Source organism: Kitasatospora sp. NPDC058444, assembly GCF_042721415.1.
Lineage (GTDB): Bacteria > Actinomycetota > Actinomycetes > Streptomycetales > Streptomycetaceae > Kitasatospora.
The window spans coordinates 1-99,470 of record NZ_JBHXLL010000007.1 but is presented as its reverse complement, the minus strand read 5'-3'; the positions used below and the strand labels follow the sequence as shown (position 1 = coordinate 99,470).

The window sequence follows — 99,470 nt, the reverse complement described above, 5'->3', positions numbered from 1 at the left end:
ACCCCCCCGCGCCCCCCGATGCCGCCCGCCCCGGACCTCACCCCCCCCGCGCCACTGTGCGGCCTGGGCATGCCGCCTCTGTCCTGCCGGGCAAGCAGGGCCCGACGCCTTGCTCCGAGCGCAACGGAGTTCGTCGGCCACGGCCGGGAAACGACCCTCCCGCAGGTGGAGAACAGGCTGAGCCCGCGGCCCCCGCCGACGAGCGCGCCCGTACCGGAGACGAGGCCGTTGAGCTCGTCCTGGCTTGCCCCGGAGAGCAGCGGCACTCTGACGCCCCAGGGCTACGGAACGACGGCCACTATCATGATCGGGTCGAGTCGTTGAGGAAGCTGGGGATCCGACGCCATGGCCTACCGGCTCACGTTCTTCTGCCGCTCGGGCGAGGAGACCGGGCTGGCGGCGGTCAGCCGCCTCCTCGACGAACTCCTGCCCGCTGGTGCTCTCCTGATGACCGAACGGTCCGGTCCGTTCGTGGACGAGGTCGCCGTGTGCTCGCTGGCGACGAGAGGGCCCGCAGGAAGTCCCGTAGCCGACTGGCTGACCCTTGAGGTGCAGGTGGGCGTGGCGTGGATCGCGGAGTCGGTGATCGCCGCTTCGCCTGACGACGAGCACGGCATCTGGGGCTGCGACCTGCTCGCCACGGTCACTCTCAGCGGGAACGCCCCCGACTGGCCGCTCGTCGACCGCATCTGGACGGCCTTGGTCCACCTCTGGGACGCAACCCCTTGGGACGAGATGTCCGGATTCGGGATAGCAAGGGACAGGCCGGCGAGCCCGAGCAGGTAGGACCGGCGACCCCGGAGCGGTGAGGCCCTGGGGGCCCGGGCGCGCCCTGGCCGCTCGACCGACCTCGCGCCGATTCGCGGGGCAGCGCAGTCGAGTTCAGCGGCCGCGCTCGGATTCGTCGTGGATGGTCAGCGCTCCGGCGAGGTCGAGGTCGGCGACGGTGCCGTTGGCGCCGGCGCGGACGAGCAGGACGGCGCCGAGCGCGGTGCTCCAGAACGTCCGGGTCTCCACGTCGAGCGGTCGGCGGACCCCCCAGCCGCGGGCGTCGACGAGCTGGCCCACGAAGCGTCCGGACTGCCGGAACAGCAGCTGGAGGTGCCGGTCGACGACGGGGGCGAGTTCGGGCTTGGAGATCCCGGCGGCGAGGGCTCGCGCGACCGACGGGAGCGAGGGCATGGCCAGGACGGCGCGGGCGATGTTGCGCCGGAACGTCGCCGCGTCGGGGGCCTGGCGGCCGAGGCGCTCGATCCGTCGGGCGTCGTGCAGCAGGCCGAGGAAGGCGGCGTGCACGAGCAGCGAGTCCTTGGAGCCGAAGTAGTAGGTGACCTGGTTCGGGAAGACGCCCGCCGCGTTCGCGATCTCCGCGACGCTGATCTCCGCTCCGGGCCGCTCCTTGCAGAGCCGTGCGGTCGCCTCGATCAGCTGGCGCCTCGTCGCGCGGCCGCGGTCACGCGACGAGACACCGGCCGAGCGGGCGGCCGTCGGTCGGGCCGGCGTCGGTCGGGCGGCCGCCGACCGGGCCGGCGTCGGTCGGGCTTCGGTTCTCTTCTTCTCCACCCCCGAATTGTATGTGATACAACTAGGCCCGTTCGTTTGTATGGCATACAAGAAAGGCGGAAGGGCATGCACCGGACCGAAGTCGTCGTGACCGGACTCGGCGCGATCACACCGCTCGGTGGAGACGTGGAGTCCACCTGGAAGGCCCTGCTCGCAGGCGAGTCGGGCATCCGCGGCATCCGCGACGGCGCCCTGCCCGGCCACGAGGACGCCGGCCTTCCCGACACCGCCGCCGGGACGATGGCGGTCGACCCCGCCGCATCACTGCCCCCGGTGCAGGCCCGGCGGCTCGACCGCTCGCAGCAGGCGGCCCTCGTCGCCGCGGCCGAGGCCTGGGCGGACGCCGGCGCCCCGCGGGTGGACCCGGACCGGCTCGCGTCGGCGATCGGCACCGGCATCGGGGGCGTACGGACGCTGCTGAAGGAGGACGACGTCCTGGAGACGGCCGGGACGCGGCGCGTCTCGCCGCGCACGGTGCCGATGCTCATGCCCAATGCGGCGGCGGCGCTGATCAGCATCGAGTACGGCGCACGGGCCGGGTCCTACACGCCGGTCTCGGCGTGCTCCTCCGGCGCCGAGGCGATCGCCCTGGGGGCCAGGCTCATCCGCGCCGGGGAGGCGGACGTGGTCATCGCGGGCGGGACCGAGGCCGCGACCACCCCGATCACCGTCGCCGGCTTCGCCCAGGCACAGGCGCTGTCGCGGTACACCGCCGAACCCGCTTCCGCGTCCCGGCCGTTCGCCGCGGACCGCAGCGGGTTCGTCCTCAGCGAAGGCGCCGCCGTCGTGGTGCTCGAAAGCGCCGAGCACGCCGCCCGCCGGGGCGCGCACGTCCACGCGGTGCTCGCGGGAGCCGGCATCGCCGCCGACGCCCACCACATCACGGCACCCGCCCCCGACGGCTCCGGCCAGGTCTCCGCCATGCGCAAGGCCCTCGCCCAGGCCAGCCTGGCCCCCGGGCGGATCGGCCACGTCAACGCCCACGCCACCGGAACCCCGGCCGGCGACGTCGCCGAGGCGCGCGCGATCCGGGAGGTCTTCGGCCGCGCCACCGTGACCGCCCCCAAGGCGGCGCTCGGCCACCTCTTCGGCGCGGCCGGCGCGATCGAGGCGCTCATCGCCGTCCTCAGCGTGGAGCACGGCGTCATCCCGCCGACCCGCAACCTCACCGCGGCCGGCGTCGGGCCCGACATCGATCTGGACGTCGTCGCAGCGCGCCGGGACGTCCCGCAGGAAGCCGTGCTCAGCAACTCCTTCGGCTTCGGCGGGCAGAACGTCTCACTCGTCGTCACCGCCGCCCGGCAGCACGCGTCCCGCGCGGCCTCGACGACACGGTGACCCCCGCGAACGCACGCACCGACCTCCGCGGCGGGTCGCCGCCCGCTGATCGGACGTCGCAGGCCCCACACCGGTCCGCGGCGTCCGGCCAGGACCACCGGCGCTCGTGACAGGACCCCGCCCCGACCGGCGATCACCGCCGGGCCCAGGCCGCGCAGCCGGCGGTGTGCCCGGAAGAGGGCGCCCTCGTTCCGGGGGGCGGGGTCGCGAAAAGTTTCTTCGAACCGGTCTGCAACCCCCCGGCGGGATGGACGTCTATCAGGGTGAGAGGCGGGGAGAGCGAGCCGGCGGAGCCGGGGGGCTCGGGCCGGCTCCTCGGGGCGCGACATCAGGCGCCCGTTCATCCGATCACCATCACCATCACCACGTGTCCTTGGGGGGACTGTCACATGAACGCGTCCGTTATCGCCCGTATTGCGAAGATCGTCCCGCTGGCCGTCGGTGTCGCCGTCGGTGTCGCGGCCTGCGGCCCGACCAACGGCGGAGCCTCCGTCGCCGCCTCCGCCCCCTCCGCCACCCCGGCCGTCACCTCCTCGGCCACCCCCGGCGCGGGCGCCGTCCCGACCACCGAGGCCGCCGGGACCGCCGGGACCGCCACCAAGCCCGCCCCGCCGAAGGCCCCCGCCCAGTCCGGCGGAAGCGGTATCGGCATCACCTTCGGCGGTCTGAGCGAGGGCGGGAAGATCGAGCTGAACGACCTGGTTCCGTTCACCGTCACCTGGAAGAACAACGACGCCACCGGCTCCCGCGGCGTGGCCCCGGTGGTGTCGACCCAGCAGTACGAGGGCGCGCCCTGCACGATGGTGCTCGCGACGGCGGAGGGCACCCTGGAGCGCAAGGACGCCTCGGGCTGGAAGAAGCTGGACCACCTCAGCCAGGGCGGCGGGATGGACTACGCGGGCACGGGCAACGACGCGGCCTTCACCCTCGCCGCCGGCCAGAGCCGGACCATCGAGTACCGGATGCGGCTGTCCACGGCCAACCGCCCGGGCCGGATCACGATCGAGGCCGACGCCCCCGTGCCGAACTCCAAGGACTACCGCGACATGGTGAAGGCCGAGCTGAACGCCGCGGTCGTCGACCGCCACAGCCCGGAGATGATCTCGGTGATGCCGCCGGCCAAGGGCGTGATCACCACGGACCCGCTCCCGTTCGGCTTCCGGGTCTCCTCGCCCGACGGCACCACGGGCCTGCACCCCCGGGTGGCCGTGTGGAGCTCCGAGGGGCTGACCCCGAACGACGTCACGCTGGAGGCCCGGGTCGGCGAGGAGTGGAAGCCGGTCGAGCTGCGGGAGGACTGCGGCCTGGTCGCGATCGCCCCGGACGTGGCGGGCGTCCGCGACGGCAACACGGTCGAGTACACCTTCCGGGTCACGTTCAAGCAGGCCCCGAAGAACGGCGGCGACGTGGACGTTCGGGTGGGCGCGGAGTCGAACGGCCACCGGTCCGTCGAGCGGTCCGTCTTCCTGCGCGACGCACGCTGACACCGCACATCCGCGCCGCACGCAAGCACCGCACGCAAGCACCGCGCACCCGCACCGCACGCCGCTCGCCCGCACCGCGAACCGAAGGACCCGGCCTCCGACCCCCGGGTACGGCGGCTGGGCCCGGGCGGCGCGGACCGGCCGGATGTGCCCGCGGGGGCAGCGACAAGTGCCCCCGCGTACCTGGCCGGAGGCCCGCCGTGACACGTATACAGGAGGCTGAGCCGTCCTCCGCCCGGAAAGGGTCCCTCATGCACGCACGGGAAGCCGCCAGAACACCGGACGGCGCCCGCCCCGCCCGCCCGGCCGCCGGCACCGCGCGCACGGCCGCCCGCGCCGCGGCCATGCCGATGCGGCAGGGGCCGGGACTTCCGTCACCGCGGGAGGTGGCCGCCCTCCAGCGCACCGTCGGCAACGCCGCCGTGGCCCGGATGCTGGAGGAGGCCCGCCACCGGCACGGCCCGGGCTGCGGGCACCGGGAGGCGGACGGCGGCGCGGCGCCCGTGCAGCGCTCCGCCGTGCACCAGGTCCTCGGGTCGCCGGGCCGGCCGCTCGACGCCGCGCTCCGGGAGGAGATGGAGCACCGGCTGCGGGCGGACTTCTCCGACGTGCGGGTGCACACCGGCACGGCCGCGCAGCGCTCGGCGCAGGAGGTCGGCGCCCGCGCCTACACCTCGGGCAGCCATGTCGTCATCGGCGCCGGAGGAGCGGACAAGCACACCCTGGCCCACGAGTTGACCCATGTGATCCAGCAGCGCAACGGCCCCGTGGCCGGCACCGACGACGGGAACGGCCTGCGCGTCAGCGACCCGTCCGACCGCTTCGAGCGCGAGGCGGAGGCCACCGCGCGCCGGGTGATGGCGGCGCCGGTGCAGCGGTCCGTCGCCGGGCCGGACGCGCCCAGCCGCTCGCTCGACGCCCGGAGCGGGGCGACGGTGGAGGTGCAGCGGGTCGTCAACGTCGCCAAGGCGACCATCAGCAAGCCGGAGGAGACCGACAAGGTCCAGTGGAAGGCCGCGCGTCACCAGCGGCTGCCGGATGCGGAGAAGCAGGCGATCCTGGCCGAGATCGGCAGGATGGCCGAGGCGGAGGAAGCCGTACGGTTCGCCTCCTACGAGAAGCTCATCGACGAGGCCCACGCGCGGGTACGGGCGGCGAGCGGGAGGAACCTCACGCCCGTGACCCCCACCGCCATCGCCACCGGGGGCCTGCGACACGAGCTGACGATCTCCGACGAGGAGCAGGTGAAACGGCACAAGGAAGTGCGCCGGCGGCTGTCCCTGCGCGGGGTCAGCCTCGACCTGGAGGCGTTCCGCAACCGGCAGGCGATGGTGAACCCGTTCGCCTACAACGACGTGGAGGACGGCGCCTCCTACACCATCGGCGCCACCGGCAACTTCGTCCTCGGCGGCGTCCAGGAGGGCGACTACGCCCAGCTGTTCGACCTGGCCAAGGCCAAGTCCGGTCTCAGCGACCAGCAGTTGGCCAACCGGTTCATCAAGGCGCTGCTCGAAAGCGGCAGCAAGCCGTTCGACGACCTGCCCAAGGACGCCCAGAAGTACTGCGCCAAGGTCGTGGCCATCATCCAGGGCGCCGAGTTCCGCCGGGCCGCCGCCAACCCGACCACGGCCGTGGCGGCCTTCAACAAGGTTGCCGCCGGCGAGACGGCCACCCTCCACGACGCGATGAACCAGTTCACCCTGTTCGCCAAGACCGGCGGCGGATCGGCCGACTCGCAGTACCACCGCGACAGCAAGGAGCCCGACGCGGAACTCAACGCCCGCATCCTCCAGGAGTTCAGGTCTCTGGCCCAGCTCGTGTCCGCCAACGGCTTCGACCCCAACGACGAGAAGCAGTTCTACGAGGCCTGCGAGACCATCGCGGTCGGCTCGATGAACTCCTTCAAGGCCAACTTCAGCTACACGATGGCCTGAACCGACGGCCACGGCGGCGGCCCCGAGGGACCGCCGCCGCACGTCACCGACCGCTCGACACCGACCGCTCGTCACGGCGTGCCGCTCAACGGTGTCCGGCGAAGCGGCCGTTCACCGGGGCCGGCTGCCGGTCACGGGCCCGTGATGGTCCAGTACACGGCGGCGTTGTTGCCGCTGCCGCCGCTCATCGCGAACCTGAACATCGGGTCGGAACCCGCGGAGTCGTAGCTGTTGCTGCCGACGTACGGGTTGTTCCAGTGGAGCTGGACGCGCTTGCCGTTGAGCCCGGGGTTCCCGCAGTTCTCCGCGTCGTAGATGACGTGGCCCTCGGTCCCGGTCATGAAGCCGTTGCTCTCGGACTGCCAGCGGCCAGTGTTCCCGTCGTTGATGATGGCGTCCGGAGCCGACGTCCAGATGCCGTGGTCCAGCCAGGTGTTCTGCAGGCGCAGTTGGCAGCCCGTCCAGTTGACGACCGAGACCTGCGTGCTGCGCGCCGCGCTCAGCGTCTGCGCCGCCGCGGAGGGCTGGTCCGCGGTGGCCGCGCCGGCCGGGGCGGCCGTCACGAACAGTCCGGCGACGCCGGCCGCGGCCAGGGCCGAGCGCATCAGAGCCTTCCGTATCGCCATCGGTGGTTCCTCTCGTTCTCCGACCGCATCGGTGCGGTCGTCCTGCTCGAAGCCTCGACCGCACCTGTCGACAGGCGGTCGACAGCCCGTTGACAGGCGATGGACGGCAACGGGGCACGGGGCACCGGTGCGCACCGGTGAGGCGGGGCGACCCGGCGCCCGGACCGTCCCCGGCGGCCCAGCGCGTCACCCCTGAGCAGCGGCGACGCGGTCGGTATCATGCGCCCGGGGGATCGTTCGCAGGCGAGGGGGGACTGCTGGTGAGTGGTTTACGGTTCGCGGTGCTGGGGCCGCTGCGGGGGTGGCGGGACGGCGGGGAGCTGACGCTCGGCTCGCCGCAGCAGCGCAGCCTGCTGCTCGCGCTGCTGCTGAGGGCCGACCACCCGGTGTCGACCGGTCAGCTGGTCGACGACCTGTGGGGCGAGGAGCCGCCGGCCAAGCCGTCCGCCGTGATCCGGACGTACGTCCACCGCCTGCGCCGCGTCCTGGGCCCCGACGCGCCGACCACGCTCAGCGGGGGCTACCTGCTCGCCCTGGACCCCGGGAGCCTGGACACCCACCGCTTCGAGGGACTCCTCGGCGAGGCGAAGGAACTGCGCGCCGGCGGTGAGCACGCCCGCGCCGCCGCCACACTCCGCTCGGTGCTGGCCCTGTGGCAGGGCGAGCCGATGTCCGGACTGCCCGGCCCCTACGCCGAGCGGCAGCGCGGCGAGTGGGCCGAACGCCGGGTGACCGTCCTGGAGTCGTGCCTGGAGGCCGAGGTCGAGGCCGGACCGTCCGGTGAGGCCGTCGCCGAACTGACCGCGGTCGTGGCCGAACACCCGCTCAGGGAACGGTTCTCCGAACTGCTGATGCTCGCCCTCTACGGAACCGGCCGGCAGGCCGACGCGCTGGGCGTGTACCGCGCGGCGGACCGGCGGCTGCGCGAGCAGCTCGGCGTCAGCGCCGGGCCCGGCCTGCGCGAGCTGCAGCGCCGGATCCTGGTGGCCGACGCCGCCCTCGTGGCGCCCGCGCGGCCCCGGCCCGCCGTCGCGGCCCGCCCGCCCCTCCAGGCCCGCCCCCCGCACCAGGCCTCTGTGCCGTACCAGACGGCGGTCCGGCCCACCCAGGTCCCGGCCGACCTCGCCGACTTCACCGGCCGCGAGGCGCAGACCGGGGAGCTGCGCGCCGTCCTGCTCGCGCCCCACGCCGTGCCCGTGGCGACCGTGTCGGGCCTGGGCGGCGTGGGCAAGACGGCGCTGGCCGTCCACGTCGCGCACGAGCTGGCCGCCGAGTTCCCCGACGGTCAGCTCTACCTCGACCTGCACGGGGCCGACGGCCGCCCGACCCGGCCCGAGGAGGCGGTGGGCACCTTCCTGCGTGCCCTCGGCGTGCGCGCTGACGCGCTGGCCCCCGCGCTCGTCGAACGCTCGGCCCAGTTCCGCTCGTTGCTCTCCGGCCGGCGTGTGCTGCTGGTCCTCGACAACGCCCGGGACGCCGAGCAGATCAGGCCGCTGCTGCCCGGCCGGCCCGGCTGCGCCGTGCTCGTCACCAGCCGGGCCAGGCTCGGCTCGCTGCCCAACGCGCACGTCGTCGAACTCGCCGCCTTCGCCCCGCGGGAGGCCCTCGGCCTGCTCGGCCGGGTGATCGGCGCGCAGCGGCTGCGGGCCGAGGAGGAGACGGCCGCGGAACTCGTCCGGCTCTGCGGCCACCTCCCGCTGGCCGTGCGCATCCTCGCCGCGCGCCTGGCCTGCCGGCCGGGCTGGACCGTGGCCCGGCTGCTCGACAAGCTGTCCGGCACCGGGCGCCGGCTGGACGTGCTGCGCGCCGGGGACCTCGCCGTCGAGTCGGCGTTCCGTTTCGGCTACGACCAGCTGACGCCCGGACAGGCCCGGGCCTTCCGACTGTTGGCGATTCCGGAGGTGCCGGACCTGTCACCGGGCGCGGTCGCGGCGGTGCTCGGCCTGCCGGAGGAGGAGGCGGAGGAGCTGGCCGAGTCGCTGGTGGACTGCTCGATGCTGGAGACCGCGCCACCGGACCGCTACCGGTACCACGGGCTGCTGCGTGACTTCGCCCAACAGCTCGCTCAGGATTCGGGGGCGGGGGCGGACCTTCCCGCCGCCGTCCTGACCCGCCTGACGGTCCATCGGCACGAGGAGACCGTCGCGGCCCTCGGACCGTCGGCCGCCCGCGCCGCCCTGGGGGGCGACGGGCGGGGCGATGGGCGGACCGGAGGCGGGACCGGCGCACCGCACGGCCGCGTCGACTACCACGGCATCGGCGCGCTGGTCGGCCAGTACGCCGCTCTCCCCGAGCCGCCCCGGCTCGGCCTGGCGGCCGAACTCCTGCTCGGCTGCGCCCTGTTGTGCGACACCGGCCAGGCCACCCGCCCACTCGGGCACGCGGCCAAGGTCCTGCTCCAGGCCGCCGTCCGGGCGGGCGACCGGGCGGCCGAGGTCAGGGCCCGGCTGGTGCTCGGACGGCTGCTGACCGAGGTCGGATCCGAACCCGCGGCCCTCGCCGAGCTGATCAAGGCCCGTGACCTGTGCGCCGCCCACGACCTGCCGGGACCGCTGCTCGCCCTGGCCCACGCCTCGCTGGCCGCCCTGTTCGTCCAGGTCGGCCGGCCGGGCGACGCGGTCGGCGGCTTCACCGCGGCGATCTCGGCCTGGGAACGGCTCGGCGATCAGCGCTCGGTGGCGGCCGAGCTGCTCAACCTGGCCGGCGCGTTCACCGAACTCGGCCGCTTCGAGGCGGCGGTGCGGGTCGTCGACCAGTCCCTGCTGATCTGCCACCGGCTCGCCGACCACGAGCTCCAGGCGCTCGCCCTGGACTCGATGGGGACGATCGCCCACGACCGCGGCGAGTTCGAGCAGGCCCTGCGCCACCACCGCAACGCCCTCTCCCTGCTGCGGCCGGACGACCGGCGCCGCACCGGCCGTACGCTGCTGCGGCTCACCGAGTCGCTGCGCGCCCTCGGCCGCGGCGAGGAGGCGGTGGCGGCGGCCGACCGGGCGGTCGAGGTGCTGACGCTCGACGGCGACCGCCGGGGGCGCGGCCTCGCCCTGGCGGCGCTCGGCGACGCGCTCGCCGACCGCGATGGGGACGGCAACGGCGACGGGAGCGCGGCGCAGGCCTGCCGGTCGGAGGCCTACGACATCCTGGCCTCCCTCGGCTCCCCCGAGGCCAACCGGCTGCGTGCCCTGATCGGCCCGGGCGGGCCCGCCGTCCGGCCCCGCCGGCAGTGGCCATCCTGGCTGCCGGGGTGACGCGCCGGAGGTCCGGCCGGCGGCCGACGGCTCAGCCGAACGTCCACACCTGGTTCGGCGCGCTCGAACAGGGCGTCACCTGGGCTCCCGCGCCGATTCCCTCGGACGTCAGGCACAGCTTGCTCTCGACGTTGTGGATCTCGAAGCCGCCCGTCACCGGCACGATGGCCCAGACCTGGTTCCAGCCGGACGGCGGGCTCGTCCAGATCCGCACGAACCCGCTCTTGCGGTCCTGGTCCAGCACCTTGGTGTAGTTGCTGGCGGCGTTGCGCAGGTAGTACATCCCCTCGGCGACCTTGTCCAGCTGCCACAGCTGCGCCGACGTGCCGTTGACGACGTAGGTGCCGACCATGTTGCCGTCCTGGTCCGCGGATCGGTAGTTGTCCAACGCGCCGTTGGTGCCGGTGATCTGCGCCAGGACGGGAAGTTGCGGCTTCGGCTGCTGCGTGGGCGGGGCGGGCTGAGTCGGCGTCGCGGAGGCCGTGGGCGTGACCGCTTCGCCGGGGGCGGGCCGGGACGGGGCGGCGGAGGTCGGCGCGGGCGTGGCGGGGTTCCCACCGGCGGCGGGGGCGGGTGCGGCCGGGGCGGTGGGCGGGGGCTCGAGCGGGGAGGGGACCGGGGGCGGCGCGGCGGCGGTCCGCCCGGTGGCCGGCGCGGTCGCGGTGGTGGGCGCGGCGGCGGACGCGGGGCTCTCGCCCGTGCCCGGTCCGGCCGACGGCACCGGGGGCACCGCCGGGGAGGACGGCTGCCCGGCGGGCGGGCGGACGGCCTCCGCGGACGCGGGAGCGCCCGGCACCGCGAGGCCGGCCGTGGGCCCGGTGAGGGCGGCGGCTTGCGGCGCGCCGTTGCCCCCGGGTCGGACCACCGTCGCTCCGGCGGCCCCGCCCACGCAGAGCAGGGTCAGCGCCGTCACCCCGGCCAGCGCTCGCAGGCGGCGCGTGGCCCGGGGAACGCGTGCGGCGATCGGCCGGGGCCCGGGCCGGGCCGGGCCGGTCGGCGGCGCGTCCTCGGCCGCCGCGAGGGCGCGGCGCACCGCGGCGGCCATCGTCGCCGCGTCGGGCCAGCGCTCGCCGGGTTCCTTGGCCATCGCCCGCTCGACCAGCGCCCGCACCGGCGCGGGCACGTCCCCGGGAAGCGGCGGCACGGGCTCCGTCAGGTGCTTGAGGATCACTTCGAGGGCGGTCTCCCCCTCGTACGGGAGCCGGCCGGCGAGGCATTCGTAGAGGACCACGCCGAGCGCGTAGAGGTCCGCCGAGGTGGTGACCGTCCCGGTGGAGGCCTGTTCCGGTGCCTGGTAGGCGGCGGTGCCCAGCACCATCCCCGGTACGGTCAGCCGGACGTCGCAGGCGGGCCGGGCGACGCCGAAGTCCGCGATCACCGTCCGGTCACCACGGACCATCAGGTTGGCCGGTTTGATGTCCCGGTGGACCACCCCGGATTCGTGCGCGGTCTCCAGCGCCTCCAGCACCTGGAGGGCAAGCTCCAGGGCCTCCGCCACCGGCAGGGCCCCGCGGCGTTCCAGGACGGCGCTCAGCGGCTGACCGTCGATCAGTTCCATGACCAGGTAGCCGACCGGGCGCCGCCCGTCCGTGGCGCCGTGCTCGTGACTGTGGCCGTGGTCGTGGTCGCGGCCACGGTCCTGACCGTTCCCGTGGCCGCTGTGCCCGTAGTCGTACACGCCGACGATGCCGGGGTGCCGCAGCCGGGCCATGACCCGGGCTTCGGCGTGGAAGCGTTCGGCAAAGCCGGGCTCGTCCAGCAGGGCGGGTTTCACCACCTTGACCGCCACCCGGCGGCCGAGGACCTCGTCCTCGGCGAGCCACACGTCGCCCATCGACCCGCCGCCCAGCCAGTCCACCAGTCGGTAGCGGCCGGCGAGCACGGTGCCGCGCAATGCATCCCCCTGATTCGAGCCCGAGGACCGGAGCGGGTCCGGTGACCGGCCCGGTCGCCTGGGAGCGCCCTGGTCCGGGGCCCACTCCGAGGAGTGCGCCCCTGGCAAACAACTACTGAATTCCCATCATATGAATCACGATCAGCTCAAGCCATCACCGCCCCGCGGCCCGCCAGGCCGGACACGGGTCCGGGCGCTTCCGGCGACAACGAGGCACCGGACGCGCCGTTCGTCCACGGATGGTGTGACCCGAGGGCATCCCCTCCCAGCTCACAGGCGGCCGACCGCGCACGGATGACCCCTGGTCCACGGCCCGGTGGACGCCCCCGCTCCGCGCCACTGGTGGGCGGCAGAGCTCTGCGGGGTTCTGCGCAGCTCCGCGGGGCGGATCCGGTCGGAAAGCCGACGTACCGCCACAGAGCGAGCCCGGCGTTTGCCCCTCCCCCAGGGGCAGGGGGCACAGTGGCGGGCGTGCGGGAGGAAGACGTGATCACCATCGGCGAGCTCGCCGCCCGGAGCAGGCTCAGCCTCAAGGCCCTGCGGCTGTACGGCGAGCGGGGGCTGCTGCCGCCGGCCGTGGTCGACGCGCGCACCGGGGTGCGGCGCTACGGGCCGGCGCAGGTCGAGCGGGCCCGGCGGATCGCGCTGCTGCGCGCGGCCGGACTGCCGCTGGCGCGGATCGCGGTGGTGCTGGACGCGGCCGAGCGGGACGCCGGCGGCAACGGGGGCGAGCGGAAGGCGGGCTCGGCCGGGCGGGAGGCGGGCTCGGCCGAGCGGGACGCCGGCGCGGGCGAGCGGGAGCTGCTGGCGTACTGGCGGGAGCGGGAGGCCGAGCACGCGGCCCGCCGGGAGGCGGTGGGCTACGCCCGGGAGGTCCTGAGTGGAAGGAGCACCACCATGTTCGAGATCGCCGAGCGCGACGTGCCCGAGCAGTACGTCCTGTTCGTGCGCCGGCACGTGGACGCCGCCGCGCTGCCCGGCTTCCTCGCCGAGGCCTCCGGGCTGCTGCTCGGGCGGCTGCGGGAGGTCGACGCGTGCCTGTCCGCGCCGCTGTTCGCGGTGTACCACGGCCTGGTGGGCGAGGACTGCGAGGCCCTGGTCGAGGTCTGCGCCCCCACCCCGAACGCCGTCGGCCCGCACGGCCCGTTCGCGGTGCGCATCGAGCCCGCGCACCGCGAGGCGTACACCGCCCTGCCCCGGCGGGGCTTCGCCGCGATGGCCGCCGCCCACGACGCGGTGGGCGCCTGGGTCGCCGCCCGCGGGTACGGGCGGGGCGGGCCGAACCGGGAGGTGTACTACCCGAACCGGGAGACGGCCGGGCCGCGGGAGCACGTCACGGACGTCGCCGTGCCGCTGGCCGCCGTGCCGCCGGCCGAGGGGTGACTGCCGGTCGCCGTACGGGTTTCTGGACTTGTGGGTCCATTTCCGGCTGCCTAACGTGCCTGCTCGTTCCCCTCTCTCCTCGACGAGCCTCCTCGATGAGTCTCCTCAACGAGCCCGCACAGGAAGGTGTCCGCCCATGCACGCGATCCGGATCGAGGAGCACGGCGGCCCCGAGGTCATGCGCTGGACCGAGCTGCCGGACCCGGTGCCCGGCCCCGGCGAGGCGCTGGTGCGCCTGGGCGCGGCCGGCGTCAACTTCATGGACGTCGGCGCCCGTTCCGAGGGCGGTCCGGGCTGGGCGGCGCCGGCGGTCCTGGGCGCCGAGGGCATGGGGTACGTCGCGGCCCTGGGCGAGGGGGTGGCGGAGTTCGCCGTCGGCGACCGGGTGGCCTGGTTCTACCATCCGGGCAGCTACGCCGAGTTGCTCGCCGTCCCGGCCGCCTCGCTGGTCGCGGTGCCCGACGGGGTGCCGGACGAGGTCGCGGGCGGCCTGCTGATGCAGGGCCTGACGGCAAGCCATCTGAGCACCGAGACCCACCCGATCGCCCCGGGCGACACGGCCGTGGTGCACGCGGCGGCGGGCGGGGTCGGCCGGCTGCTGACCCAGCTGGTCAAGGCGCGCGGCGGGAGGGTGATCGGCCTGGTCTCCCGCGAGGAGAAGGCCCCGGTCGCGCGGGAGGCCGGGGCCGACCACGTGCTGGTCCACTCCGGCGGCGGCTTCGAGGAGCGGATCCGGGAGCTGACCGGCGGGCGCGGGGCCGACGTCGTCTACGACGGCGGCGGCACCGACACCTTCCGCTCCTCCCAGCTGGCCCTGCGCCCGCACGGGGTGCACGCCTACTACGGCCCGTTCATGGGCGTGCCCGAGCTGCGGCCCACCGACCTGCCGAACAGCATCCTGCTGACGTACCCGGTGGTGCACCACCACGTCCCCACCCGCGAGGCGCTGGTCCGGCGTGCCGGCGAGCTGTTCGACCTCGTCCTGGCCGGGCGGCTCACCCCGCGGGTCACCGGCCGCTACCCGCTGGCCGAGGCGGCCCGGGCGCACGCGGACCTGGAGTCCCGGCGCACCACCGGCAAGCTGGTGCTGCTGCCGTGACCGTACGGGAGGGGCAGGCGAAGGGGCGGCCGGTGGAGCAGCTGCCGCCGACCCGCAAGGGCGCCGCGACCAGGCGGCGGATCGTCGAGGGCGCGGCCCTGGAGATCCGCGAGGCGGGCGTGTTCGCGCTGCGTCTGGAGGACGTGATGGCCCGCACCGCGACCAGCAAGAGCCAGCTGTTCCACTACTTCCCCGGCGGGAAGGACGAACTGCTGCTGGCCGTGGCCCGCCTGGAGGCGGCCCGGGTGCTCGACGACCAGCAGCCGGAGCTGGGTGCCCTCACCTCCCCGCAGGCCTGGTGGCGGTGGCGCGACAAGGTCCTCGCCCGCTACCGGGCGCAGGGCGTCAGCTGCCCGCTGCACGTGGCCCTGTCCCAGCTGGGCACGGCCACCGGCGCGGGCCGCACGGTGGCCGCCGAGCTGCTGGGGCGGTGGCAGCGCCGGCTCGCCGCCGGCATCCGCCACCTGCAGGGCGGCGGGGTGATCCGCCCGGGCCTGGACGCCGACCGGGAGGCCGCCGCGCTGCTGGCCGGGGTCCAGGGCGGGGTGCTGATCCTGATGACCACCGGCTGCGCCGACCACCTGGAGGCGGCGCTGGACTCGGGCCTCGCCCGGCTGGGGCTGGCGCCCTGACGGCGGGCTGACGGCGCCCTGACGGCCGGCTGACGCCGGGCCCGGGGCGGCGCGTCCCGGGTGACGCAGCGCGGTCGCTCCCGTACGGACGGGCACCGCCCGGGTGTGGAACAGGTCACAGTTCCAGGGCAGTTGGGGCCCTCGGGTGAGAAGGGTCACGCCCGGCGCGGGTTCACGGCGCCCGACGGCGAGGGCCCCCGGCAGGACTGGGCGGGCGCCGCCGCGGCACGGGCGAAGGGCCTGTCCGCTTCGGGACCTTGGTCGTGAATCCGCTCGACCTTCGGCCCGGTGGCGGCCCCGCCGGACCGGGGCAACCGTGGACGGTCGCCCGTTGTGACCGGGCGATGGCGCCGTCCGACGTGGGCGGCGCCTTCCCCTGCCGTCTACCCGGCGCACGGTGCGCAGTGCGCGCCGTACGCTCCGGAGGACCCCAAGCACATGTCCCAGACCATCGACAACGCCCCGTATACCGCGTTCCACCGCAGGCTGGCCCTGGCCTGTTCGGGCGGACCCCTGCTCGACGGCTACATCCTGAGCATCGTCGGCGTCGCCCTGATCGGGATGCGCCCGGACCTCGGGCTGTCCACCGCCGAGGTCAGCCTGATCGGCGCCGCCGCGCTGATCGGGATGTTCGTCGGCGGCGCGCTCTTCGGCGTGCTGACCGACAGGATCGGCCGGGAGGTGATGTACACCGCCGACCTGCTCGTGATGGTCGCCTGCTCGGTGCTCTCCTTCTGGGTCGACGCGGTGTGGGCGATCACCGTGCTGCGCTTCGTGCTCGGCATGGCCGTGGCCGCCGACTACCCCATCGCCACCTCGCTGCTCGCCGAATGGCTGCCCGCCAAGCACCGCGGCCGGCTGCTCGGCAAGCAGATCATCGCCTGGTACGCCGGTTCCGTGCTCGCCTACGTGGTGGGCTACCTGTTCCTGGAGCTGGCCGGGCCGGGCAGCTGGCGGTGGATGCTGGCGAGTTCCACCGTGCTGTGCGTGGTGTTCCTGGTGATCCGGCGCGGCTCGCCGGAGTCCCCGCGCTGGCTGGCCGCCAACGGGCGGGTCGGTGACGCGGTGCGCGTGGTCGAGAAGCACCTGGGCGTGCGCGTGGACGGCCGGGAGCTGATGCCCGACCCGGCCGAGCGCGGCCGCCCCGCCGGGCTGCGCCTGCTGATGACCCAGCCCTACCGGCGCCGCACCCTGTTCTGCGGCCTGTTCTTCCTGTGCCAGGTCGGCCCGCTGTTCGCGATGCTCACCTTCGGCCCGCAGATCCTCTCCTCCTTCGGCATGCCGGGCGGCACCGTGATGGAGACCCTCGGCACCGGCCTGATCAGCCTGGTCTTCCTGCTCGGCTGCTACCCGGCGCTGCGCCTGATCGACACCCGCGGCCGGCGGCCCGTCATCATCTGGTCCTTCGCGCTGATGACCGTCCCGCTGGCGCTGCTGGGCGTGTGGCCCACTGCCCCGGCCGCCGTCGCGCTGCTGGCGCTGTGCGCGTACGCCTTCCTGTGCGGCGGGCCGAACGTGCTCGACTGGACGTACCCCAACGAGCTGTTCCCGACCGAGATCCGGGCCACCGCCGTGGGGGTGGCCACCTCGGTCAGCCGGATCGGCGCGGCGGTCGGCACCTACCTGCTGCCGCTGTCGCTGACCGGGCTCGGCACCGGCCCGACCATGCTGATCGCCGCCGGGACCACGGCCGTCGGGCTGCTGGTCTGCGTCATGTGGGCGGAGGAGACGCGCGGCACCGCGCTCGGCGCCTCGCCGGCGGCTGCCTCCGGCGGTGCCGCCACCACCGGTGCGCGCGGCGCCCGTGGCGGCGTTCCGGCCCAGCGGGTTCCGCAGACGGCGCGCTGACGGCCGGCGCGCACGGCACGCGTCCCGCCCTCCGACGGCGCCGCCCGGTCCTCCCGGGCGGCGCCGTCCGGCGTCCCGAGGGCGGCGACGGCGCCCGCCCGACTCCCACCGGCGGCGCCGACTCCGTCGACTCCGCCGTCACGGGACGCCGGCTCCCGTCCCGCGAAGGCGTTCCAGGGTGACGTGGTAGGCCCGCCACATGGGGTGCGGGCCACACCAGGAGTGGGGCGGCAGGAGGTCGTCGCGCTCCACGTCGGCGGGCAAGCGGCCGGTGACGGGGGTGACCACGCGTCCGCGGTGGCGGGCGAGGTAGGTCCAGAAGCCGACGGCGAGCGGTGCGGCGGCCACACCCGCGGGGACCGGCCAGGGCTCGCCGGTCTGCGGGTGCCGCGGCACCACGACGATGTCCGGGAGCGGGCCGGGCATCGGCAGACCGGGGCCGGCCAGAGCCACGCGCCGGGGCGGGCGCCCGGCCGCCCGTCCCGGCGGGAGCAGCCGGTCGAGCAGCGCGTGGAAGGCGTCGGCGAGGGGGCCGCCGGGCAGGACGACGGGCGAGCCGTCCGCGGCGGCGACCAGGTGGGCGAGCACCACGGCCGACTCCGCCTCCCAGCGCGGGTCCCACCGCCCCGTCCGGTCGAACGGCTCGGCGGCGCACCACCATTGGGTGAGCGCCGCCCAGTCCGCGACCGGACGGGCGGGGCCCGCGGGGACGGGGCGCACCGCGTCCGGCTCCAGCCAGGTGGCCTGCCACAGCGAGCAGTCGTCGACCCTGGTCGCGACCTTCCGGCCGCAGCCGCCGCAGGTGACGTTCGGGCCGTTGCGGCCGTCGATGCCGCAGCAGGCGCCGATCTCGCGTCGCTGGACGAGGGCGGTACCGTGGGCGTCGCCGGGGGCGATCACGATCCGGCGGGGCTCCCTGACGGGATGCTCGTCGACGGCGTAGGTGCCGGATTCCATCAGGACGGGCATGGGGTGGCCGTTGCCGTAGCCGAAGTCCGCGTAGACCGGGTACGGGACCCGTGACAGCGGCACGGTCAGCGCGTGTCCGCACCGGCCGCACTCGAAGACCTCCATGCACTCCCCTTGTTCCGGCGCCGGAGCGGGTGTGCGCGACGCCGGTGGGCGAGTATCGCGGGCCCGGCGGGCCGGGGCCAACGGGTTTTCCGCCGGCCCCGGGCGCGCACCGTGTCCGACTCCCCGTCAGGCCAGGTCGCCGCGTTCGCGCAGCAGGGGCAGGAGGTGGTCGCGGACGGCGGGGGCCAGGCGCAGGGTGTCGTCGCGGCCGTCGGTCCAGCGCAGGTCGGCGAGTTCGGCGGCGGGGGCGGGTTCGCGGTCCAGGCCGGCGGTGAAGACGGTCATCAGCATGGGCACGCCTTCGAGGGCGGCGGTGGCGCGGATGTCGGTGAGGTGGCGGGGGTCGACCGGGGCCGCGCCGAGCTCCTCGCCCAGTTCGCGGGTCAGTGCCCGGAGGGGGTCCTCGCCGGCGTCGGGCTTGCCGCCGGGGAGGTAGAAGACGTCGGGGGCGGCCTGCTTGCTGACGACGAGGAGTCGGCCGTCCCGGATGATCGCGGCGGCGGCGACGGTGAGGGGCGTGGTTTCGGTGTCCTGGGTGCTGGTGGCTGCGGAGTCGATCATGGAAGGGATTGTCGCAGGTGGGAGGGTGTGGCGGCGGAGGACCCTTGCGAGTCCGTGCGCGCGCAACTATTGTTTGCGAATGTAAATGCAGCTGCAAAAGTTGCAGGCTCGCCCTAGCTTCGCCCCTCCGTCCTGGCGCCAGCCGACCCCACCGGGAGTCCGACATGAGCACCTCTCTCTTCGCCCCCCTCACCCTGCGGTCGCTGACCGTCCCCAACCGGATCTGGATGCCGGCGATGTGCCAGTACAGCGCCGCGCCGAACGGCGAGGCGGCCGGCGTGCCGACCGACTGGCACTTCACCCACCTCGCGGCCCGCGCCGCCGGCGGCACCGGACTGATCATCACCGAGGCCACCGCCGTCAGCCCCGAGGGGCGCATCAGCCCGTACGACCTCGGCATCTGGAACGACGAGCAGGCCGCGGCCTTCCGCCGGATCACCTCCTTCCTGAAGAGCCAGGGCACCGTCCCGGCGATCCAGCTCGCCCACGCCGGGCGCAAGGCCTCCACCGAGCGCACCTGGGTCGACCGCGGCCGCCCCGTCGCCCCGGGCGAGGAGCACGGCTGGACCCCGGTCGGCCCCAGCGCCGAGGCCTTCTCCTCCGCCCACACCACCCCGGACGAGCTGAGCGAGGAGCAGATCGGCGCGATCGTGCGGCAGTTCGCCGACGCCGCCCGGCGCGCGCTCGACGCCGGCTTCCAGGTCGCCGAGGTCCACGGCGCCCACGGCTACCTGGTCCACCAGTTCCTCTCCCCCGCGTCCAACCGCCGCACCGACGGCTACGGCGGCTCCTTCGAGGGCCGCATCCGCTTCGCGCTGGAGGTCGTCGACGCCGTCCGCGCGGTGTGGCCCGAGGACCTGCCGGTCTTCTTCCGCGTCTCCGCGACCGACTGGCTCACCGAGGACCCGCAGGACGGGCGCGAGGGCTGGACCTCGCAGGACACCGTCCGCCTCGCCAAGGAGCTGCGGGCCCACGGCGTCGACCTGCTCGACGTCTCCACCGGCGGCGTCGTCCCCGACGCCCGGATCGAGGCCGCGCCCGGCTTCCAGGTGCCCTTCGCCGAGGCCGTGCGCCGCGAGACCGACCTGCCGGTGGCCGCCGTCGGCCTGATCACCGAGGCCGCCCAGGCCCAGGCCATCGTCACCGACGGCCACGCCGACGCCGTCCTGATCGGCCGCGAACTGCTGCGCAACCCCTACTGGGCCCGCCAGGCCGCCGCCGAACTCGGCGGCGAGGTCACCACCCCCGTCCAGTACCACCGCGCCTGACGCGCCCGCACACACCGGTGGGGCGGGGAGCCGACGCGATCGGCTCCCCGCCCCACCGGCGCAGAAGTCGGCTCCGCCGACTTCCCACTCCTGGCCCACGCGCCGCAACCCGCCCCGACCCGCCGGGCCGGCACCCCGCGGCAGGCCCGGCGCGCGGCCACTCGGCCAACGGCGAGTCACAGCCGACAGCGGCACGTGGACATCGGTCCGGTATCCCCGGTCCGGGAGCAGCCGTCCGGTTCGTGCGCAGGAAATCTTTCGGCCCAGGTAGGGCGGAGTGATGCCATTTCAGGGGGGCTCAGCCGCAAATTTTCCTGTGGAGGTGGGTTGGCGTGTGGTGCTTGAGCTGGAGTGCACTCCAAGTCATACGGTTTCCGACGTGGTCGCCGCCGCCCGTGGTCGGCGGCCGGGAGACGGGAGAGGAGCAGCACGGATGAGCATGTCCGCGAGTGAGGCCGAGGTCCGCCGGGAGCGTTTCGCGCACGGGCTGGAGGTGCTGGAGCGGATCGACGGCGAGGTCGGGCGGCGGGTGGTGGAGTCGCTGGGCGACGTGAGCCCCGAGCTCGGGCACCAGATCGTCGCGTGGGGGTTCGGGGAGATCTACAGCCGCCCCGGACTCGCTCCGCGTGAGCGGCAGTTGGTGACCCTGGGCATGCTCACCGCGCTCGGCGGGTGCGAGCCGCAGCTGGAGGTGCACGTCAACGCCTCGCTGAACGTCGGGCTCACCCCGCAGGAGATCGTCGAGGCGCTGCTGCACTCCGCCGCCTACTGCGGCTTCCCGAAGGCCCTGAACGCCACCTTCGTCGCCAAGAAGGTCTTCGCCGAGCGCGGGCTCCTGCCGGTCGCGGAGGACCGGTAGTCCCGGCTCCGCGGGGGGCGGCTCCCCGTTCCGGTGCCGGGGCCGGTCGCACGGGCGGTCAGGTCCCTGTGCTGTACTGCCTGCTCGTCCGTGCCCGTCCCGCATCACCTCCGGAGACCCCCCGATGAGTGCCACCTGTCCGACGTGCGCGGCGGCGGACGAGACCGTCACCGTGCGAGAAGCCCTGCAGGACACCGACCGGCCCCTCGACCCGCCGACGCGGGAGCTGCTGTCGATGCCCTCCGAGCCCCGGGGCGCGAGCGGGGCCGCGATCACCCTCTTCGTCCTGGCCGGCCTCCTCGGCCTGCTGGGCCTGCGCGCGCTCCTCTCCGGCGAGAGCGAGGAGGGCGGCGGCAGCTCCGACGCCGCGTACCAGGCCGGCCACCAGTACGGTGCGCTCGCCATCGCCTTGATCCTGCTCGGGATCGGACTCGCCGTCCACGCCCGCCACCGGCGCCGCCGGAGTGCGGCGGCCGACCAGTGGCCGCGGACCTACGACCAGTGGCAGCAGCTCCACCGGGTGTGGCGGGCGACCTGGCTGTGCCGGCGCTGCCGCGCCGTGTTCCTGCCCGCGGCATCGCCGCACCCCGACTCCGCCGTCGCCCCCTCCGCCGTCACTCCCGCGGTGCCCGTGGCTCATTTCCCGCAGTGGGCGGCGACCGTCGCGCGACAGGGCGACCACCCCGGCGCGCCGACCGCGTCGGCCTGACCGCCGCCGTCACGCCCGTGGGCATGCGGCCGGCCAACGGGCCGACAGGCCAACTGGCCGGCAGGGCAAGGTGCCAGGACCGGACCGCGCCGCGGGCCCGGGCCCCGCTGTCGGGATCGGCGGGGTACGGGTCGGCCGGCGCTGGCGCTCCCCCGCGGTGGCCCGGTGGAGGATCTCGCCGTGGAGGTCGCGGGGAGGCTGCACTCGCCCCGGGAAGGGCCGGCCTCGGAGCCGAGCGGCACCGCCGCCCGGGACGGCCTGCGGTCCGGCCCGACCGTCCGGCCGGCCCGGTGGTGCGGGTACTTCGGTGCGGCGAGTACCGCTGCCGGCCCGCCCTGCTGGAACAGGGCAGGCCGAATCCCCTGGTGGTGTCGAGTGGCAACGGCCGGGGAGACCGCGTACGTGAGGCATCGGGCCCGTTCCAGTACCGGGCTGGGCCCGGGCGCCTCCGGCCCTGGGCCCGGGGCGGGGCCTGTGCGGGGCGCTCACCCCGCCGATGTCCACAGAGGATGCCGTTTTTCGCTCTCCCGTGACAAGCCCGAACGGGTGCGAGAGGTCGGACGGGGCAGGTGTCCGGGCGCCGGGGTGCGGACGGGCCGACGGCTGTGAGCTGCGGTTCTCTCCTGACGCCGTTTCACCTTCGAGTGGGACAAAGCGAGAAACGGGGACGTAAAGCGTTGGACCGTCCCCGCGGCACACGGCGACCCTGTGCGTGGGTGTCCGGCCCGCCCGGCCCTGGAAGGCCGTGCGGGCGCGTAAGGACCCCGGTCGAGTGGCAACAGCCGCAAATCCAGCGAAGCGGAGACCGCATGGAACAGCAGTACACCCCGGCCGCGCACGCGGCGTGCGTCGAGGTCCGCACGGCCCCCGGCATCCCGGTGCCCGTCCCGGCCGCCGTGCTCGTGGTCGTCGTCCTCCTCCTCACCACCGCCCTGACCGCGCTCGGCACCCCCGCCCGCACCGCCGTCGCCACCCTGGCCGCCGGCGGACTGCTCGGCATAGAGCTGGTCCGCCGCCTGGCCGAGGCGCTGACCGTCCGCCGGGCCCGCTAGGCGGCGGCCGGTGGGGCGCCTGACCAGCGCCCTGGCTGACCGGGACGACGAGGTCCGGACGCTCGCGCGGTGGCTGCGCGCCCTGCGCGAGCGCTCCGGCCTCACCTACAGCCAGATGGCGCACAAGACCGCCGGATTCGCCCGGCCCGTCTCCCTGGCCACCCTCTCCCGCGCGGACGAGGGCCGTACGGTGCCGACCTGGCCGGTCACCGAGGCCTACACCCGGGCCTGCGGCGGCTCGGTGCGCACCGCCGAGCGGCTGTGGCTGCGCGCCGACGCCGGCCGGCGCGGGCGGCGCGGGGCCAAGGCCGCGCCGGTCGCACCGGGCGCGGCCGGTGCGGGGCGGGCCCTGCCGTACGTCACGCAGCGCTGCGAACTGCTCGTCGCGATGCGGCGGCTGCGGCTGCGCGCGGGGAGCCCGTCCCTGCGGGAGCTGGAGGCGCGGGCGGTGCGTGGCGCGGTGAGCCACCTGCCGCGCAGCACCCTGCAGGGGGTGCTGGCGGGTGAGCGGGACTGCACCGAGCGGGTCCTCGTCGAGTTCGTCCGGGCCTGCGGGGTGGGCCCGGCGGCGGAGGCCGAGTGGGTGGCGGCCCTGCGCCGCACCGCCGGTACGCCGCCCCCGCCGCCGGACGTCCACCGCCGGCTCGCCGAGGCCCACGCGGAGATCCGGCGCCTGCGCCGCGCCCTCGACGGCCGCCCGGCGCGGGAGGTCGGCCCGCCCGACTTCCCGCGCCGCACCGGCCGGCTGACGGGACGGCCCGTCCCCTGACCGAGAGCCCCCGCACGAACGCGGGAAGCCGACGGCCCCGGCCGCCCGCACCGGGGGCGGGGCATGTCGACGCTCCCCACCAGGCCGGAGCGAGAAGTCGGCCCGTCCGACTTCTCGCTCCGGGGCAGGCGGCGCCTACGGCGAAGGCGGGATCGGTGGTGGCTCTTCCTCGGTCAGCAGGTGCCGGCCGAGGTGCGCCGTGAGGAACGCGGCGATCGCATCCGCGTCAATGGAATCCGCGGGCAGGTCACCCGGACGGGGCCGGTGGATCCCAATGAGTTCATCCCGCAACCGGGCATCGAGGAGCGGCGCTTGGTACTGGTCGATGGTCCCCCGGTAGAACAGCCAGTCGAAGATCCTGACAGCAGGGCAGCGGCCGGACTGCGGCTCTTCCGAGAAATGGCCGTCATGCCAGGAGCCGACGTAGGCGTAGTCCGCTTGCCTCAGTGCTCGGTCGAGGTTCGGGGTGGGGAGGTCCTTCAGGTTCCAGTGGGCACGGGCTTCGGCCTCGGGTACGGGTTCCGGGACTGCGGCAAGCCAGAGACGGTATTCGAACACCACAGCAGGTTGACAGATCGTCACCGGATCCGGCGCGGCCGGGGCGTCGTCAGCCCTCCGGCCTCCGCAGCAGCCAGCGTTGACATCCTCTGCGCCCTAAAGGACGGAGATTCCCGCCTGCCTGCCGGTGGTCACCGGGTGGGGCTTCGAGTGGGTTCCCGTTTCTTCGCGCTGTGCCGGGACGAGTCCCGGTCTTACCCGCGCTCCGCAGGCTGATACCGCCAGTCCGGCGGCCTTGGCGACGTTGACCGCCGCGTTGATGTCCCGGTCCAGAACGGTCCCGCAGGCTCCACATGTCCACTCGCGGACGTTGAGGGGCTTGGGGCCGTCCTGGACGCCGCAGGCCGAGCAGACCTGAGACGTGGGCTCGAACCGTCCGATGCGGTGGAACACGCGCCCGTACAGAGCGGCCTTGTACTCCAGCATCGCGGTGAATGCCGACCATCCGGCGTCGTATACGGACTTGGCCATGCGCGTGCGGGCGAGGCCCTTGACCGCAAGGTCTTCCACTGCAACCGCTTGGTTCTCGCGGATCAGCTTGGTGGAGAGCTGGTGGTGGAACTCGCGTCGCGCATCGGCGGTCCGTGCGTGGGCGCGGGCAACCTTGATCCGGGCCTTCACCCGGTTCGCTGATCCCTTCGCCTTCCGGCTCAGGTTCCGCTGCGCCTGCGGGAGGTATGCGCCGGCTTCGAGGCCGAGCTGAAGCAGTTCAACGGCGAGGACGACCACGTGCACCTCCTGGTGCGCTGTCCGCCGAAGGTCCAGCTCTCCAAGCCGGTCAACTCCCTCAAGGGCGTCTCGGCCCGGCTGCCGCGCAAGGAGTACGACACGCACGTGCGCCGGTACCTGTGGGGCGGACACTTCTGGTCCGGCTCCTACTTCGCCGGGAGCTGCGGCGGCGCACCGCTGACCGCGGTCAAGCAGTACATCGAGAACCAGAAGCGGCCCGTCTCATCGTCACCTCGAGGCGCAGCGAACTCCGGCGCTCCGCGCCCCCGGGCCAAGGATGGCCTTCACCCCCGCCCTGAAGGACGGAGCACTGGCCAAGATCAGAGGTAGATCAGGACCGCCGTGACGGCGCCGACGGCCAGGACCGCGGCGTCGACCCCTTCGAGCACGGCCCGGTCCTGCCCGTGGTGGTGGTATACCCCGGACAGCAGGGCCCTGGCGGCCAAGGCCGCCACCGCCCCGCCGCCGGTGGCCAGGAGGGCCTCGACCTGGCGGCCGGTGTGGAACCCGGCGGGCCCGAAGTGCCCCGGGGCGGTGGCAGCTTGCCGAACGTGGGGCTCTTCGGGCGGTCGTGGGAGGCGTTGCGGGCGGCGGTGGACGGGCTCGCGCCGCAGGACTTCACCGGGCCGTCCGGATGCGCGGGCCGGCTGGTGCGGGACCTGGTGTGCCACCTGGTGATCGACGCCCAGGGCGTGCTGATCACCCTGGTGACCCCGTCCCCGGCGGAACCCACCCGCGACGCGGCCTCGTACTGGGAGGTCCACCGGGAGCCGCCGGACGGGCGGGACCCGCTGGACGCGCTGACCGTACGGCTGGCCGCCTCGTACGGGGACCCCGCGCTGCTGCGCTTCCACCCGGACGACGTCGGCTCCGCGGCCGGCCGGGCCGCCGAACTCGCCGACCCGCGCCGGCGGGTGGCCACCCGGGGCCAGGTGCTGACCGCCGCCGACTACCTGGACGCGTACGTGCTGGAGTGGACGCTGCACCACCTGGACCTGGTCGCGCACCTGCCGCACCTGCCCGGCCCGCCCGCCGAGGGGCTCGCCGCGGCGCGGCGGCTGCTGGAACGGACCGCCGGCGCCCCGTTCCCCGCCGCCTTCCCGGACGCCGACGCCCTGCTGCTCGGCACGGGCCGCCGGCCCGCGACCGGCGCCGAGCGGGCCGCGCTCGGGACGCTCGGGCAGCGGCTGCCGTTCGTCCTCGGGTGACGCGAACTCCCCGGCCGCGGAAGGTTCGACCGGGTGCTCCGCGGCGAAACGCGCATGCGCCCGCGTCGGGGCGTCTGCCATCCTGGGGCGCGTGCCAGCCCGTAACCGGCGACTGCCGCGCGACCTGGCGTGGCCGCTCACCCCGACCGACATCCGCACCGCCCTCGGCGCGCGGGAGCCGGAGGCCGTCGACCTGGACTTCGACGGGCGCCCGTGGGAGGACGGGACGGCGCTGCACGTCGAGTGGGTGCCGCGCCTGTCCGCCAACCACGGCGGCGGCATCCATCCCCGGTGGTGGTCCACGGTGCGGATCCGGGTCGCCCCGGTCCCGGCCGCCGAACGGGCCGCGGCCCGGCACCTCCTGCGGCAGGACGCGCTTCCCGAACTCGCGGCCTGGATCGATGCCGCCCGGCGCGCCCCGCAGACCTGGGCCCTGGCCCGGCACAGTCGTTCCTGGCGGCCCGAGGGCAGCGGCACGGCCCGCCGCGACGACCACCGGCCGTATCCCTGACCCGCCCGTGCGGGCCGCCCGGTGGGGTGCCATGGACACGGCACGGCGCCCGGGCGAGGATGGCTGCCGCGCCGCCGTCCGTGCCCGTACGGCCGGTCGGGCGGCGAGGCCGAGCGCGCCCGTACGGCCGGTCGGGCGGCGGATCCGGGCACGCCCGGGGCGCGGCGGGGCGTGACGAGGCATGGAAGCGCGGCAGTGCCGGTGCGCCACCGCGGCGGCCGGTCCACCGGAGGGGCGGGACGTGGAGTTCAGGATCCTGGGGGCGTTGGAGGTGCGGGCCCCGGACCGCGCGGTGCTCGCCGTCGGCGGGCGCCGTCAACAGGCCCTGCTGGCCGCGCTGGTGGCCCATGCCGGGCGGACGGTGTCGGTGTCCCGGCTGGTCGACGCGGTCTGGGACGAGGGTCCGCCGGCCACGGCCGACCGCCAGGTCAGGAACATGGTCGGCCTGTTGCGCCGGGCGCTCGTCCTCGGCCCGGGGCGGTCCTCGCCGATCCGCACCGACGGCCCCGGCTACCTCCTCGACGCCTCCGAAGTCCGGGTGGACGCCCTGGAGTTCGCCGCCCTGGTGGACTCCGCGGCGGCACCGGGCGCCGACCAGGCCGCCCGGCTGCGGGCAGCGTTGGCGCTGTGGCGCGGCCCCGCGCTGGACGGGCTGCCGGGCCGGGTCCTGGCCGCCGTCGCGGCCGGGCTGGAGGAGCGGCGGATGTCCGCGCTGGAGCGGCTCTACGAGCTGGAGCTGGCGGCCGGACGGCCCGACCGGATCATCTCCGAACTCACGGGACTCGTCGCCGAGTTCCCGATCCGCGACGGCCTGGTGCGGCACCTGCTGACGGCCCTGGCGCGCTGCGGCCGGCACGCCGAGGGCCTGGCGGTCTACCGCCGCTACGCCGACCACCTCGCGCAGGACCTGGGCCTGGACCCCTCCCCCGAACTGCGCTCGCTCCAGCGCGAGTTACTGGGAGCAGCGGGCCCACCGCCGCCGACAGAGCCACCGAAGGCACCGTCCCCCGGCCCACGCCCCGCCCAACTCCCCCGGGATCTACCGTCCTTCGTCGGCCGCGAAGCCCACCTGCGGGCCATGGACCACCACCTGACCGGGCCCGGCGGCTCCGACACCCCCGGCGGCTCCGACGCTGCCGACAGCCCCGACGCCCCGGCCCCGGCGGCCGTCACCGTGATCACCGGCATCGCCGGCGGCGGCAAGTCGGCCCTGGCCGTGCGCTGGTCGCAGCGCGCCCGGGACCGCTTCCCCGACGGCCAGCTCTTCGCCGACCTGCACGGCTGGTCGGCGGCCGGACCGCAGGAGCCGCACGCCGTCCTCGCCGCCTTCCTGCGGGCCCTCGGCGTACCGGCCGAGGACGTCCCCGGCCGGCCCGACGAAGCGGCCGCGCTCTACCGCTCCACGCTGGCCCGCCGGCGGGTCCTGATCGTCCTGGACAACGCGCTCGACGCCGAACAGGTCCGCCCGCTGCTGCCCGGCAGCGGGGGCTGCGCGGTCGTCGTGACCAGCCGCGACCGGCTCACCGGGCTCGTCGTGCGCGAGGGCGCCCACCGGATCGAGCTGGCGGACTTCAGCCCGGCCGAGGGGCGGGCCCTGGTGCACCGGGTACTCGGGTCCGAGCGCGTCGCGGCCCGGGAGCACTCCGTCACCCGGCTGCTCGACGCCTGCGGCCACCTCCCGCTGGCCGTCGGCCTCGCCGTCGCCCGGCTGCGCGACCGCCCGCACCACGACCTCGCCGACTTCGCCACCGAACTCGCCGCCGCGGGCACCCGCCTCGACGTCCTCGAAGCGGACGGCGACGACCCGTCCGCCCGCCTGCGCACGGTGTTCGCACTGTCCTACCGCGCACTCGACGCGCCCGCCGGACGCCTCCTGCGACTGCTCGCGGCCAGCCCCGCCGTCGACCTCACGGCGCCGGTCGCCGAGGCGGTCGGCGGGCTGGACGGCGCCCAGAGCGCGCGGATCCTGCGCCGGCTGGCCAACGTCCACCTCCTCGCCGAACACGCCGTCGGCCGCTACCGCTTCCACGACCTGATCCGGCTGTTCGCCGCCGAACGGGCCGCGCAGCAGGAGAGCGAGCACTCCCGCGGCCTCGCCCGGCGCCGCTGGTACGCCTGGTGCCTGCACCACGCCTCCGCCGCCGCCCGGCTGCTGATACCGGGACGGCCCCGGGTACCGCTGCCGCCACCGCCCGAGGGCCTGCGCACCACGGCCTTCGCCGCACCGGAGGAGGCCGAGCGGTGGTGCGACGGGCAGCGCGCCAACCTGCTCGCCACCGCCGGCCACGCCTACGAGCACCGGGACGACGAAACCGCCTGGAAACTCCCCACGCTGCTCTGGATCCACCTGCACCGCAGCGGCCGGCACGCCGAACGGCTGGCCCTCGGCCGCACGGCGGTGGCCGCGGCCCGGCGGCTCGCGGACCCGCTCGCCGAGGCCCGCACCCTCAACGACCAGGGGCACGCCTGGAGCACCGTGGGCGACCTGGACAGGGCGCGCCGGCACTACGGGCAGGCCCTCGACCTGGCCCGCACCGCCGCGGACCCGGCCGCCGAGGGCCAGGTGCTGGCCAACCTCGGCGCCCTGTGCTTCTTCTCCCGCGACTACGCCGAAGCGGCCGGCCGCTACGAAGCCGCCCTCCTGCTGCTGCCCGCCGACGGGCCCGACGCCGACCACTGGACGGTCCGCCTGTGCGAGACCAGCCTGGCCTCGGTCCACGCCTTCCTCGGCCGCTACGAGGCCGCGCAGGCCCTGGCCGAGCGACTGCTCGCCCCCGAAGCGGGCCTGGGCGACACCATCCTGGGATGCTCGCTGCACAACGTCGTCGGCCTCACCCGCTACGCCGCCGGACGGCCCGACGAGGCGCTGCGCCACTTCGCCCGCTCCCTGTCCGTCGGCCGGCACATCACCGGGTTCACGGACCAGCGGGCCCACTCCCTGGCCGGCCTGGCCGCCGCCCAGCAGGCCCTGGGCCGCCCGGCCGCCGCCCGCCGCTCCTGGGCCGCCGCCCTCGACCTGTACCGGGAGCTGCCCGACCACTACCGCAGCCCGATCGCCCTCCTGACCTCCCTCGGCTTCACCCCGCCCGCCCTCCCCTGACCCGCGCGCCGCCGGCCGGGCAGGCGCGGCGAGCGGGGCAGAAGGGCAACGCGGGCAGGAAAGAGGGCCGGGCTGGCGCGGCCAGCACCTCCGAGCGGACGAAGCAAGAAGGGCAAGGCGGGGCGGGCAGGCGGCCCCGAACGGGCGGGGTGGCCGGGCAAGAGGGCCGGCGCGGTGGGCGGGAGGGCCCGGGCGGGCCGGTGGGGCGGGTTCCTCACGGGCCTTCGACCGGGGCCCGATCGGATCGTCGCGGGCGGCGCTCCGGAGCGGCCGGGCGGGCCCCGGCGGGCCTTCCCGGTCAGTTCGCCTGGTCCTCGGCCGGGCCGGGGAGGGTGAGGGTCGCCCGCAGGCCGCCGGCCGGGTCGGGGGCGAGGTGGAGTTCGCCGTGGTGGGCGTCGGTGACGGCGGCGACGATGGCCAGGCCCAGGCCGTGGCCGCGGCGGGACGGGTCGGTCGCGGCGGTGCGGCCGCGCCCGCGCAGGAACGGTTCGGTGAAGGTGGCCACGGCCTCCTCGGTCAGCTGCGGGCCGGTGTTGGTGACGGTGAGGCGCACCCGGCCGGGCCGCTCGGGGTCGGCCCCGGTGGTGACGGTGACCCGCCCGTCGGCGCCGGCCGGCAGGTTGTGCCGCAGCGCGTTGTGCAGCAGGTTGACGGCCGCCTGGCGCAGCAGGACGGGGTTGCCGGTGGTCGGGGCGGCGTGCAGGTCGGCGGTGAGGGTGACGCCGAGGTCCTCGGCCTCGTCGCGGACGGCGGCCAGTGCCTCGCCCGTGGCGGTGGCGAGGTCGGTGGGGGCGAGGTCGGGCGGGGCGTGGCCGAGGTCGGCGAGCTGGAGCAGGGCCTCGCTGATCTCGATGCCGCGCTGGTTGGTGTCCTGGAGGCGGGTGACGAGGCGGCCCCAGTCCTGGCCGGCCGGGTCGGCGGCGGCGACCTGGAGCATGGTGCGGGTGATCGCCAGCGGGGTGCGCAGTTCGTGGGAGGCGTTGGCGGCGAAGCGCTGCTGGGCCTCGAAGGAGCGCTGGAGGCGGGCCAGCATCTCGTCGAAGGCGTCGGAGAGGTCGGTGAACTCGTCGCGCGGCCCGGTGAGGGCGATGCGGTGTTCCAGTGCCCCGCTCGCGGCGCGGTGCGCGGCGCGGGTGATGTCCTGCAGCGGGCGCAGCACCCGGCCGGCGATCAGCCAGCCGCCGGCCAGGCCGACGGCGGTCAGCAGGGCCAGGGCGTAGCCGCTGGCCCTGAGCAGGGAGTGGAGGATCTCCTGGCGGGAGGGGGCGTCGGAGCGGTAGCGCGGGTTGGAGGAGGTGAGGGGGTAGTTGGGGACGTAGCGCATGCCGACGTAGACGACGGCGAGGCACAGGACGCCGGCGGTGACGGCGAAGAGGGTGTAGCTGAGGGTCAGGCGCATCCGGGCGGTGAGGCGGCGCGGGCGGCTTCCCGGGCGGCGCTCTCCCGTGCGGCGCTCTCCCGTGCGTCGGGGCTTGCTCATCGCGGGCCGCCGTCCTCGCCGGGGTCGGCGGAGGGGTCGGTCAGGCGGTAGCCCACCCCCGGTACGGTCTGGATCACCCACGGGTCGCCGAGGCGTTTGCGCAGGCCGGAGATGGTGATGCGGACGGCGTTGGTGAAGGGGTCGGCGTTCTCGTCCCAGGCGCGTTCCAGCAGGTCCTCGGCGCTGATGACGCCGCCGCGCGCGGTCATCAGGACCTCCAGGACGGCGAACTGCTTGCGGGACAGGCCCACGTAGCGGCCGTCCCGGTAGACCTCGCGGCGGAAGGGGTCCAGGCGCAGTCCGGCGTACTCCAGGACGGGCGGGGTGGCCTGGGCGGGGCGGCGGGCCAGGGAGCGCAGCCGTACGACGAGTTCGGCGAGGTCGAAGGGCTTGGTGAGGTAGTCGTCGGCGCCGAGTTCGAAGCCGGCGACCTTCTCGTTCAGGCGGGCGGCGGCGGTGAGCATCAGCACCCGGCAGCCGAGGCCGCGCGAGACGATGCTGCGGCAGACGTCGTCGCCGTGGGTGCCGGGGATGTCGCGGTCGAGGACGACGACGTCGTAGCTGTGGACGGCCAGGCGCTCCAGCGCCGCGTCGCCGTCGGTGACGATGTCGCAGGCGATCGCCTCCAGCCGCAGCCCGGCCTGGACCGCCTCCGCGAGGTAGATCTCGTCCTCCACCACCAGGACCCGCACGTGCCGTTCTCCCTCTCGCCGCTGTGTCCGCTGTGTTCGCTGTTCGTACCCATTGGACCCGATGGGGCCTATCGAAAACGTATCGGCCTGCGCAGACGTCCTCGCAACACCGTGCCTTCTCCAATGGTCCGGCAACGGACGAGCGACACCGGAGGCAGGAATGGACACGACGGACACCCCGACGGGACCGGCGACGACGGGGACGGCAGGGACGACGGCGGGGACGGCGGCGCGCAGCGGACGGCGGCGGCTGGCCGCGGGCGCCTCGGCGGCGGCGGTGCTGGCCCTGGCCGGGGCGTGCGCCACCGACCCGCCCGGCACCGAGGCCGTGCTGCGCACCCTCGCGGCCACCGTCACCGCGCAGCCCGTCCCGGTGGCGGCGGGGGCCGGCGGCGAGGCGGACGGGGAGATACCCGACGGCCGGACGCTGACCCCCGCCGACACCGGTTCTCCGGCCGTCGGCAACCTGGACAAGCCGCTGCTCGAGGCCCTTCAGCGGGCGGCCGGCGACGCCCGGGCCCAGGGCATCGAGATGACCGTCACCTCCGGCTGGCGCAGCAAGGCCTACCAGCAGCGGCTGCTGGACCGGGCGGTGAACAGGTACGGGAGCGTGGAGCAGGCCCGCAAGTTCGTCAACACGCCGGAGAAGTCCGCGCACGTCACCGGCAAGGCGGTGGACGTCGGCCCGACCAACGCCGACTACTGGCTGATCCAGCACGGCGCCCGGTACGGGCTGTGCCAGGTGTACAACAACGAGATCTGGCACTTCGAACTGCTCACCCGGCCCGGCGGGACCTGCCCGGCTCCGCTGCCGGACGCCGCAGGGTGAGGGGGGACGACATGACCGCTCCGGTCCTTCCCGGAACGCCCGGCGACGTGCCTGGCGACGTGTCCGACAAGGCCGCCCGCCCGCCCCGCCGACGGCCCGCGCCCCGGTGGCGGCGCGGGCGCGTGCCCGCCGTGCTCGGGCTGCTCACCGCCCTCGCCCTCGGCGGCCACCGGCTGGTGCCGGACCTGGGGCTGGGCCTGGGCAGCCTGTGGGAGAGCGCCCTGCCGTGGAGCGCCCTGGTGGCGGTGGCCGTCCTGCTGTGCGCGGCGCTGCGCCGGGCACCGGCGGCGGCCTGCGCGGGCGGGGTGCTGGCCGTGGTGTGGGCGGTGGTGTTCGGGCCGCTGCTGCTGCACGGCGGCGGGGCGCCGGCGGGCGGGGCCGGCGGGCCGGGCCTGACGGTGGTCACCCACAACGTGAACGCCGCCAATCGGGACCCGGCCGGCACCGCGCGGGCGCTGCTCGCCGCGAACCCGGACCTGGTCGCGCTGGAGGAGGTCACCGACGCGGCCCTGCCCGCCTACCAGGGGGTCCTCGACAAGGCGCTGCCCCACCGCGCCCGTACCGGCACCGTCGCCCTGTGGAGCCGCTACCCGGTGACGGAGTCCCGGCGGCTGGTCATCGATCCCGGCTGGAACCGCTCCCTGCGGGCCGAAGTCCAGGCCCCGGGCGGGCCGTTGGCGGTGTACGTCGCCCACCTCGCCTCGGTGCGGGCGACCGTCACCGGCTTCGCCACCGCCCACCGCGACCGCGACATCTCCGCCCTCGCCCGGGCCCTGGACGACGAACCGCTGCGCCGGGTCGTGCTGTTGGGCGATCTCAACACCGCCGCCGGGGACCGCGCCCTCGCCCCGCTCACCAGCCGTCTCGCTCCGGCCCGCGGCGGATTCGGGTTCAGCTGGCCCGCCGCGCTCCCCCTGGTCCGCATCGACCACGTGCTCACCCGCGGCCTCACCGCCACCGCCACCTGGACCCTGCCCGCCACGCCGAGCGACCACCGCCCGGTGGCGGCAAGGGTGTTGGCGTGACGGCGGGCCTCCGAGCGAGCGGCTCGGAGGCGTGCCGCCCGGCCCGGTCAGGCGACCAGGCGCAGCCAGGCCGCCGCGAGTGCGGCGTCGGCAGTCGGTGATCGAGTCGCCGGTGAACATCACGGTGCTTCCCGGGCGGAGGGTGATCGTCATGGGCGCTCCTTGGAAGAGGTGGGCGGGACCTCTCGAAGGTGCCGGAGCCTGCCGTCACCGTTCCGTCAGCACACCGGCGGCTCCGGCATCGCGCTGACATCAGGCTTTCACCACCCGTGACATGACGATCAGTCAGCTCACGGGAACGGCGTCCTTGGGCAGGGTGTGCCAGTTGGTGACGACCGGCTTGTCGACCGGGGTGGTGCCGACGGGGACGCTCACCGGGTTCGGGTCGGGGTTGCCGATGCCGATGATGGCGTCGGTGAACTCGACGGCCTGGTTGCCCTTGGTGGTCTTGGCCATGATGCCCGCGTAGGCGGTCTTGGCGCCGCTCAGGGTGATCGGCTCTCCGGCGCCGTGCTCGAAGGGCGCGGCCTCGATGCCGCCGGAGCCGAACGCGATGACGGGGTGGGTGCCGGGGAGCGTGCAGGTGATGCCCTGCTTGGCCTTGGCGCTGATCAGGATGTAGCCGCCGCCCTGGCTTTCGGCCTTCGCGGAGAAGACCAGGTCGTTGGCGCCGCAGGCCTGGCCGTAGCCGCTCTTGTCGGCGGGGGTGGCGGAGGCGGACGGGGCGGCGGCGGGGGCCTTGGGGGTGGCGGCCTTCGTCGGCGAACTCCCGGCCGGGGCGGCCGTGGTGGGCGCGGCGGCGGTGGCGGCGGGGCCGGTGGCCGCGGGGCCGGTGACGGCGGGAGCGGGGCTCGCGTCGCTGTTGTCCGGTCCGCAGGCCGTGGCGGTGGCGGCGATCGCCGCGACGGCGGCGGCGGTGAGGACGAGGCGGCGCGTACGCATGCGGTTTCTCCTGCTGTCGTTCGGTGGGTGCGGTCTCCGAGGTGCTGTGTGATCACCGTAGAGGGGGGACGTTCACGGGTCGGTGCGGGAAATATCCCGATCCTGTCCCAGACCGCACGGAGGAGGAGGCACGCGGGAAGACGGCCGGGCCGGCTCCCCGAGGGGAACCGGCCCGGCTGCTGAGCTGCCGTCAGGCCAGCAGGTCCGCCTGGAGGGTGACGACCTGCCGGAAGGGCGCGGTGGGCACGCCGGCGGGGTTGGTCATGGTGACGACGGCGAGGACGTCGGCGGCGGAGAGGTAGGCGACGCGGGCGGTGGGGGCGCCCTTGGGGCCGGCCGTGGTGGCTTCCACGGTGGTGAGGCTCATGCCGTCAGGGGTGTCCCAGTCGTCGTGGGGGGTGCTCTTGCTGTCGGCGGCGGCCTTGGGGCGGCCCTTGGCGCGCAGGTCGGCGAACGCGCTCCAGGACTCCCGGACGGAGCCGAAGCGCAGCAGCCGGATCTGGGTGCGGGTGCCGTCGGAGGCGGTCCACTCCCGGACGGTGGCCGCGCGGCAGGCCTCCTCCAGCATCAGGACGCGCATCTTGGCCGGGTCCTGCTGGTCCTCGGCGAGCGCGTCACAGGGCACCCACCGGCCGGACTCGGAGCCCTGGGCGGGCGCGCCGGCGGAGGCCGAGGGCGCCGGGGAGGCGGACGGGGACCCCGAGGCGGTGGGCGATCCCGAGGGCGCCGGGCCGGTGGTGGGGGCAGGGAAGACGGGCGGGGTCAGCGAGCCGCCGGCCTCCTTGGGGGCGGGCAGCAGCAGGTGGCGCAGGTCCGCGTGGTGCAGGGACTTGCCCTTGTCGTCCGGGGCGCTCTTGCCGGCCGGCAGCGGCGGCAGGGTCAGCGGCGCGAAGGTGTAGCGGCCGTCGCTCGCGGTGGCCAGGCCCGGAAGGTCGGTGCGCTCCGGCGCGGTGACCGCCAGGGCGGTGCCGGTGCCGGCGAGGGCGAACACCAGGGCGGCGCTGCCCCAGCGCACCGCGGCCTTGCGGCGCAGGGTGCGGCGGGCCTCCTGCTCCGCGAGGACGGCGGGGTCCACGAAGGCGGCGGCGGGGGCCGCGGGGTCGGAGACGGGCGCGGCGAGCGCCGCCAGGAGCGGATCGGCCTCGGGCGCGTTCCCGGGCGCGGCCTCGGGCACGGGCGGCGGCGTGGCGTGGTCGGTCATACGGACGCTCCGGGGCGGGCGAGGCGGTCGAGCTGGAGGGTGAAGAGGGCGACGATCTTGTCCTTGGGCAGCGGTGCCGCGCCCTCGGCGCTCATGATCACCAGGAGGTCGCCCTCGGCGGCCGAGCACTCCAGGTAGTCGATCGGCGCGGACGGCGGCGCCGGCATCAGGTAGCAGTGGGCCTCGGGGTGGCCCGGGATGGCCGGGCCGATCCGGAACAGGCCGGTGTCGCCGGTGAAGACCGCGGTGTACTCGTTGATCCGCTGCACTTCCTGCTGGTTGAACTGGCGCAGCTTCAGGCCGACCACCAGGTCGTCCCCGGCGGCCCGGTAGGTGCGCACGCCGGTGGCCTTGACGTGCATGCTCTCCCAGTAGGCGCGCATCTTGTCGCGCTTCTCCTTGGGGAGCTGCTGGAGGTCGGCGTCCAGCTCGGCGGCCAGCTGCTCGCCGCTCAGCTCGGTGTCGTTGCCGTAGCCGCTGTCGTCCGGGCCGAGCTCGTAGCCGGCCGGGACGGGCAGCAGCAGGTCGCGCAGCGAGCCGAAGTGGCTGCCGTTGGACTTGGCACCGTACGGCGTGGCGGTCGCGGTGGGGGTGGGACCGGTGGACGGGGCGGCGGCGGTGGCCGGCGCGGGGTCGTCGTACTGGGTCTTGATGATGCCGATGCCGATGACCACGCCGACCAGCGCGGCCGCGGCGGTCGCGGCGCCCGCGCGCAGCAGGCGTCGGGAGGCGGGACTCGGCCCGGCGGGCCCGGCGGGCGCGGCAGGGTCGACGGGCGGGGCGGCGTCGACGGGCGGGGCGGCGGGCGCGGCGTTCACCGGCTCGGGCGTACCCGGGGCGGCGGCGGTGGTCAGGGTGTCGTCGTTCATACGAGCCGCTCCCACTGACGCTTGGCGAGGTCCTTGAGGGTGTCGGGGTTCACCGGCTGGGGGCCAAAGACCTCGACCTTCATCTCCAGCGGGCCGCGCTTGGCGACGGCCTCGCCGAGGTAGTACTGCTCGTTGGTGTCGGCCCAGTGGCGCGGCGCGGCGTCCACCCTGTAGCCGCCGGCGGCGCCGTCGGCGAACGCCGGCCAGGTGACGGAGCGGACCTGGTCCGCGTGGTCGGCGGTGTACTGGGTCAGCGTGACGCGGTAGCGGACGTCGTCCTTCTTCCAGGCGACCTCGGCCGCGCGGCGGAAGCCGTTGGCGGCGAGCTCCTTGAAGGTGCCGACCGCGTCGCCGTTCTCCTCGGCGAGTTCGCCGATCGAGATCCAGCTCGGCTTGTCCGGGAAGTCCGCCCAGGAGGCGCTGCCCTCGGGCGCGGTGATGAGTAGCTTGGTCAGGTCGCCGTCGATGGCCAGCGGCTTGGGCTGTTCGGCGGCCAGGGCGGCCGGGTCGACCGTGTCGGCCGGGTAGGACGGGCGGGCGACCTGGAGCGGCGGCAGCGGCGTGGGCGGGCGCTGGGCCTGCACGGCGTAGCCGACGCCACCGCCGGCCAGGGCGCCCAGCACCAGGGCGCAGGCGCCCAGCAGCACGGGGCGGGGGCGGCGCGGGGCGCGCGGGGCGGCCTCGGCGGCGGTCGCGGCGGCGGTCGCGGTCGCGAACGGCTCGGCGGGGACGGCGAGTTCGCCATCCTGCGGCACGACGGGAGGGGCGGCCGGAGGCGCGGCGGGCGGCGGCGGAACGGCGGCCGCGGACGCGGCGGGCACGGCGGGCGCCGGCTCCGCGGGTTCGGTGGTCACGGAAGTGGCTCCAGAGGAGGAGGAAGAGGAAGGGGTGGCGTCGTACGGGCGGGGAGCCGGGCTCAGCCGCCGGTGGTGAGCCACTCGCGCTGGCGCTTCATCAGGTCGTTCAGCAGCGCCTTGTCGGGCGTCCCCTTCACGTCGACGTCGATCGTGTACTGGATCTCGCCCTGGCTGGAGATGCCGCTCATCGAGCCGGTGTACGCCTGGTGCTTGGGGGCCTGGAGGTAGCCGTGGCCGCCCGGGTCGCCGTCGATGTCGAACGGGTCCAGCGACTCGACCTTGAAGCCCTTGACGAAGTCGCGCGCCGCCGAGGCGGATCCCAACTTCAGCAGGGTGACGGTGACTTCGGCCTTGCCGTCGGCGGTCCGGTACGTCCGGGACGCGCCGCCCTTGTAGCCGTACGAGCCGAGGATGTCCATGATGCCGTCCTGCTTGCCGAAGAGCGCGGAGACGTCGTCGTTGGTCATGGTCATCCCGTCCGCGGGGCCGTAGGACTCGCCGCCGGCCGGGATGGGGAGCAGGAAGTAGCGCAGGTCGCCCTCGTGCAGACCGTTCTTGACCGTGCCCTTGACGGTACTGGCGGGCGCGGGCTCGGCCGGGACGGCGGTGGGCACCGGGACGGGCGCGGCCGACGGCGTCGCGCTCACGGAGGCGCTCGCGGAGGCGCTCGCCGAGGCACTCGCGCTCGCGGCCGCCTTCGACGGGGCGGGGGCGGCCGGGCGGGCGGCGGGCTTGCCGACGGCGACGGTCACCGCGGCGCTGGCGGCGGTGACGGCGAGCAGGCCGGCGGTGGCCAGCGCGACACCGACGGCGCGCGGCAGCCGGCGCGGGGCCTGCGGCGGCACGGGCGCGGCGGCGCCCACCTCGACGCCTGCCGCGGCGGCGGCCGGTGCCGGCGGTCCGGCGGCGACACCCTCGTTCTCGGGCTCGGACAAGGGAATCCCCCCAGGAAGAATGCGGAATCTCACGCGCGGGGCCCCTCTCGGACGCCACTCCCCCAGCGGGTTCTCCGGGATTCCGTCACGCGTGTCGGCAGGAATTATGAGAGGCCGCCGACACCGCTGCCAAAACTGTTAACCGCCACACTTTCCCCCAATGTTCGACGAATCGGACACACCGTGATCGAACCGCAATGGGGCGCTGTCCTGCGGCGATGACGCCGTGTCGACACATCGATTCGAACACGGGCCCCTTTCCGTCCGGTCCCGTGACGATGTCGCGGTCCCGTCACCGCTCCGCACGAAGACCTGCCCGCCCGGGCGGGGCGGCGTCAAGAACGGGCAAGGGACGGGAGGAGCCGGGAGAGGAAAGGGGGAGGCGCCGTGGCGAGGGAGGATTTCGGCCGCCGGCGGGCGTGGCCGGCCGTGCCGGCGCTCGCGGCGCCGGCCGTCGCCGGAGTGCCGGTGGTGTGGGCGTGGTCGCTGGACCGGCCGGTGGGCGCGGGGCCGCTGTGGCTGTGCGCCGCCGCCCTGGCGGTGGGCGCGGCCGCCTCGGTCCGGCCGGGCCGAGGGGCGGGGCGACGGGCGGACCACCCGGGCCGGCGGGCGCGCGGCGCCGGTGGGGACGCGGCGGTCCGCGCGTGGGCGGTGCTGCTGTCGGCGGCGGTCTGGGGGACGGTGTTCGCGACGGCCCAGGCCGTCCACACCGTCCAGGTGCGGGTGCACGAGCCGCGCAGCGTCGGGGCGGTGGTCACGCACTGCCGGGTGACCGGCCGGCAGCCGGTGGAGGGCGGCGGCCTGGGCGCCAGGACGTACGGCTGCACCTACCGTTGGACCGTGGACGGACAGGAGTTCAGCGAGGAGCGCCCGGTCGACGAGCCCTACCCGGACGGCCACGAGGTCCGGGTCTGGCTGGAGGACGGCGGGCGGCGGATGGTCACCGGCCGGCCGAGCGCGGTGGCGGCCCCGTTCTGGATCGTGCTGGCCCTGCTCGGCCTGGCCGCCGTGCCGTACGCCACCGCCCGCCTGGCCGGACAGGTCCGGGAGGCGGACCGGTGGAGGTGACCGGGGCCGCGGCCGGGGCCGGGGCCGGGGCCGGGGCCGGACAGCCGCGCTTCACCGTCGGCCCCGGATACGCCCTGTACCGGGGGCCGCTCGCCGACAGCGCCTTCCACCGCCACGCCGCCTTCCAGGTCGCCCTCGCGCCCGCCGCCCGCACGGTGGCCGTCGACGACGACGCCGGGAGGCGCCACCGCGGGCCGGCGATCGTGGTGCCGCCGATGGTGCGCCACCGGATGGCCCCGGTCCGGGAGGTGCTGGTCTTCTACGTCGACCCGCACTGTGCCTTCGCCGACCGGCTGCGCGCGGACGGCGCGCAGGGGGTCACCGTGGCCCCGCAGTGGCACGGCCTGACCGAGCGGGACGTACGGCCGCACGGCGGCCTGCCCGCCACCGGGCTGGACCCGAGGCTGCGCGCCGCGATGGCGGCACTGGCCGACGACCAGCAGCCGCTGGAGGGGCTCGCCGCGCGCGTCGGGCTGTCCCCGCAGCGCCTGCGGGCCCTGGCGCAGCGGCAGTTGGGGGTTCCGCTGGCGCGCTGGCGCAGCTGGCAGCGGCTGTCCCGGGCGGCGCTGGCGCTCGGCGAAGGGTGCTCGCCGGCGCAGGCGGCGTTCGCGGGCGGATTCGCCGACCAGGCCCATTTCACCCGGTGGATGCGGGAGTTGACGGGGCTGACGCCCGCGCAGGTCTCGCCCGCGCTGCGCGGAGCCGGGGGCCTGCGCGGATCCGGGGGCCTGCGCGGGGCCGGGTCCCGCGCCGCTCAGGCGGGGCGGCGCGCGGTGTAGAGGGACATCGAGCCGGTCACCGTCGCGACGGTCTCCGTCTCGCGCACGCCCTCGAAGCCGGCCTCGGTGATCAGGCGGGGCAGGATGCCGTCGGCGTTGGGCTGGGTGTCCTGCTTCCCGTCGGCGAACTGGACGATCCGGAAGGCCAGGCGCATGGCCGGTGTGCGTTGCCGCCCGTAGTCGGCGATCACCAGTTTGCCGCCGGGGCGCAGCGTGCGGTGCATGGCGGCGAGGATGGCCCGCTTCATCGGGAGGGGGCACTGGTGGAGGACGAGGCTGGAGACGACGGTGTCGGCCGCCTGGTCGCCGACGACGTCGGCCACCGCGTCGCCCATGCCGGTGCGGAAGTCGGGGGTGGCGCCGGCCTCGGCGGCCTTGCGGCGGGCCAGGCGCAGCACGGCCGGGTCGGGGTCGATGCCGATGACGGTGGCCTGCGGTTCGGCGCGGTGCAGGAGGACGGCGAAGGAGCCGGTGCCGCAGCCGACGTCCACGATGACGTCACCGGGGCGGGGGGCGGCGTGCATGGCCAGCAGGCTGCGCCACAGGCGTTCGCGGGTGAGGGAGACGAGGGGGTCGTACAGGCCGAGGGCGAAGCGTCCGGCGGCGGGGGTGAAGGTGTCGCTCGGTGTCATGGGGCCAGTGTGGGCGGGGAGTTGGGGCGTGGTCTTGAACGATTCGCTCGCCCCGGAGCCGCCCGCGGGGGCTGCGCGGCGCCGACCCGCGATGGGCCTCCGGGGGCCCGGGCTCACGGGTTTCGCGGGATCACCGGGCGGAACGCCCCGGCCGTGCGCGAGAATTCGCGCTGTGCCACTCCCCGACCTCATAGGCCCATACCGCCCGCTGCGACTCATCGGCGCGGGCGGTATGGGCACCGTCTTCTATCTCTGATCTTGGCCAGTGCTCCGCCCTTCAGGGCGGGGGTGAAGGCCGTCCTTGGCCCGGAGGCGCGGAGCGCCGGAGTTCGCTGTGCCTCGGGGTAACGATTAGACGGGCCGCTTCTGGTTCTCGATGTACTGCTTGACCACGGTCAGCGGTGCGCCGCCGCGGCTCCCGGCGAAGTAGGAGCCGGACCAGAAGTGTCCGCCCCACAGGTACCGGCGCACGTGCGTGTCGTACTCCTTGCGCAGCAGCCGGGCCGAGACGCCCTTGAGGGAGTTGACCAGCTTGGAGAGCTGGACCTTCGGCGGATAGTGCACCAGGAGGTGCACGTGGTCGTCCTCGCCGTTGAACTGCTTCAGCTCGGCCTCGAAGTCGGCGTATACCTCCCGCATGATCTCTTCGCATCGCGTCAGCATGGCGTCGGTCATTGCCTTGCGTCGGTACTTCGTGACAAAACCAAGTGGACATGCAAGTTGTAGACGACGTGACGCCCGGTGCGGACATTGGGATTAGGGTTCCATCGTGGTGACATAAACCAAAGGGTGTAGTGATTGACATGCAGCTTCGGTACAGCTTCCGCGTGTACCCGAGCGCCGGTCAGCGCATGGCGTTGGCGAGGGCGTTCGGGTGTGCTCGGGTTGTCTTCAACGACGCGCTCCGCGTCCGTGAGACCGCCCGCGCCGCCGGGCTGCCGTTCGTTGCGTCGGGTGAGCTGTCCAAGCAGCTCACCGCCGCGAAGAAGACCCCCGAGCGGGCATGGCTCGCCGAGGTGTCATCGGTCGTGTTGCAGCAGTCCCTCCGGGACCTGGACACCGCCTACCGGAACTTCTTCGACGGCCTCAAGGGCAAGCGCCCGCGCATGGGCGCCCCCCGCTTCAAATCCAAGAGGGACACCCGTCAGGCGATCCGCTTCACCGCGAACGCCGGGTGGAAGATCACAACCGGGGGAAAGCTCCGGCTTCCCAAGGTCGGTGACGTGGCCGTGAAGTGGTCCCGTTCCCTGCCTTTGACCCCGTCCACGGTGACCGTGGTCAAGGACAGTGCGGGCCGCTACTTCGCCTCGTTCGTGGTCGAGACCGACCCCGAGACGCTGCCGGATACGGACAGCGTGGTCGGCATCGACCTGGGCCTGACCCACTTCGCAATCCTGTCCGACGGCACGAAGATCGAAAGCCCGCGCTTCCTTCGCCGGGCGGAGAAGAGGCTCAAGAAGGCGCAGCGGAACCTGAGCCGGAAGGCGAAGGGATCAGCGAACCGGGCGAAGGCCCAGATCAAGGTTGCCCACGCCTATGCACGGACCGCCGATGCGCGACGCGAGTTCCACCACCAGCTCTCCACCAAGCTGATCCGCGAGAACCAAGCGGTTGCAGTGGAAGACCTTGCGGTCAAGGGCCTCGCCCGCACTCGCATGGCCAAGTCCGTACACGACGCCGGATGGTCGGCATTCACCGCGATGCTGGAGTACAAGGCCGCTCTGTACGGGCGCGTGTTCCACCGCATCGGACGGTTCGAGCCCACGTCTCAGGTCTGCTCGGCCTGCGGCGTCCAGGACGGCCCCAAGCCTCTCAACGTCCGCGAGTGGACATGTGGAGCCTGCGGGACCGTTCTGGACCGGGACATCAACGCGGCGGTCAACGTCGCCAAGGCCGCCGGACTGGCGGTATCAGCCTGCGGAGCGCGGGTAAGACCGGGACTCGTCCCGGCACAGCGCGAAGAAACAGGAACCCACTCGAAGCCCCACCCGGTGACCACCGGCAGGCAGGCGGGAATCTCCGTCCTTTAGGGCGCAGAGGATGTCAATGCCTTCACCCCGGAACGGGGCAGCCGCTCGCGGTGAAGGTCCTCCACGCCGACCACGCGCAGGACCCGGTGCACCGCCGGCGCTTCGCCCGGGAGGTCGCCGTCCTGCGGAAGGTCACGGGCCCGTACCTGGTGCCGCTGGTGGACGCCGACCCCGACACCGGGCAGCCGTGGCTCGCCACGCCGTACGTGCCCGGCAACACCCTGCACCAGCATGCCCGGCGGCACGGGCCGCTGACGGGTGTCGCCCTGACGACGTTCGCCGCCGCAACCGCCCACGCGCTCGCCTGCATCCACTGGGCCGGGGTCGCCCACCGGGACCTCAAGCCCAGCAATGTCATCCTCGCCGCGGACGGCCCGCGCGTCCTGGACTTCGGCATCGCCCACCACCTCGACGCCACCTCCGTCACCGCGACCCGCGTGACCACCGGGACCCCCGGCTGGATGGCCCCCGAGCAGCTCACCCGGGGTGAGACCACCACGGCCACCGACGTGTTCGTGTGGGGCATGCTGGTGTGCTTCGCCGCGACGGGCCGCCATCCCTTCGGGAACCCCACCGGCATCGACTTCCGGATCGCCGGCGCCGGCCCACCGCCGGCGGCCTGGCCGAGGCCGTCGCCGCCGTGTACGGGCCGAGCGGCACCCAGGTGTTCCCCACCGTGGCCTTCACCCGGGCCGTGGACACGGCCGCCGCGGGACTGCCGCCGATCGCCGCGCTGCCACCCGTCGGCTGGGAGGTCCCCGCGGCCGACCACGACCTCACCAAGGTCCTCCCGCCGCCCGGGCCCGTTCCTCCACCGCCTCCCCCGACCGCTCCCCCGACCGCTCCGACGGTCACTCCTCCGGCCGATCCGACGCGACGCCCGCCCGCCGCCGGCGCCGTCCGCGGCACCGGCGGCCGCTCCGGTACGGCGGTCCGCGCGGTCGGCGGCGGTGTGCTGCTCACCGCCCTCACGGCCGGCCTGGTCTTCGCCGCCCTGGACAACGGCGGCACCGACCGGGACGGCGGCACCCGTGTCGCGGCCGGCACCGGTGGCAGCCCGGCTCCGAGCGGCCCGAGCGCCACGCACCGCGCCACCCCGACCGCAAGCCCCGTCAACACCCCGACCCCGACCGCGAGTTCGACGCCCACACCCACACCCACACCCACGCCCACCGAGACCGCCCGGAGCCTCTTCGGCGGCATGGGCATCACCGCCCCGGCCGACTGGCAGGTCACCAGGGACCCGCGCAACGACGGCCCGCAGGTGCCGGCCAACGGGGCGGGGGTGACGCTCGGCCGCTACCAGCCCGCGGGCGCCGGCTTCACGGGCCTGCTGATCGCCTTCGACCCGAGCGAGACCGCCGACCGCATGTTCCCCTCCGACCTCAGGAACTCCAGCGTCCTGTGGGCGGGGCAGGACGGCGGCACCCCGGAGACGATCACCGCCGCCGAAGCCGGCCCGCTGGTGCCCATCGGCGGCCGCAAGGCCCAGAGCTGGACCGTCCGTACCGACGTGCTGCCCGACTACAACGGCACCCGCACCCACACCCACCGGGTGTGGTGGCTGCCGGCCTCGCACATCCGCCTCACCACCTACGGGGACCTGACGGCGGCCCAGGACCAGCAGGTGGACCGGATGATCGCCTCGATGACCTTCGGCACCGCCGACATGCCGCTGGACTGCGCCGACGGAGTCGCCTACCTCGACCGGCTCCACGCCCGCGACACCGCCGCGAGCATCGCCGGCGGCGGCTGCGCCGCCCTCGCCTTCGGCGCCAGGAGCGCCGTCGCCCAGGACCCCGGCACGATACCGACCGGCACCGAGGCGGCCTGCGTCGCCCTGGTCCAGGGCTACCTGGAGGGGGCCTACGGTGTCCCCAGCGACGAGCAGTACGCGGCCGACCGCAAGGGCTGCGACCTGCCGGTGAAGCGGTAGGGCGTGTCCGGGCGATCAGGTTCGGAGCGAGATGGCGAGGGCTGCTGCGATCGCGGTACCGAGGTAGTCCCTTGCCCGGCCCAGGAGTACGGGCACGACGGGCTCCGTCTCCGCGGGCGGGCTCGGTGTTCGGCTCATGGGCCGCGGAGTACACAGCCGGACGCCGGCCCGACCCGCCTCCGCCTCCGCCTCCGCCTCCGCCCGGGGGGATTCCCTGGTTCCGGGGTGGGGCTGGCCGCACCCCCGGCCGGGGGGACCGTCGGATGTCCCGGTGGTCAACGGCTCCGTAGCGTGGTCGTCATGACCCACACCACGACCCGCACCCACTCCCGACAGGCCGTACGGCGCAGGCGAGTTCGCCGGTCCCTGGCCGCCGCGACCGCCGTCGTCCTCGCCGCCCTCGTCGCCACCCCGGCGGCCGCGGCGTCCGAACCCCGCCCGGCCCAGCAGAGCACGGGGCGCGGGGCCCTGCTCGGTCTCACTCCCGTCGCCGACCTGAGCCAGGCCGAGGTCGCCGCGTTCCTCAAGGGCGCCGACATCGACCCGGCGACCGTGCGCCACGGTGTGCGCGGCTACCGCCTCACGTACCGGACCCTGACGCCTCAGGGCGAACCGACCACTGCCACCGGCCTGTTGGTGCTCCCCAAGGACGGCAAGCACCGGCTCGACCTGGTGGCCGACACGCACGGCACGATGGTCAACCGCGACTACGCGCCGTCCGTCGCCAAGGACTTCGGGCTGTACGCGCCCTATCTGCACGCCGCCGCGGGCCGCGCCGTCGCCGCACCCGACTACCTCGGGCTCGGCAAGGGCCCCGGCCTCCACCCGTACATGGACACCGCCTCCGCCGTCTCCGCCTCGCTCGACATGCTGCGGGCCTCCCGGACCGCCGCGCGTGCGCTCGGCAGCCCGCTCACCGGAGACGTGTACGGCACCGGGTTCTCCCAGGGCGGCCAGGTCGCCATGGCGCTGGGCCGCGAGCTGGCGCGGGGCGCGGACCGGCACTTCCGGCTGCGGGCGCTCGCGCCGGTCGCCGGACCGTACGACCTTCGGGGCGCCGAGATCCCCGCCCTGCTCGACGGCCGCGTCAACGACATCAGCGGTGTCTTCTACATGTCGTACTTCCTCACCGCGCAGAACCGGCTGCACCCCGTCTACGGCAACCCGGCCGAGGCCTTCCGGCAGCCGTACGCGGGGTACGTGGAGGAACTCTTCGACACCCGGCACACCGAGGAGGACATCGTCACGAAGCTGCCCGGCTCGGTGAAGGAGCTGCTGACCGACGGCTTCTACGAGCGGCTGCGGCACCCGGACGGCGGCCTGCTGGCCGCGCTCAAGGCGCAGGACGGGACCTGCGACTGGAAGCCCGACGTGCCCGTACAACTGCACAGCGCGGCCGGCGACACCGACGTGCCGATCGCCAACTCCCTCAGCTGCGCGGCCGATCTGGCCCGCAACGGTGTGACGGCCCCTGTGGTCGACCACGGAAAGGCCGACCACAACGGGTCGTTCAAGCTGGCGGGGCCCCAGATCGTGCGCTGGTTCGACACGCTCGCGCGCTAGCCCCGATCGTGCCTGACGGTCCGCTGACGGACTTGAGTTCTAGCGACGGACTTACGTTCTACGCGGCTTCGGCCCGTCTGTGGCCGTCGGCCGTGACGGGCCGGGCGGTGCGCTCGCGGGCGGTGCGGGTGCGCTGCGGCGGGACCTGGTGTGCCGGGTGGACGTTCGCCGTGCGCCGCGCCTGGTCCTGCGGTGCGGCGGGAGGTGTCCGGGCGGCGGTGGCGGTGCCCCGGCCGGTGGTGGCGGCGGCCGCGGTGGTCCGGACCCGGTGGCCGCCGTCGTCGGTGCCGGGGATGGCGGTTTCGTCGGCCGTGCCGAGGGAGAGGAGGAGGTCGCGGACGCGCAGGCCCAGGTGCAGGGTCATGCGGTCCGCTCCGCTGTCCAGGTCGAGCCCGGTGATCTCCTGGATCTGTCGCAGCCGGTAGTGCAGCGAGGTGCGGTGGATCCGCAGGGCGTCGGCGGTCCTGGTCGTCGATCCGGCGTGGTCGAGGAAGCAGCGCAGGGTCTCCGCCAGGCGGTGGCCTCCGCCGGATTCCAGCAGGGTGCGCAGCGGCTTCGGGATCAGTGACGTGTTCAGGGCGCGGTCGGGCAGTTGCAGGAGCACGGCGAGTTCGCCGAGGTCCTCCCAGGAGCCGATGTCGTTCAGGGCGGGTATCCGGCGTGCCGCGCGCACCGCGACGAGCGCCTGTTGGTAGGAGGTCCGGGCGGAGGAGAGGCCGCTGTGGTGGCCGCCGATGCCGATGACGGGAGCGGCCGCGGCGTCCAGGCGGGTGCCGAGGACGTCCAGGATGTGCCGGGACTGCTCCCGCAGTGCTTCGGGTTCCAGCGGCCGGTCGGAGAGTTGCAGCAGGACGACCCGGTCCGGGGTGACCGCGAAGGCACCGTGGGCCGACCGGGTGCGCCGGAATCCGTCCAGCGCGCCGGAGAGCGCGGCCGCCACCTGCCCGGGCGACGCCTGGCAGCGGGCCGCCTGCACGACGCTGACCGCCGCGTGGGGGGCGTCCGGGAGCAGCCCGTCGTCCAGGATCCGGTGGCGGGAATCGGCGCGGGTGGTGGGGTCCGGGTCCAGCAGCGACAGCAGGAGTTCCTGTTCCCCGGCCTGCTCGGCGTCGGCCAGGAGGTGGTCGGCGTACAGCTGGCCGATGACGGCGGGCGTGGCCCGGGCGATGGTCTCGGTCTCCTCCGGGGTCAGGGTGGCGTCCGGTGCGATGACCATCAGCAGGCCGAGGAAGTGGCCGCGTTCGCGCAGCGGTACGCAGTAGCGGGGTTGCAGTCCGAGGTCGTCCCGGCCCCGCAGGAAGTCCGGCCGGGGCCAGCGGGTGACGCCTTGGTCGAGGAAGTGGCGGGAGACGTCGCCGCTCGCCCGTCCCTGGAGGAGGCTGTGGACGCGGGCGCGGTCCGCGTCGCCGAAGTGCCGGCTGGCGCAGACGCCCCGGACCGAGGGGTCGGTCACGGCCACGGACCGGCCGAGCGACTCCGCGAGTTCCTCGATCAGCTGTCGCAGCGCGGCACTGCCGAGGGGGGCTCGCCGCCGTTGTTCGGTCATGGCAGTCCTCATTCGTGGTCGTCCCGGTGCGGCGCGGGGGCCGGCGGAGGCCGGCGGGGTCGGGATCCGGCGGCTTCCCGCGCGCCGGGATCGGCACTGGTGCCCGGGTCGGCTTCCGGTCCCGCTCGTCCCCGGACCACCGTGTCACCGCCGCGATGCCCCACGGTGCACGGCTCTTGCCCGTGCCTGCGGGGTTGCCCTGGCCCTCGTGCATCCGGTGCGCGACTGCCCCAGGCTGATCCCCCGGTCCGTCATGAGCGACCGGTGAACCAGGAGGAGTACTCGTGCCCGAAGACGTCCACGTTCCCCGGGTGGCGCCCGTCCTCGGGCGGCAGACGCGTGCCTTCGTCGAGTCCTGCCCGTGGCCGGCTCCCCCGCCGGCCGGCGGCCCCGCGCCGAGGGAGCGCATGGCGGCGCTGTGGGACGGCGGCGGCCGGGAGGAGCCCGAGGTCGAGGAGGAGTGGCTGGCCGTGCCCGGCGGGGACGGCCAGCGCGGGAACGGAGGGCGCGGGGACGGGGAACGCATCCGGGTGCGGATCCTGCGTCCCGCGGGGGCCTGCGAGCCGCTGCCGGTGGTGCTCTACCTGCACGGGCTCGGCTGGATGCTGACCGACGCCCACGCGCACCAGCAGCTGCTGGTGGACCTGGTGCTCGGGGCGGACGCGGCCGTGGTGGTGGCCGAGTACGACGGACCGGAGCACGCCCGCCACCCGGGTGCCGTCGAGCGGGCGTACGCCGTGGCCCGGTGGATCGCCGCGCACGGCGCGGGCTGCCGGCTCGACGGGAGCAGGATCGCGGTGGTCGGCGCCAGCGCGGGCGCCCAGCACGCGGCCGCGCTCACCCTCCTGGCGCGGGAACGCGGCGGCCCGCGCCTGCGCCACCAGGTGCTGGTCTGCCCGGTGACGGACGCGGCGATGGACACCCCCTCCTACCACCAGTTCGCCGAGGGGTACTTCCTGAGCCGCGCCGCCATGCGGGAGTACTGGCAGCAGTACGCGCCGGACCCCCGGGACCGCGCGCGGAGCGCCGTCTCACCGCTGCGCGCGCCCGTGGAGAGCCTGGTGGGGCTGCCGCCGGCGCTGGTCATCACCGCGGAGGCCGACGTCCTGCGGGACGAGGGCGAGGCGTACGCGGCGCGGCTGCGGCAGGCGGACGTCCCGGTGGTGTCGGCCCGCTACCACGGCACGATCCACGGGTTCGTGCTGTTCGACCGGCTGCGGGGCACGGAGGCGTCCGGGGCGGCGCGCATCCAGATCACGGACGCCCTGCACACCGCCCTGCACGCGTGACGTCGCCGGGGCCCGCGCGGACGTGGCGTCACTCGGGCCCGCGGGGACGTGGCGTCACTCGGGCCCGCGCGGACGTGACGTCACTCGGGGTCGTCCACGGGGACGGCGCCGCCGAGCCGCCGCCACTCGCTCGGGGACACCCCGCAGGCCGCCTGGAAGCGGCGGCTGAAGTGGCTCGGGCTGCTGAACCCGCACCGGGCGGAGACCGCGGCGACGGTCAGGCGGTCGTAGCGCTGGGAGGCCAGCATGCGCCGGGCCTTGCCGAGCCGCTCCTCGATCAGCCACTGCTCCAGGCTGATGCCCGCCCCGCTGAGCAGGGTGTAGAGCCGGCGGACCGAGACGGCGTGCTCGGCCGCGATCCGCTCCGGCGTCAGGTCGCGGTCCGCGAGGTGCGAGCGGGCGTAGGCGAGGACCCGCGTCAGCAGGGTGTCGTCCATCGTCGACCTGACCTCGACGCTCTCCTCGGCGTGCGCGGCCGACAGGAGCAGCGCGCGGACGAGTTCCGTCGTGGCCGACCCCAGGGCCTGCGCGCCGGGATCGGCCTCCAGCCGGCCGGGATCGTGCCACAGGCCCCGCAGGTGCTGCAGCACCAGGCCGTGGAGCGGGCTGGAACGCAACTGCTGGGAGGCCCGCACCACGTCCTCGACCGGCACGCCGAGGCGGTCCATGTCGAACATGAGCGCCTGGGAGGCGCCGTCGCCGGACCAGCCGTACACCCGGGGCGACAACTCGTGGAAGACGCAGATGTCGTCGGCGCCGAGGAGCATCCGCCGGCCCGCGACCTCGGCCCGGTGGACGCCCACGGGCTGGAGCGAGACCGAGACGATGGGGCTGCTCCGGTGGTGGCGCACGTGCTGGGCCGTCCGCCGCACCTCGAAGCCCGAGTTCCGGGTGGCGAAGAGGTCGAGGCCGCCGACCTGCCACAGTTCCATGCACGCGTGGATGCCGGTCTCCGGCTCCTCGTGGAAAACGTCGTTGGGCACCAGCGAATCCGTCAGCGCGTGGTGGAAAGCGTCCACGCGCTCACGGGGAGACACCGTGTCGAGGTCGAGCAGCAGCACACACCCTCCCGAAAGGACCGAATTCGGCCAGTCTGCCGCACCGGTGAGTACTCCCCGCCGCGGCGGACGCCAGGGGTGGATGCCGTGCACTCTCAGGCAAGAGGGCGTGCGCTCCAAGGCAGGTGGGCCCGCCCGGCGAGAGCGCTCCGGGAGCGGTCCGGAAGCCGGCCGGTCCCGTGGGGCAGGCCTTCTCGCCGCCCCGCCGTAGAAGCTCTCCGCGCTCGCGAGTGCGCAGTGTTCCTGGGCGCTTCGTCCCTACCAGGCGTGCCAGAGCACACCGTGGCGGTGGTGGACCGGAGGAATGTCCGCACCGTCGATGTCGTGGCCGGCACGGTGCAGTCCACGGATCCGCTGGGCGTCGAGTCGGCCTCGGAGCCGGGCCCGGCTCTCGGCCGTGGCGATCTCGACGGAGAACGAGCCCGTCCTGCAGTCGAGTGCCATCGACAGCCGGAAGGTGATCCGGTGCACCATCTTCTTCGGGGCAGGGCGACGGCCTTCGCGGGCAGCCCGGCCCAGTTCGGCGCGGGCGTAGCGCAGGTCGTACAGGGCCATGGACTCCAGTGCGCCTTCCTGGGCACGGAGTTGCCGGGGATTCGTGCGGACGGTTCGGGACATCAGGAGCCTCCGTAGGGCCCTCTGGGCTCTCCAGAGGTACCTACGGCGGGTGCGCGTCGGTCAGCACGAGTCAGCCCCATGTCGGTCGGGACGATGTACCAGCAGCACAGTAGTCGCGCGGAGGCGTGGAGGCCCGGGCTTTTGCCCCGGCCTCCGCTGCAAGGCCAAGCCGCTCCACACCGAAACGGCCGGGCGGCCTCGCGTGCTCCGCAAGGCCGCCCGGAAAAAGCGCTTCAGGCGCCGACCGGAAAGTCCCCCACCTGAATGCCCGCGACGAAGGACCGCCACGCCTCCGGGGCGAAGCCGAGTGCCGGTCCGTGGGGGTCCTTGCTGTCGCGAACGGCGACGGAGTCCAGAAGCCCGCTGGCGACCTCAATGCAGTCGCCGCCTTCGCCACCGCTGTAGCTGCTCTTGCGCCATGCCAGGTCAGCTGTCACGCGGATGACCTCCCGAAGCCCTCAGCCGGTAATGGGCTGCCCCGCGAGGCGCGGGGCAGCCCACGGTACTGGGTCAGCTGGTCCCCGAGAAGTCGCCCGCCCGAATGCCGGCAACGAAAGACCGCCACGCCTCCGGGGCGAAGCTCAAGACCGGTCCCTGGGGATCCTTGCTGTCGCGGACAGGGACGACACTGGCGAGGCTATCGGCCATCTCAATGCAGTTGCCCTGGCCGTTACTGTACGTGCTTTTGCGCCACTTGACGGCGCGAGAATCCCGCTTCACGGGGAGTACTCCTCTGCGACCTTCTTCAACCATGCGATGGACTTCTCCGGCTGGACCGACGCCGCCATGAGGCGGTGGAACGCTTCCTCGTGACGAGCGATTTCCTGCGGTCGCTCCGAGTAGATGCTGCTGGTGGTGGTCTCGGAGTAGGTCACGCTGCCAGGGATGTCGTCGAAGGAGAGAACGGAGAACGAGGCGCCCATGGCCGCGTGTGCACCGGCAGAGAACGGCAGGACCTGGATCGTTATGTTGGGTCGCCCATCCGCCATCGCGGCGAGCTGGTGCAACTGCTCTGCCATGGTCTGACTGCCGCCGACCGGCCGCCTTATGACCGCCTCTCCAATGATCGCCCAGAGTTGTGGCGGTTGATGGCGATCAAGAATCAGCTGGCGCTCCATCCGCAGTGCGACTCGCCGCTCGACTTCTTCAGCGGATTCGGTTGGATTCATGGCCCGGATCACGTGTCGCGCATAGGCCTCGGTCTGCAGGAGACCTGGGACCAACTCGCACTCGTAGGTTGCGATCCTTGCCGCGTCCGACTCGAAGCCCACGTAGGCGCGGAACCAGTCCGGCAGAGCATCGCCGTACGCATGCCACCAGCCCTGCTGGCGACTCTGGCGTGTCAACCCGAGGAAGTGCTTCACCTCATCGGCTGAAGTGACGCCGTAATGCGCCAGGAGCTTCGCGGCGTCGCGCTCCTGAAGTGGCACCAGGCCGCTCTCGATCCGGCTCAGCTTCGAAGCGGACCAACCCAGCGCGGCTGCCACGTCCTTGGCGTTCAGCTCGCGCGATGCGCGCAACTTGCCAAGCTCACCGCCGATCCTACGCCGCAGCACGGTCGGACTGCCCATGCGTCACACTCCCTGGCTGTTCGCTTCCTTGCATAGTTTGCCACCCCTCCCGAGGGCTCAGTCGCGCCCCATGATCATGCAATTGCATGGGCGAAGCAGTTGCATGCAATTGCCCCACTAGGGCAATCTACAGGGAGTAGTCCTTCGGGTCGCCTGAGTGACCATGAGTGGCCTACCGCCGGGCATCCCCATGCCTTCGCCCGGCCCCGCATGGCTTCAAACTTCGCTCCTGGAAGGCAACTTCGCCATGTCCTCCCACTGCTCCACCACCTGGCTGCCGCGCAGCCGCCGGGCCCCCGGCGAGGGGCGATCCCTCCTCGCCGCGCTCCTCTCCGCCAACCCCCACGGGGAGCCGTACCTCGACTCCGGGCTCCTGATCGTCTCGGAGCTCGTCACCAACGCCCTCCTCCACGGCACGCCGCCGGGCCACCGCATCTACCTCTCCCTCGATGTCGATCCCGCCCGCCTGCGCATCGAGGTGCACGACGCCCGACGGGACCGCGAGCCCGTCCTGCGCGCCCTCACGCTCGACGGGGAGGCCGGGCGTGGCCTCCACCTCGTCAAGTCCCTGTCCACCCGCACGGGTTGCTCGCCGCGCGAGCACACGGGCAAGATCGTCTGGTCGGAGGTGGCCGCGTGAGGGCCGATCACGACGTCCTCGTGGAGATCCCGGGCCACCGTCCTCCCGCCGTCCACACCCTCAACGCCGATGCCCTCGAACGGGTCTGGGCCTCGGTCTGCCACCTGCCGATGTCCCGCTTCCAGCACCACGTCCTGGAGCGCCGCCTCACCGGCCCCTGCGCCCGGCGCGACATCATCCGCGACCTCGCCGACGCCCCCGTCCTCTCCCTCCCCCTCGGCGACCGCGAACTCCGCATCAGCTGGGCGGACACGGCCCGCTAGCCATCCGGCCCGGACTCCGACGGCGGCCGCGACCACTACCCCGCGTGAGAAGTCGGCCGATCCGACTTCTCGCGCCGAACCGTGCCGAGCAGCACGTCGCACTCCCCCGGTCAGAGCCACCCCCGCCGCGCCGCCTGCACCCCCGCCTGGAAGCGGGTGGTGGCGCCCAGGTGGGCCAGCAGGGTGGAGACCCGTCGCACCACGGTGCGCCGGCCCAGCCCCAGCCGGCGGGCGATGGCGTCGTCCGTGGCACCGCCCGCCATCAGCGTCAGGATCCGCCGGTCGCGTTCGTCGATCCGCAGATCCACCTCCGCCATGGACGCGGGCACGGCCAGGCGCCACAGCGTCTCGAACACCGCCGCCAGGGCGTTCAGCAGTCCGGAGGGCCGGATCAGCAGCGACACCACGCCCGGTCCGTCGTCGGCGGGCAGGGTGACGATGGCCAGGTCGTCGTCCCCGATGGCGAGCTTGAGCGGCGGCTCGTCCAGGGTGCGGGCCTGCTCGCCCGCCTCGATCATCCGCGCCATGTTGGGCCCGACCACCGGGTCCTGGAACGCGCAACCCTGGTAGATCACGCGGTAGTTGACGCCCGCAGCCATCCGGCGGCGCTGCAGCACCTCCTGGTCGAGGTAGTGGGCGCGGCTGCCGGAGTACGGCGGCACGTCGATGACCCGTATCTGGTGGCGGGCCGCCAGCTGGAGGCGGCGGCTGGCGGCCAGCACCTCCACCGGGTCGTCGACGACCTCCAGCGCGCCGTAGCTGCCGGTGTCGCGCCGCGCGAAGCGGTAGAGGCGCTCCAGTTCGGCGCCGGCCCGGCGGGCGGTGGCCTGGCGCAGCGCGTCGTGCTGGAGCAGTGCTTCGACCACCCGGGCGGGCGGCAGTGCCTCCCAGGCGTGGTCGCGGTCGTCGGCGCTGTCGGTGGTGTCGAAGGCCACCGCCACGCCCTCGTCGGCGAGGTCGCGCAGGACGGCGAGGACGGCGTCCTCGTCCAGGCCGCTCTCCCGCGCGAGTTCGGGCACGCGGGCGCGGGGCCGGCCGACCAGGCCGTGGTAGACGCGGCCGCGTTCGGAGTCCGGTTCCAGTACGTCGTGCACGAAGCCCCCCAGCTGTCGCGGTCCCGCCTCCATGTCATGTCCAGGACGGGTTCGGGGAGCCTACCCGCACCGGCGGCGCACATGCGCCAGTGGCCCAGGTGCGCCGCCGGGGGCTCTGGCGTCGGGGCGGGGCCACTGGCAAGAGTTGTCGGCGATCAGTCAGATCACCGAAGACCGCCGTATGTCGCTGAAGGTCGAGGACGCCCATGCCCCCTGCCCGGCTCCGGCGCGCCCGCGCGGCACTCGCCGCCCTGGCCGCCTGCCTGCTCCCGCTCGCCGCGCCGCCCGCGGCCTGGGCCGCACCAGCGCCCGCCGCGCGCGCCGACGCCTCCGGGGCCTCCGACGCCGACGCGCCACCGCCGCTGACCGACGGCTTCGGGCTGACCCAGGTCGGCTCCGCCACCGGCACCGCCACCAACTTCGTCATCACCGTCACCACCCCGAAGGTCGCCGGGCCGCACACCATCCGCATCCTGCTGCCCGCCGACTACGCCGCCCGGCCCGACAAGCGCTACCCGGTGCTGTACTTCCTGCACGGCGCCTCGGACAACCCGAGCGACCCGGCGCTGGCCTACCCCGCGCTGACCGCCGCCCAGTCGATGATCACCGTCATCCCGGACGGCGGCCTGCGCGGCTGGTACACCGACTGGCTCGACCAGAACACCGCCGCCGGCGCGCAGAACTGGGAGACCTTCCACCTCACCCAGGTCCTCCCCTTCGTCGACGCCAACCTGCGCACCCGCACCGACCGCGCCCACCGGGCCGTCGGCGGGCTGTCCATGGGCGGCTTCGGCGCCCTGCACTACGCCCAGGACCGCCCCGACCTGTTCGGCCAGGTCCTCACCATGTCCGGCGCCAACGACCTCTCCACCGACGAGATGATCATCCGCGGCGCCGTGGTCGCCACCCTGACCAACGTCGGCACCGTGCTCTGCGGCCCCAGCGACGGCCACCCCTGCGGCCTGGACTTCGGCCCCACCGTCTCCAGCGACGCGATCTTCGGCACCCCGTACCCGGTCTTCAACGCCGACTGGCGCTGGAACGCCGCCGACCCCGTCGCGCGCGCGGCCACGCTGGCCCACACCGGCATCGCCGTCTACACCGGCAACGGCAACAACAACCCCGCCGACATGGAGTTCTGGGCCGAGGGCACCGCCAAGCGCCTCAAGCAGCGCCTGGACGCGCTCGGCCTGCCGTACCGCTACGTCGACTACGGCGACGGCACCGGCTGGGGCGCCGACTGCCACGGCGGCCACACCCCGGGCTGCTGGGCGCAGGACCTCGCGGACTACGTCCCGCGCCTGGAGGCGGCCTTCGCCGCCGCGCCCTGAGCCCCTGACTCCCTTCCCTCTCTCCTCTCCCGACGAAAGGAACACTCTTGCCCACCACCACGACACCCGGCCGCACCGCGACCTGGCTGCGCCTGTTCGCGGCCCTCCTGGTCACCTGTTGCGCCGCCCTGGGTCTGACCGCCGCCCCCGCCCGCGCCGCCGAAGCCGCCGCGCCGGCCCCGCTCGCCGCCTGCTCCTCTCCCCAGCAGTGCCTGACCATCAAGTCGCTCAGCAACGGGCGCCAACTCGACGTCCAGAACGGCAACACGGGCGACGGCGTGTACATCGTCACCAACTCGGCGCCCGGCTACCACCAGTCCTGGCGGCTGAGCGTCAACACCGCCGACTCCACCTTCGCCATCGTCAACAACGACACCGGCAAGTGCATCGACCTGGCCTTCTTCACCCCGGCGCTGCGCCAGCAGACCTGCGCCGGGCAGGCCAGCCAGCGCTGGTACTTCCAGCCCGCGCCCGGCGGCGGGGACGTGTTCATGATCCGCCACGCCGGCGACAACACCTGCCTGGACCTGCTGCTCGGCGGCAACTACGACGACGCCTGGACCGACCAGTACGCCTGCAACGGCACCGTCAACCAGCAGTGGGCCACCGGCTTCCCGGTCGCCGCCCGCAACCTGGCCGTCGACCACGGCGCCAAGCAGTGCCAGAAGGACCCCTCCAGCTGCTCCTGGGCCACCAAGAGCGAGGCTCCGGCCGCGCCGCTGCCGCGCACCTGCGTCTCCGCGATCTGGTTCAACAACACCAGCAGCGCCGTCCAGCAGTCCTTCGCGGTCACCGACGAGAGCGGCTGGTCCAACTCCATCGGCGGCGACATGGGCACCCAGATCTCCGCCGGCGCGCCCGGCAACGTCCTGACCGGGACGATCAGCTCCTCGCTGAACTACACCAACGAGTGGCACGGGTCGAGGAGCGTCAACAACAGCGTGACCGTCACCGTCCCGCCCCAGGAGTACGGCTGGGTGACGCTCGCCAAGGTCGCCCGCAAGGTCACCGGCACCTGGACCTTCGACGCCCACGGCATCCCGTGGACGGCCGAGGACACCGTCACCGTCCCGCTCAGCTCCGACCCCACCGCCGGCGCCACCCTCTACATCGCCAACACCAGCGCGACCTTCAACAGCTGCTCCTGACGCTCCGCCCGCTCCACGGCCGCCGCCCGCGCACCGCGCCGGGCGGCGGCCGCGCGTCTCCCACCTGTAGCCGGGCCCCGCGGGTCGCCGAAGGTGCGCCGCCGCGCAACTCGCCGTACAGTGCCCCGGCCCACCCCGCCCGCACGGCTGTGACCTGCGCCTTTACCCGAAGCTGCGAGCGGGCGGACATCTGGCTAGCCTGGTCGGGGTGCCTACGAAGCGCCACCGGGCACAGGAGGCCCGGCGGCCGGGGTGCAGACCGAACCGCCCCCTCGGACACCCTGGGCGCAGGCCCGCACCGCACCGCGCCGCTCCCGACGGCCGGCGGGCCCAGGAAACCCCTGGACCCCGTGGACCCGCAGGGCTTCCGGCGCCATCCGCCGAGGAACCCGCACGCCTCTCGGACACCCCACAAGGGAAAACACATGAGAGTGATAACCATGTCTCCTGCGAAGCGCATCGCGACCGCGGCCATCACCACCGTGCTGCTGGCCGGCACGCCCGGACTGGCACTGGCGGCCACCGGAACGGCCGCCTCCCAGACCCCGCAGCAGACGACACAACCGTCCAAGCAGACCGACAACTGGAACCAGCTCCGGGTCTGGCCGCGGGGCGACGCCTCGGCCAGGAACCTGGAGGCCGGGCGCGGCGGCCGGGTCATCGTGGCCACTCCCGAACGCAACAACGACCGCCAGCAGTGGAGCCTGAGCACCATCGCCGGGAAACAGCTCATCAAGAACAAGGCGACGGGCACCTGCCTGACCGCGCCGGACGGCTCACGCGGCTCCGTCACCCTCCGGCCCTGCGACCGGAACGACATGAACCAGCAGTGGTCCGTACGGAACGTGGGGCAGGGCAAGGTCCGGATCTCCCCCGCGACGCACCCCGACCTCGCCCTCACCGCCGGCTTCCGCCTCGGCAGCGACGTCGCCCTGCGCATGTACGACGGGGCCCGCTCCCAGCAGTGGAGCACGGTCCCCCCGGGCTCCTGACCGCCGTCACTGGCCGCCGGCCCCCTGACGGGCCGTCGGACGACCCTCGGGAGGGCAAGCCTGACGGCCTCTGCCCGCCTAGGCAAAGAAGGGCCCGACCGCTCTGCGGCCGGGCCCTTCGTCGTCTGACGATTGCAGTTGTGGTTGCAGTGGCACGGCGTGAAGACAGGTATGGCGGCCGGGCCCCGGCAACGCGGTGAGCGGCCGGGCCACATCTCCTTCGATCGCCACCCGGAATGTGCCCACCTCATCGGCGTACACCGGTTCCCCGGCAGCGGCGTACGCGCCGGTGAGATGGACGACGACGACCTCGGGCGGCCCGTGCCGGCCGGGCGGGCCGGGCAGGGTGACCGCGTAGCGCTGGGGTCTGTCCATCGCTCACCTCGCCTCATCCGGTGTGCGGTTCGATGCTTGCCAGGGCAGCGCGGAGCGCTCCCGCTGTTTCAGGCGACGGCGGCCAGGTCCGCGCGGCCGAACAGCAGGGCGTAGCCGCGGGGCAGGTGGGCGAGGAGGCGGTCGGTGAGGTTGTCGTCGGTGAGGGTGGTGAGGGCGGCCAGGACGGAGGAGGCGTCCCAGCGGGCGGCGGTGAGGCTGGTGCCCAGGGTGTGGGCGAGGCTTTCGACGAAGGCGGGGGCGGTGACGGGATGGGGCAGGGGGATCTGGGCGGCGAGGACGGCGCGGGCCCGTTCGGGCAGGGCTGCGGCAAGGTCGCAGCGTTCGTCGCCGGTGAGCTGGGAGCCGAGGAGGGCCAGGACGGCGTCGAGGGCCCGTTCGGCTTCCTCGTCGGTGGGGTAGCGGCCGAGGTTGCGGACCTGCTGGAGGAGGTGGCGGTAGCGGGTCATGACCGTGGAGCCTTCCAGGGGCTGGCCGCTGGGCGGGCCGGCGGCGCGTGAGGGGTGGTCAGGGTCAGGGTCGTGTCCCTGCGGTCGGGCGGCCGAACAGCAGGTCGTAGCCGGGCGGCAGCTGGAGCAGGACCTGGTCCATGAGGTCGTCGCCGGCGGCGGCGGCCACCGTGGACAGGACGGCGCCGATGTCCCACAGGGCCGTGGCCTCGGTGGCGCCCTCGATCCAGGCCGCGGTCGCGCGCACGAACCGCTCGGTGCTGAGGGGCTCGGCGGCCTGCAGCGGGTTGAGCAGGATCAGGGACATGGTCTCGGGCAGTCGGGCGGCCAGTTCCGCCCGCACGTCGCCGACCAGGTGGGCGCCGAGCAGGGCCAGGACCACCCGGGCGGCCCGGTCGGCCTCCTGCGGGCTGTCGTACTCGCCGCGTTCCCGGACCTCTTCCAGGAACGCCTCCCATCGAAGCGTCATCGCGGTTCTTCCTCCGTCCCAAGGCCCGGCGTGCCCGGGCGACCTCAAGGCTCGACGGCCGGGCGCCGGTGCAGACCGGTCAGCTTGAGCAGCCGCACCACGCAGCGCCCGGCCCCGCGCAGGACCAGGCGGGCATCGCACCGGTCCGGGCGGGGCCGGCCCGGCGGTCGAGGGGTGTTCCGGCCGCCCCTTCGCTCGAGGGGGGAGAGATCAGGGGCGACCGGAACGGCATCGGGGCCGGTCAGGCCTGGATCTGCTTGCGGCTTCCGCTGTGGCTGATCTCGATCTTGCGGGGCTTGGCCTTCTCCGCGACCGGGATCTTCAGGGTGAGCACGCCGGCGTCGTAGTCGGCGGTGATCCCGGCGGGGTCGAGGGTGTCGGAGAGCATGACCTGGCGGGAGAACACGCCGAGCGGGCGCTCGGACAGCTCCCACTTGATGCCCTCGCCTTCCTGGCGCGGGCGGCGCTCGGCCTTGACGGTCACCATGTTCCGCTCGACGTCGATGTCGATCGCCTCCGGGTCCACTCCCGGCAGGTCGAAGCAGATCACGTACTCGTCGCCGACCCGGTAGGCGTCCAGCGGCATCGGCGTCGGACGCGACCAGGTGCCGGTCGTGTTGAGGAACTGCTGGGTCAGCCGGTCCAGCTCGCGGAACGGGTCAGTGCGCAGCAGCATTGCGAAACACCTCCACTGATCGATTGGGTGCCAGTGCGCTTCACCTGACTCCTTTCTAGCGCGTCATCCATCCGATGACAAGCTGCCGTGTCGCCTATAGAGTGACTACATGAGTGAGAAGTCCCGCAGAGCCGCCCCCGATGCTTCCCCGCCGGTCGAGCCCGTCTCGTTCCTGGCAGCCGCGGCGGCGCTGGCCGCCATCGACGACGCCGTCCGCACCGCCCAGAACCCCGCGTCCCGGCCCCCGACCACCCCTGACGAGCACGGTGGCCCCGAGCAGGCCCTGGCCGCACTCGTCCTGCTGCGCGAGCTGCGCGGCCAGCTCGCCGGCTGGGAAGCCGGCCTGGTGGAGAGCGCCCGGGAGGCCGGCGCCACCTGGGCCGACCTCGCCCACCCGATGGGCGTCGCCAGCCGCCAGGCCGCCGAGAACCGCTACCTGCGCCTCAAGCCCGCCGCCGGCGACGCTTCGCGGTCCGGCACTGGCGCGGAACGGGTCAAGGCCGTCCGCGACCGGCGGGCCGCCGACCGGACGGTCACCGCATGGGCCCACGACAACGCCGCCGGGCTGCGGGTCCTCGCCGCCCAGATCGCCACGGCCGCACTCGCCCCAGGCGCCCGTCCCGCCCAGGCCGCCCTGACCGCCGCCCTCGGCGCCACCGACCCCGCCGACCTCATAGAGCCCCTCGCCGCCGTCCGCCCCCACCTCGGCGCCGGCCAAGGCGACCTCGCCGCCCGCCTCGACACCCTCGCCCACCACACCACCCAGCTCCGCGATGACAGCGACCGACGCCGCGCCTGACCCTGCCACCGCCGCCGAAAGGCGCTGGCAGGACCTCCTGGACCGGATCCACGACCTCGAAGCACGAGTGGCCGCCACCACGAGCACCGTCAACGCCGCCCTCGACCACCACCTCGCCCGGCTCGACGCCCTGCGCCACCACCTCACCCACCCCAACTGGCCACTGCCCGCCCCCGATCCGGACAGTCCCCCCACCACGCCGACGGACAACCGGCCGGCCTGACAGGGCCGGGAGCCATCGCAACCACCCCGGCCGTCAGAACCGGCTCCCGGGTCCCACCGGCGCGCCCAGGGGCCGGTCGGCACTGGTGGCCTCCGGCGACGTACCGGCTCCAGGTGGCCCCGATGTCCGTCGCGGCGTGAACCCACCCGGCGAGGCGAGGTCGGCCCGGACCGCCCGCCTCAGTGGCCGCCGCCCAGCCGCCGGGCCAGCACCCGGCCGCGCTCGGCCTGCACCGCTGCGGTCTTCCCGGCCGCGTAGCGGAGCAGGCCGAACGGCGCGTGCAGCCGCAGTCGGTCGACGACCAGGGAGCCGGCGTCGCCTCGGGCGGTGACGGCGAAGCGGTAGTCCATCCGCACACCGCCGGGACTGACCACCTCGCCGCTGACCGTCGCCTCGTCCGGCAGCCGGGCGTCCTCGGCGCGCAGGCTGACCCGGATGACGTTGTCGTGCCGCACCAGCCCGAGGAACCGGAAGCGCTCGACGGCCACGTAGTGCGTGACCCCGTCCTCGCGCCGCACGTCCCGCACGTCCACGAGCAGCGGGGAGAGCCCGATGTAGTTCTCGGGGACCGCCAGATGGGCGAGCACGGCGGCGGGCGTCGCCGCGATGTCGTAGCTGCGGCTCAGTTCGGTGCTGGGCACGTCCGACTCCCCTGTCCGGTCCGGCCGCCGTCAGGGACCGGGAACGATCGGTGGATGATCGCACCGTCCTGACGGCTGCGCCAGGCCGTCGCCGGAAGCTCCGCGGCGCAGGAGTACCGGGAGGGCGCGGTCAGGCGCCCTGTCCCAGCAGCAGGCCGCCGAGTGCGGTGCGCCGGTGCAGGACGGCCTTGCCGGCGCGCTCGGTGGAGATCAGGCCGGCGCCGCGCAGGGCCGCGGTGTGGGCGGAGACCGTGGCCGCGCTGACGTGGAGGTGGCGGGCGAGCTCGCTCGTGGTGCGCTCCTCGTCCAGGAGGCGCAGCAGTTCGGCGCGGGTGTTCCCGATCACCTTGCCCAGCGTCCGCGGGCCGGTCTGGCCGTCGGGCCGCGGCAGGAGGAGGCCGGGGCCGGCCGGGTAGGTGACCACGGCGGGACGGCCGGGCAGATCGGACAGCAGCGGCCCACCGGACCGGTGGAAGGTCGGCAGGAGGAGGAGCCCGCGCCCGTCGAGGTGGACGTCCCCGGGCGGGCCCGGGAGCTCCCAGACGCTGCCGTGCAGGCGGGCTCCGGGCAGCAGCCCGGTCAGCACCGAGCCGACGCCTTCGGCGAGTTGGACCGCCCGGCGCACGAACTCGGCGTGGTGCAGGTCCTGCACCTGCTCCCAGACCGGCCCGAGCAGCACCTCGAACGCGGAACGCTGCGCACGGCGGATCAGCCGCCACGCCTCGGCGTCGCCCCGGGCGAGGTCGTCGATCCACGCCGGTACCGGCGTCCGTACGGGCCGGTGGACGCGCTCGAGTTCGGCGCGGACGAACGCGGAGGGGGCCGCGCGCACTTCGTCCAGGGCTTCCGGGAGGGAGTCCGCCACCACGTCCAGGAATCCCGGCGCCAGGCCGGCCGGAACGAGGTCGGCGAGCGGCAGGGCCGCCTGCGGGAGCGCACGCAGCGCCCGGCGCCGCCACGCGCCGTGGAGCAGGTCGTCGCCCCGGCGGCACATCGTCGCCAGCGCCACGTTGAGTTCCTGGAGCGGCGCCGGGCGGGACGCGAGGCGGACCCTGGCGAAGTCCTGCGGCGTGAAGTGGATCCGAAGCACGATGCCCCCGCGTGTCGACACGGACGGCGCCCGGGAGGCCATCCTTGAGTCCTCAACCTAAAGGTTCGCGCGGGCTGGGCCGGGCGGGACAGCCTGTGCCGCATGACCCGCGACTTCGCCGTGAACCGGCGCACCGTCACCACGTCCGTGCTGCTGGGCTCCGCCGCTCTCCTGTTCGGCGCCGCCCGCGCCCACGCCGGGTCCCGGACCGGTTTCCCGGCCACCGGGGCGTCCCCGGACGGTCCCCAGGACGGCCCCCAGGACGGCCCCCCGGGCATCCCCCCGGGCGACGCCGTCCTCACCCTGCCCGCGCCGACCGGCCGCCACCCCGTGGGGTGCGTCTCGGTCCACCTCGTCGACACCTCCCGCCGCGACCCCTGGGAGCCCTCGATCCCGGAACGGGAACTGATGCTGACGGTCCTCTATCCGGCCCGGTCCGCCGCCGGCCTGTCCCCGGCCCCGCAACTGCCCCCGCAGGCCGCGGCCTTGTTCGGGCGGATCGCCCCGCACACGCCCCTGCGACTGCCCGGCGCGGGCGTGGACTGGAGCGCCACCACGTCCCACTCCTTCCCCGGTGCACCCGTGCTGCCGGGCCGGCGCGCGGTGCTGGTGTTCAGCCCCGGTGGCGGCGACCCGCGGGGACTGGGCACCTGCCTGGCCGAGGACCTGGCCAGCCACGGCGCCGTCGTCGTCCTCGTCGACCACCCCGGCGACCCGGCCGCGGTCGAGTTCCCGGTCCTCACGCCGTTCCGCAGGGACTCGGTGCGCCCGACGGTCCTGCGCGGCGATCCGCGGGACCAGCCGCCCCTCTGGCGCACCTTGATCGACACGCGGATCGCCGACCTGCGCTTCGTCGTCGACCGCCTGCGCCACGCGGCCGACCTGCCGCTGCCTGCCGGGCTCGCCGGCACGCTCGACCCGCGCCGCATCGGGCTGTACGGACACTCCGCCGGCGGCAGCGCCGCCGCCGAGGTCCTGCACGAGGACCGGCAGGTACGCGCCGGCATCAACCTGGAGGGCTACCTGGACCACCCGCCCGCCGCGCCCGGCGGCACCGCCGAGCCGTTCCCGGTCGTGACGGACGGGGTGGCGAAGCCGCTTCTCCTACTCGGCAGCGACGGGTTCTCCCGACGGCACGAACTCGACCGGTCCTGGTCGGCCCTGACCGCCCGGTCGAGCCGGTGGACGCGCACCGAGCGCATCGCCGGTGCCAACCACTGGATCTTCACCGACTACGCCGCGATGGTTCCCCCACTGCAGGCGGCGGGGTTGCTGACGGCACGGACGCGGGCTGCGCTGATCGGAACCGTCGACCCGAGCGCCGCGATCCCGCGGATCCGCCACATCGTCCGCGGGTTCTTCGCACGGCACCTGACCGCCCACTGATGAGGCAGGCCGCCCGCTAATCGGGCAGGCCGCCCTCGCCGCGCCCACCCGCATCCGTACGTCATCCTTGTCTTCCCGGCCGGCTCCGGCAGGGAATCGACGTCCCCCCTCTGTGGTGAGGTGCCCCATCAGCAAGAAGAACGGATCGGCGCTGGCCGCATGGCTTCGCGGTCTCGACGCGGCCGCGTTGGAACGGGTCCTGGCGGTGCGCCCGGATGCCGCGGCGGCCCCGGAGCCGCGGTCGGTCGGGGAACTGGCGGACCGGCTCCAGCGTCCGGCGTCGGTGGCGCTGGCCCTGCCCCGGCTCGCGCTGCCGTGCCTTCAGGTGGCGGAGGCCGTCGCCGCGCTGACGTCCGTGTCGCGGGACGATCTGGCGGGCCTCCTGGACGCGACCGACGGGGAACGCGCCCACGGACTGGACGCCGTCCTGGAGGCACTGGCCGATCGCGCCCTGGTGTGGCCGGCCGACGACGGGCTGCTGCACATGGCGGCGCCGCTGCGCAACGCGTGGAGCTCGCCGTTGGGGCTCGACGCACCGCTCGTGCACCTGCTCGCGGGCTCGAACTCCGAGGAGCTGGGCCGCATGCTGGCGAAGCTCGACGTCAAGCCCGCCGCCAACCGGAAGGAGGCGCGGCTGGCGGCACTGGTCGACCATCACGGCGATCCGGCCCGGATCGCCGCGCTGGTGGCCGGGGCCCCCGCGGCCACCCGCAAGCTCCTCGAGCGGCGGGCGGCCCGGGCTCCGGAGCGCGCCGGCTTCATCATGTCCGGGACCCCGCAGGCCGACGCCGGTCCCGGCGAACAGTGGGCGCTGGAGCGGGGGTTGCTGATCCGGGACCGCCACCGGTACGGGCCGTCCCGCATGCCCGCGGAGGTGGCGCTCGCCCTGCGCGGCGCCGACTGGCACGCCCCGTTCACACCCGTCCCGCCGGGTGTGCGGTCGGTGCCTGCCACCGCCTCGGACATCGACCGGGAGGCCACCGCCGCCTCGATGGCGTTCGCCGCCCACGCCGCGTCCGTCCTCGCGGTGTGCGCCGCCGCTCCCCCGGCCCGGCTGAAGGCCGGCGGGATCGGCGCCCGCGAGCTGGCCCGGATCGGCAAGGCGGCGCAGTGCGACGAGCTCGTGGTGCGCCTCGCGCTCGAGGCGGCGGGCGCGGCCGGGCTGCTGGCCCGCGACGGCGACCGGGTCGCGGCGACCGCCGCCTACGACTCCTGGGCCGAGCAGGAACCGGCCGGCCAACTCGCCGTCCTGCTCCAGGCGTGGTGGGCGCTCCCGATGACCCCCGGCGGGAGCCGCGACGAGGACGGGAAGGCCCTGCCGGCGCTCGCCGGGGCACCGCCCTGCGGAGGCTGCGTGCAGGCCCGGCACGGGCTGCTCGCGGCCGCGGCGCAGCTCCCGGCCGGCGAGGGCGCGGCACACCCGGCGGACCTGGGGGTGCTGCTCGGGTGGCTGCGCCCGCTCGTCGACGAACTCCCCCAGGACTCCACGCCGTTCGCCACCCTCGTCCGTGAAGCGGAACTGCTCGGCGCACTCGCCCTCGGGGCCCTGTCCCCGATCGGGGCCGCCCTGCTCGCCGACGACTCCGAGGCGCTGAGGGACGCCTGCCGGCGGCTGCTGCCCGCCGCCAGCGCAAGCGCCCGGTTCGGCAGCGATCTCACGGCCGTGGTCACCGGAACGCCGTCGACGGCCCTGGCCACGCTGCTGGACTCGGTCGCGGACCGGGAGAGCGCCGGTGCGGCGTCCGTCTGGCGGTTCAGCCCGAGCAGCGTCCGCCGTGCCCTCGACGCGGGCCTGGCCCCCGACGCCTTGACGGCCGACCTGGCCGCCGTCGCCGTCGAACCGCTCCCCCAGCCGCTCACGTACCTGATCCACGACACCGCGCGCGGCCACGGCCGGGTGCGCGTCGTCTCCGCCGCCTGTGTGATCCACGGCCAGGAGCCCGGCCTCCTCGCCGAGCTGGCCGCCCACCGCAAGCTCACCGGGCTCGGGCTGCGGCAGCTGGCACCGACGGTGCTGATCAGCCGGACCCCGCTCGACAAGACGCTCGCCGCGCTGCGGGCCGCCGGGTACGCGCCCGTCGCCGAGAAGCCGGACGGGGCCGTCCGGATCGAACGGGCCCAGCGTCACCGCGCGGCGGGCCCGGTCCCGTCCCCACGCCTGCCCGGGGAGAGGCCCGGAGCGCGCCGGACGGACGGCCGCAGCACGGACGGCCGCAGCACGGACGTTCGGGCCGCCGTCGACCTGCGCGCCCTCGCCACCCGGCTGCGGGGCGCCCCGCAGGACGTTCCGGAGCCCGACCCCTACGACGGCCGACCGTACGGCAGCGACACCGAGGAGATCATCGCCGGGTACGCGCGCAACCTCTCCTTCACCGACGTCCGCCAGCTGGCCCACGCCGTCGACGAGGGCCGGGCCGTCACGATCGAGTACGTGGCCACCTCGGGCAGCACGACCGTCCGCACGCTCAGCGGGCTCGAACTGGACGCCCCCTACCTCCATGCCTGGTGCCACCTGCGCGACGACGACCGGATGTTCACCCTCTCCCGCATCCACGGGGTGATGCCCTTGTAGCCCCGGGCGGGGTAGTGTCCCCGGGCGTTCCCCGCACCCGGGACGGGTCAGGAGTGCTCGATCTCGACGGAGGTGATCACCACGTCCTCGACCGGGCGGTCGTTCTCGGTGGGGGTGGCGGCGATCGCGTCGACGACGGCCTTGGAGGCGGCGTCGGCGACCTGGCCGAAGATGGTGTGCTTGCGGTTGAGGTGGGCGGGGGTGCCCACCGTGATGAAGAACTGCGAGCCGTTGGTGCCCGGGCCGGCGTTGGCCATCGCGAGCAGGTAGGGCTTGGTGAAGAACAGTTCCGGGTGGAACTCGTCCGCGAAGGAGTAGCCCGGGCCGCCGGCGCCGGTGCCGGTCGGGTCGCCGCCCTGGATCATGAAGCCCGCGATCACCCGGTGGAAGAGGGTGCCGTCGTAGTACGGGCCCTGGCCCGGCTCGCCGGTGCGCGGATCGGTGTACTCCCGGGCGCCCTCGGCGAGTTCGGCGAAGTTGCGGACCGTCTTCGGCGCGTGGAACGGGAACAGTTCCAGGCGGATCGGGCCCGCCGTGGTGTGCAGGGTGGCGAACCGGGCAGTGGCCACGGGTGACTCCTCGGGTGCGGTTGACGCGGTCGGTGCGGTGATGCGGTCGGTGCGGTGACCAGGGCTGTTGGCTACCGCATCCTGGCACAGCCTCCGCCTTCGCGGCCGAACCGGGTGGGACGATCCGGACGTCACACGTAACAGGACGTCGGAGAAGGGCGGGTGGTCGTGGTGGTCGGTGCGGTTCTGGTGGGCGTGCTGGTGCTGGTCGTCGCGGGGTGCGGCTGTGTGGTGTGGGCCGAGCGCGGTGGGCCGCGCTGGGCGCGTGTGGTCGCGGCTCTCACCCTCGGCGCCGGGAAGGCGGTGCGCAGCTACCAGCGGAACCGGCCCCGCCGCCAGGCGGACAGCGGCGGGGACGGGGACTGAGCCGCCGTCCGGGGAGGGGCGGCGGCGGGACGTGGCGCGTCCCCGGCCGCGGGGGTGTGTGGCGGCGGCCGGGGACGCGAGGGGGCGTCAGCTCTCGGTGGAGCGGCGGCGGGCGGCCACGACCATCGCCGCGCCCGCGGCGAGGGCCGCGGCGGCGCCGCCGGCCTCCCAGCCGAGCCCGTCGGTGCCGGTGGCGGCGAGCGTGCCGGTGCCGGTCGTGGTGCCCGTGCCCGTACCGGTGGTGGTGCCGGTGCCGGTGGTCTGGGTGAGGCCGGCGGGCTGGACGGTCTGCGGCTGCTGCCCGGACCCGTCGGTGCCGTTGCCCGTACCCGTGCCCGTACCGGCGCCGTTGCCCGGCTTGGTCGCGGCGGCCGCCGCGGCTTCGTCCTCGGCCTTGGCCTTGGCCCAGCCGTCCTTGAGGAAGGCCAGGATGTCCGCGTAGCTGCCCTCGGAGGCGGCCAGGGCGGCCTTCCTCACCGCGGGGCCACCGGTCTCGATGATCTGGGAGACCTTCACCCGGTTGTCGCTCTCGCGCAGGACGGGCAGCTCGACGGTCAGGAAGCGCCGCACGGCCTCGGCGTTGCCGTCCAGGGCCTTCTGGGCGCCCGCGGCGGTGGCCCGGCCGGTCTCCTTGTCGGCGATGATGCGCAGCACCTCGACCCGGTCGTCCTCGAACTGGGCCTTGGCGAAGCCCTCGTTGAGGAAGGCCTCGACGGCCTCGTCGGTGCCGGCGTCCAGCGCCTTGTAGGCTGCCTCCTTCACGGCCCTGCCGCCCTGGTCCATCAGCTGGGAGAGCTTGACCCGGTTGTCGTCGGCGCGCTGCCTGCGCAGCTCGACGGTCAGGAAGTGGCGCAGTTCGGCGGCGCCGCCCTTGAGGGCCTTCTCGGCCGCCTCGCGCACGCCGGGGCCGCTCTTCGGGTCCTTGAGGAGGGCCTCGACCTTGGCGCGGTCCTCGTCCTCGGCGCGGGCGACGTACTGGCCGGTCTTCAGGAACTCGGCGATGGCGTCGTCGCCGGCGCGCAGGGCGGCGATGGCGGCGGCCTTCACGGCCGGGCCGCCGCTGAGGAGACGGGCGGCCAGGATCCGGTTGTCCGACTTCCGCAGGTCGTCGAGCTCGACCTCCAGGAAGTGGCGCAGGTCGGCGGCGTTGCCCTTGAGGGCCTTCTCGGCGCCCTGGTGCACCCAGCACCAGGGCTCCGCCGGCGTCTCGGCGAGGATGCGCTCGACCTCGGCGCGGTCGCGCTGCTCCTGTCCGTCGCCGTCCTCGGGGGCGGCGTCCTTGACGGAGTCCGAGCCGGTGTCGGGTCCGGAGACGCCGGTCGGCTTCGGGGCGTCGGAGGCGGAGGCCGTGGAGGGGAAGAGGACGGCGGGGGCCAGGACGGCGGCGGCGACGACGGCGGACACCCGGGGCAGCTTCATCGAGAGCAGACCTGCTTCGTGTGAAGGGATCATGAACGACCCACAGCATAGATCCACTTTTACGATTGCCATACTGATTTAGTGCCGGCCCCCAGCGTCCCCCGGCTTCCCTCCGACCTGCCCTGACCTGCGCCGATCCGTCCGCTTTCTCCCTCCGGCACCCGGCGCGCACCGCGCCCCCTGACGGTCGGACACCACCGCTAGGGTGTGGCGGATGAGCTTCCACCTGGTCGTCGGACACGGGCCCGCCGGGGCCGCCACCGCCCGCCTGCTGGCCGAACAGGGCCACGAGGTCCGGGTCGTCACCCGCACCGGGCGCCCCGCCGGGCCGGCCGTCCCCGGCGTCGAGCACCTCGCCCTGGACGCGAGCGACCCCGCGGCGCTGGCGCGGGCCGCCCGCGGCGCCGCCGCCATCCACGGCTGCGCCGCGCCGCCGCTGCCGCGGTGGGCTCGGCTGTGGCCGGCGCTGAGCGCCTCGCTGTGCGCGGCGGCCGAGGAGAGCGGCGCGGTGCTGGTCATGCTCGGCAACCTGTACGGCTACGGGCCGGTGACCGGTCCGATGACCGAGGACCTGCCGCTCGCCGCGACCGGTCCCAAGGGGCGGGTGCGGGCGGCGGCCTGGGAGCAGGCACGGGCGCTGCACGAGGCCGGGCGGATCCGGGCGGTGGAGGTGCGGGCCTCGGACTTCTTCGGCCCCGGCGTCACCGACGGCGGCCACCTGGCCGCGCGGGTGATGCCCCGGGTGCTCAAGGGCCGCCCGGTCGCCACGCTCGGCGACCCGGACACCGCGCACAGCTGGACCTACCTGCCGGACGTGGCCCGGGCGATGGCCGAGACCGCCGGCGAGGAACGGGCCTGGGGCCGGGCCTGGCACGTGCCCACCGTCCCCGCCCTGTCGGTGCGCGCGATGGTCGACCGGCTGGCCGCCGAGGCCGGCGGCGGACCGGTCGCGGTGCGCCGCCTGCCCGCGGCCGTGCTGGCGGCGGCGGGGCTGGTCTCCCCCCTGCTGCGCGAACTGCGGGAGGTGCGCTACCAGTTCGACCGGCCGTTCGTGGTGGACTGCTCGGCGTACGAGGCCGCGTTCGCGGTGCGGGCCACGCCGCTGGAGGAGCAGCTGCGGGCGACGGTCGCCTGGTGGCGCGAGCGGGCGTAGCGCCGTCGGGGCCTCCTCGTCCGTTCACCGGACGCCGGACCCCGGCTTCCGTAGTATTCCGTCCGTGGCCAAACGACGTGAGGTTGAGCGGGAAGTCCTGGGTTCCATCGGCGAGTTGGCGGCCTCCGGATTACCGGCGGCCGAGCTGTTCCGCCAGCTGCACGCCCTGCTGCTGGAACCGCTCGGCTTCGACGGCGGCTGCTGGCACGGCAACGACCCGGTCACCGGGTTCCCCACCTCCACCGTCGCCGACGGCCTCGATTTCGCCCAGTTCGAGCAGGCCGTGCACCTGGAGCTCCAGGGCGGGGACTCCACCACCTTCACCGCGATCCGCACCGCCGGCCACAAGGTGCAGACCGTCGACCGGGCCACCGACGGCCACCCCGAACGCAGCGTCCGCTACCGGGAGTTGCTCCACCCCTGCGGCTACGGCGACGAACTGCGGATCAACTTCGACATCGGCGACGGCCGCTGGGCCTCGGCGGCGTTCATGCGCGAACGCGCCCGCGGCCGCTACGACCTGCCCGACCTGCGCCTGGCCGAACGCGTCGCCGCCCCCATCGGCGCCGCCCTGCGCGGCACCCACCTCGCCGCCCTGCGCGGCGCCCGCCCCCCGCAGCCCGCGCACACCCCGGCGGTGGCGGTCCTGGACGGGTACGGGCGGCTGCGCTCGGCGGACGCGGCGGCCCGCGAACTGATCGGACGGATGGCCGAACCCACCGCCCACACCGGCGGGGTGCCCAGCGGCTTCCTCACCGTCGCCCGCCTGGCCGCCCGCCGCGGCTCCCCGGCCGAGATGCGGGTGTCCACCCCCGACGGCCAGTGGCTGGCCCTGCACGCCTCCCCGCTGGACGGCCGCCACAGCGGCGTCGCCGTCGTCGCCTCCCCGGTCTCCCCCAGCCAGCGCCTGCCCCTGGCCCTGCTCGCCCACGGCCTGTCCCCGCGCGAACAGGAGGTCGCCCTGCAGGCGGTGCGCGGCGCCAGCACCAAGGAGATCGCCGCCCACCTCCACCTCACCGTGCCCACCGTCCAGCAGCACGTCACCGCCATCCTCCACAAGACGGGCGTGGGCAGCCGCCGCGAACTCGTCGCCCTCCTGATGGCCGACCACCTCCCCACCCTCGGCCTGCCCCCGGCCTGACGGCGCAACACCGGCCGTGGACGGGCAGGGCGGCGCCGCGCCCGGCCTCAGGCGTACGGGTGCGCCGGGGAGATCCGCCCGCCCCCGGCACGGAACGGCGCGGCCTCGCAGCACCCCGCCGCCGGTCGGCACCGCCGCGAGGCCGGGTCCACCCCCGCCTCGGCCGCGAGCCGCTCGGTCCGCAGGGACCCGGCGGTCACCGGGCCGCGGGACGGCGGTCCGGGGGTGACACCGCCCGCAGCGAGTAGAGGACCGGCAGGTGGGTGTCGCCGAACGGGAACCGGTAGCTGCCGTCGGGGCCCTGGGGCAGGATGCGGCGGGCGTCGAACGCGGCCTCGGTGTGTTCGGTGAGCCGGTCCACGACCAGCCCCGCCCCGGCGGCCGCCGTCACGATCTCGCCCACCGAATGCGGGTACTGGACGACTTCCCGCGCGGCCATCGGCAGGTCCGGATCGGCGTACGTGCCCGTCACGGTCTCGCGCTGGGGCTCCCCGCCGCCGTAGGGCCAGTCGGCCACCAGCGGCTCGTAGCTCGCCAGGGTCTGGAACGCCGGGTGCAGGTCGACCAGCACCAGCCTGCCGCCGGGCCGCAGCGCCGTCGCCGCGCCGCGCATCCACGCGTCGAGGTCGCCGATCCAGCACAGCACCCCGTAGGTGGCGATCACGAGGTCGAACCGTCCGGCCAGGCCGGACGGCAGGTCCTGGGTGTCCGCCTCGACGAACTCGGCCGCCAGAGCGGCGCGCCCGGCCAGCTCGCGCGCCCGGGCGATCGCCGCCGGCGAGAAGTCGACCCCGGTCACCCGGGCCCCCAGACGGGCCCAGCTCAGGGTGTCCATGCCGAAGTGGCACTGCAGGTGCAGCACGTCCCGGCCGGCCACGTCACCGGCCAGCTCCCGTTCGATCCCGTGAAGTGTCTGGCGCCCGGCCAGGAACGCGTCGACGTCGTAGAACACGTCGTCGGGGGTCGTCCCGTGCGCCTTCGCCCGGGCGTCCCAGAGGGCGCGGTTCGCGGCGAGCCCGTCGTCGGGCGGTATTCCGTTCATGTCCGCAGTCTGCCAGGGCCCCTCCCGCGGATCACCCTCCGGGCCGGGCGCGGCGGCGCGGCACCCGGGCGGGGCCGGGGCCGTTCAAGTTCGGCCGGTGGCACCGCCCGTGAGAGCGTGGCACCGCCCGTGAGAGCATCGGCAGGTGCGCAGACTGACGGTCCTGGGGACGTGCGGTGCCTGGCCCGAGGCCGGGCGGGGCGCCAGCGGGTTCCTGCTGGAGTACGACGGGTTCAAGCTGGTGCTGGACCTCGGCTACGCGACGTTCCCGCGGTTGGCGGAGCACTGTGCCGGCGGGCACGTCGACGCGGTGGTGATCACCCATGAGCACCCCGACCACTGCGCCGACCTCAGTGCGCTGTGTCGCGCGCGCTACTTCGCGCAGGAACGCGGCGCCCGCCTGCCGTTGTACTGCACCCCCGGAGTGATCGGGCGGGTCCAGGCGATGGAGCCGACCGAGGACCTGCTCGACGTCTTCGACGTGCACGCGCTTCCGTCGAGCCACCGGGTGGGGCCGTTCCGGCTCGACGCCGTGCTGCTGCCGCATCATGTTCCGCACGCCGGAGTGCGGTTGACCGCGCCGGGCCTGACCCTCGCCTACAGCGGCGACGCGGGAGCGGACCCCGCCCTGGCCCGGCTGGCCGCGGGAGCGGACCTGTTCATCGCCGGCGCCACGCTCCAGGGCCCGTCCGCCGACGGCGGCGACCCCCACCTGATGAGCGCCGAGCAGGCCGGGACGTGGGCGGCCCGTTCCGGGGCCGAGCGCCTGCTCCTCACGCACTTCTGGCCCGGCAGCGACCGCACGCGTTCGACCGCCGACGCCCGGAGCCGGTTCTCGGGCGAGGTGATCGCCGCCGAGGAGGGCATGGTGATCCCGTTCCGGTCCCCTACTCCGCGGGTCCGCGAAGTACTCCGCGAAGTACGGGACTAGCTAGTGCCGCATCAGGCAACGTTCGCCCTGTCGGAGGTCCTGCCTGTCGATGGTTTTGGCCGCTGGCGATAATCGTCCGATGAGTGCCATCGAACGTCCTCTGCCGCCCCTGAACGCCGACGAGAGCACCACGCTCGAAAGCTGGCTTGACTTCCACCGCATCACCCTCGCCATGAAGTGCGAGGGCCTGGACGATGAGCAGGCCGCTGTCGCGTCCGTGCCACCGTCAGGCTTCACCTTGACCGGCCTCGTTCAGCACATGGCGGAGGTGGAGCGGAACTGGTTCCGCCGAGTGTTCGCCGCAGAACAGGCCCCGCCCATCTACGACCCGCACGCTGACCCGTCCGCCCCCGACGGCGGCTTCGAACTGGCCGAGGGCGCCACACTGCACGACGCCCTCGCCACCTGGCACGCGGAGATCGCCCGCGCCCGCGAGCTCTGCGCCGGCCGCGCTCTGACCGACACCGGCCGTTTCATGGAGCAGGACGTCAGCCTCCGCTGGATCTACGTCCACATGATCGAGGAGTACGCCCGCCACAATGGCCACGCCGACCTGCTCCGGGAGCGCATTGACGGCACCACCGGTGTATGACGCCGGATCAGGTAGGGCCGCCGCCCTGTTGTGAAGTGACGCGCCGCCGGGTTCCGTGCCGGGCGGCGCGTCGCGTCAGGGTGCTCGGGTGGCCGAACGTGTGCGCGTGCGCGAGATCGATGACGGCGAGGGGCGGCGGCCGCCGCGGATCATCCGTAGGGGCACGAACGCTGCCTGATGCGGCACTAGAAAGCGTGGAAGGAGACCCTCCGGTCGCCCGACGGCAGCGAGGCCGGCAGGCCGGGGACGGCGATCCGTCCGGAGTACAGGCCTTCCAGGAAGGACACGGCCCCCTCCGGGTACGTCCACCAGCCGCCGCGGCGGCCCCGGACCACGACGGGCCATGCGTCGGGGTCGGCGGCCGCGGTGTGCCAGAGGATCTCGTCGCCGTCCGGAGTGCCCGCCCACGCCAACAGTGCGGGCCGCGCCCCGGTTCCGCCCTCGTCCCCGGTTCCGTCCGCGTCCCCGGTTCCGGTGGCGTACTCGGCCGGAATGTCCCCCTCCCGGAGGTCGTCCTCCATGGTCTCCCGGTCGGAGCGGACGTCCGCGACGAACGTGGGCTCCGATCCCGGCACCGGGGTCGACACGAGGACGAACTCGTCGACCGAGAAGCTGGGGCAGCGGGTCGACAGCTCACGGTAGTCGGAGGGCAGTGCGGTACCGATCCCTTCGTGGATCGCCGCCCAGTCGATGCCGCGACCACCGGTGGCGGCCTGCAGTCCCGGGAGCCGGAGCATCAGTCGATCGAACGCCCGCGGCACGTCCATGGCCCACCTCCGTGATGTCCGCACGCCTGTCGGAAGGAAGAGGGCCGTCGGTCGGGCCCCGCGCGCGGCGGCCCACCTGACTACCGCACCCGCACCGCCGGGCGCAACAGCGGTGCCCGCCGCCCCGCCCGGGGGCGTTGTCGCAGGTGGGGCCTAGGGTTCCGGGCATGAACGTTCCCGAGGTCATCCCGATCCGCCACGAGCCCGACTACCGCACGGACACCATCGGCCGGTACGAGGGCGGCCAGTTCTACGCGACCGTCGTCGCGGCGTTCCCCGAGGGGTGGAGCGGCGACGACTGGCAGGCCGTGAAGCGCTGGCACGCCGTGCTGCACCGGTTCGACGAGGCCGGCCGCCACCTGGGCTCGCGCATCGAGTCCACCGGCACGACGGCGGACGGCGAGCGGCAGGCGATCGCCGCGGCCGAGCTGCTGCTGGCGCAGTGGCTGGACGCCCTGCCGGGGCGCCGCTACCAGGACATCGTCATCGCGCCGTTCGAGGTGCGCTTCGAGGGCGCCCTGTTCGGCCTGGTCCTGGAGGTGGACGACGACGAGGAGGCGGAAGAGGAGGAGGACGAGGAGGGCCGCGTCTGGATGGAGCTCTACCCGGACGGCCTGGGCTTCACCGCCCCGTGGGACGGCAGCTACGACACCTGAGCGGCGACGGCCCGCGCGGCCCGTTCCTCGCTAGGCTCGGCGGCGCCGGGGTCCGCGGGGCCCGCGGCATCTGTGGCGTCTGTGGTGTCCGTGGTGTCTGTGGCGGGAAGTCGGGGTGTGCGCATGCTCGGGTACGACGCGGACGGGTTCGTGCGGGACGGGGTGCCGCACCGGGTGGTGGCCGGGGCGCTGCACTACTTCCGGGTGCATCCGCGGCTGTGGGAGGACCGGCTGCGGCGGGTGCGGGCGCTGGGCGTGAACACGGTCGACACCTACGTGCCGTGGAACTTCCACGAACTGCCCGACGGCACAGTGGACTTCACCGGCTGGCGGGACGTGTCCCGCTTCGTGCGGCTGGCCGGCGGCCTCGGGCTGGACGTGATCCTGCGCCCCGGCCCGTACATCTGCGCGGAGTGGGACTTCGGCGGTCTGCCGGCCCGGCTGCTGGCGGTGGACGGGCTGCGACTGCGCTGCGCGGACCCGGCGTACCTGGCCGAGGTGGACGGCTGGTTCGACGCGCTGGTGCCCGAACTGCTGCCGCTGCTGGCGAGCCGGGGCGGGCCGGTGGTGGCGATGCAGGTGGAGAACGAGTACGGCAGTTACGGCGACGACGCCGCCTACCTCGCCCACCTGCGCGACGGCCTGCTGCGGCGCGGCGTGGACTGCCTGCTGTTCACCACCGACGGCGCCCACGACACCATGCAGCAGGGCGGCACCATCCCCGGCCAGCTCGCCACCGCCACCTTCGGCTCGCGCGCCCCCGAGCGGCTCGCGGTGCTCCGCCGCCACCAGGGCGAAGGCCCACTGACCGCCATGGAGTTCTGGATCGGCTGGTTCGACCAGTGGGGCCTGCCGCACCACGTCCGCGACCCGAAGGAGACCGCCGCCTCCCTCGACGAGCTGCTGGCCACCGGTGCCTCCGTCAGCCTCTACATGGCGCACGGCGGCACCAGCTTCGGCCTGTGGTCCGGCGCCAACCACAGCGGCGCCCACCCGCTGGACGCCGGCTACGAGCCGACCGTCACCAGCTACGACTACGACGCGCCGATCGGCGAAGCCGGCGAACTGACCGAGAAGTTCCACGCCCTGCGCGAGGTCATCGGCCGCTACCTGCCCCTGCCGGACGGCGAACTGCCCGACCCGCCGCCCCGGGTGGCGCCGCAGCGCCTGGAGCGGGCCGACGGGCGGGCCCGGCTGGCCGGCGCACTGGACGCGCTGTCGCAGCCGCGCCGGCACGCGGCACCACTGCCGATGGAGCGGGTCGGACAGGACCGCGGCCTGATCCACTACCGCACCCGTGTGCCCGGCCCGCGCCCCGAACTCCCGCTGCGCATCGACGGGTTGGCCGACCGGGCGCAGGTCTTCGCGGACGGGCGCCCGCTCGGGACGCTGGACCGCAACTCCCCCGGCGCCACGCTGCCCCTGGCCACCGGGCCCGACGGGGTCGTGCTGGACATCCTGGTCGAGGCGCTGGGCCGGGTGAACTACGGCCCGCAGATGGACGACCGCAAGGGCATCACCCGCGGCGTCTCGCACGGCCACCAGCGGCTGTTCGACTGGCAGATCCGGCCGCTGCCGCTGACCGACCTGTCCGCACTGCGCTTCACCGACGGCGTCGAGGCGGACGGCGCCGAGACCCGCGCCGGGGAGCCGGCCTTCCACCGCTTCACCGCCGAACTCCCCTCCCCCGCCGACGCGTTCCTCGCCCTACCCGGCTGGGGCCGCGGACTGCTGTGGCTCAACGGCTTCCTGCTCGGCCGCCACTGCGCCGCCGGCCCCCAGCGCACCCTCTACGCCCCCGCCCCGCTGTGGCGGTCCGGCGCCAACGAACTGGTCGTACTGGAACTCGAACGCCACGGCACGGTGGTCGAGTTGCGCGACGAACCCGACCTCGGCCCGGTCACGGCGGCGCCCAGCTCCGAATACTGACCGGCCGGTCAATACGGCAACCGCATCTGCATGACGGATGTGGTGTGGGCTCGTCGGTGTATCCGTGTGCCGATGAGCTGACGGTCGAGCAGGTCGAGTCGCGGTACTCGTTCGGAGCCACCCGGAGCTCCGAGGCGGCCCCGGCCGCAGCCCCGGGCGACCTCCGGTCCGGCCCTCCCGGGTACCGCCCGGCTCGCTCCGGTCGGGCGGCGAGCAGTGCGCGGCGGGTCGCCTGCCGGCGCCGCCTACGGCCGCAGCTGGGCCGCGAGTGCCTCGGCGACCTTCCTGAGCGACTCGCCGGCCAGGGCCGGGTCCGCCTTGGTGACGGGCCATCCCTGGGAGACCACGAGCGCCAAGTCGCCCTTGCCCGCCACCGCCACCCGTGCAACGGCGGCCGTGCCCCGGCCCGGGGTGACCCTGGTCTGGCCGATCCCGGGCTCGTCCCTGGAGAACGTCATCACCTCGTCAGCGCTGAGGTCGCCGAGGCGGGCGATCTGCGGCAGCGCCAGGTTCACCGCCACCTCGCCCTCGGACACGGCCACGAGGTCGATCTTCATCGGGGCGTCCGAAGCCGTGAAGTTGCAGACGACGGACGCGTTCGGCGGGACGGCGGGGAAGGAGGGGAGCCCGGACGGCGTGGGCTGCCCGCTGGGCAAGGCCTGGGCCGGGCGGCCCGGGTCGACGGTCCCCCGAGCCGCGGGATCGCCGCCGGACGCCGCCGGGGTGACGGTCCGCTCGGCACCGGCCGCCTTCAGCGCCGCCGCCGGGTCGAGGCCGAACGGGCAGGCCGACGTACTCGTCAGCTGCTTCGCCGTCGAGGCGACCCGGTCGTAGGACAGCCTCTCACCGCCCGAGGCCGCCCCGCCGGAACTCCCGGACGAGGAACAGGCGCTCCCGGCAAGGGCGATCCCGGCCGCGCCGGCCAGGGCGAGGATGCGGCGGTACTTGGCTGCTGTGCGATCAGCTGTCATCCGGTCAGCCTAATCCTGCCACCACGTCTGCGTGATGGATGTGGCGTGGGGCTCGTTGGTGTATCCGTGTGCCGATGAGCCGAGCTGACGGTTGAACAGGTCGATTCGTGGTTCGAGGGGATAGCCGGGGCGCCGACCCCGGTCAGGCCCCGGTCAGGCCCCGGTCAACCCGGTCAGGCGCGCGGGGGTCAGTCCCACCAGAAGGACCACTGGTGGGCGCCCACCAGCTCCTCGGCGTACGCGGTGAGGCTGCCGGAGCCCTGGAAGACCAGGTCGGGGCAGAAGGCGGTGTGCTCGGCGGCCAGCGGGAGGGCCTCGGCGAGCGTGGCGGGCGGCACGGGGACGCTCAACTCCAGGGTGTCGAAGCCGGCTTCGACGACCTGGGCGCCGAAGCGGCGTTCCCAGTCGGCGAGCACGGCGGCGATCTCGTCGATGTCGGCGTGGTTCGTGGGGCCGCTCCAGCCGCACACCGCGAGTGCGTGGGCGCCACTGTCGGCCCGGACCAGGCCGAGGCGGGCGTCCTTGAGGGACTGCAGCACCTCGGCGAGCTCCCGGGCCTCGGTGCCGGCGGCCCCGTCGGGGACGGTGGCGGCGGGGGCGAGGCCGGGCCAGGTGCGGCCGTAGGGGGCGAGGGCTTCGTCGAGTATCTCGGCGTCCTCGCTCACGTCCCCGTCCTCGTCCTCGTCGACCTGCTTCCACCAGGTACTCAGCAGGGCGGCCGGGTCGTAGAGGTCGGGCATGGCGGCGTCGGTCGGGCAGAGCTCGCCGGAGAGCCAGGGCCGGTAGTCGGGGACGGTGCGGTCGAGCGGGGTGAGCAGCAGCGGCCACAGCCCGGTCCGCGGGTGGGCGCGGTGCAGCTGCCGGAACAGCCCGGCGGGGGCGGGGGCGTCACTGATCCACAGCAGCGGCTCCCGCCCGTCGTCCTCGGCGACCGTACGGCCGGGCGGCAGGTCGACGGGCAGGGCGGCGAGGGCGGCGGCGAGGTCCAGGTGCTCGGTCATGCGGCCCACCGTAGGGGCGGGCACCGACACCGGGCGGCGGCGGGCGCCCCGTCAGCTGCCGGGCAGCCACCGCCCGGGCCCACCCGTCCGCCTCGGCAGGCCCGGCGCCCCTCCGGACCAGCCCCGGGCACGCCGCCACCCCGCCCGACGCACAGGAAGTCGGCCCCACCGACTTCCCACGCGGCACGCACCCGAGCCACACGGCACCCACTCAGCGGCGGGCAACAGACGACCGGCCCGGCACCGACCTCACGAAAAGTCGACCCCGCCGACTTCCCACGCGGCACAGCGCCCACCCGGCGGCAGCCAGCAGGCGGCGCCCCCTCGGGGGCCGGCCCCCGCCGCGGGCTCCCCCGTCAGCCCCTCAGGACCAGGGCAGCCCCGCCCGCGTGCGCCAGTACGCCTCGGCGGGCTCGGCCATGGTGGCGAGGGCGGCGAGGTCCTCGGGGGTGGGGCGCAGGGTGGTGGCGGCGAGGTTGGAGGTGAGCTGGTCGGGGGTGGCGGCGCCGGAGAGGACGATGTCGGCCCAGGGCCGGGCGGTGGCCGCGGCGAGGGCGAGGGCGTCGGGGGTGGTGCCGGTACGGTCGGCGAGGGTGCGCAGCGGGGCGGTGTCGGGGCCGGTGGCGTTGCGGCCGGCGAGGCGGCCGTTGGCCATGCCTTCCTTGACGACGACGAGCCAGCCGGCCGCGTGGGCTTCGGCGAGGGCGGGGGCGGCGGAGGTCTCCAGCAGGTTCCAGGTGGCCTGGACGGCGGTGAACAGCGGCCGTCCGTCCGCGGTGACGTCGAGGGCGCGGCGGATGGTGTCGGCCTGGGCGGGGCCGCTGGTGGACAGGCCCACCCGGACGCCGTCGGCGGCGAGGGCGGCGAGGCGCCGGTGCAGGGCGGGGTCGGTGAGGGCGGGGCTGTCGGGGGTGACGGAGTGGATCAGGTAGACGTCCAGGTGGTCGCCGAGCAGGGTACGGGTCTCGTGGATCTGGCGGTCGTAGACGGCGGTGGAGTGTTCCTTGACCTCGTGGGCGGCGACTCCGCTGGTCCGCCAGTCGGCGGTGTAGGTGTAGCCCCACTTGCTGCCGACCGTCACCTCGGCCGCGGCCTCGGGGTGTTCGGTGAGCCACTGGCCGAGGAACTCCTCGGCGCGGCCGTAGGAGCGGGCGGTGTCGAGGTAGCGCACGCCGGCGGCGTACGCGGCGTCGAGCAGGGTGTGGGTGCGTTCGCGCAGGGCGTCGACGGTGCGTTCGGCGGGCAGGTCCGCGTCGCGCCCGAGGTTGATGTAGCCGGGCCGGCCGACGGCCGCCGTGCCCAGGCCGAGGCGCGCGGGCTGCGGGCGCGCGGCGGCGGGGGCGGGGGTTGCGGTGGCGGCGGGGTCGGTCGGCATGGCGGGCTCTCCTCGGGCGCGACGGTTCTCACCTGGGACTTTAGCCGCGCTGCGGGGTCAGGCCGTCAGCGGCCGGTGCTCGTGCCGGTGATCGTGCCGGTGATCCAGGAGGCGTAGGCGGGCACGTCGGTGTACAGGCCGGGGCCGCCCGCGCAGGGCACGCCGGGGGCGCCGGGGCCGGAGGTGGTGCCGATCAGTTCCCAGCGGCCGCCGCGGCCGCGCTGGATCTGGGGGCCGCCGGAGTCGCCCATGCAGGCCATGGCCTCGGGGATCCGGCTGAGCGTGCACAGGCGGGTGGCGCCGGCGTAGCCGGGGGCGCAGTCGGCCGGTGTGCCGATGCGGGTGGGCAGTTCCTGGAGGCGGTCGGGGAAGACCATGTCCGGGAAGCTGGGGGTGTCGACGACGGTGCCGAAGCCGAGCAGCCGGGTGGGGGTGCCGGGGATGCCGGAGCGGTCGGCGATGCGGATGGGCTGCTGGGGGGCGGGGCGGTCCAGGTGGACCAGGGCCAGGTCGTTCTGGTTGGGGCGGGCGGAGCCGTCGCCGAACTCGAAGCCGGGGTGGACGACGACGCGGTCGATCGTGCGCACGGTGCCGCCGCTGTCGCGGTCGGCGCTGCCGATGCGCACGGTGCCCTTGAGGGTCAGCTTGCTGTCCTCGTCGCCGGTCACGCAGTGGGCGGCGGTCAGCACCCACTGGCGGTCGATCAGGGTGGCGCCGCAGGCGCCGTCGGCCAGTTGCGCGGCGCTCAGCGGGATGGTGGCCATGAAGGGGTAGCGCTCGGTGGAGTCGCGGCCGTTGATGATGGCCGAGGCGCTTCCGCTCATGGCGGTGGCGCCGAGCGCGGCGGCCAGGGCGGTGACGGCGGCGGCCCGGGCGACGCCGCGGCGGGCGGGCTTGGCGGCGGCGGTGCGGCCGGCGGTGCGGTCGGTCCTGCGGCCGGTGGTGCGGTCGTGCTTGCGCGCGGTCGTGCGGTCGGTCCTGCGGCCGGTGGTGCGGTCGTGCTTGCGCGCGGTCGTGCGGTCGGTGGTACGGAAGGGCACGGGTGACGGCCTTTCGGTTCGGTCGGTGCTGATGGGCTTCAGCCAACCCGGTGCCGGCCCGCCGGAACACCCGGCCAGCGGGCCGCCGTGACCTGGGGTTGTCCCCCGTCCCGGGGGCGGGCTACCAGGTGGCCCGCCCGCTCTCCCCCGGCTGCGGCGCCGCCGCGGGGGCGGTGCCGCGCCCGCGCTCGGGCCCGTACGCGGGCTCGGATGCGGGCCGGTACACGGGTTCGGACGCGGGCTCGGGCCAGCCCGAGGAGGAGGTGCGCACGGCCTGGACGGGCGCGGCGATCGGCTCGCCCAGCGGACGGGCGGCGCGCATCGGCGCCGCGGTCCGCTCGGCGGCCCGGGTGACGGCCGGAGCGAGGGTCTGCTCCAGGCGCAGCACGAAGTTGACGTAGTCGAGCGGCTTGCCCGGCCAGTGGCAGTCGTTACTGGTGAGCAACTGGCTGCGCAAGCCGTCGTGTTCGGTGAGCGGTCCGGGGGTGGTGCGCAGGTTGGGCTGCCAGCTGCGGCCCCACAGGTGGTGTTCCAGGGAGAGCGTCCAACTCTCCTCGTCCACTTCGATGGTGGCGCCGACCCGCCCGGGCAGCACCCGCAGCCCGTACGCGCCGCGCACGACCGCCCGTTGGTCGAAGTCGGCGCTCCTGCCGACGACGGTGATCCGCCATGCGCCGTGGAACCTGAGCATGCGCGCCTCCTGACGCCTCGGCGCCCGCTCCGAGCAGGGGCGCCCCTTCCACGTCTACGGCCCCGGCCCGCCCCCGGGCTCAACGGCTGGACAATCCCGTGCAGGTCCCGTCAGGTCCGCCACAGCAGCCAGGCGTCACTGCCGCAGGTCAGCTGGAGGGCCTGCTCCCGCTGACCGCCGGACTGCCTGACCGCCGCGCACTTGTCGCTGTTGTTGCTGATCAACTGCCAGGCGTAGTACGTGGAGTCGTAGCGGAGCGTCCAGTACTGGTCGGGGAAGAGGTGGTGGCTCTCGTCGCCGCAGAGGTACTGGGTGATCACCGCCCCCACCTCCTGGCGCGCGGCGTCGACCGACAGGCACAGGCCGCTGTTCCCGTTGCGGATCGAGTAGAGCGGGCCGGCGCTTCCCTGCCCTTCCGCGGTGAGCTGCCAGAACTGCTCCGGTCCTCGCCCGCAGTCCTCCTGCACCAGGCCCTCGGCCGCCTGCCGGCTCCCGTCGGGTACGGACAGGCACATCCGGGTGGCCGCGTTGGTGAACCGGAACCAGCCGGTGGGCGGCGAGGGCGGCTTCGGCGCGGCGGTGGGGGCCACCGGGTTGGTGGCCCGCGGGTCCGACGGTCGCGGCGTGGGCGGGAGGGAGGACGGGTCGGGCGCGGGCGCCGCGCTCGGGGTCGGCGTGGACGTGGGTGTGGGTTCCGGTGTGGGAGTCGGCGTGGGTGTGGGTGTGGGGGTCGGAGCGCTCGGCTGGACGGACGGGGAGCCGGCCGCGGCGGGGCCGCTGCCGCTTGCGGACGGCCGCTCCGCTGCGGGCCCGGCGTTCCGGCCGGCGTCGGACGAGGCGGACGGGAGGAACCGCCAGAGGCCCACCGCGAGCAGACCCACCGCCGCGACGGCGGCGGCGACCGCGAGCGCTCCGCGTCGAGGTCCCCGGGGTGCCGCGGCGGTCCGGACGACCCGCGGGCCCCGTCCGTCCCGCTGTGTCGCCCCCCCGGGTGCGCGCGGCGGCGGTGCCGACCATGGCACGCAGGGCCTGTTCCACCTCCCGCGCATCGCCCGGCCGGTCGGCGGGATCCTTGGCGAGCAGGTCCCGCACCAGTTGGTCCAGGGCAGCCGGCAGCCCCGGCCGCAGGGAACTCGGGGCCGGAGGCTCGGCCGTCACGTGCCGGACGTACAGCTCCTGCCACTCCTCGCCGTGGAACGGCAGGGTGCCGGTGGTCAGTTCCAGCAGCACGCAGCCCAGCGCGTAGAGGTCGGCCCGCCCGTCGACGTCCGTGTTCGTCCAGCGTTCCGGAGCCATGTACGGCAGTGAGCCGATGATGGTGCCCTCACCGGTCAGCCGGGTGGCGCCGGCCTGGTGGCGGGCTATGCCGAAGTCCAGCACCTTGACCGTGCCGGCCCGGGTGATCATGACGTTCGAGGGTTTGACGTCCCGGTGGATCACGCCCGCGTCGTGGGCGGCGGCCAGCGCGCCGCAGATCTGGGCGGCCCACTCCAGGGCGTGTTCCAGGGGTGGGAGGCCGCGCGAGAGGATCGCCGACAGGGGCTCGCCGTCGATGAGTTCCATGACCAGGTAGAGGACGCGCTCACCGTCGTGCTCGGCCTCGCCGAAGTCGAACACGGTGGCTATGTGCGGATGCGGAAGGTTGCCGTTGAACCTGGCCTCGCGCACCATCCGCAGACCGTCGACCACCGACCGGGGCACTCCGACCTTGACGGCCACGGCCCGCTGCACCTGAGGGTCGAAGGCTCTCCAGACCACACCGAACCCGCCCGCGCCCAGCCGCTTCTCCAACCGGTAGCGGCCGTTCAGCACCTCACCCGATCGCAATTTCGCCCCCCAGCGACTGGCCTGTGGTCGGGCGGCCGACGGCGGACGGCCGACACGGTACGCCGATCGCCGCCACGCCTTGCCGACCGCCCTGCTGAACTTCCGCGGGGAACCTACCAGGTTGGGCCCCCGCCCGAGGGCCGTTGTCCCCAGGTGGCCGGACGCCGGGTCCGGAGCGGGATCCCGGGCCCGTAAGGGCCCGGACGGGTCGCCCTCCGCTGCCGGCCGCGCGCCCTCCTGCGCGCGGGGCGGGTGGGGCGTCAGCTGCCGACGGCCGCCGCGATCCGGCGGGCGGCCTGGTCGGGCGTGAGGTGGGTGGTGTCGACGACCTCGGCCTCGGCGTGCAGCCAGGTGCGGGCCGCCTCGGCGTACGGTTCGAGGTGTCTGAGGCGGAACCGGGACGGGCCGAGGACGGTGTCCCCCTCGATCCGGCCGCGCAGGGTGTCCTGGTCGGCGTGGAGGACGAAGTGCCGCACCGGGATGCCGTGTTCGGCGAGGCCGGCGCTGATCTCGCGCCAGTACCGCTCGACCAGGACGGTCATCGGCATCACCAGGGTGCCGCCGGTGTAGTCGAGTACGCGGCGGGCGGTCTCGACCACGAGCGGCCGCCACGGCGGCCAGTGCTGGAAGTTGTCCGTCTCGGGCAGCCCGGGTGTGATGTCCATGAGCGTCTCGCCGACCTTCTCGGCGTCGAACACCCGTGAATCCGGGATCAGTTGCCGCAGGAGCGCGCTGGTCGTCGTCTTGCCCGCGCCGTGGGTGCCGTTGAGCCATACGATCACGGGCCCGATGCTAGCGCCGTCCGGGGGCGCGCCCGCCGAGGCCGCCGCGGCCGCGGGTGCGCGCGTCGGCCCCGGATCCGCCCGGGGCGCGCGAGAAGTCGGCCCCGCCGACTTCCTGTGCGGCGCCGCCCGTACCGCACGGCACGGTCGACAAGGCCGGCGGCCCGGCTGCGGCCGGTCAGTGGCGGCGGGCGGCGGTCAGCGGCGGTCAGCGGCGGGCGGCGGACAGGGAGCGGAGCTGGACGTGGACGGCGCCGGGTTCGGTGCCGGTGAGGGCGGCGATCTCGTCGGCGGACAGGTCGAGGACCAGGTGCAGCAGCAGGACGTCCTGCTGGGTGGCGGTGAGGTGGGCGACCGGGCCCAGCGGCCGGGGGCCGGCCAGGGTGCAGACCCGGCGGCGCACCGCCTGCCAGGCGCAGGCGGCCGGGCTGGCGGTGGCGAGGGCGTCGAGCCAGTGGCCGCCGAGCTCCTCGAAGGCGGCACGGACGGCCAGGGGGGCGTCGGCGGGCGGCAGGAGCAGTTCGGCGTAGTCGAGGTAGTGGCGCAGGTGGAGGTCGTGCAGCGCCCACAGGCCCAGGGCGGGCCCGGGGGCGGCCGAACGGCGTGGTGGTGTCGGCATGGTGGTGTCCCGAGGTGGCGCGGGTGAGTGCTGGGGCACGGGTGAGTGCCGGTACGCGGGCCGGTACGACGACCGCTACGAGGGCACGCCCTGGTCCGCGGCCGGGGCGCGGGTGGCGCGTCCCGGCCGCGGACCGGGTCACACGAGCACCGACGGGTTGTCGTCGGTGCCTTCGCGGCCCGATGCGGCGGGCTGGCCGGGGCCCTCGTCCCGTTCGGCGGCGAGGCTGTTGCGCAGGGTCACCCACATCCGGAACAGGATGTCCGTCGGGGTGCCGGCGCTGGAGGACTGCATGGCCCGGGCGAACTCGCTGTGGTACGTACGCGAGTTGACCGGCAGCGGGGTGCGGGCGTTGTTCGTCCGGTCCCAGGCCGCCGCCCACAGCTCGCGGCGGGCCTCCCTGACCCCGCAGACCTCCATGTAGGCGAGGAAGACGGGTTTGCGCAGCGGGGCCTCGCCCTTGAGGACCAGGGCCAGCGTGCTGGAGGGCAGGCGTCCGCCCCGGTCGCGGGCCCGGCGGTCCAGTTCCCGCAGGGACGGCCAGTCGGCCTTGCGGCGCATCTCGTGCATCGCGCGGCGCAGGTCGGCGAAGGAGTCGGCCTGTTCGGGGTCGACCCGTCGGGGTGCGCGCAGCCGCCGGCTGCCCGAGGGGCGGGGCACGTGGGCCCAGTAGTTGGCCTGGACCCACTTGCGCCGGGCGGTCTTGAGGTCGCCGCCGCATTCGCGGGTGACGGCCTCGACGACCTTCCAGCTCGGCACGGAGCGCCCGCCGGCGGCCCGTTGCAGGGTGGTGGCGTGGTAGTTGGTCCGAGCGGCAAGCTGACGGTACGTCAGATCGGCCTGCTCGCGCTGCTCCCGCAGCCAGGTGGCCAGCCGGCCCAGCGCCGGCTCGGTCGCCTCGACCGGATTCTCTCGGCGTCCCATCGCAGACAGGCGCTCTCCCCTAGGCCCGCTCCCGTCGAAGCCTGGCGGCCAGCAGCCAGCCACCGGCGGTCAGTTCGAGAGCCGTTCCGGCCGACATGCCGGTCGCCACCAGAGCGGCCGTCAGCACGACCGTCAGGACGACCACGACGACGAGCACGGTCGTCTGGCCGGCCACGGGCGGCCGGGGCGGACGCGGGCGGCGCGCGGGCGTCGGATCGCCGGCCGCACAGGGGATGGGGACGCGCTTGTTTCGCTTCCTCGTCATCGAGGAACCTCCTATATCACTGTCCACTCCAACAGGTGGGCACTTGTGCGGTTGGCGTCGCACGGAATGCCCGTCGGTGACACTCTGTCAGGCGTATGGGTGAATCCCAATCGGTTCGGCGAACATCGCGTGGATTGATGCCCGACAGTCCCGGCCGCTACCTGAAATCTTTCGAAAGCCCTACCAGAAAGCCGCAGTTCAGCGAATCGAAACCGGATATTGATGCGCCTTTGTGCAGCGCGCCCTTGTAAGCCGTCCTGACCGGATGTGACGATTGACGGCGGCGTCACCCGGACCTGCGGGTCCGGAACCCGGGGGGCGCTGTTCACTCCAACATTCTCGGGAACATCGGCAGCGGGCCGTGTTGGCGCATGGGCCCGCCCGGACAGCAGAGACCGCCCGGCCCTGGTGGCCCGAGCGGTCTCTCTGCGTTCCGGCGCCGGAGCCCGGCGAAGCGGCGGCAGGGCATAGAGGGCATAGAGTGCGTCCCATGTCCGAGGAGTGGGGAGAGCCGCAGGCTCCCGGGAGCGCGAAGCCGGCGACCTACGAGAACGTGCGTGCCGCGATCCTGGTCTCGCTCGACTTCGCCAACCTGGACATGGAGTTCCCCCGCATCGCGCACTGGCTGAGCCGGCTGCCCGCGGCGGACCGCGACCGCCTCCTGGGCGAGCTGGAGGCGATCGCCGCGACCGACGCGATCCGCCGCGGCGACGCGACGTACCTGCTGGACGACCTCGGGCTGCGCCGCGTCCGCTGGGAGCAGCCCTGAAAGGTCATCCCACGAGGCCGGGCACCGGGTCGAGGCCGGTCAGCTCGCGGCTGGCCGCCCACAGCCGCGCGGCGGTCGCGGTGTCGGTCAGGTGGTCCCACAGCGGTTCGGCCCTGGGCGCGCCGCGCAGTCCGAACGCGCGGGGGCTCCACATCCGGCCGCCGCGCACGCCCGGGTCGAGCACGGCCCGGACGGCGGGCCACGCGGCGGCGTCCTTGCCCTGGACGACGAGCCCGAGCGGCAGGTGGCGCAGCCGCTCGCCGGTGGTGCGGACGTGGACCGGCGGGCGCGAGGGGGTGAGGGAGTCGAGCGCGCCGCCGGGGTGGACGAGCACGCTCAGCGTCGTGCCGCCGGCGGCGCGCAGGCGGCGGTCGAGTTCGACGGCGAAGAGCATCTGGGCCAGTTTGGAGCGCGCGTAGGTGCGCTTGGGCCGGTAGTCGCGGGTGCTCTGGAGGTCGTCGGGGTCCAGGCGTTCGGACTTGGCGGCGAAGCTGCCGGTGGTGACGATCCGGCTCCCTGGTGCGGCCGCGAGCAGGGGTGCCAGGTGGTGGGTCAGCGCGAAGTGCCCCAGGTGGTTGGTGGCGAACATCAGCTCGTGCCCGTCGGCGGTCTCACGGCGCGGCGGGTGGTCGAGCGCCACGCCGGCGTTGTGGACGACCGCGTCGAGCCGGTCCAGGCCGAGCGCGTCCACGGACGGGCCGAGCGAGGCGAGGTCGGCCAGGTCCAATGGCAGGTGCGCCACCCTGGCGCCGGGGACGCGCGCGCCGATGGAGGCGATCGCCGCCTCGGCCTTCGCCCGGTCGCGGCTGCCGAGGACGACCGTGGCCCCGGTGGCGGCGAGTTGCTCGGCGACGAAGTACCCGATGCCCGCGTTGCCGCCGGTGACCAGGACGTTCTTCCCCTCGGCACGGGGCGGCCGGTGGACGTCCCACGGCGGGGGCGGGGGCAGGGAGGTCATGGCGGGCTCCTGGAACTCGGAGGGGCGGATCCGGCGGTACGGGCGGGCCCCGCGCATCGCGGCCGGTCACGCCCGCCTCCCAAGGTCCCGGAGGCCGCTCACATCCCACCGGCAGCTCACCGTCCGCGCTGTCGGCCCACCGGCACGGGGCGGACCCGGCGCGAGGCGAGGGGCGCGCGATAAGGGCGCGCGACGTGACGCCGCGCCAGCAGGAGTTCGCGTTCCGACGTGCGGGGTGCGACACGACGTCGCACCCCGCACGCCCCTGTCGCCGGCCGGCCCCGCTACTCGCGCGGGCGGCCCAGCAGGGCGGCGGAGGCCGGGTCGCCGACCCGGGTCGCCACCGCGCCCTTGAGTACGCTCAGCGCGGCCGGCAGTGCCGCCACCGCCGCCGCCTTGAGCGCGCCGATCGAGGTCAGGTCGAACTTGTCGGCCAGCAGCAGGCCGAGGAACGCCGCGGCGTACGTGGCGACGGTGCGCTCGACCAGGTCGAGGATGAACTTCCGCATGGTCAGGACTCCTTCGTGGCGGAGGCGGTGAGGTGCACGGTCACGGTCTGCGCGCGACGGTCGCGCGGGCGTCGGGGTCGGCGTTCGGAGGGCATGCGGCAAGCGCCGTCGGGGAGTTGCCGCCCCTCATGTACACGTTCGCGCCGCCGGATCCGACGACGCGCCCGGTGGACGAATCCCGGCGGCCCCTCGGGGCGCCTCCTCACCCCGGCGGGGTGCTCAGCTCCACGGCCCGCAGAGCCGCCGCCAGGGCTGGCGCGTCGCCGACGTCGAGGGCGGTGTCCGCCAGCTTGATGACGTGTTCGTCGCCGTGTGCCAGTGCCCGCTCGAAGACCTCCTCCGGGGTGAACGCCCCGGGCGGCACGTAGGCGACCGGCTCCGCGGGCGTGTACATCGCCGTCACCGCCGCGCAGGCCGTCCAGGCCGCCCGCAGGCTCGCCGGCCACAGCGCCCGCGGGAGCGCGGGCAGCGTGCGCAGCACGGCGTTGGGGGCGGTGGCCGCGTGGACGAGCATCGTCTCCTCGCCGTGGCCGTAGGCGGCGTACCGGTGGGTCGCCGCCCGTACCAGTTCGGTGAGGCGGCCGTGCGCCTGCCCCGGTTCCGTCGCCTCGGCTCCGGTCCACACCGGCAGGGCCGTGACGTGGACGAGGCGGTCCGGGAAGCCGCCGTCCTGGGCGGCGATGGCGGGCACCGCGTCGAGGGCGGCTGCCGCGCCAGGGGCGCCGGGCAGTCGGGCGGGCGCCGCGACCGGCCGGTGGCGGGCGGCCCAGTAGCCGAGGCCGTGGGCGAGTTCCGCCAGGCGCGGCCGGGTGCTCTCGCCGGCCAGCAGCGTGCGCACCGCGTGCCCCACCCGGATCACCGGGTGCGTGGAGCCGCCGTACAGGCCGGGCAGCAGCCGGGGCCACCACCGCTCCAGCACCTCGCGCCAGGGGTGCTCCGCCACCTCCCGCTCGAAGTGGCCGATCCAGTCGGCCGCACGTCCCGAATCTCCCAGTGCCGAGCGCCAGTTGGCGTCCGTGACCGGCTCGACGCGGGACGGGAGGTCCTCCAGCTTGCGCGCGTACAGGTCGAGCCAGCGGTGCACGGCACGTGCCTGTCCGCGGGCGGTGAGGGCCTCGACGGCCATCGGCGCGTGGTTGGTGAGCCGTCCGAGCCGTTCGGGCCCCGTGGTGTGCAGTCGTTGGAGCGCTTCGTCCAGAATCCCTGTCGTGTCCACGGGCAAGGACCGTAGGCGGGATCCCGGAGCGGCGTATCGGGCCGCGGACCTACGCCCGGTGCGGGGCCGTCCACCTGCCGATCTACGCTTGCGGGATGACCGAAGCTCTGCTGAACCGCTACCGCCGTGCCGTGGAACCCCTGCTGGAGCCGGGCGAGCGCCTGCTGGACGTCGCGACGGTGGTGCCGGTGGCCGGGGCGCGCGGGGTCGGGGACGGGGCGGGGGCGCGGGTCGGCAACACGCTGGGGCGACTCGGCGCGGTGTCGGGGCAGTCGGGCAGCCTCGCGAGCGGCTTCCCGACGACGACGGGCGAGGTGCGGACCAGGCTGCTGGCCGTCACCGACCGCCGGACCGCGTTCGTCACCGCGCTGGACGTCCGCAAGGCCGGCCGGCTGCTGTGGCACGCCCCGCGGCAGGCGGTCCTGCGGGTGGAGCGGCGCCCGAGGCTGCAGGCGATGGCACGGTTCCGGCTGCACTTCGCGGACGGCTCCGCGGTGTCGCTGTACACCATGCGCCGGCGCACCATCGAGGCCCTGGCGGACCACCTCGGACGCTAGGACGCGTCTCCGGAGGGCTCAGTAGGTGTACTCGATGCCGCGGTACTCCTCGCCGTGGCCGAACAGGGGATCGACCTTCGCCAGCCCCAGGTACCGCCGGAAGGCCGGGTCCCAGTCGTGTTCGTGGAGCCGTTCGACGGTGCGTCGATAGCGCTCCGAGGTGGTCGGCGGCCCCGCCTCCGCCGCCATCCGCGCGGCACCCCTGAGCGCCAGCATGGCCTCGTGCTCCAGGACGGTGATCAGGACGAAGGCCGCCACGCGCACGGTCACCTCGGGGGCCTTCAGCTGCGCGTAGTACGTCTCCAGGCCCGCCCACACCGCGTCCGTGACGCGCCGGTCGAAGCCCCCGGCGCCCGGGCAGTCCTCCGCCCAGAGCGGCCCGCCGGCGCCCAGGTACACCAGGAACCCCAGCGCCACCGCCCGCACCCCGGCCCGCTCCGAGGAGGCGAGCCGCACCAGCTGCGGCGCCACCTGCTCCGCCGGGAGCAGGTAGCCGCCGGAGTGGTCGTGGAAGACCAGCTCGTACAGGCGGTCGGCCCACTTGCGGGCCTCGGCATGGTCCTCCGCCCCGGCCAGTCCGCGCAGCACCTCGGGAATGTCCGCCCCACCGCCCGGGTAGTGGTCGGGCCCGCTGCACAGGTGCGCCCAGCGGGCGGGGTCGAGCTCGTCCTCGAGGAGTTCCATCGGGCCAGGTTAGTACTCCAGCTGTAGTTCTTGATCTGCTGCGGAGCGACCTGTCGTTGCCGCCGCCCGTCGTCGATCATGGGTGGCCTCATCCGTGCCGCTGCGCCGGGCGGACTGGAAGGCTGAGCTCACGGCTTCGAGCATCGTCTCCAGTACACCGAGTATCTGCGGACTGGTACGAGCGCCCTCTGGGTTCGGTTGCGGGAGCTCCTTCAGGACCAGGGGCTTGACCCTGAGGCGACGGTCGTCGTTGGCCTCTTGCAGGAGGGCCCCGATCACGAGGATGGCCAAGTCTCCGGCGACGGCAGGGTCTACAGGTCCAGCCTCTTCTATTGATCAGAAACGGCTCGGGTTCTCATCAACATGAGGGGTCTTCACCGGGGTCGCCTGATCCGCCTCGATGGTCCTGGCCGCCTCGGCTGCTTCCCGGAAGGTGACGACCGCCTCGCCGTTCTCCCGCGCCCATGCGGTGAGCATCCTGATGGGCTCCTCCAGGGTTCGCCCGAGATCGGTCAGGCCGTACTCCACGCGCGGCGGCGCCTCGGCGTACGCGTGCCGCTCGACGAGCCCGTTGGCTTGGAGCCGGCGCAACGTCTGGGTCAGTACCTTGCGCGAAATGCCACCGCTCAGCTCGACCAGCTCGCCGTGGCGCAACGGGCCGTCGGTCAGCGCGAAGAGCGTGACCATGGACCACTTGCTGGCGATGATCTCCATGGCCAGGAGAGCGGGACAGTCGGCGAGGAAGGCAATTCCGGGTCGCAGGCTCATGCCCCGAAGGTTACCTGGAGGTACCTGATGGCCGCCTATCGTCGTCGAGGTGCGCACGCCCCCTTACTCGCATTTCGCACGATTGAGGTTTCAGCCATGTTCGTCTCCCTTGCCGTCGTCACCGTGTTCATGTCGGCGCTTCTCCTGGTATCGGCCGGGGCCAAGTCTCTGCGGACGCGGCACATCACCGAGCAGATGTCCACCCTCGGAGTGCCGCAGAGCATGATGGCTTTCCTGATCGGCGCTCAGATCGCGGGCGCGGCCGGTGTGATCGCCGGACTCTGGTGGGCACCCGTCGGAATCGCCGCCGCGATCGGCCTGACGCTCTATTTCGCTGGGGCGGTCGCCTTCCACCTGCGCGTCGGCGACCGCAAGGGCGCGTCTCCGGCGGTGGTCCTCACCATGGCCTCCGTCGCCCTGATCGTGCTGCGTGCCGCCACCCTCTGACAGCGGACAGCCAGTCTGACGCTGGCCTTGATCGTGCTGAGTGAGGTTGGTCTCCGATGCGTCCGTCCCGTGCAGCCGGAAGGCCGATCTCCGGGGCGTACGCCTGGAAGATGGTCACCGTGGAGGCGGTGCGGAGAGCGCATCTCGAACGTGGGTACTGGCACGGTGACCAGGGTCGATCTTCGGCGAGCCCCGCCCCACCGGTCGTGAATGTGAAGCCGCCCGGCCATGCAGGGCCGGGCGACATGGGGGAATGCGGTGCGTGTGAGTTCCATTGCCGCGCAGTCGGACCGCGCTGCTCCAAGCTGGTCTCTCCGCTGACGGTGCCGTCACCTCCTGCCGTCAGACACCAGATCAGCCCCGCCAGGCATCGCTCGGCGGGGCTGATCTTTGTCACTGCATGGCCCTTCTTAGCGCGCGACCGGATCGAATCGAATATATAATCCCATGTACCCCATAAGTGCCAAAGCTATGGAACCCGGCACTTGAGACCCATCAGAAAGAACCGAAGAACCGGTCCCACCAAGTGGGCTCCCCAGAACCATGGAAAGGCAGAAGAGTGGATCCGTCATAGCGGATTTCGAGAAGTTCTTCCGGAACCGCCACGTACCCGGATCCAGCAAGAACTTGCTCTACCTTCTCAAGGTCACTCGCGTCGAGCTCGCCTTCAGCGAGTGCCTCGTCCGTACCCAAGAAGGCGCCAGGGTTATCGGCCGCCACCATCGCCAATGGCTTGAACTTGCTCACCAGGACAACAATCCTCGTCCCGCAAACCGCGACTTCCCCCGGCACCTCGATTCGTCCGTACTGGGCAGAGTCCTGGATGTCTCGATCGATCACACAAGGCGCCGAGAAGCGAGAACCCAGCCGCACAGCCAGGCGACTGAATGAAGCTGCGGCATCGGCTGCATCGTAGTCAGCTGGCGCTTCTGTCCATGCCGGATCATCCAGACGATGCAGAATTTCCATCAGGCTTTCATTTCTCTCCACGATCCTCCAATCACCGAATATTTCACACCCTGGAATGATCAAACTACGCCCTCATTGCGGGAACGCCGTGAGCACCTTTCCAGTGAGAGGTTCGTAACGCACCAGAATCCTTACCCCTCCTACGGTCCCGATCACGTCCTGAACCGCAGGTTCGCCCCTCCTGGTTTTAAGGGTCCTCTCGGCATGAACGGCAGACCCCTTGTACCAGGTCCTTTGACTATTCGGACTCGTCACCACGTCAGCGACAGCATCCAGAATCTGGTCATCATCCCATCCCTCCGGGAAAGCGTCCTTGCCCGGAGCCCCCGGGTGTTTGTGACCTTCAAGGATGTGGTCTGACCTCTCGTCACCGATCAGCTCCCGGCCGATTCCACACTTTTTGCCACTGCTGTCGCACGACTTCTTGGCCAGCCTGGCCAGGTCGTCCGACTCCTTTGCGGCGAGGCGGGCGGCATCGTCTCCGGTTCGGGCCGCCCCGGTGGCGAGCTTCGATCCTTCCTCGGCGAGCTTGACGCCCTTGGCGACCTTGCCGACCGGCAGGAGGCCCGCGACCGCCATGACGCAGCTGGTCGCGTCCCCGTTGACGCAGCGGCGAGCGTCGTTCACACCGCTGACTTCGGCCACGACGTGGGCGATGGCGTGCCAGGTGGGGTTGTCGTTGTACCCCAGCACTTCGGACGTCCACGAGAGGGCGGGCTTGCGCCTGTCGGTTCTGGCGTTGAGGTTGACCGTGTTGTCGATGCGGACTGACGGCTTCCCGATCGCCGAGTAGACGATGCTCTGGTGCCAGTTCCAGCCGCCGTTGCCATCGGGCGACCAGGTCTCGGTGAGCCCGTGGGCCACCTGGTTGCTGAAGCCGCCGGCCTCGCCGTCGGGGCGCAGGCCGGTGGGGTCGCTGAGGGTGAGCGGGTTGTTGTTGCTGTAGGTGTAGCCGGCCAGCGACTGGGGGTCGGTGCCGACCAGCACCGGGTCCACGCTGATGAACCGGCCGGTGGCCGGGTCGTAGTCGCGGGCGCCGAGGTGGGTGAGGCCGGTGGGCTCAGCCGTGCCGCCGAGGAAGCCCCGGGTGCCGGCCCAGGTGGCGGGGGTGGTGCCGCGGGTGCCGCCGAAGGGCAGCGAGCGGCGCTGGTCCACGGCGCCGGTGGCGGCGTCGATGCCGACCTCGGCGGTGCCGTGGTGGTCGTTGACCTGGAAGGTCAGCCTGTTGTCGTCGGTGCGGACGGCGGTGGCCGCGCCGAGCTGGTAGTAGCGGGTGGCGGTGGCCTTGGCGGCGCCCTTGACCAGCTTCAGTTCGGTGCCGCCGAGGTAGAGCGTCCAGTTCTCGGCGGCCGGGTCGGCGGTGTCGAGGGTGTGGCCGAGCAGGCGGTTGCCGCCTGCGTCGTACAGGTAGTCGGTGGTCTTGTTGGTGGTGGTGACGGTGGTGCCCGCCGTGGTCTTGACGGTCTCGGTGAGGCCGGCGAGGCGGCCTTCGGTGTCCCAGGTCAGGGACTGGTCGCCGGTCCGGTTGCCGGAAGGCGACAGGTGCCGCCCAGTGGTGTGGCCGCCGGCGTCGTAGTCGTAGCTCTCCACGACCGGAGCGCCGACGGCGCCGGTCACGGTGGAGGTGGAGCTCAGACTGTGCGGGCGGGCCGCGGTCGCGGCGGGGTAGGTGTAGCTGGTGGTGCTGTCCTGACCGGTGTTGCCGGCGGGGTCGTGCCGGGTCTCGCCGGCCCGGGTGCCGTCGGTGTTGTAGGTCCAGCTGGTCCAGTACGGTGCCGGACCGCCGAGGGCGGAGCCGCTCGGAGCGGCCGCGCAGTCGGCACCGGCGGGCGTGAACGCGTCGGTGAGACGGGCCAGGTAGTCGTACCGGAAGCACTGCCGGTCGGTGCCGGAGCGCGAGGTGTCGGTGACCGAGGTGACGTTGCCGGCCTGGTCGTAGGTGTAGGCGGCGGCGCGCGCGGCCCCGGTGACCCCGTACTGGTCGGTGCGGCTGGAAGCCAGGCGCTGGGTGCCCCACTCGTAGCCGTTGGTGACGTACACCTCCTTGCCGGTGGTGCCGTTGCCGAGCGTGGTCTGCAGGGGCTTGCCGGTGAGACTGTAGGTCTGGCCGGTCTGGTACTTCGTCAGGCCGTCGGAGCCGATCGGCCGGTTCATGGCGTCGTAGCTGAGGGCCACCGACTCGCCCGGCAGGTTGCCGGCCGCCGGGTAGGCGACCGACCTGGTCTGGCCGTCAAGCCGGTAGCTGGACCCGCTGATGTAGCTGCCCGCCAGGGCCTCCTGGCCCGGGACGGACGGGACGGTCACCGTGGTGCGGGTGGGCCGGGCGAGGGCGTCGAACAGCGAGTAGGTGGTCTTGTACTGGTAGGTCGTACCGCCGACGGTGCTGTAGCGGGTGCTGGACGACAGCACACCCTTGTTGCCGGACGGGTCCCAGGCCTGCGAGGTCAGCAGCGGCCCGGTGACCGGACCGTCGTGGGTCTCTACCAGGCGGCCGAGGTTGTCGTAGACGCGGCTGACGGTCTTCCCGCGGCCGTCGGTGGAGCCGGTCAACTCCCCGAGGTCGTTGTAGACACGTACGGAGGTCCCGGTGTCCGGGTCCACGGCCGTGGCCTGGCGGCCGAGCTGGTCGTAGAACCAGGTCCAGACGCTGCCGGCCGGGTTGGTCAACCTGTTGAGGTGGCCGGCCGGGTCATAGCCGTAGGTGGTGGCGTCGTAGGCCCCGGTGGGGGTGGCCGCCTTGTACTGGCGCAGCTCGACGGTCCGGCCCGCCGCGTCGGTGATGGTGGTGGTCGGGGTGCCGCCGGTGGGCGGGGTGACGGTGACCCGGTCGCCGCCGTACTCGGTGAGCGTGGTGGCGAGCGGGGTACCGACGCCGTTGCCGGCCAGCACGGTCGACTTGACGACTCGGCCGAGCCCGTCGTAGACGTTGGCGTTCTGGGTCTCCACGCCCGTGGTGTCGTCCACGGTGCGCAGCACCGGCGACGGGGCGCCGGTGGCGTAGTAGGGGGCGTAGGCGAGGGCGGCCTGGCCGCGCTCGTCGTAGAAGGTGTCGGTCAGCACGCGGCCGCCGTTGTCGCCCGGGGACTGGCTCTGCCGGGCTCGGCCGAAGCCGTCGTAGAGGGTGAACAGGCTCCGCTGGGTGGCGTCCTCGTTGAGGGTCTTCGTCGTGACGGCCGTGATCTGCCCGTCCGCCATGGCGTAGACGTACTCGTAGTCGGGGTTGCCGCCGGACTTGGGACGGTCGGGCAGCCAGACCTTGAGGGTGCGGCCGAGCGCGTCGTACTGGAGGTCGGTGCGGCGGTTGTTGGTGTCGAGGGTGTCGACGGCCAGGCCGCGCAGCAGGTCGTAGTCGGTGGTGTTGGTCTGGGTGGTGGTGGCATCCCCGGCCTTGGCGGGCGGGGTGGTGTCCACGGACCTGGTGGGCCGGCCGGTGGCCGGGGTGTAGGCGGTGGTCTTGGCCCGGGCGCTCGGCGAGGCCGTGGTGACCGGGTTGGTGGCGCCGGTGAGGTCGTAGACCGTGGTGGAGGCCACGGTGGTGGTGCCCACCGTCCGCCCGTAGCCGTCGTAGGCGGTGGCGTTGTCGAGGTAGGTGGCGCTGTTGCCGGTGCGGCTCTTCAGGGTCTGGGTGAGAGTGACGTCGCCCTTGGTCGGCGCCGCGCCGAAGCCCTGCCCGTCATAGCGGTAGCGCACGTCGAAGAGGACGGCCGAGGTCCCGTCGGCCTGGGTGTCCCGGTTGACGGCGGCGCCGCAACTCGCGGCGACCGTCTCCTCCTGGACCTTGCCGGCGAGGAACCACGCGGGCACGTTGTCTGCGTAGCTGAGACGGGTGCACCTGTCGTCGCTGCCGACGGCGACGTCACCGAGGTCCTCGATCACGGTGTTGCGGCCGTAGCCGTCGAAGGTGACGTTGCGCCGGGTCTCGCGCCAGCTGTTGCCCGCGCCCTTGTCGAGGGAGGTGAAGGTGCGGGTGACCGTGGTACCGGTGAGGTTGGCGGTGGTGGTGCCCCAGTCGCGGACGCGCTTGGCAGTCTCCTGCTTCCACGGCGTGTTGACGGTCTTGGAGAGGATGACGCCGCCGGGCTTGTCGTACTGCTCGGTGCGGTACTCGTAGCCGGCCCATGCGTTGTCGTCGGTCAGGACGGTGCCCTGCCCGTCGTCGACGGTGACGGCGCGCTTGCCGTTCTTGTCAGCGGGGTTGTTACGGTCCTGGTCCATGCCGCGCAGGAAGTAGTGGTCGGCCTGCGTCGTCATGCCCGTGACGCCACCGGTCTCCACCCGGGTGCGGGCGTAGCCGCGCCACTGCGACCAGGTCTTGAGCTTGTCCTTGGTCAGGCCGTCCTCGTCGTCGAAGTGCCAGGCGGCGTCGCCGAGGTAGGTGTAGTGGGTGACCATGTCGGGTGCGCCGCCGGTGCGGTCGGTGGCGATGACCGCGTCGACGACGTACTTGTTGAACCACTCGGTGGTCACCGGCACGTCGTTGGACGGCTGGTACATCTGCGGGAAGCAGCGGGTGGTGTTGGTCTGCGGGGTGGGCAGGTTGTTCCAGTCGCAGGCCGCGGCCGAGTAGTTGACGTCGATCTGGCCGCCGAGCTCGTCGGTGACGGTGCCGAGCCGCTGCTTGATGAACGGCATGCGGCCGTCGCCGACCTTGTCGAGCCGGTTCGCCAGCTGCTTGTAGGCGAAGGTGGTCTTCGGCAGCGCGACGGACGGGGTGGCGGAGGAGCCGGTGTGCTTGATCGAGTCCAGCAGCAGCTGGTAGTCGAAGTCGGCGGTGCCCCACTTGTGGGTCAGGTCCCAGGTGTCGACGGTGGCGTAACTGCCGTCGCCCTGCAGGGTCTTGGCCGCGATCTGGGTGAGGCGGGTGCGGGTGAAGAAGGTCGGCGAGTACTGACCGGTGCAGTCGGTGCCGTCCTTGCAGTTCTGGTCCCACGGAGTGTCGTACCAGTACTGCCGGTTGGCGTCGATCTTCGCCGGATCACAGGTACCGGCCGTGGTCTCCAGGCAGCGCTCGGCGGTGCCGAAGTCGACCCGGCCCATCGGCTTGACGGAGGCCGAGTACACGTCCTGCTGCTGCTGGCCGTACTCGATGTGCTCCAGACGGCCGCCCCGCACGTACGGGGTGCGGTCGGTGGCCTTCAGGTTGCGGCCGTAGTTGTTGGTCTCCGGCGTGTACCAGTAGGTGATGTCGTTGCCGTGGGCGTCGACCACCAGGTCCAGGTTCCACCGCCAGCCCTGCTGGCACCACGACGACGCGAAGTCCGCGCCGTTGCACGGCTCGCCCGCGTTGTTGCCGTAGACCGGCACCGTGTACACGGACTTGGTCTCCGGCTTGCCCGCCGACCAGTTCGGCAGGCGGTTGTAACCGAAGTAGTAGCTCGTGCCGTCCGTGGTGGTGGCGCGGAAGTACTCGCCGTCGTTGTCGCCGTTGCCCCGGCCCGTGTCACGAACACGCACGACCTTCGTCGCGTCGTCGTTCTTGATCCGCCACTCGTCACCGGAGACCGGGATCAGCTCACCGGAGTGCCCGGCGAAGCTGATCGTCGCGTTGTCCGTCCCCCAACACTGGTCGCCCGGGCTGTTGGTGCCGGTCTTCGGGGCGCCGTCGTCGGCGCAGGCCTTGTAGCTGCGCTCGACGAAGCCGGGCGACAGGTCGAAGCCGTCACCCGCCCAGGAGGCCTGGTTGTTGCTGTTGGCCGTGCGGCCGTCGATCGCACCGGAGTTGTACGACAGGCCGATCTTCGGGGTCAGCCCGCCGGGCATCGTGGTCAGCGGTATGTCGTACGACCAGGTGAACGCGCCGCTGTTCAGCGCCGTCGACCACGACGACGCGCTGGAGAGCGGCGTCGCCTTGTAGTCGCCGCTCGGCCCGGCGCTGCCGGTCGTGGCCGCCAGCACCATCGCGCCCGGCGCGGACGCCAGGCGCATCGACCCGGCCGGGGCCGTGGTCAGCGCGTCCGCGGCGACGGTCTGCTTCGCGACGTCGTTGCCGCCCGGCAGCGG

General features: G+C 74.1%; 93 protein-coding genes and 6 pseudogenes. 46 read left to right on the top strand and 53 right to left on the bottom strand.

Features of this window, described 5'->3' with window-relative positions:
* Window positions 1-345: 345 nt before the first annotated feature.
* On the top strand, window positions 346-786 hold the full coding sequence (locus ACFWP2_RS10880; RefSeq protein ID WP_380450031.1) for a hypothetical protein: 441 nt from the start codon (window positions 346-348) through the stop codon (window positions 784-786).
* Between the two features lie 96 nt (window positions 787-882).
* On the opposite strand, the gene ACFWP2_RS10875 is transcribed toward ACFWP2_RS10880, so the two are convergent.
* Entirely contained in the window at window positions 883-1,563 is a 681-nt protein-coding gene (locus tag ACFWP2_RS10875; RefSeq protein WP_380450030.1) for a TetR/AcrR family transcriptional regulator C-terminal domain-containing protein, read from the bottom strand.
* 66 nt (window positions 1,564-1,629) lie between these two features.
* Between ACFWP2_RS10875 and ACFWP2_RS10870 the strand changes: the two genes are divergently transcribed.
* The 3 genes from ACFWP2_RS10870 to ACFWP2_RS10860 all read left to right on the top strand — a co-directional run bounded on the left by ACFWP2_RS10870 (window position 1,630) and on the right by ACFWP2_RS10860 (window position 6,319).
* Complete coding sequence (locus ACFWP2_RS10870; protein ID WP_380450029.1) at window positions 1,630-2,901, top strand: beta-ketoacyl-[acyl-carrier-protein] synthase family protein; 1,272 nt, start codon at window positions 1,630-1,632, stop codon at window positions 2,899-2,901.
* A gap of 389 nt (window positions 2,902-3,290) precedes the next feature.
* Complete coding sequence (locus ACFWP2_RS10865) at window positions 3,291-4,385, top strand: hypothetical protein (protein WP_380450028.1); 1,095 nt, start codon at window positions 3,291-3,293, stop codon at window positions 4,383-4,385.
* Window positions 4,386-4,636: 251 nt separating this feature from the next.
* Window positions 4,637-6,319 carry a DUF4157 domain-containing protein gene (locus ACFWP2_RS10860; RefSeq protein ID WP_380450027.1) on the top strand — a complete coding sequence of 561 codons (1,683 nt, stop codon included), beginning with the start codon at window positions 4,637-4,639 and terminating at the stop codon, window positions 6,317-6,319.
* A gap of 131 nt (window positions 6,320-6,450) precedes the next feature.
* On the opposite strand, the gene ACFWP2_RS10855 is transcribed toward ACFWP2_RS10860, so the two are convergent.
* On the bottom strand, window positions 6,451-6,945 hold the full coding sequence (locus ACFWP2_RS10855; RefSeq protein WP_380450026.1) for an aegerolysin family protein: 495 nt from the start codon (window positions 6,943-6,945) through the stop codon (window positions 6,451-6,453).
* Window positions 6,946-7,205: 260 nt separating this feature from the next.
* Between ACFWP2_RS10855 and ACFWP2_RS10850 the strand changes: the two genes are divergently transcribed.
* A complete protein-coding gene (locus ACFWP2_RS10850) occupies window positions 7,206-10,193 on the top strand; it encodes a BTAD domain-containing putative transcriptional regulator (protein ID WP_380450025.1) in 2,988 nt (995 codons plus the stop codon).
* A gap of 31 nt (window positions 10,194-10,224) precedes the next feature.
* Here ACFWP2_RS10850 and ACFWP2_RS10845 read toward each other — a convergent pair whose 3' ends face one another.
* The gene (locus ACFWP2_RS10845) at window positions 10,225-12,087 is read right to left on the bottom strand and encodes a protein kinase (protein WP_380450024.1); all 1,863 of its coding nucleotides are present in this window, start codon (window positions 12,085-12,087) and stop codon (window positions 10,225-10,227) included.
* Window positions 12,088-12,558: 471 nt separating this feature from the next.
* Here ACFWP2_RS10845 and ACFWP2_RS10840 point away from each other — a divergent pair, with 471 nt between their 5' ends.
* The 4 genes from ACFWP2_RS10840 (at window position 12,559) to ACFWP2_RS10825 (ending at window position 17,049) form a co-directional block, all read left to right on the top strand.
* Window positions 12,559-13,470 carry a MerR family transcriptional regulator gene (locus tag ACFWP2_RS10840; RefSeq protein WP_380450023.1) on the top strand — a complete coding sequence of 304 codons (912 nt, stop codon included), beginning with the start codon at window positions 12,559-12,561 and terminating at the stop codon, window positions 13,468-13,470.
* 136 nt (window positions 13,471-13,606) lie between these two features.
* Window positions 13,607-14,569, top strand: a complete 963-nt coding sequence (locus tag ACFWP2_RS10835; RefSeq protein ID WP_380450022.1) for a quinone oxidoreductase family protein — start codon at window positions 13,607-13,609, stop codon at window positions 14,567-14,569.
* 41 nt (window positions 14,570-14,610) lie between these two features.
* The gene (locus tag ACFWP2_RS10830) at window positions 14,611-15,201 is read left to right on the top strand and encodes a TetR/AcrR family transcriptional regulator (protein WP_380450179.1); all 591 of its coding nucleotides are present in this window, start codon (window positions 14,611-14,613) and stop codon (window positions 15,199-15,201) included.
* Between the two features lie 438 nt (window positions 15,202-15,639).
* Window positions 15,640-17,049, top strand: a complete 1,410-nt coding sequence (locus ACFWP2_RS10825) for an MFS transporter (RefSeq protein WP_380450021.1) — start codon at window positions 15,640-15,642, stop codon at window positions 17,047-17,049.
* Window positions 17,050-17,187: 138 nt separating this feature from the next.
* Here the strand turns inward: ACFWP2_RS10825 and ACFWP2_RS10820 are convergent, their stop codons facing one another.
* Together ACFWP2_RS10820 and ACFWP2_RS10815 are read right to left on the bottom strand one after the other, a co-directional pair.
* The gene (locus ACFWP2_RS10820; RefSeq protein WP_380450020.1) at window positions 17,188-18,123 is read right to left on the bottom strand and encodes a hypothetical protein; all 936 of its coding nucleotides are present in this window, start codon (window positions 18,121-18,123) and stop codon (window positions 17,188-17,190) included.
* Window positions 18,124-18,249: 126 nt separating this feature from the next.
* Window positions 18,250-18,684, bottom strand: a complete 435-nt coding sequence (locus ACFWP2_RS10815; protein WP_380450019.1) for an NUDIX domain-containing protein — start codon at window positions 18,682-18,684, stop codon at window positions 18,250-18,252.
* Window positions 18,685-18,848: 164 nt separating this feature from the next.
* Between ACFWP2_RS10815 and ACFWP2_RS10810 the strand changes: the two genes are divergently transcribed.
* The 5 genes from ACFWP2_RS10810 (at window position 18,849) to ACFWP2_RS10790 (ending at window position 23,341) form a co-directional block, all read left to right on the top strand.
* Complete coding sequence (locus ACFWP2_RS10810; RefSeq protein ID WP_380450018.1) at window positions 18,849-19,952, top strand: NADH:flavin oxidoreductase/NADH oxidase; 1,104 nt, start codon at window positions 18,849-18,851, stop codon at window positions 19,950-19,952.
* A 439-nt stretch (window positions 19,953-20,391) separates the two neighbouring features.
* Window positions 20,392-20,811: a carboxymuconolactone decarboxylase family protein gene (locus ACFWP2_RS10805; protein WP_380450178.1), complete on the top strand. Its 420-nt coding sequence runs from the start codon at window positions 20,392-20,394 to the stop codon at window positions 20,809-20,811.
* 124 nt (window positions 20,812-20,935) lie between these two features.
* Complete coding sequence (locus ACFWP2_RS10800) at window positions 20,936-21,520, top strand: hypothetical protein (RefSeq protein ID WP_380450017.1); 585 nt, start codon at window positions 20,936-20,938, stop codon at window positions 21,518-21,520.
* A gap of 809 nt (window positions 21,521-22,329) precedes the next feature.
* Complete coding sequence (locus ACFWP2_RS10795) at window positions 22,330-22,572, top strand: hypothetical protein (RefSeq protein ID WP_380450016.1); 243 nt, start codon at window positions 22,330-22,332, stop codon at window positions 22,570-22,572.
* A 10-nt stretch (window positions 22,573-22,582) separates the two neighbouring features.
* Window positions 22,583-23,341, top strand: coding sequence for a helix-turn-helix domain-containing protein (locus ACFWP2_RS10790; protein WP_380450015.1), 759 nt, complete (start codon window positions 22,583-22,585; stop codon window positions 23,339-23,341).
* Between the two features lie 135 nt (window positions 23,342-23,476).
* Here ACFWP2_RS10790 and ACFWP2_RS10785 read toward each other — a convergent pair whose 3' ends face one another.
* Window positions 23,477-23,902 carry a hypothetical protein gene (locus ACFWP2_RS10785; RefSeq protein WP_380450014.1) on the bottom strand — a complete coding sequence of 142 codons (426 nt, stop codon included), beginning with the start codon at window positions 23,900-23,902 and terminating at the stop codon, window positions 23,477-23,479.
* A 93-nt stretch (window positions 23,903-23,995) separates the two neighbouring features.
* Window positions 23,996-24,574: pseudogene (locus tag ACFWP2_RS10780) on the bottom strand (RNA-guided endonuclease TnpB family protein); the annotation flags it as partial.
* A 30-nt stretch (window positions 24,575-24,604) separates the two neighbouring features.
* Here ACFWP2_RS10780 and tnpA (ACFWP2_RS10775) point away from each other — a divergent pair.
* Window positions 24,605-24,847, top strand: a pseudogene (gene tnpA / locus ACFWP2_RS10775) (IS200/IS605 family transposase); the annotation flags it as partial.
* 101 nt (window positions 24,848-24,948) lie between these two features.
* Here tnpA (ACFWP2_RS10775) and ACFWP2_RS10770 read toward each other — a convergent pair.
* Window positions 24,949-25,074, bottom strand: coding sequence for a hypothetical protein (locus ACFWP2_RS10770; RefSeq protein WP_380450013.1), 126 nt, complete (start codon window positions 25,072-25,074; stop codon window positions 24,949-24,951).
* A gap of 105 nt (window positions 25,075-25,179) precedes the next feature.
* Here ACFWP2_RS10770 and ACFWP2_RS10765 point away from each other — a divergent pair, with 105 nt between their 5' ends.
* The 3 genes from ACFWP2_RS10765 (at window position 25,180) to ACFWP2_RS10755 (ending at window position 29,447) form a co-directional block, all read left to right on the top strand.
* Window positions 25,180-25,836 carry a maleylpyruvate isomerase N-terminal domain-containing protein gene (locus tag ACFWP2_RS10765; protein WP_380450177.1) on the top strand — a complete coding sequence of 219 codons (657 nt, stop codon included), beginning with the start codon at window positions 25,180-25,182 and terminating at the stop codon, window positions 25,834-25,836.
* Between the two features lie 91 nt (window positions 25,837-25,927).
* Window positions 25,928-26,347: a hypothetical protein gene (locus ACFWP2_RS10760; RefSeq protein ID WP_380450012.1), complete on the top strand. Its 420-nt coding sequence runs from the start codon at window positions 25,928-25,930 to the stop codon at window positions 26,345-26,347.
* Between the two features lie 241 nt (window positions 26,348-26,588).
* Window positions 26,589-29,447 carry a BTAD domain-containing putative transcriptional regulator gene (locus tag ACFWP2_RS10755; RefSeq protein WP_380450011.1) on the top strand — a complete coding sequence of 953 codons (2,859 nt, stop codon included), beginning with the start codon at window positions 26,589-26,591 and terminating at the stop codon, window positions 29,445-29,447.
* Window positions 29,448-29,745: 298 nt separating this feature from the next.
* Here the strand turns inward: ACFWP2_RS10755 and ACFWP2_RS10750 are convergent, their stop codons facing one another.
* Together ACFWP2_RS10750 and ACFWP2_RS10745 are read right to left on the bottom strand one after the other, a co-directional pair.
* Complete coding sequence (locus ACFWP2_RS10750; RefSeq protein WP_380450010.1) at window positions 29,746-30,927, bottom strand: sensor histidine kinase; 1,182 nt, start codon at window positions 30,925-30,927, stop codon at window positions 29,746-29,748.
* A complete protein-coding gene (locus ACFWP2_RS10745; RefSeq protein ID WP_380450009.1) occupies window positions 30,924-31,619 on the bottom strand; it encodes a response regulator transcription factor in 696 nt (231 codons plus the stop codon). The genes ACFWP2_RS10750 and ACFWP2_RS10745 overlap by 4 nt, the downstream gene beginning before the upstream one ends.
* A 160-nt stretch (window positions 31,620-31,779) precedes the next feature.
* Here ACFWP2_RS10745 and ACFWP2_RS10740 point away from each other — a divergent pair, with 160 nt between their 5' ends.
* On the top strand, window positions 31,780-32,448 hold the full coding sequence (locus tag ACFWP2_RS10740; RefSeq protein ID WP_380450008.1) for a M15 family metallopeptidase: 669 nt from the start codon (window positions 31,780-31,782) through the stop codon (window positions 32,446-32,448).
* A gap of 11 nt (window positions 32,449-32,459) precedes the next feature.
* Complete coding sequence (locus ACFWP2_RS10735) at window positions 32,460-33,473, top strand: endonuclease/exonuclease/phosphatase family protein (protein WP_380450007.1); 1,014 nt, start codon at window positions 32,460-32,462, stop codon at window positions 33,471-33,473.
* 285 nt (window positions 33,474-33,758) lie between these two features.
* Here ACFWP2_RS10735 and ACFWP2_RS10730 read toward each other — a convergent pair whose 3' ends face one another.
* The 5 genes from ACFWP2_RS10730 to ACFWP2_RS10710 all read right to left on the bottom strand — a co-directional run bounded on the left by ACFWP2_RS10730 (window position 33,759) and on the right by ACFWP2_RS10710 (window position 38,277).
* The gene (locus ACFWP2_RS10730; protein WP_380450006.1) at window positions 33,759-34,415 is read right to left on the bottom strand and encodes a DUF4232 domain-containing protein; all 657 of its coding nucleotides are present in this window, start codon (window positions 34,413-34,415) and stop codon (window positions 33,759-33,761) included.
* A gap of 190 nt (window positions 34,416-34,605) precedes the next feature.
* Window positions 34,606-35,616, bottom strand: a complete 1,011-nt coding sequence (locus ACFWP2_RS10725; protein WP_380450005.1) for a hypothetical protein — start codon at window positions 35,614-35,616, stop codon at window positions 34,606-34,608.
* Complete coding sequence (locus ACFWP2_RS10720; RefSeq protein ID WP_380450004.1) at window positions 35,613-36,485, bottom strand: hypothetical protein; 873 nt, start codon at window positions 36,483-36,485, stop codon at window positions 35,613-35,615. The genes ACFWP2_RS10725 and ACFWP2_RS10720 overlap by 4 nt, the downstream gene beginning before the upstream one ends.
* Window positions 36,482-37,339: a hypothetical protein gene (locus ACFWP2_RS10715; protein WP_380450003.1), complete on the bottom strand. Its 858-nt coding sequence runs from the start codon at window positions 37,337-37,339 to the stop codon at window positions 36,482-36,484. Before ACFWP2_RS10715 ends, ACFWP2_RS10720 begins: the two co-directional genes overlap by 4 nt.
* 62 nt (window positions 37,340-37,401) lie before the next feature.
* A complete protein-coding gene (locus tag ACFWP2_RS10710) occupies window positions 37,402-38,277 on the bottom strand; it encodes a hypothetical protein (protein WP_380450002.1) in 876 nt (291 codons plus the stop codon).
* Between the two features lie 387 nt (window positions 38,278-38,664).
* Here ACFWP2_RS10710 and ACFWP2_RS10705 point away from each other — a divergent pair, with 387 nt between their 5' ends.
* Together ACFWP2_RS10705 and ACFWP2_RS10700 are read left to right on the top strand one after the other, a co-directional pair.
* Window positions 38,665-39,345 (top strand): hypothetical protein, encoded by a 681-nt coding sequence (locus ACFWP2_RS10705; protein ID WP_380450001.1) that lies wholly within the window; start codon window positions 38,665-38,667, stop codon window positions 39,343-39,345.
* Window positions 39,336-40,124, top strand: a complete 789-nt coding sequence (locus tag ACFWP2_RS10700; RefSeq protein ID WP_380450000.1) for a helix-turn-helix domain-containing protein — start codon at window positions 39,336-39,338, stop codon at window positions 40,122-40,124. Before ACFWP2_RS10705 ends, ACFWP2_RS10700 begins: the two co-directional genes overlap by 10 nt.
* Here ACFWP2_RS10700 and ACFWP2_RS10695 read toward each other — a convergent pair.
* A complete protein-coding gene (locus tag ACFWP2_RS10695; protein WP_380449999.1) occupies window positions 40,100-40,756 on the bottom strand; it encodes a class I SAM-dependent methyltransferase in 657 nt (218 codons plus the stop codon). The genes ACFWP2_RS10700 and ACFWP2_RS10695 overlap by 25 nt on opposite strands.
* A 351-nt stretch (window positions 40,757-41,107) precedes the next feature.
* Window positions 41,108-41,535: pseudogene (gene tnpA / locus ACFWP2_RS10690) on the bottom strand (IS200/IS605 family transposase).
* A 24-nt stretch (window positions 41,536-41,559) separates the two neighbouring features.
* Here tnpA (ACFWP2_RS10690) and ACFWP2_RS10685 point away from each other — a divergent pair.
* The 4 genes and pseudogenes from ACFWP2_RS10685 (at window position 41,560) to ACFWP2_RS10670 (ending at window position 46,285) form a co-directional block, all read left to right on the top strand.
* On the top strand, window positions 41,560-42,786 hold the full coding sequence (locus tag ACFWP2_RS10685) for an RNA-guided endonuclease InsQ/TnpB family protein (RefSeq protein ID WP_380449998.1): 1,227 nt from the start codon (window positions 41,560-41,562) through the stop codon (window positions 42,784-42,786).
* A gap of 50 nt (window positions 42,787-42,836) precedes the next feature.
* Window positions 42,837-43,301, top strand: a pseudogene (locus ACFWP2_RS10680) (protein kinase); the annotation flags it as partial.
* Between the two features lie 125 nt (window positions 43,302-43,426).
* On the top strand, window positions 43,427-44,722 hold the full coding sequence (locus ACFWP2_RS10675) for a hypothetical protein (protein ID WP_380449997.1): 1,296 nt from the start codon (window positions 43,427-43,429) through the stop codon (window positions 44,720-44,722).
* A gap of 300 nt (window positions 44,723-45,022) precedes the next feature.
* Window positions 45,023-46,285 (top strand): alpha/beta hydrolase, encoded by a 1,263-nt coding sequence (locus ACFWP2_RS10670; RefSeq protein ID WP_380449996.1) that lies wholly within the window; start codon window positions 45,023-45,025, stop codon window positions 46,283-46,285.
* A 58-nt stretch (window positions 46,286-46,343) separates the two neighbouring features.
* Here ACFWP2_RS10670 and ACFWP2_RS10665 read toward each other — a convergent pair whose 3' ends face one another.
* The gene (locus tag ACFWP2_RS10665) at window positions 46,344-47,831 is read right to left on the bottom strand and encodes a PucR family transcriptional regulator (RefSeq protein WP_380449995.1); all 1,488 of its coding nucleotides are present in this window, start codon (window positions 47,829-47,831) and stop codon (window positions 46,344-46,346) included.
* A 284-nt stretch (window positions 47,832-48,115) separates the two neighbouring features.
* On the opposite strand from ACFWP2_RS10665, the gene ACFWP2_RS10660 reads away from it, so the two are divergent.
* On the top strand, window positions 48,116-49,120 hold the full coding sequence (locus ACFWP2_RS10660; protein WP_380449994.1) for an alpha/beta hydrolase: 1,005 nt from the start codon (window positions 48,116-48,118) through the stop codon (window positions 49,118-49,120).
* Between the two features lie 80 nt (window positions 49,121-49,200).
* Here the strand turns inward: ACFWP2_RS10660 and ACFWP2_RS10655 are convergent, their stop codons facing one another.
* The 5 genes from ACFWP2_RS10655 to ACFWP2_RS10635 form a co-directional block, all read right to left on the bottom strand.
* The gene (locus ACFWP2_RS10655) at window positions 49,201-50,181 is read right to left on the bottom strand and encodes an AraC family transcriptional regulator (protein WP_380449993.1); all 981 of its coding nucleotides are present in this window, start codon (window positions 50,179-50,181) and stop codon (window positions 49,201-49,203) included.
* 255 nt (window positions 50,182-50,436) lie between these two features.
* A complete protein-coding gene (locus tag ACFWP2_RS10650) occupies window positions 50,437-50,796 on the bottom strand; it encodes a hypothetical protein (protein ID WP_380449992.1) in 360 nt (119 codons plus the stop codon).
* A 233-nt stretch (window positions 50,797-51,029) separates the two neighbouring features.
* Entirely contained in the window at window positions 51,030-51,233 is a 204-nt protein-coding gene (locus ACFWP2_RS10645) for a DUF397 domain-containing protein (protein WP_380449991.1), read from the bottom strand.
* 73 nt (window positions 51,234-51,306) lie between these two features.
* Window positions 51,307-51,549 carry a DUF397 domain-containing protein gene (locus tag ACFWP2_RS10640; protein WP_380449990.1) on the bottom strand — a complete coding sequence of 81 codons (243 nt, stop codon included), beginning with the start codon at window positions 51,547-51,549 and terminating at the stop codon, window positions 51,307-51,309.
* Window positions 51,513-52,367 carry a helix-turn-helix domain-containing protein gene (locus tag ACFWP2_RS10635; protein WP_380449989.1) on the bottom strand — a complete coding sequence of 285 codons (855 nt, stop codon included), beginning with the start codon at window positions 52,365-52,367 and terminating at the stop codon, window positions 51,513-51,515. The genes ACFWP2_RS10640 and ACFWP2_RS10635 overlap by 37 nt, the downstream gene beginning before the upstream one ends.
* A 247-nt stretch (window positions 52,368-52,614) precedes the next feature.
* Here ACFWP2_RS10635 and ACFWP2_RS10630 point away from each other — a divergent pair, with 247 nt between their 5' ends.
* Window positions 52,615-53,007 carry an ATP-binding protein gene (locus ACFWP2_RS10630; protein ID WP_380449988.1) on the top strand — a complete coding sequence of 131 codons (393 nt, stop codon included), beginning with the start codon at window positions 52,615-52,617 and terminating at the stop codon, window positions 53,005-53,007.
* Window positions 53,004-53,270, top strand: coding sequence for a hypothetical protein (locus ACFWP2_RS10625; protein ID WP_380449987.1), 267 nt, complete (start codon window positions 53,004-53,006; stop codon window positions 53,268-53,270). The genes ACFWP2_RS10630 and ACFWP2_RS10625 overlap by 4 nt, the downstream gene beginning before the upstream one ends.
* Before the next feature lie 110 nt (window positions 53,271-53,380).
* On the opposite strand, the gene ACFWP2_RS10620 is transcribed toward ACFWP2_RS10625, so the two are convergent.
* Complete coding sequence (locus ACFWP2_RS10620; protein WP_380449986.1) at window positions 53,381-54,364, bottom strand: hypothetical protein; 984 nt, start codon at window positions 54,362-54,364, stop codon at window positions 53,381-53,383.
* 206 nt (window positions 54,365-54,570) lie between these two features.
* Here ACFWP2_RS10620 and ACFWP2_RS10615 point away from each other — a divergent pair, with 206 nt between their 5' ends.
* From ACFWP2_RS10615 to ACFWP2_RS10605, 3 genes are all read left to right on the top strand, one after another.
* Window positions 54,571-55,695 (top strand): alpha/beta hydrolase, encoded by a 1,125-nt coding sequence (locus ACFWP2_RS10615; RefSeq protein WP_380449985.1) that lies wholly within the window; start codon window positions 54,571-54,573, stop codon window positions 55,693-55,695.
* Window positions 55,696-55,742: 47 nt separating this feature from the next.
* The gene (locus ACFWP2_RS10610; protein WP_380449984.1) at window positions 55,743-56,843 is read left to right on the top strand and encodes an RICIN domain-containing protein; all 1,101 of its coding nucleotides are present in this window, start codon (window positions 55,743-55,745) and stop codon (window positions 56,841-56,843) included.
* Window positions 56,844-57,283: 440 nt separating this feature from the next.
* Window positions 57,284-57,835 (top strand): RICIN domain-containing protein, encoded by a 552-nt coding sequence (locus tag ACFWP2_RS10605; RefSeq protein WP_380449983.1) that lies wholly within the window; start codon window positions 57,284-57,286, stop codon window positions 57,833-57,835.
* Window positions 57,836-57,913: 78 nt separating this feature from the next.
* Here the strand turns inward: ACFWP2_RS10605 and ACFWP2_RS10600 are convergent, their stop codons facing one another.
* The 4 genes from ACFWP2_RS10600 to ACFWP2_RS10585 form a co-directional block, all read right to left on the bottom strand.
* Window positions 57,914-58,210, bottom strand: coding sequence for a DUF6296 family protein (locus ACFWP2_RS10600; protein ID WP_380449982.1), 297 nt, complete (start codon window positions 58,208-58,210; stop codon window positions 57,914-57,916).
* A gap of 68 nt (window positions 58,211-58,278) precedes the next feature.
* Complete coding sequence (locus ACFWP2_RS10595; protein WP_380449981.1) at window positions 58,279-58,677, bottom strand: DUF2267 domain-containing protein; 399 nt, start codon at window positions 58,675-58,677, stop codon at window positions 58,279-58,281.
* A 64-nt stretch (window positions 58,678-58,741) separates the two neighbouring features.
* A complete protein-coding gene (locus ACFWP2_RS10590; RefSeq protein ID WP_380449980.1) occupies window positions 58,742-59,146 on the bottom strand; it encodes a DUF2267 domain-containing protein in 405 nt (134 codons plus the stop codon).
* 241 nt (window positions 59,147-59,387) lie between these two features.
* Window positions 59,388-59,822, bottom strand: coding sequence for an Hsp20/alpha crystallin family protein (locus ACFWP2_RS10585; RefSeq protein ID WP_380449979.1), 435 nt, complete (start codon window positions 59,820-59,822; stop codon window positions 59,388-59,390).
* Window positions 59,823-59,931: 109 nt separating this feature from the next.
* On the opposite strand from ACFWP2_RS10585, the gene ACFWP2_RS10580 reads away from it, so the two are divergent.
* Both ACFWP2_RS10580 and ACFWP2_RS10575 read left to right on the top strand, forming a co-directional pair.
* Complete coding sequence (locus tag ACFWP2_RS10580; protein WP_380449978.1) at window positions 59,932-60,621, top strand: hypothetical protein; 690 nt, start codon at window positions 59,932-59,934, stop codon at window positions 60,619-60,621.
* Window positions 60,596-60,844: a hypothetical protein gene (locus ACFWP2_RS10575; protein ID WP_380449977.1), complete on the top strand. Its 249-nt coding sequence runs from the start codon at window positions 60,596-60,598 to the stop codon at window positions 60,842-60,844. The genes ACFWP2_RS10580 and ACFWP2_RS10575 overlap by 26 nt, the downstream gene beginning before the upstream one ends.
* Before the next feature lie 179 nt (window positions 60,845-61,023).
* Here the strand turns inward: ACFWP2_RS10575 and ACFWP2_RS10570 are convergent, their stop codons facing one another.
* Window positions 61,024-61,485 (bottom strand): SRPBCC family protein, encoded by a 462-nt coding sequence (locus ACFWP2_RS10570; protein WP_380449976.1) that lies wholly within the window; start codon window positions 61,483-61,485, stop codon window positions 61,024-61,026.
* Window positions 61,486-61,615: 130 nt separating this feature from the next.
* Entirely contained in the window at window positions 61,616-62,596 is a 981-nt protein-coding gene (locus ACFWP2_RS10565; protein ID WP_380449975.1) for an ArsR/SmtB family transcription factor, read from the bottom strand.
* Window positions 62,597-62,677: 81 nt separating this feature from the next.
* On the opposite strand from ACFWP2_RS10565, the gene ACFWP2_RS10560 reads away from it, so the two are divergent.
* Window positions 62,678-63,961 carry an alpha/beta hydrolase gene (locus tag ACFWP2_RS10560; RefSeq protein ID WP_380449974.1) on the top strand — a complete coding sequence of 428 codons (1,284 nt, stop codon included), beginning with the start codon at window positions 62,678-62,680 and terminating at the stop codon, window positions 63,959-63,961.
* Window positions 63,962-64,076: 115 nt separating this feature from the next.
* Entirely contained in the window at window positions 64,077-66,533 is a 2,457-nt protein-coding gene (locus ACFWP2_RS10555) for a helicase C-terminal domain-containing protein (RefSeq protein ID WP_380449973.1), read from the top strand.
* Window positions 66,534-66,580: 47 nt separating this feature from the next.
* Here ACFWP2_RS10555 and ACFWP2_RS10550 read toward each other — a convergent pair whose 3' ends face one another.
* Window positions 66,581-67,102 (bottom strand): peptidylprolyl isomerase, encoded by a 522-nt coding sequence (locus ACFWP2_RS10550; protein ID WP_380449972.1) that lies wholly within the window; start codon window positions 67,100-67,102, stop codon window positions 66,581-66,583.
* Between the two features lie 162 nt (window positions 67,103-67,264).
* On the opposite strand from ACFWP2_RS10550, the gene ACFWP2_RS10545 reads away from it, so the two are divergent.
* Entirely contained in the window at window positions 67,265-67,468 is a 204-nt protein-coding gene (locus tag ACFWP2_RS10545; RefSeq protein ID WP_380449971.1) for a hypothetical protein, read from the top strand.
* A gap of 87 nt (window positions 67,469-67,555) precedes the next feature.
* On the opposite strand, the gene ACFWP2_RS10540 is transcribed toward ACFWP2_RS10545, so the two are convergent.
* The gene (locus ACFWP2_RS10540) at window positions 67,556-68,920 is read right to left on the bottom strand and encodes an ALF repeat-containing protein (protein WP_380449970.1); all 1,365 of its coding nucleotides are present in this window, start codon (window positions 68,918-68,920) and stop codon (window positions 67,556-67,558) included.
* 181 nt (window positions 68,921-69,101) lie between these two features.
* Here ACFWP2_RS10540 and ACFWP2_RS10535 point away from each other — a divergent pair, with 181 nt between their 5' ends.
* Window positions 69,102-70,040 carry an NAD-dependent epimerase/dehydratase family protein gene (locus tag ACFWP2_RS10535; protein WP_380449969.1) on the top strand — a complete coding sequence of 313 codons (939 nt, stop codon included), beginning with the start codon at window positions 69,102-69,104 and terminating at the stop codon, window positions 70,038-70,040.
* Window positions 70,041-70,104: 64 nt separating this feature from the next.
* Window positions 70,105-71,181, top strand: a complete 1,077-nt coding sequence (locus tag ACFWP2_RS10530) for a LuxR C-terminal-related transcriptional regulator (RefSeq protein WP_380449968.1) — start codon at window positions 70,105-70,107, stop codon at window positions 71,179-71,181.
* A gap of 196 nt (window positions 71,182-71,377) precedes the next feature.
* On the opposite strand, the gene ACFWP2_RS10525 is transcribed toward ACFWP2_RS10530, so the two are convergent.
* Window positions 71,378-72,223, bottom strand: coding sequence for a class I SAM-dependent methyltransferase (locus tag ACFWP2_RS10525; RefSeq protein WP_380449967.1), 846 nt, complete (start codon window positions 72,221-72,223; stop codon window positions 71,378-71,380).
* A gap of 145 nt (window positions 72,224-72,368) precedes the next feature.
* Here ACFWP2_RS10525 and ACFWP2_RS10520 point away from each other — a divergent pair, with 145 nt between their 5' ends.
* Window positions 72,369-73,154 (top strand): MBL fold metallo-hydrolase, encoded by a 786-nt coding sequence (locus tag ACFWP2_RS10520; protein WP_380449966.1) that lies wholly within the window; start codon window positions 72,369-72,371, stop codon window positions 73,152-73,154.
* A 79-nt stretch (window positions 73,155-73,233) separates the two neighbouring features.
* On the top strand, window positions 73,234-73,746 hold the full coding sequence (locus tag ACFWP2_RS10515) for a DinB family protein (protein WP_380449965.1): 513 nt from the start codon (window positions 73,234-73,236) through the stop codon (window positions 73,744-73,746).
* A 185-nt stretch (window positions 73,747-73,931) separates the two neighbouring features.
* On the opposite strand, the gene ACFWP2_RS10510 is transcribed toward ACFWP2_RS10515, so the two are convergent.
* Window positions 73,932-74,483, bottom strand: coding sequence for a hypothetical protein (locus ACFWP2_RS10510; RefSeq protein ID WP_380449964.1), 552 nt, complete (start codon window positions 74,481-74,483; stop codon window positions 73,932-73,934).
* A 197-nt stretch (window positions 74,484-74,680) separates the two neighbouring features.
* Here ACFWP2_RS10510 and ACFWP2_RS10505 point away from each other — a divergent pair, with 197 nt between their 5' ends.
* Window positions 74,681-75,169 (top strand): hypothetical protein, encoded by a 489-nt coding sequence (locus tag ACFWP2_RS10505; protein WP_380449963.1) that lies wholly within the window; start codon window positions 74,681-74,683, stop codon window positions 75,167-75,169.
* Between the two features lie 123 nt (window positions 75,170-75,292).
* Window positions 75,293-77,098, top strand: coding sequence for a beta-galactosidase family protein (locus ACFWP2_RS10500; RefSeq protein WP_380449962.1), 1,806 nt, complete (start codon window positions 75,293-75,295; stop codon window positions 77,096-77,098).
* 245 nt (window positions 77,099-77,343) lie between these two features.
* On the opposite strand, the gene ACFWP2_RS10495 is transcribed toward ACFWP2_RS10500, so the two are convergent.
* From ACFWP2_RS10495 to ACFWP2_RS10445, 11 genes and pseudogenes are all read right to left on the bottom strand, one after another.
* Window positions 77,344-78,069: a hypothetical protein gene (locus ACFWP2_RS10495; protein ID WP_380449961.1), complete on the bottom strand. Its 726-nt coding sequence runs from the start codon at window positions 78,067-78,069 to the stop codon at window positions 77,344-77,346.
* A gap of 188 nt (window positions 78,070-78,257) precedes the next feature.
* Window positions 78,258-79,070: a DUF4253 domain-containing protein gene (locus ACFWP2_RS10490; RefSeq protein WP_380449960.1), complete on the bottom strand. Its 813-nt coding sequence runs from the start codon at window positions 79,068-79,070 to the stop codon at window positions 78,258-78,260.
* A gap of 364 nt (window positions 79,071-79,434) precedes the next feature.
* On the bottom strand, window positions 79,435-80,445 hold the full coding sequence (locus tag ACFWP2_RS10485) for an aldo/keto reductase (RefSeq protein WP_380449959.1): 1,011 nt from the start codon (window positions 80,443-80,445) through the stop codon (window positions 79,435-79,437).
* 65 nt (window positions 80,446-80,510) lie between these two features.
* Complete coding sequence (locus ACFWP2_RS10480; RefSeq protein ID WP_380450176.1) at window positions 80,511-81,296, bottom strand: S1 family peptidase; 786 nt, start codon at window positions 81,294-81,296, stop codon at window positions 80,511-80,513.
* Window positions 81,297-81,606: 310 nt separating this feature from the next.
* Window positions 81,607-82,176 (bottom strand): hypothetical protein, encoded by a 570-nt coding sequence (locus ACFWP2_RS10475; protein WP_380449958.1) that lies wholly within the window; start codon window positions 82,174-82,176, stop codon window positions 81,607-81,609.
* A 110-nt stretch (window positions 82,177-82,286) separates the two neighbouring features.
* Complete coding sequence (locus tag ACFWP2_RS10470) at window positions 82,287-82,766, bottom strand: RICIN domain-containing protein (RefSeq protein WP_380449957.1); 480 nt, start codon at window positions 82,764-82,766, stop codon at window positions 82,287-82,289.
* 463 nt (window positions 82,767-83,229) lie between these two features.
* A pseudogene (locus ACFWP2_RS10465) lies at window positions 83,230-83,988 on the bottom strand (serine/threonine-protein kinase); the annotation flags it as partial.
* Between the two features lie 275 nt (window positions 83,989-84,263).
* A complete protein-coding gene (locus ACFWP2_RS10460; RefSeq protein ID WP_380449956.1) occupies window positions 84,264-84,785 on the bottom strand; it encodes an AAA family ATPase in 522 nt (173 codons plus the stop codon).
* 208 nt (window positions 84,786-84,993) lie between these two features.
* Window positions 84,994-85,404, bottom strand: coding sequence for a sigma factor-like helix-turn-helix DNA-binding protein (locus ACFWP2_RS10455; protein ID WP_380449955.1), 411 nt, complete (start codon window positions 85,402-85,404; stop codon window positions 84,994-84,996).
* A gap of 138 nt (window positions 85,405-85,542) precedes the next feature.
* Complete coding sequence (locus ACFWP2_RS10450; protein WP_380449954.1) at window positions 85,543-86,328, bottom strand: helix-turn-helix domain-containing protein; 786 nt, start codon at window positions 86,326-86,328, stop codon at window positions 85,543-85,545.
* Between the two features lie 19 nt (window positions 86,329-86,347).
* Window positions 86,348-86,593: a hypothetical protein gene (locus tag ACFWP2_RS10445; protein WP_380449953.1), complete on the bottom strand. Its 246-nt coding sequence runs from the start codon at window positions 86,591-86,593 to the stop codon at window positions 86,348-86,350.
* A gap of 490 nt (window positions 86,594-87,083) precedes the next feature.
* On the opposite strand from ACFWP2_RS10445, the gene ACFWP2_RS10440 reads away from it, so the two are divergent.
* Window positions 87,084-87,362 (top strand): hypothetical protein, encoded by a 279-nt coding sequence (locus tag ACFWP2_RS10440; RefSeq protein ID WP_380449952.1) that lies wholly within the window; start codon window positions 87,084-87,086, stop codon window positions 87,360-87,362.
* A 4-nt stretch (window positions 87,363-87,366) separates the two neighbouring features.
* Here ACFWP2_RS10440 and ACFWP2_RS10435 read toward each other — a convergent pair whose 3' ends face one another.
* The 3 genes from ACFWP2_RS10435 to ACFWP2_RS10425 all read right to left on the bottom strand — a co-directional run bounded on the left by ACFWP2_RS10435 (window position 87,367) and on the right by ACFWP2_RS10425 (window position 90,045).
* Entirely contained in the window at window positions 87,367-88,320 is a 954-nt protein-coding gene (locus ACFWP2_RS10435; protein WP_380449951.1) for an SDR family NAD(P)-dependent oxidoreductase, read from the bottom strand.
* Between the two features lie 284 nt (window positions 88,321-88,604).
* The gene (locus tag ACFWP2_RS10430) at window positions 88,605-88,829 is read right to left on the bottom strand and encodes a holin (protein WP_360351044.1); all 225 of its coding nucleotides are present in this window, start codon (window positions 88,827-88,829) and stop codon (window positions 88,605-88,607) included.
* A 202-nt stretch (window positions 88,830-89,031) separates the two neighbouring features.
* Window positions 89,032-90,045 (bottom strand): questin oxidase family protein, encoded by a 1,014-nt coding sequence (locus tag ACFWP2_RS10425; RefSeq protein ID WP_380449950.1) that lies wholly within the window; start codon window positions 90,043-90,045, stop codon window positions 89,032-89,034.
* A gap of 95 nt (window positions 90,046-90,140) precedes the next feature.
* Between ACFWP2_RS10425 and ACFWP2_RS10420 the strand changes: the two genes are divergently transcribed.
* Window positions 90,141-90,602: a hypothetical protein gene (locus ACFWP2_RS10420; RefSeq protein WP_380449949.1), complete on the top strand. Its 462-nt coding sequence runs from the start codon at window positions 90,141-90,143 to the stop codon at window positions 90,600-90,602.
* Between the two features lie 18 nt (window positions 90,603-90,620).
* Here ACFWP2_RS10420 and ACFWP2_RS10415 read toward each other — a convergent pair whose 3' ends face one another.
* On the bottom strand, window positions 90,621-91,286 hold the full coding sequence (locus tag ACFWP2_RS10415) for a hypothetical protein (RefSeq protein WP_380449948.1): 666 nt from the start codon (window positions 91,284-91,286) through the stop codon (window positions 90,621-90,623).
* A gap of 336 nt (window positions 91,287-91,622) precedes the next feature.
* Window positions 91,623-92,054: a helix-turn-helix domain-containing protein gene (locus tag ACFWP2_RS10410; protein ID WP_057606767.1), complete on the bottom strand. Its 432-nt coding sequence runs from the start codon at window positions 92,052-92,054 to the stop codon at window positions 91,623-91,625.
* Between the two features lie 27 nt (window positions 92,055-92,081).
* Here ACFWP2_RS10410 and ACFWP2_RS10405 point away from each other — a divergent pair, with 27 nt between their 5' ends.
* Window positions 92,082-92,501, top strand: a complete 420-nt coding sequence (locus ACFWP2_RS10405; protein WP_380449947.1) for a DoxX family protein — start codon at window positions 92,082-92,084, stop codon at window positions 92,499-92,501.
* Window positions 92,502-92,556: 55 nt separating this feature from the next.
* Here ACFWP2_RS10405 and ACFWP2_RS10400 read toward each other — a convergent pair.
* From ACFWP2_RS10400 to ACFWP2_RS10390, 3 genes and pseudogenes are all read right to left on the bottom strand, one after another.
* Window positions 92,557-92,619: pseudogene (locus ACFWP2_RS10400) on the bottom strand (DUF4291 domain-containing protein); the annotation flags it as partial.
* Window positions 92,620-92,996: 377 nt separating this feature from the next.
* Window positions 92,997-93,470: a hypothetical protein gene (locus ACFWP2_RS10395; protein ID WP_380449946.1), complete on the bottom strand. Its 474-nt coding sequence runs from the start codon at window positions 93,468-93,470 to the stop codon at window positions 92,997-92,999.
* 72 nt (window positions 93,471-93,542) lie between these two features.
* Window positions 93,543-99,470: RHS repeat-associated core domain-containing protein (locus ACFWP2_RS10390; RefSeq protein WP_380449945.1), on the bottom strand; the 5,928-nt coding region annotated here is incomplete at its 5' end.

What these genes read in the sequence shown, in the direction of transcription:
- ACFWP2_RS10720 (WP_380450004.1), bottom strand. Translation starts at nt 36,485, where the DNA reads ATGAACGACGACACCCTGACCACCGCCGCCGCCCCGGGTACGCCCGAG.
- ACFWP2_RS10580 (WP_380449978.1), top strand. Translation starts at nt 59,932, where the DNA reads ATGAGTGAGAAGTCCCGCAGAGCCGCCCCCGATGCTTCCCCGCCGGTC.
- ACFWP2_RS10525 (WP_380449967.1), bottom strand. Translation starts at nt 72,223, where the DNA reads ATGAACGGAATACCGCCCGACGACGGGCTCGCCGCGAACCGCGCCCTC.
- ACFWP2_RS10405 (WP_380449947.1), top strand. Translation starts at nt 92,082, where the DNA reads ATGGCCGCCTATCGTCGTCGAGGTGCGCACGCCCCCTTACTCGCATTT.
- ACFWP2_RS10535 (WP_380449969.1), top strand. Translation starts at nt 69,102, where the DNA reads ATGAGCTTCCACCTGGTCGTCGGACACGGGCCCGCCGGGGCCGCCACC.
- ACFWP2_RS10455 (WP_380449955.1), bottom strand. Translation starts at nt 85,404, where the DNA reads ATGCCGACACCACCACGCCGTTCGGCCGCCCCCGGGCCCGCCCTGGGC.
- ACFWP2_RS10595 (WP_380449981.1), bottom strand. Translation starts at nt 58,677, where the DNA reads ATGACCCGCTACCGCCACCTCCTCCAGCAGGTCCGCAACCTCGGCCGC.
- ACFWP2_RS10495 (WP_380449961.1), bottom strand. Translation starts at nt 78,069, where the DNA reads ATGACAGCTGATCGCACAGCAGCCAAGTACCGCCGCATCCTCGCCCTG.
- ACFWP2_RS10685 (WP_380449998.1), top strand. Translation starts at nt 41,560, where the DNA reads ATGCAGCTTCGGTACAGCTTCCGCGTGTACCCGAGCGCCGGTCAGCGC.
- ACFWP2_RS10870 (WP_380450029.1), top strand. Translation starts at nt 1,630, where the DNA reads ATGCACCGGACCGAAGTCGTCGTGACCGGACTCGGCGCGATCACACCG.
- ACFWP2_RS10635 (WP_380449989.1), bottom strand. Translation starts at nt 52,367, where the DNA reads ATGGGCAGTCCGACCGTGCTGCGGCGTAGGATCGGCGGTGAGCTTGGC.
- ACFWP2_RS10450 (WP_380449954.1), bottom strand. Translation starts at nt 86,328, where the DNA reads ATGGGACGCCGAGAGAATCCGGTCGAGGCGACCGAGCCGGCGCTGGGC.
- ACFWP2_RS10560 (WP_380449974.1), top strand. Translation starts at nt 62,678, where the DNA reads ATGACCCGCGACTTCGCCGTGAACCGGCGCACCGTCACCACGTCCGTG.
- ACFWP2_RS10860 (WP_380450027.1), top strand. Translation starts at nt 4,637, where the DNA reads ATGCACGCACGGGAAGCCGCCAGAACACCGGACGGCGCCCGCCCCGCC.
- ACFWP2_RS10500 (WP_380449962.1), top strand. Translation starts at nt 75,293, where the DNA reads ATGCTCGGGTACGACGCGGACGGGTTCGTGCGGGACGGGGTGCCGCAC.
- ACFWP2_RS10505 (WP_380449963.1), top strand. Translation starts at nt 74,681, where the DNA reads ATGAACGTTCCCGAGGTCATCCCGATCCGCCACGAGCCCGACTACCGC.
- ACFWP2_RS10410 (WP_057606767.1), bottom strand. Translation starts at nt 92,054, where the DNA reads ATGAGCCTGCGACCCGGAATTGCCTTCCTCGCCGACTGTCCCGCTCTC.
- ACFWP2_RS10735 (WP_380450007.1), top strand. Translation starts at nt 32,460, where the DNA reads ATGACCGCTCCGGTCCTTCCCGGAACGCCCGGCGACGTGCCTGGCGAC.
- ACFWP2_RS10880 (WP_380450031.1), top strand. Translation starts at nt 346, where the DNA reads ATGGCCTACCGGCTCACGTTCTTCTGCCGCTCGGGCGAGGAGACCGGG.
- ACFWP2_RS10540 (WP_380449970.1), bottom strand. Translation starts at nt 68,920, where the DNA reads ATGATCCCTTCACACGAAGCAGGTCTGCTCTCGATGAAGCTGCCCCGG.
- ACFWP2_RS10835 (WP_380450022.1), top strand. Translation starts at nt 13,607, where the DNA reads ATGCACGCGATCCGGATCGAGGAGCACGGCGGCCCCGAGGTCATGCGC.
- ACFWP2_RS10615 (WP_380449985.1), top strand. Translation starts at nt 54,571, where the DNA reads ATGCCCCCTGCCCGGCTCCGGCGCGCCCGCGCGGCACTCGCCGCCCTG.
- ACFWP2_RS10440 (WP_380449952.1), top strand. Translation starts at nt 87,084, where the DNA reads ATGTCCGAGGAGTGGGGAGAGCCGCAGGCTCCCGGGAGCGCGAAGCCG.
- ACFWP2_RS10510 (WP_380449964.1), bottom strand. Translation starts at nt 74,483, where the DNA reads ATGCTCCGGCTCCCGGGACTGCAGGCCGCCACCGGTGGTCGCGGCATC.
- ACFWP2_RS10590 (WP_380449980.1), bottom strand. Translation starts at nt 59,146, where the DNA reads ATGACGCTTCGATGGGAGGCGTTCCTGGAAGAGGTCCGGGAACGCGGC.
- ACFWP2_RS10490 (WP_380449960.1), bottom strand. Translation starts at nt 79,070, where the DNA reads ATGACCGAGCACCTGGACCTCGCCGCCGCCCTCGCCGCCCTGCCCGTC.
- ACFWP2_RS10750 (WP_380450010.1), bottom strand. Translation starts at nt 30,927, where the DNA reads ATGAGCAAGCCCCGACGCACGGGAGAGCGCCGCACGGGAGAGCGCCGC.
- ACFWP2_RS10670 (WP_380449996.1), top strand. Translation starts at nt 45,023, where the DNA reads ATGACCCACACCACGACCCGCACCCACTCCCGACAGGCCGTACGGCGC.
- ACFWP2_RS10815 (WP_380450019.1), bottom strand. Translation starts at nt 18,684, where the DNA reads ATGATCGACTCCGCAGCCACCAGCACCCAGGACACCGAAACCACGCCC.
- ACFWP2_RS10740 (WP_380450008.1), top strand. Translation starts at nt 31,780, where the DNA reads ATGGACACGACGGACACCCCGACGGGACCGGCGACGACGGGGACGGCA.
- ACFWP2_RS10575 (WP_380449977.1), top strand. Translation starts at nt 60,596, where the DNA reads ATGACAGCGACCGACGCCGCGCCTGACCCTGCCACCGCCGCCGAAAGG.
- ACFWP2_RS10795 (WP_380450016.1), top strand. Translation starts at nt 22,330, where the DNA reads ATGGAACAGCAGTACACCCCGGCCGCGCACGCGGCGTGCGTCGAGGTC.
- ACFWP2_RS10855 (WP_380450026.1), bottom strand. Translation starts at nt 6,945, where the DNA reads ATGGCGATACGGAAGGCTCTGATGCGCTCGGCCCTGGCCGCGGCCGGC.
- ACFWP2_RS10600 (WP_380449982.1), bottom strand. Translation starts at nt 58,210, where the DNA reads ATGGACAGACCCCAGCGCTACGCGGTCACCCTGCCCGGCCCGCCCGGC.
- ACFWP2_RS10445 (WP_380449953.1), bottom strand. Translation starts at nt 86,593, where the DNA reads ATGACGAGGAAGCGAAACAAGCGCGTCCCCATCCCCTGTGCGGCCGGC.
- ACFWP2_RS10420 (WP_380449949.1), top strand. Translation starts at nt 90,141, where the DNA reads ATGACCGAAGCTCTGCTGAACCGCTACCGCCGTGCCGTGGAACCCCTG.
- ACFWP2_RS10585 (WP_380449979.1), bottom strand. Translation starts at nt 59,822, where the DNA reads ATGCTGCTGCGCACTGACCCGTTCCGCGAGCTGGACCGGCTGACCCAG.
- ACFWP2_RS10605 (WP_380449983.1), top strand. Translation starts at nt 57,284, where the DNA reads ATGTCTCCTGCGAAGCGCATCGCGACCGCGGCCATCACCACCGTGCTG.
- ACFWP2_RS10650 (WP_380449992.1), bottom strand. Translation starts at nt 50,796, where the DNA reads ATGTCCCGAACCGTCCGCACGAATCCCCGGCAACTCCGTGCCCAGGAA.
- ACFWP2_RS10820 (WP_380450020.1), bottom strand. Translation starts at nt 18,123, where the DNA reads ATGGAGGTCTTCGAGTGCGGCCGGTGCGGACACGCGCTGACCGTGCCG.
- ACFWP2_RS10725 (WP_380450005.1), bottom strand. Translation starts at nt 35,616, where the DNA reads ATGACCGACCACGCCACGCCGCCGCCCGTGCCCGAGGCCGCGCCCGGG.
- ACFWP2_RS10800 (WP_380450017.1), top strand. Translation starts at nt 20,936, where the DNA reads ATGAGTGCCACCTGTCCGACGTGCGCGGCGGCGGACGAGACCGTCACC.
- ACFWP2_RS10730 (WP_380450006.1), bottom strand. Translation starts at nt 34,415, where the DNA reads ATGCGTACGCGCCGCCTCGTCCTCACCGCCGCCGCCGTCGCGGCGATC.
- ACFWP2_RS10695 (WP_380449999.1), bottom strand. Translation starts at nt 40,756, where the DNA reads ATGACACCGAGCGACACCTTCACCCCCGCCGCCGGACGCTTCGCCCTC.
- ACFWP2_RS10640 (WP_380449990.1), bottom strand. Translation starts at nt 51,549, where the DNA reads ATGGTTGAAGAAGGTCGCAGAGGAGTACTCCCCGTGAAGCGGGATTCT.
- ACFWP2_RS10430 (WP_360351044.1), bottom strand. Translation starts at nt 88,829, where the DNA reads ATGCGGAAGTTCATCCTCGACCTGGTCGAGCGCACCGTCGCCACGTAC.
- ACFWP2_RS10475 (WP_380449958.1), bottom strand. Translation starts at nt 82,176, where the DNA reads ATGCTCAGGTTCCACGGCGCATGGCGGATCACCGTCGTCGGCAGGAGC.
- ACFWP2_RS10415 (WP_380449948.1), bottom strand. Translation starts at nt 91,286, where the DNA reads ATGGAACTCCTCGAGGACGAGCTCGACCCCGCCCGCTGGGCGCACCTG.
- ACFWP2_RS10515 (WP_380449965.1), top strand. Translation starts at nt 73,234, where the DNA reads ATGAGTGCCATCGAACGTCCTCTGCCGCCCCTGAACGCCGACGAGAGC.
- ACFWP2_RS10485 (WP_380449959.1), bottom strand. Translation starts at nt 80,445, where the DNA reads ATGCCGACCGACCCCGCCGCCACCGCAACCCCCGCCCCCGCCGCCGCG.
- ACFWP2_RS10395 (WP_380449946.1), bottom strand. Translation starts at nt 93,470, where the DNA reads ATGGAAATTCTGCATCGTCTGGATGATCCGGCATGGACAGAAGCGCCA.
- ACFWP2_RS10630 (WP_380449988.1), top strand. Translation starts at nt 52,615, where the DNA reads ATGTCCTCCCACTGCTCCACCACCTGGCTGCCGCGCAGCCGCCGGGCC.
- ACFWP2_RS10865 (WP_380450028.1), top strand. Translation starts at nt 3,291, where the DNA reads ATGAACGCGTCCGTTATCGCCCGTATTGCGAAGATCGTCCCGCTGGCC.
- ACFWP2_RS10825 (WP_380450021.1), top strand. Translation starts at nt 15,640, where the DNA reads ATGTCCCAGACCATCGACAACGCCCCGTATACCGCGTTCCACCGCAGG.
- ACFWP2_RS10805 (WP_380450178.1), top strand. Translation starts at nt 20,392, where the DNA reads ATGTCCGCGAGTGAGGCCGAGGTCCGCCGGGAGCGTTTCGCGCACGGG.
- ACFWP2_RS10810 (WP_380450018.1), top strand. Translation starts at nt 18,849, where the DNA reads ATGAGCACCTCTCTCTTCGCCCCCCTCACCCTGCGGTCGCTGACCGTC.
- ACFWP2_RS10665 (WP_380449995.1), bottom strand. Translation starts at nt 47,831, where the DNA reads ATGACCGAACAACGGCGGCGAGCCCCCCTCGGCAGTGCCGCGCTGCGA.
- ACFWP2_RS10435 (WP_380449951.1), bottom strand. Translation starts at nt 88,320, where the DNA reads ATGACCTCCCTGCCCCCGCCCCCGCCGTGGGACGTCCACCGGCCGCCC.